The following is a 111,725-nucleotide window of genomic DNA, read 5'->3' as shown; positions in this document are numbered from 1 at the left end:
TTCGCTTGATCGCGCGCGCACCTTCCTGACGCTGGTAGTGCTGCTCCACCACGCCGTCATCCCCTATACCTATTTCGGTCATACCGATCCGACGTCATTCTTCGGCTTCGACATGATCGTGCTCGCCACTGACAGTTTCTTCATGGCGATGTTCTTTTTCCTGTCGGGGCTGTTCGCCTGGTCTGGTATCGCCCGGAAGGGACCGCTGAGCTATTTGGCAGATCGCCTGCTTCGGCTTGGCTTACCTTTCGTGATCTGCGCCTTCACGGTCATTCCGCTCGCCTATTACGCCATCTCCCTGCGGCACCATCCCGAGATCGGCTTTTCGGAATACTGGTGGAATATGATCACGAAGGGCCCGTGGCCGAGCGGGCCGATCTGGTTCCTCTGGGTCCTGCTCAGTTTCGACGTGGTGGCCTGCATCCTGTATCGGCTGTCGCCCAACCTGCTCGATCCGATCAACCGCCTCTCGCTGCACGGTCGTCGCCGGCCCGCAGTGTTCTTCGCGGTCATGCTTGCCGTCACCGCCGCGTTCTACATTCCCGGGCTGGTTCACTACGGACATAGCAGTTGGTTCGAGTTCGGGCCGTTCTCGGTCCAGCACGGGCGCGTGATGCTCTATGCGAGCTACTTCTTTTTCGGTGCCGGCATCGGCGTTGCGCAAATGGATCGCGGGCTGCTCGCTGCCGACGGCCGGATGGCGAAGGTGAGCTGGGACTGGATGGTGCTGGCGATCGTTCCGTATTGCCTGTTGTGGGTGCTGATCTTCATCAAGCGCGAAATACTGGGCAACCCGTCGCCGTTGCCGGACTGGTATGAAGCGCTCTACGCCATCTGCTTCACCGTCTTCAGCGTGGCCATCATGTTTCTGATACTGGCCTTTTTCCAGAGGTTCAGGCAATCAGGCTCAGCCAAGCTGCTCGATCCGATGCAGGCGGACGCCTACGGCATGTTCCTGGTGCACTACCCGATCGCACTGTGGCTGCAATACTGGCTGTTCGATTATGAGCTGCCAGCGATCGTCAAGGCCACGATCGGGTTCGTACTGACGGTACAGTTGAGCTGGGGGATCACGCGCGCGCTGCGGCAGATCCCGGGCGCGACGAAGGTGCTTTGAGGAAGCGACACCGGCCTCACACGTCATTGCGAGCCACCCGGTCGGCGCGAAGCGCCGCCGGATGACAGGCTCCGCGAAGTAATCCATCTCGCAGCAAGCGGCGACATGGATTGCTTCGTCGCTTCGCTCCTCGCAATGACGGGGAGAGAACGCGCCTACGCCGCCTTGCCGCTCATGTAGGCCGGCAGCCAGTGCTCGAACGCCGTTTTCAGCGCATCCACAGCGACCGGCGCTTCACCGGCAACCGCGATCGCATCGCCACCCGTGGTGCCGATCCGCGCACAGGGCACGCCGGCGCCCTTCATCTTCGCCAGCACCAGGCCGGCGTCGGCCGCGGACACCGTTACGATATAGCGCGCCTGATCCTCGCCGAACCAGTAAGCGTGCGGCACGATCGCGTTCGGCGCCGCCAACAGCTGCGCGCCGATGCCACTGGCAATCGCCATCTCGGCCAGCGCGATCAGCAGGCCACCGTCGGAGACGTCATGCACCGCGATTGCCGTGCCGGCGTGGATCATGCCGCGGACCACGTCGCCGTTGCGCTTTTCGGCGGCCAGATCGACCGGCGGCGGCGCGCCTTCTTCGCGGCCGCAGATGTCGCGCAGGTAGACGGACTGTCCGAGCCAGCCTTGCGTATCGCCGATCAGGAGGATCGCTTCGCCGGCCGCCTTGAAAGCCAGCGTCGCCGACTTGGTGAAATCGTCGAGCAGACCGACACCGCCGATCGAGGGCGTCGGCAGGATGCCGCGGCCGTTGGTTTCGTTGTAGAGCGAGACGTTGCCCGACACGACAGGGAAATCGAGCGTGCGGCAGGCTTCGGAAATGCCCTTCAGGCAGCCGACGAACTGGCCCATGATTTCGGGCCGTTCGGGATTGCCGAAATTGAGATTGTCGGTGATCGCGAGCGGCCGGCCGCCGACCGCGGTGATGTTGCGCCAGGCTTCGGCGACGGCCTGCTTGCCGCCTTCGAACGGGTCAGCCTCGCAATAGCGCGGCGTGACGTCGACGGTGAGCGCGAGCCCCTTGGGCCCGTCCTCGACGCGCACCACCGCGGCATCGCCGCCCGGACGCTGCACGGTATTGCCCAGAATGACGTGGTCGTATTGCTCCCAGACCCAGCGCTTCGAGCATAGCTCCGGCGTGCCGATCAGCTTCTCCAGCGCCGCGGAAATCCCGATCGGCGCCGTCACCTCGCGTGCCTGCAGCATCGGCAAGGCTGCAGACGGGACGTGCGGGCGGTCATACACCGGCGCCTCGTCGCCCAATTCCTTGATCGGCAGATCGGCCATCACGTCGCCGCCATGCTTGACCACGAAGCGCTTGGTCGGCGTCGTGTAGCCGACCACGGCGAAATCGAGGCCCCACTTCTTGAAGATCGCCTCGGCCTCTTTTTCCTTCTCGGGCTTGAGCACCATGAGCATGCGCTCCTGGCTTTCCGACAGCATCATCTCGTAGGCGCTCATGCCGGTTTCACGGGTCGGCACCGCGTTGAGATCGAGTTCGACGCCGAGATCGCCCTTGGCGCCCATCTCGACCGCCGAGCATGTCAGGCCCGCCGCTCCCATGTCCTGGATCGCGATCACGCAACCCTTTTCCATGATCTCGAGGCAGGCTTCCAGCAAGAGCTTCTCGGCGAAGGGATCGCCGACCTGCACCGTCGGCCGCTTCTCGGCGGAGTCATCGTCGAATTCGGCCGACGCCATCGAGGCGCCGTGAATGCCGTCTCGGCCGGTCTTGGAGCCGAGATAGACGATCGGCATGTTCACGCCGGAGGCTGCCGCATAGAAAATCTTGTCGGTCTCGGCGAGGCCGACCGCCATCGCGTTGACCAGGATGTTGCCGTCGTAGCGGGTGTGGAAGCGCACTTGGCCACCGACCGTGGGCACGCCGAAGGAATTGCCGTAGCCGCCGACGCCGGCCACCACGCCCGACACCAGATGGCGCGTCTTCGGATGCTCCGGCGCGCCAAAGGAAAGCGCATTGAGGCAGGCAATAGGCCGCGCACCCATCGTGAACACATCGCGCAAAATGCCGCCGACGCCGGTGGTCGCGCCCTGATAGGGCTCGATGTAGCTCGGGTGGTTGTGGCTCTCCATCTTGAAGACCACCGCCTGCCCGTCCCCGATGTCGATCACGCCCGCATTCTCGCCCGGGCCCTGGATCACCCAGGGCGCCTTGGTCGGCAGGCCGCGCAGATGGATGCGCGAGGATTTGTACGAGCAGTGCTCGTTCCACATCGCCGAGAAAATCCCGAGCTCGGTGAACGTCGGCACCCGCCCGATCAGCTTGAGGATGCGCTCATACTCGTCGGGCTTCAGACCATGGCTGGCGACGAGTTCGGGGGTGATCTGGGGCTCGTTCATGGGTGCCTTAATAGGAAGATCGAGGGGGTGCGAAAAGGCCTTTTATGGCGCATTTCCGCCCTGTCCAGAGCTTTGCGCGGGCGCGCTTTGCGGGATTGGCGTTTGCACATCGTTCCCGGATCGGATTTAAGGACGGAAACATCGAATTGAAGGTCATTTTTAGTGAACGAACTCCCCCAAAATGCATTTCACCGCCGCCCCGATCTGCATGTCGAAACCGAGGGCGAATTTGCCGGCTGGCGGACCTGGACCCGCGACAGTTTTGAGACCCATAACGGCCCGTTCTGGCACCGGATGGACGAAAACGGCCGCGTGCAATGCGCGTTCCGGGTCGAGAAGAAGCACCTCAACGGGCAGCGCAACGTCCATGGCGGCTGCTTCATGTCGTTCGCCGATTACTGCTTGTTTGCGATCGCCTCCTCCGTGCTGGAGGGGCCGGGCGTCACGGTTTCGTTCGCGTGCGAGTTTCTCGACGCGGCGAGCGAGGGCGAACTGGTCGAATGCGAGGGCGAAATCACCCGCGCCGGCGGCTCGCTGATTTTCCTGCGCGGCGTGCTGAAATCCGGCGAACGGTCGCTGTTCACCTTCTCCGGCACCATCAAGCGGGTGAAGTGGAAGAAGCCGACTGGCGCCGCCGCCGTTGCCACCTGACGCGCCACAGGCACGTCGCGGCTGGCGCGACTATGCATTACTACTCGCGCTGGCGTGCTGCTGGAGCTCGACCTATCCGCTGACCAAGATTGGCCTCGGCTCGATCCCGCCGGTCACCTTCATCGCGGTGCGGTCGCTGATCGCGGCGGGCTTCCTGCTGGTGATCCTGCGTGCCCGCGGCTTGCGGCTGCCGACGAGCGGCAAGGCCTGGAAGCTGTTTGCGTTCCAGCAGACCATCAACTCGACCATTCCTTTCCTGATGATCACCTGGGCGCAGCAATATGTGGCGGCAGCGCCGACCGTGGTGCTGGCCTCGACCACGCCGATCTTCGCTTTCCTCATCACCTGGGCCGTCACGCGCCATGAGCCGGCGACGCTGCTCAAGCTGATCGGCGCCGTTCTGGGCCTGGCCGGAACGGCGGTGACCATCGGCCTCGATACGCTCGGCGGGCTCTCCAGCAATCTCTTTGCCGAAATGGTCATCTTGATCGCCACCATCTCGTTCGCCTGCGCCACGATCTTCGGGCTCAAGCTGACCGATTACGACCCGATGGTGGTGGCGGCGGGCTCGCTGTTGTTCGGCGGCACGGTGCTGCTGCCGCTCGCGCTGATCGTCGATCATCCCTGGACCTTGCGGCCGACGGCCGAGGCGCTGATTGCCACCGCCGCGATGGGCATCTTCTCGAGCGCCTTCGGACTGATGCTGTTCTACATGTGCCTGACGCGGCTCGGCACGCTGACCACCAATTCACGGGGATACTTGCGCATCCCGATCGGCGTCGGCCTGTCGGTGCTGCTGCTCGGCGAACCCGTGCCGCCGAATCTGGCACTTGGCCTCATGTTGGTGATGGCCGGCGTCGCTGCGATGACCATCCCACGCGACCATTATCGCAAGTGGATCGAGCGCCTGCGCGGGAAGCCGAAAGGTTGATGAGGGCCGTCGGCGGAATCTAACCGATGTTGCTTTTGGGCGATCGAAAGCCACTCCGGCTGAGCCTGCGGGAACGGTAGTGGAACAGCAATCAACCATGATTGACACACCGGAACGCATGCGAGTGCACCGTGTTGCGCCGTTACGCAGCAAGAAAAGGAGCAATCATGAAACTCGCAACAATCGGATTGGCCATGGCGCTGGCATTCACGAACACCCTCGCCCTGGCGCAAGCCGGCGGCAGCGGCGCCGGCGGAAGTTCGGGCACGGGTGGCACAGCGGCAGGATCCTCCACCGGCGGAACGACCGCCGGAAGTGGAACGGGCGGTAATGCCACCACCGGCATGAGCAACGATGCCGGCAGTGCAGCAGCCGGACGGAACAGTGGTGTGAACCCGTCAGGGAACACCCACATCAATCCCTCGCCGAGCGGCTCGACGCTGTCGCCGACGGGTCCGGGTTCGACTACCGGTCGATAACAAAAAGCCCCGCTCGGCGGGGCTTTTTTATCACATGATCGCCGGTGCTATTTCTTCTCTTCCAGCAGCTTTTTGTATTTCTCGACGTCGCGTGTCACCAACTGGCCGAGCACTTCGCTCGCGTGCTCGTTGGCGTCGGGCGCAACGGTGGAAAGATCGTGAAAGCGCTTCTTCACCGCCTCGCTCTCGACGGCGGTTCTGGCGGCGGCGTTCAGCTTCGCAATGATCGCAGGCGGCGTGCCTTTTGGAGCGAACAGGCCGTTCCAGCCCTGCGCCTCGAATTCGGGAAGGCCGGCCTCGGAGGAAGTCGGCAGGCCGGGCAAGGTTGCAAGCCGCACCGTTGAGCCGACAACGAGACCCCTTACCAGCTTGTCATCGATCGCCTGCGACACCGACGCGGCCGCGTCGCAGACGCCGTCGATCTGGCCGCCGATCGCATCCGTCAGCGCCGGCGCCGCGCCGCGATAGCCGACCAGCGTCACGTCGATGCCGGCCGCCTGCACAAAGCTCTTGCAGATCAGGAAATTCGAGGAGCCGACGCCGGCATGGCCGAGATTGACCTTGCCGGGATTTTTCTTCGCATAGGCGATGAAATCCTGCAGGTTCTTGGCGGGGAAATCCTTGCGCAACGCGACGATACCGAACGTTTTCGCAACGACCGCGATCGGCACGAAGGATTCCGGCGTGAATGGCAGTTTTGGATAGATCGTATAGGTCGCGGCGCTGGTGCCGGCATTGCCGATCGCGATGGTATAGCCGTCTGCTTCCGCCCGCGCGGCACGCGCCAACGCAGTCGAGCCGCCGGCGCCTGCAACATTCTCGATCACGATCGGCTGCCCGAGCGACTTGGCCATCTCCTCGGCAACCACACGCGCGATCACGTCGGAGGTGCCGCCGGCCGCGAACGGCACGATCATGGTGATGGGACGCTTGGGATAATCCTGCGCGTGGGCTGCGACGGCGCACAGCAGCGCCACAACGACAATCGTCAGGCGCGACACCAAGAACCTCACGCGGCTTTTTGCAGATGCGCGGCTAGCCCTGCGAACAGGCCGCGGCCGTCGGTGCAGCCCATGATGTCTTCGACGTGGTTTTCCGGGTGCGGCATCATGCCGAGCACGTTGCCGCGCTCGTTGACGATGCCGGCGATCGACTGCGCCGCGCCGTTGATGTTGGATTCCTCGTCGACCACGCCCTCAGGGGAGCAGTAGCGGTAGAGCACCCGCCCCTCGCCCTCCAGCCGCTTCACCGTCTCCTCGTCGGCCTCGTAATTGCCCTCGCCATGCGCGACCGGCACGCGAATGACCTGGCCGGCATTGTAGCCGCGCGTGAACGGGCTATCGGAGCGCTCGACCCGCAGATGCACATCCTTGCAGATGAACTTCAGCTTCGAATTGCGCATCAACACGCCGGGCAACAGCCCCGCTTCGCACAGGATCTGGAAGCCATTGCAGACGCCGAGCACGAGCCCGCCACCGGCGGCATATTTGCGCACCGCGTCCATGACAGGCGCCCGCGCGGCAATGGCGCCACAGCGCAGATAGTCGCCATAGGAAAACCCGCCGGGCACTACGACCAGATCGGTCCCCTTCGGCAGCGCAGTGTCGGCATGCCACACCATCGCAGCCTCCTGCCCCGAGGCGAGCTTGAGCGCGCGCGCCATGTCGCGCTCGCGATTGATTCCGGGGAAGACGAGGACGGCGGATTTCATGGAGGTTCCCGGTTGGAAACGAGAATCGTCGGCAGAACCGCCGACCCGGCAGAGACATAACCATTTGACGCCGGTTTTTCCAGTGCTAGCGTCGCCAAAACGGCCCGCGCGGCAGCCGTGCTCAACAACAATCGCTCAGGGATGGAAGCCATGAATGTCCCGTCGCTGGCGACCGCAGAGACCGAACCGATGACGTCCGAAGGTGTCGTCGCGGCCGGTGTTTACGTCGATGGCCGCCGCGTCGCCAATATCGCCATCGAGGAGGCTTCGAGCTGGCGCAGCAAGCCCGGCCACGTCGTCTGGATCGGCCTGTATGAGCCGGATCTGGCGCTACTGAAAAGCGTGCAGCAGCAGTTCGACCTGCACGACCTCGCGATCGAGGACGCCAACCACGCCCATCAGCGGCCCAAGATCGAGCAATATGGCGACGGCCTGTTCATCGTGGCGCGAACGGCGCAACTGATCCAGGGCAGGATCGCGTTCGGCGAAACTCATTTGTTCGTTGGCGAAGGCTATCTCGTCTCGGTCCGCCACGGCGCATCGACCTCGTATGCAGCAGTGCGCGAACGCTGCGAGAGCTGCCCCCGCGCGCTGGCGCGTGGCGAGGACTATATTCTCTACGCCATCCTCGATTTCATCGTCGACAACTATTCCCCTGTCCTGGAAACCATCCACGACGAGGTCGAGAAGATTGAAGACGACGTCCTCGCCAGCACCATCACGCGGGCCCAGGTCGAACGGCTCTACATGCTGCGCCGGGATCTATTGCGACTGCGCAATGCGATTGGCCCCCTGGTGGAAGTCTGCCGCCGGCTCGAACACGACAACCTTCCGATGGTGCGTTCGACCATGCAGGCGCTGTTTCGCGATGTCACTGACCACGTCAGGACCATTCAGGAGCGCACCGATTCAATGCGCGAGGTGCTGGCGTTCGCCTTCGAGGCAAGCCTTCTGGTCGGCCAGGCCCACGAGACGGCAGTCTCCAAGAAGCTGGCCTCATGGCTCGCCATCATCGCCGTGCCGACGGCGTTGGCCGGAGTCTACGGGATGAATTTCAAGCACATGCCCGAACTGGAATGGGACTACGGATATTTCTTGGTGCTGGGGCTGATGCTCACCGCCTGCACCGGGCTGTACTGGCGTTTCCGCAGCGTGGGATGGCTGTGAGCGGCAAGCCCGCCGCTCACACCCTCATCCCAAAAGCTCGACCCGGTAGTTCTCAATCACCGTATTCGCCAATAGCTTGTCAGCGGCATCCTTCAATGCCGCCTCTGCCTTGGCCTTGTCCGAGCCTGATAGTTCGATGTCGAACACCTTGCCCTGGCGGACGCTGGCGACGCCATCGACGCCAAGCGATTTCAGCGCGCCTTCGATGGCCTTGCCCTGCGGATCGAGGATGCCGGACTTCAACGTAACGGTAACGCGTGCCTTCACGAGATTTGCCCCAGTTCTTCTTTAGCTCTTCACCAGCACCGGACCCGAACCGGCGGGGCGCTCGTTCTCCATCAGAATGCCCAGGCGTTTCGCCACCTCGGTATAGGCTTCAAGCAAGCCGCCGAGATCGCGGCGGAAACGGTCCTTGTCGAGCTTCTCGTTCGACTTGATATCCCACAGCCGGCATGAGTCGGGCGAGATTTCGTCGGCGACGATGATCCGCATCATTTCGTTCTCAAACAGCCGGCCGCATTCCATCTTGAAATCGACCAGACGGATGCCGATGCCCAGGAAGAGACCGGTGAGGAAGTCGTTGACGCGGATGGCGAGCGCCATGATGTCGTCGATTTCCTGCGGCGTCGCCCAGCCGAACGCCGTGATGTGCTCTTCCGACACCATGGGGTCGTTGAGCTGGTCATTCTTGTAGTAAAATTCGATGATCGAGCGCGGCAGTTGGGTGCCCTCCTCGATACCGAGGCGCTGCGACAGCGAACCGGCGGCGACGTTCCGCACCACCACCTCCAGCGGCACGATCTCGACCTCGCGAATCAACTGCTCGCGCATGTTGAGGCGGCGGATGAAATGGGTCGGCACCCCAATGTCGTTGAGGTGCTGAAACAGGTACTCCGAAATCCGGTTGTTGAGGACGCCCTTGCCCTCGATCACCTGGTGTTTCTTGGCATTGAACGCGGTCGCATCATCCTTGAAGTGCTGGATCAGGGTTCCCGGCTCCGGACCTTCATACAGGACCTTGGCCTTGCCTTCATAAATACGGCGTCGACGGCTCATTGGGATGTACCGTGTTTTGTTGAAATCCATGAAATTGGTGTGCTCCGGATGACAAGGGTTTGCGACCACGACGGAGCTGCCGTGAAGGCCAGGTCCTGAACTTAAGCGACCGGAAACAGAACAAGAACCTCGCCTGATGGCAACCTAACCGATTGGCCCATCCAGCACAATCGACCCGGCCCGATTGGGCCCAACTTATCCCGATTGCCTGCGGCTTAACGGACTGTTGTTTTACCGATTCGCCCCCTCTATCTAGGTAGTCCATCGGGCGGCGACAACGCGGCCTTATTTACCGTTTGCGGGGATTGGAACCGAAGAATGACCACTTTCGACAAGCGCGAGGAAGGTTTTGAGAAGAAATTCGCCCTCGATGAGGAGCAGAAGTTCAAGGCTGAGGTGCGCCGGAACAAGCTGCTCGGTCTTTGGGCAGCGGAGAAGCTCGGGCTGTCGGGCGATGCCGCCACCGCCTATTCCAAGGAAGTGGTCGCGGCCGATTTCGAGCAAGCCGGCGACAAGGACGTCCAGGACAAGGTGGTGAAGGATCTTACCGCCAAGGGCGTCGCCGTCACCGCGCAGGAAGTTCGCGTCAAGATGGACGAACTGATTGCGGTTGCCGCCGCCCAGGTGAAGGCGGGGAACTAAGCGCAGCGAATTGGAAGTGGCGAATGGCGAGTAGGAAAAATACTATTCGCTACTCGCCGCTCGCCATTCGCGCCTTTCTGTATTCTGCACGCACGATCTCCAGCAACCGCCGCGCCGCCGCGCTCAAAAATCCGCCGCGGCGGGTCACTGTGACGACGTCATGGCTTGCCTTGAGATCGCGCACGCCGATGGTTGAGATCGTCTTGTGCCGCAGCTCTTCGGCAGCGTTGCTCTCCGATAATAGCGCGATGCCGAGCCCCGCTTCGACCAGCCGCTTCTGCGCAGTCAGGCTGTCGACTGGCGTCCAGTCGATTTCGCCGAGGCCGTGGGTCTGGAACAGCGCAAAGACATGCGCGGCCGTGATCTCGCGCCGTCCCGGTACGACCGGAAATGCGATCCAGCGCTCGCCGCGCAGATCGGCGAGCTTTGCGATCCGGCGGCCGGCGCGCGGATGATCCAGCGCGCATACCACCTGCAGCCGCTCGGAGAACAGCAATTCGCAGTCGAGGTCGCGCGAGCGATCGCGATCATAACGCAGGCCGATGGTCACCTCGCCGCGGCGGACCATGTCGCTGACCTCCGCGCTGGTCGCGGTACGCAGGCTCAATTCGACCTCGGGACGCTCGGCCGCGAAGCGCCTGAGAACCGCCGACAGCCGCCCGCCCGCAAGCGTGCCGACGACGGCGAGCGCGACCGGTCCTAAATCCGGCCGCGCCAGTGCGCGCACCGCATTCTCCGCGTCCTGGGCCGCAGCCACCGCGCGCTCGGCATGAGGCACCAGCACTTTTCCGGCGTCACTCAGCGTCGTGCGCCCCGCGATCCGCTCGAACAGCGGCACGCCGAGTTCCTGCTCCAAGAGCGCAATGCGCCGCGAAATCGCCGGCTGCGAGCGGTGCAGCGCTTTTGCGGCATTCGAAATGCCGCCGCGGCGATGAATGGTCAAGAAGGTGAGAAGCGCATCGCTGTCCATATCTCAATCCATGCAAAAAGCTGATGATGCGTAGAGAAATAACAAATTTGGCTGATGGTAGATAGCCCGCTAGTTTCGTCGTCAACCAGACCGGCCAACAAACGAGGCGGAGATTGCCGATGCGAAGTCAGACGGAAAAAGCTGAGGCGTTTCGCGCGCTGCATGCGCGCCCGGGCGCCTTCATCATTCCCAATCCCTGGGACGCTGGCACCGCCAAGCTTCTCGCCGCGATGGGCTTTGAGGCGCTTGCGACCACGAGTCTCGGCCTTGCCAACACGCTCGGCAGCGTAACGGTCAGCCTCGACGCCATCCTCGAGAATTGCCGAGCGATCGCGGAAGCCACCGACCTTCCCGTCAACGCCGACCTTGAAAACTGCGGCGCGGACGATCCGAAGACCGCGGCGAAGGCGATCGCGCGCGCGGCCGAAGCCGGCGCCGTCGGCGGCTCGATCGAAGATTCGACCGGCGATCCGCAGAACCCGATCTACGACTTTTCGCTCGCGGTCGAGCGCGTGCAGGCCGCGATCGAGGCGGCGCGCGCACTGCCCTTCCCGTTCACGCTGACCGCGCGGGCGGAGAATTTCCTGCACGGCCGCAAGGAACTCGACGATACGATCAAGCGGCTACAGGCGTTCGAGGCCGTTGGCGCTGATGTCCTATATTCACCTGGGCTCTACGACATCGGCACCATTCGCACTGTGGTGTCCTCGATCAGCAAGCCGTTCAACCTGGTGATGGGATTTGCCGATCCGACGCTGACCGTTCCGCAACTCGCCGAGGCAGGCGTCAAGCGCATCAGCGTCGGCGGCGCGATGGAACGCTACGCACTGGCGGCGTTCCTGAAGTGCGCGCGAGAGATGAAGGAGCGTGGCGCCTTCACGTTTGTGCGCGACATGGCGCCGATCAAGGAGGTGCGGGCGGCGTTTGTCTGACGGTCTCTCCCGTCATTGCGAGCGCAGCGAAGCAATCCATTTCCTCAACGCGGGGATAGATGGATTGCTTCGTCGCGGAGCCTGTCATCGGGCGCGCATTCGCGCGACCCGTTGGCTCCTCGCAATGACGGTGGAGGCAGACGTCACTCCTCCTTAAATCCATACTCCGGCACATTCCCACTCGCGCCGTAATATTTATACGGCAGGAATTTGCCGGACATCGTGATCTTGACCCGGTCGCCCTTGGGATTGGCGACGCGCTCCAATGCCATGTCGAAATCGATCGCCGACATGATGCCGTCGCCGAATTCCTCTTCGATCAGCGCTTTCCAGGCCGGTCCGTTGACCATCACCATTTCATAGAAGCGGTAGATCAAGGGATCAGTCGGCGGCATCGGCGTGCCGGTGCCGCGCATCGGCACCTCGTTGAGCATCGCAGTTTCCGCTTTCGACAGCCCGAACAATTCGCCGGCATTGGCGGCTTGCGGTTTCGTCAGCTTCATCTGGCCCATGATGGCGCCGACGATCAGCACTTCCGAATAGCCGCCGATCTTTTCGCAGATGTGTTTCCAACTCCAGCCCTTTTCGCGCTTGATGTCGAGCAGCTTCTCTGTGAGGTCTTCGCGCTTCATGCCCTATCTCCTTATGTACTCGTCATGCCCGGGCTTGTCCTGGGCATCCACGTCTTGTTTCGCATTGCCTTAAGCAGACGTGGATGGCCGGGCCACGCTCGGCCATGACGCCTCTATTGAATCCTCGCCTGCCGACGTCACGATGAGTTCCGGCTTGCCCGGCCGCACGACCGGCACGTTGCGCGGATCATGATCGGTCACGGTGGCGGCAAACGTCTTGCTGCGGCTGACGAGGAAATCGACGATGTGATTGCGCACCGCGTAATAGAGCGGATGGCGGTGCAGATCGATGCGGCCGCGATCCTTCGGCAGCGGATTTTCCACGATCTCGGCCAACACGGCGCCCGGACCATTGGTCATCAGAAAAATCTTGTCGGCGAGATAGATCGCCTCATCGACATCATGGGTAATCATGAACGCGGTCTGCCCGGTCTCGAGGCAAATGCGCCGCACCTCGTCCTGCAGCGTGCCGCGTGTCAGCGCGTCCAGCGCCGAGAACGGCTCGTCCATCAGCATGATCTTCGGCGTGATCGAGAGCGCCCGCGCAATGCCGACGCGCTGCTTCATGCCGCCCGACAGTTCCGACGGCCGCTTGTGCTCGGACCCGGTCAACCCGACCAGATCGATGAACTTCTGCGCATGCGCCTTCACCTTTGCGCGGTCCCAGTTGCGCCGCTTCGAGGTCACGGCATAGGCGACGTTGCCGAGCACTGTGCGCCATGGCAGCAGCGCATGGCTCTGGAAGATCACGGCGCGATCAAGACTCGTGCCTTCAATGGCCTGCCCGTCGACGATGACAGCGCCCTCGCTCGGCTGGTCGAGCCCCGCCAGGATGTTCAACACCGTGGTCTTGCCGCAGCCAGAATGGCCGATCACGCAGCCGAATTCGCCGCGCTTCATCGACAGCCAGAGATCCTCGAAAATCGTGGTCTCACCGCCACCCGCGCCCGGATAACGCCGCGCGATGCCCTCGACGGAAATGAATTTGTCGGTCATCGCCATCACTCCGGGAAAGTGACCATGCGCGTAAACCGCGCCAGGATCTGGTCGAGCAGCATGCCGACGATGCCGATCATGAGGATGGCGATGATGACGTTGGTGATCGAGAGATTGTTCCACTCGTTCCAGACGAAGTAGCCGATGCCGGTCCCGCCCACCAGCATCTCGGCCGCGACAATCACGAGCCAGGCGATGCCGATCGAAATCCGCATGCCCGTCAGAATCGTCGGTGCCGCCGCGGGCAGGATCACCGTGAAGGCACGCCTGACGGTGCCAACTTCCAGCGTGCGCGCGACGTTGATCCATTCCTTGCGTACCGCGGCGACGCCGAACGCGGTGTTCAAGAGCATCGGCCACACCGAGCAAATGAAGATGACGAAGATCGCGGAGATCGAGGAATCCTTGATGGTGTAGAGCGCAAGCGGCATCCAGGCCAGCGGCGAGATCGGCTTCAGCACCTGGATGAACGGATCGAGCGCCTTGCTGATCAACGGCGACATCCCGATCAGGAATCCAAGCGGAATGGCGACGATCACCGCGAGCAGATAGCCGAGGCCGACGCGCGCGATGGAATAGCCGAGCTGGATGCCGAGCCCCTTGTCGTTCGGCCCGTTATCGTAGAATGGCTGCCTGAGGTGCTCCCACAATTTCGCGCCGACATCTGATGGACCCGGCATCGCCGATTTGCCCTGGGTCGCCGTCAGCCCCATCAGCTTGGCGTATTCGGGCGACATGGTGGTGGTCGCAGCCGTCGGCCGCGTGGCGAGATGCCAGATGCCGAGGAACGCCGCGAACAGCACGATCGAGACCACCGCCGCGCGGAAGCGAAGGGATGAGGTCATTGGGGATAGTCCCTCAGCACGTCGTCCCGGCGAACGCCGGGACCCATACTCCGCGGCGCTAGTAATAAAGGAAGGCCTCTGACATCATGCCCAATAGAGCCGACGCGGCGTATGGGTCCCCGCGTTCGCGGGGACGACAGCGGCAAATGTGGTTGCGGCCCCTTCATCACGACGCCTTCCTGATCTTGAAGCTGGCGAGATAGTCCTCGGGCTTCGCAGGATCGAACGTCTTGCCCATCACCGAAAAGCTCTTGGTGGTGGCGGCGGGCGGCGTCAGTCCTGCTTCCTTCATCAGCTTGGCTGCGTCGGTGGCGAGATAGACCTGCGCGGCGATACCGGCATAGTCGATGTCGCCCTTGATCTGCCCCCAGCGCTTCATCTGGGTCATGATCCAGACCGCGAACGACTGCCACGGGAACGGATCGAAATCGACGCGGTTCGGCTGCTGGACGATGTTGCCGAGCCCGTCGGCGAAGGTGCCGGTCAAAATCTGCTCCAGCACGATCGGCGGCTGGTTAAGATAGTTCGCCGGCGCGATTGCCGCCGCGATTTCCTTGCGGTTCTCCGCCTTGTGCGCGTACGCAGTGGCTTCAATGATCGATTTGAGCAGCGCGCCATAGGTATTCGGCATCGTGGTGACGAATTCCTTCGACGCAGCGAAGGCGCAGCACGGGTGGCCTTCCCAGATATCCTTGGTCAGGATGTGGATAAAGCCGGCGCCGTCAAACACCGCGCGCTGGTTCATCGGGTCGGGCCCGAGAAAGCCGTCGATGTTGTCGGCCCGCAGATTGGCGACCATTTCCGGCGGCGGCACCGCGCGGATCTGCACGTCGGTATCGGGATCGATGCCGTGCTCGGCGAGGTAATAGCGCAGCAGGTAATTGTGCATCGAATAGTCGAAGGGTACGGCGAACTTGAAGCCCTTCCAGTCCTTCGGATTGCGCTTGTCCTTGTGCTTGATCGACAGCGTGATCGCCTGGCCGTTGATGTTTTCCACGGCCGGCATGGTGTAGGGAATCGGATTGGAGCCGGCGCCCATGGTGATGGCGAGCGGCATCGGCGACAGCATGTGGGCGGCGTCGTATTCCTTGTTGACGGTCTTGTCGCGAATGACGGCCCAGCCGGCGGTCTTGATCACTTCGACGTTCAGGCCGTTCTTGGCATAGAACCCCATCGGCGCCGCCATGATGATCGGCGTGGCGCAGGTGATCGGGATGAAGCCGACCTTAAGGTCCTTCTTTTCCAGCGGCCCGCCTTGCGCGAACGCTTCCGTCGCCGTCTTGAGCGGGAAGAACTGCGATAATGCCGCCGCTGCGGTTGCCGCGCCCACCGACTTCAAAAACGCGCGGCGCGCGACGTCCTGCGGGAAGATCGCGCGCATTACGGCGGAGGCGACCACCCCTTCGTAGCGTTTCTGCTCGCTCTCGATAGCGGATCGGGCTTGCAGTTGGGCGGCCTGGTGTTCGGCTTCGCTGAGATGCTGGCCACAGCTACAGCCACCGGCATGAAGGCGGCGGTTGGGATCGAATGGATTGTCGAAGGTAGACATCAGCCCTCCTGCGCGACGTTGCACCCTAATTAAGCAAGGCACATGCCAGCCCCGTTCTGCGGCGATGGCTCTGAGATCACAGGGATTCTGCTGACATTGGCAGTTACGAAAATTCGTGATACACGAAATGTCGTAGTTGAATTACGAGATTTCGGAGTAGCGGCTGGATGGATCTGGCCCTCGGCTCAACCGCCCCGCCGCAGGATGTCGAACTGCGCACCGCCGCGTTCGAATTCGCGATCGAGCCCGCGCTGCTGCTCGATCCCCATGCCGACCAGATCCTCGACGCCAATCCGGCGGCCTGCACCCTGCTCGGCTATGACCGCGCCTTGCTGCGCCAGACCAAGGCCAGCACGCTGCATGCCGGACAACTGCCGGCGCTGATCGTGTTCACGCAGGCCGTGCTCGACAAGGGCGCGTACTGGAGCAACGCGCTCACCCCGCGCCACGCGACGGGGCAAAGCCTGCGCCTGGAATATGCTGGCTCACTGGTGCCGGGCGAAGGCCGCTCGCTGGTACTGCTCACCATGAGCGATCTCGACGCCCGCCGCCGACGCTATGTCGACGCGGCGGCCGAAGACCACATGCGCGGCGGAATCGCGACCTGGCAGCGGGTCGAACGGGTGTTCCAGGATATCGAGCGGGAAAACCAATTGATCCTGCGCGCCGCCGGCGAAGGCATTTATGGCGTCAACGCCGAGGGCAAGACCACCTTCGTCAATCCGGCCGCCGAGCGCATGCTGGGCTGGGCTGCGGAAGAATTGGTCGGCAAGGCAATCCATCCGATCGTTCATCACACCCATCATGACGGGCGGCACTATCCCGATCACGACTGCCCGATTTACGCGGCGTTTCGCGACGGTGCCGTGCACCAGGTTGAGGGCGAGGTGTTCTGGCGCAAGGACGGCACGCCGGTCTGGGTCGAGTATACCTCGACGCCGATCCGCGACCGCGGCGTCGTGGTCGGCGCCGTCATCGTGTTTCGCGACGTCAGCCAGCGCCGCGAGGCCGACGAAAAGCTGCATGCAGCGCTTGCCGAAGTCGATCGCCTGCGCGAGCGGCTGGAGCTGGAAAACGCTTACCTCCAGGAAGAAATCCGCATCGAGACCAATCCCCGCGGCATCATCGGCCAGAGCGAGGCGATCCAGAAGACGCTGCGCCAGGTCAAGCTGGTGGCGCCGACCACCGCCGCCGTCATGATCACCGGCGAGTCCGGCACCGGCAAGGAACTGATCGCGCGCGCCATTCATGAAGCGAGTAGCCGCCGCGACCGGCCGCTGATCCGCGTCAACTGCGCGGCGATCCCGCGCGAACTTTTTGAGAGCGAGTTCTTCGGCCATATTAGAGGCGCCTTCACCGGCGCGATGCGCGACCGCATCGGACGGTTCGAGCTCGCCGACGGCGGCACGCTGTTTCTCGACGAGGTCGGCGAAATCCCGCTGGAGCTGCAGGGCAAGCTCTTGCGCGTGCTGCAGGAGGGCAATTTCGAACGCGTCGGCGAGGAGCGCACCCGCGCGGTCGACGTGCGCGTGATCGCCGCCACCAACCGCGACCTCAAGCAGGAAGTGCAGCGCGGCCGCTTTCGCGAGGACCTCTATTTCCGCCTCAACGTATTCCCGGTGGAATCGGTGCCGCTGCGCGAGCGGCGCGAGGACATTCCGCTGCTGGCGCAGCATTTTTTGACGCGCGAGAGCAAGGCGCTGAAATCCGACCTGCGCCTGTCGGAAGGCGATGCCCGCCGGCTTGCGCGCTACGACTGGCCCGGCAATGTCCGCGAACTGCAGAACGTGATCGAGCGCGCGGCGATCCTCGCCCAGAATGGTCGGCTGCGCATCGACCTGCCCGATGTATCGGGCACATCGCCCTCCTCCGGCGCGGCGCGCGAGAAAGCCGACACCCGTCCTGTGGTGATGACCTCATCGGAAATGCGCGCCCACGAACGCGCCAACATCCTCGCGGCACTTGAAGCCTGCTCCGGAAAAGTGTTCGGCCCCGGTGGCGCGGCCGAGATGCTCGACATCAAGCCCACCACGCTGGCCTCGCGTATCAAGGCGCTGGGAATTGCAAACGGGCGCGGCTTGGCTGGCTGATTAGGGCGTGTACTCATAAACCACGGCTTCCCACGACAAGCGGAAGGCACCCGGCTTGACGGTGATCGGCGGCTTGTGACCCTAGGCAGACATTCGCGTCCAATTTTACGCGAGGTAACCGAAGCACCGTCACAAAAATTTCAACGCCGTCACGACCAGGAATACGCAGCACGCCGGCGCTGGTCAGTCTGACCGCTGCTGCGACCCTCTGCTCCTTTGGGGCCGTTCGCAATATGAGAACGTACTGATCTCAACAAATCATTGTGCCGGTATCGAACCTTGCGCGTTAGCCCAGCACATATTTGCAGTGTTCCGACCAGATTATTCAAACGGATAGGAAAGTGCTGCCATGCCTCCTGAAACCAAAGACATGTCTCCTGAAACCAAAGAACTTCTCAAGTCGACCTGGGCAAAGGTGGTTCCGATCAGCGATATCGCGGCTGGTTTGTTCTATGAGAGACTGTTCACGCTCGATCCATCGCTGCAGCGATTGTTCAAGGATGCAGATATGAAAGAGCAGCGCCGGAAGCTGGTCCAGGCATTGAGTGCCGTGATCAACAGTGTCGATGACTTGCCGTCGTTGGTACCGACGCTAGAGATCCTCGGGCGAAACCATATTCGGTATGGCGTAGAGGATCGGCATTACGACACGGTTGGTGCAGCCTTGCTATGGACCCTAGAGCAGGGTTTGAAAGAGGCTTGGACGCCAGCGGCGAAGTCGGCCTGGGTGGTGGCATATAGCACCGTGTCCGGCGTCATGCGTGATGCGGCAGCCGCATCGCGAGAGAACGCGACCGCACAGGCAATCTGAATCTGGCATGTCGCCTCTTGGCCCAAAGGCGGTATGCATCAACGTTGGTTTGACAATCAATGTTGGCTTGATAATCGCCTTCCGAGAGTAAAGCGGACCTGACTTAATTACGAGTACATGCCTAGTAGCGGCGGCCGCCGACGGCGAACGACGAAGCGCCGGGCAGCGAGTTGAACTCGCTGTCGATCCGGCCCGACTGCTGGACGTAGCCGACGCCGAGCGACAGGCTGAGATTCGACGTCGCCTGGAATTCGACGCCGGCATTCACGCTGGAGATCGGCAGCGTGCCCGACTTGGAGTCGAATGGCGCGAACGGGCCGCCGATGCCGGTATTGTATTTCAGCGTGTCGAACCCGGCATAGAAGGTGACGGGCAAGCCGCTGTTCTTCAAGCTGTAGCCGAACTGCACGCCTTCGCTATAGAGCGAGCCGAAACCGCCGAACGCACTCTGGCTGAGACCGCTGAGGCCCATGCTGCTGCGCTGGCTGCCGACAAAAAAGCCGTTCGAAAAATTGTACCGCGCATAGGACGAGCCGTTTCCGACGTCGCGGAAGTCGAAGCTTGGAAAGCTCCCATAAGCATTCGGGCTCTCGCCCGCTTCCCCGCTGAAACCCATCGGCCAGCCCGGGATCCAGTAATTCACCGGCGAGGCCTGGGCGTGAGCGGCGCGCGCGCCAAGGCACAGCGTCGCCGCGACCAATACGAGACCGAATTTGCGTGAAAACATCGACATCCGCGACCACCCGACTGCGCCGCAATTATACGCAGCAGATATCGGGAACGCCAGAGCGGCGCGGTGGCGGTTCCATCAGGTCGCAGGCCGCGATGTTGCAGTCCGATTCGTAGACTCAGACTGCAACGTCGAATACCGTCCTCACGCCGCCTTGGTGGTGAGCTTGGCCTCCGTCGGCAGCCCTTCCTCGATCGGCAGCGACGGATCGCGCGACCACTCGTTCCAGGAGCCGAAATACATCCGCACATCCTTCACGCCGGCGTTCTTCAAGGCGAGGAACGTGTTCGAGGCGCGCGCGCCCTTGAAGCAGTAGAGATAGACCGGCGTATCCTGCGTGATGCCGACGGTGGCGCATTCCACCAAAATCTCGTTCTTGGACTTGAAGCGCGGCCCTTCCGCGGTCGGCTTCATCATGCGGTACCATTCGAGCCAGACCGCGCCGGGGATGCGTCCCTTGCGCGGGCAGAAATCCTTCCCATACGGAGAAGAGCTTTCGCCGATCCATTCGTCGATGTCGCGCACATCGAGCAAGGCGATACCGGGCTTGCCGACGGCGGCCAGCATGGTCTTGGCATCGATCAGGATGTCGCCCGCTTCAGGCAGAACCGAGAACGATGCCTTCACCGGCGACGGCACGTCCGTGGTCACCGGCAGGCCCGCCGCTGCCCAGGCATCAAAGCCGCCATGCAGCACCTTGACCTTGGGATAGCCGAGCATGGTCAGCAGATAGTAGCCGCGGCAGGACTGCCCGAAACCGGAATTCATCGACTGCTCGTAGATGACCGCGGTCTCCTTGCCCGAAAGCCCGGCGGCGCCGAACGCATCGGCGAATTTCGTCTTCAGTTCGTGAATACCTTCCGGCGTCGAGGTCGCGAGATAGGTGAAGATTTCATGGACGTTGACGGCGTTCGGGAGATGCCCCGCGCCGTAAGCTTCGGGATTGCGGGTGTCGATGACGACACACGGCTCTTGCTTGAGGAATTCCGCGAGTTCGCCGGCAGTAATCAGAACGTCCGTCATGGCAGGCCTCTCCTGTTTCGTGGTTGCTGGTTGGGGTCGATCGGAAATCCCTTTAGTGCTCGTCCCCGGCCAGCATCTTGCGAAGCTGCTTGGTGGCGGGCGTGACGATCGCGACGAAATAGGCTTCGCGCAGCCGCCGCTGGGCGCGGTGGCTCTTCAGGTAACCGCGCGCGCCGCAATGAAGCATCGCGGCATGCGCAGCCGCGACGCTGGCGTCGCCGGCGCGCAGCCGCAGCGCAATGACGCGGCGCCAGTAGCTATCGTCGGAATTGTAGGGGTCGCGCGCCAGCGCCATCGTCTCCTTCTCGAACTCGGCATGGAGTTCGCGGAATTGAGTAGGCTGTTGCGGCAAATAGCGGTTGATATGGCTCAAGGGCGCGTCGACCTCGTCCATGATCTGGATGCAATCCTTGATCAGGCCGAGCGCCATGCCGGCCTGCAGCAGGATGAAACCGGCACGGATTTTCTTCACGAACGGTCCCGCCGGTTCGGCAAGGATCAGTTCATCCGGCACGAAGACGTCGCGGAACTGCACGGCATAGGTGCCGGTGCCATCCATCGCGAGAAATGGTTTGCATGGCTGCAGCGTGATCGCCGGGTTGGCGCAATCGGCAAGGAACATCACGATGCCGCCGCCCTTGTCCTCGCGCTCGAAGATGGTGCCGAAGAAATGATCGGGACCGAGGTTCGACACCCAGGGCAGCGCGCCGCGCACGATATAGCCGCCCTCGACTCTCCGTCCCTTCAGCTTCAGCTTCTCGATGCCGAAAAAACTCTTCATCGGGTTGGAGAGCCCGGTGCCGCCGAGAATCTCACCGCTGGCACACTTGCCGGCGAATTTGGCAACGAGTTCTGGATTGTTTGAATTCGAGGCGTACCAGACCAGCGTGTTCTGGCACCACGCCATGAAGGCGGTGGCGCCGCAGACCTCTCCAAGTGCCGCGATCGATTGAATGGCGCAGCGCAGGTCCGCCACGCCATCCGCTGGCCGGTGGCTGCCCCACGCGCCGACGTGCCCGAGACGCCGCAGCAACGCATCCGGATAGACGGTGCCCTCGTCGATGGCCGCGGCCTGGGGTGCGAGTTCTCTCCGCGCAATCGCCGCGACCTGATCCACGATCGATGCCGCGGGGAGATCTTCGGCAACTGCGAGCCGCGATACCGCCACTGAACCCATGAGACCCTCCGCACCCCAGCTTGTTGCGACTGCTTATGCGCTGACGTCGAGATTGACCGGCCGCGTGAAGGTGTTGGCGACCGGCGACCATTTCTTGACGTGGGCGACCAGCGCATCGATCTCGCTCTTCGGAATGCCCTCGCATTCCATGTCGACCTTGACGCGCACATCGGTGAAGCCGACCGGCTTTTCGCTGACGTCGCCGGTGCCCCACACCGCCGTGATATTGAGGTCGCCTTCGAGCTCGAGTTCGAGCTTGTTGACGATCCAGCCGCGATGCACGGCGTTGGCGTGCAGGCCGACCGCAAGGCACGAGCCGAGCGCGGCGAGCGAGGCTTCGGAAGGATTCGGCGCGGTGTCGTCGCCGAGCAAACCCGGCGGTTCGTCGACGATGTAGGGCGCGAGATTGCGAATGTAGTTGGCGTGACGGAACTTGCCCTCCGCCACCGTTCTGCACTTCAAGGTCTTGATGACCTTCGGATTGGCTTTGCCGTTGGCGATGAGCTGATCGAGCCCATTTTTGTCGATCGGGGCCAGGCAGCCCGTGAGCACCGTTTTTTGAGCGACCGCGGTCATCATTTCTCTCCCCTGGTTAGGATACCGAACGTTCTGTTTCCTGCATGAAGCGTGCCAGATCAGGCCGAAATCAAAAGCCGAACGTCTCTCGTCGCTTAGTGTGCCTGCCCGGAAATTGGTCAGCGCTGCGCTGCACAGGCGCGAAGCAATTGCCGCGTGCTTGCGATTATTTTCGGCGCAAAGATGCTGCTTGATGATTGCGCCGCGCTCCGATTAACTGCGGCGCATGGGCAAATCAGTTTCCAAGCGGAAAGCTGTCGCGGCGTCGGCCACAGGCGACGAGGAGTCCGCGCGCGGCCGCCTGCTCAATGCGGCGACGCATCTGTTCTGCAAGAACGGCATCAACGCCACCGGCATCGACGCGATCATCGACGAAGCCGGCACCGCGAAAACCACGCTCTACAAATTGTTCGGCTCGAAGACCAACCTCGTCAACGCCGTGCTGGAAAGCGAAGGCAAGGCCTGGCGCAAATGGTTCATCGGCGCGATGGAAGATGGCGGCGGCGATGCGCAGGCGAAACTGAAGCGGATTTTTCCGGCGCTGAAGCGCTGGTTTGCCGAGGAGCGCTTCTACGGCTGCCCCTTCATCAATGCGGTCGCCGAGCACGACAAGGACGCCAAACAGTTCCGCAACATCGCGCTGCGCCACAAAAAGGTGGTGCTGGCGCACATCGAAAAGCTCGCAAGTGAAATGGGTGCGTCTGAGCCGCAGGTGCTGGCCCATCAACTCGCGCTGTTAATAGACGGCGCCATCGTCGCCGCCATGGTCACGCGCGATCCCGCCGTCGCGGATACCGCGGGGCTTGCGGCGGGCTCGCTGTTTGGGCCGTCGAAGGTGAAGAAGCCGAAGCGCGCGGGTAACCCTGCGGAGCTTGTCGCCGTCTGAGGCAGGCTAGGGCGCTACTCATAAAACCAAAGATGTCCGCTCTTGGAGCTAAAGCAGATATACGTTGGTCACGCCAGAATTGCGCCTTTTGATCCAAAGCAGTCGTTTGATTCAAGTTTTACCGTTTCAATGGACGTATAGCGACGGTTCTGATCTACGAGTGGCGGCGACAACAGGCGAGAGGTCGTCATGACGGGGACCGTCATCTTTATCGTTTGGGTATGGATAATAGTTTTCCTATTCGCCGCTATTCCGGGAGTAGTCATTGGCTGGGTAGCTAGCGCGATGCTGGGCTACAAGCGGGGCATTATAGTTTCGGTTATGATCTCGATCGGCGCGACGATTTTCGCGATTCAGAAGGGTTTGCCCGGCTCTTACCTATATCTTCCGCCATTTTTGGTGGCTGCACTTCTCGGGGTTTGGCTTAGCCGACGAACATTGAGAGTGCGGAAATGGCTACCTTTGGCGATCATGCTGGTTCTTGCGGCCGCCTACGGCGGGCCGCTGTTGCTTACCTATATTACGAACGGTGAACAGGATGAGTGCTCCTTTGGTCAGGTATCGAACGTCCAATATCGCGACTATTTGCGGCGTGCGAAGGAGCTATCGTCAAACACGCCGGGTAGTTTTACGTCGAATGACCAGGAAGCTAGGGCTCGTTTCGATGAGCTGTTCGAAAGGCTGATCGATGGAAAGCCCTCTGTCTACGAGAGGGTTGCAGCCTCGCACGCATTGCTTCGTTCGTTTGGGGCTCAATATCGAAACACCAACGGTATGCGCCCGAACCCGTACGAGACGGTTGCAAGAAAGGGCGGATTTGTAAGTTTCAGCTATTATTTGGACATCAACCGGCTTGGCGTTGGGCTCTTCAATCCCTTGTTAATTTTTCGGCGGACGGCCCATATCTCGGCACTTTTGACTGGGCCGGGAGATTTCTACCGCGGGCCGGTTCCCTCAGTCGTCGGGGATATTCGTTTTAACGTGAACTACCCTGCGTTCGACACTCGCCCTCCCGATGATCGAGCGCCAGAGAATTGTCCTCTCGTCCCAAGTCAAGCGCTCTCCGAAACCTTTTCGCGCACGACGAGGTAGGGACCTATTAACGAGATGAGCATGTCTGCTTGTGGCCCTTTGCGACCTGCCGACCGGTTCTGAAATTGTCCGCTTATCGGGGTAGATCGGAAGTGATCGGCACACGGCCAAACCGGCGCTAATGACCCTGAGCAGACCTAGGCCAGGTTGAAATCCCGCACCGCAGCGGGCCCTTCTCCCTTTTACCCGCCAATGAAGTGGTCTAGGCTTATCGGCGAGCTGCCTTGAAGCGGGAGGTGCCGAGTTCTTCGCAGGTAAACGGGCAGCGATAGTGCCGTTCGGCCGGCATATTTCTGCGTGAGCCGGGCTTTTTTAGGGCTCAATCAAACAGCGCGGAGATCACTCATGAATACGAGATATAAGATGGGGTTGGCCATGGTAGCCAGCCTTGCACTCGGTGCTGCGGCGGTCCAGGGGCTGCACGCGCAAGCGAAGCCGCCCGTGTACTTCGTCGCGGAAGTCGACGTGATGGATCAGGAGGCCTATGGCAAGGAATATGCCCCGAAAGCGCAGGCCCTCATCAAGTCACACGGCGGTAAATTTCTTGCCATTGGAGGAATCGCTGGCGCAAACGCGAAACAAATAACTGGATTTGATGGCCAAACACCAAAGCGCGCCGTCGTCCAAGTCTGGGACAGCATGGAAAAACTCCAAGCCTGGCGCAATGATCCAGAGTACAAGAAGCTACGAGAGGTCGGCGACAAATACGCGAAATTCCGCTCCTTCGCCATCGAGGGCACGCCGCAATAGCGGACGCCCCATCACCGGAGTCGAGGGCCGCCAGGCATCGGCGGCCTCTTCGTCATTAGAGAACCCAGGACCGCAAAACGCGGGGCTTGATGTCCCACTGCATATTCAGCAACTCGCCGAGGTGCTGGATCGAGTGACGATCTTTGCTGCTGTGCAGGAGTTCCGTACTTGCACAAAGCAGACTGCTGAAGGCCAGTCTTGGCTTTCCCCTTACCGCTGGCAAAGCGACATCGCCAAATCCATTGGCGTCCTGGTTTTATGAGTACACGAGCGACGCGGGCGCCGTGACGATCAGGCCGCGCGCCAGCACCACCCCGCCGGCTACGATCAGGCCCACGCCTGCCGCGCGGCTGAGCCATGGGCTGCGTGCGACCAGTTTCTCGAAGGCGACATAGATCGCCACCGCCGCGATCCACACCAGGTTCATCACGCCGGCAACGAACAGCAGCGCCATCAAAAACCAGCAACAGCCGACGCAGTAGGTGCCGTGCCGAAAACCCATGCGCAGCGCGCCCATGGCGCCCGGTTGCCAATAGCGGCTGAGGAAGAATACCGGGCTTTGGCAGTAGCGCAGGCAGGCGCGCTTGACCGGCGTGAGCTGATAGAGCCCGGCGGCAAGCAGGATGGTCCCGGCGAGTATGCTGCTGGTGCTCGCCATCATGCCGGACAGCAGCCCGGCCTGGTCGAGCGCCCACTGCACCGCGACCGCGGCGAGGCTAAAGCCGGCCCATATCAGGAGATAGCCGGCGAGAAAGAGCCAGCTCGTGAGGACGGGATTATCCGTCTCCTGCCTGCGCTTGATTGCCGTAAACAGCAGCACCATCGGCGCGGCGCTCGGCACCATCATCGCGATCATCATCACCCACCACATCGCGAACATCAGCGCGGCCTGCGAGGGCGACCATGGCTCGGGGTCCATCGGCATGTCGGCCATGCTCATGTCGATGCCGGCGCCGGCGACCAGGTAGCCCCAGGCGAAGGCAACCACGGCAGCCATGCCGAAAGCCACGATCAGGCGATCGTGGCGCAAGGTCTGTTCAAGCGCAGAGGTCCCGGACATGGACTTAACCTCCGCCACGGAAACGGCACGTCGAAAGGTGCCTACAGCGCTAGGCCGCGACACCTTCCGGCGTCTGGACCACGTTGGCCAGCGAGCTGTGTGTGCCTTCGGTGTCGAACCTGATGGCGCCGGTCGAGCGGATGTTGGACGAGGCGACCTCCGCAGCCCTGTGTTCGAAGCCCTCGGGCATTACGACCTGGATGCGGTGGGGTTCTCCGGTCACCGGATTCTTGATCGGCTCGACCTCGGTCTCAAGCACGCCCTTGGCCACCATGCGCGCGACGCGTCCATCCTTGTCGAATGAAAACTCGATCGGCACAAACAACGGCTCATGCATTTTGGTCACGATCAGGCTGAGAATCTGGAACAGCGTGCCTTCGGCGGAGTTCTGGCCCGACATGATCTTGAAAAGCGCGTCGCGTTGTTCGGGTGTGGCGCGCTCGTCGATGATCGGCTGTAGCTGGCCGTTGCCCTCATGCAGCGCACCCGGAAAATGAACGGTCGCCGCGAAAACCAGGCCGTCGAGTTTCGTCTTTTCGAAATGCCCCTTGGTGATCCTCATGCCGACCAGGCCCTTGCAATAGCCGTGGGTCGGCCGCGCGTTGAAATCGCACGGACAGCCAAACGCGCAATTGCAGTTCTTGATCCATTCGCCTTCGAGACGCCAGTCAGATGTAGCCATCGCACACCTCCGATTTGCGTTGTCGATTGGACTGCAGTCGCTTGAGTGCGAGCTTACCTCGTTTGCGCCGCAAGGGACAGCGACCGGGCGGGCAAAGCCACCGGGTCGCGCGAATGTGCGCCCAGCGACGAGGCAAGGGTGCTCGCGGAGTGATGACAGGCTCTGTGCCCACCATTCAGGACAACGGTGCGGGACGGATGGTGGGCACGGCGCTAGCGCGCCTTTGCCCACCCTACCGCCTTCTCCAGCCGCTCCAGCTCGGTCGCCAGATCCCGCTCGACATCGGCAACCCGCATCTCGATCACGCGGTAATCCCGTGCCTCCAGCCACGCCTTCCGCCCGGCGCGGTCGGCGACAATTGTTTCCGTCTCGTTCGGGTTGACCAGTTCGATCGCCAGGCGATGCACAAAGGAAACGAAATCGGGGATGTGGCGGCCGACCGGGGTTTGCCGCTTGAACTGGCCGGCGAAGCGGCGGTCGCGGGTCAAGGCCTGCCATAAGATCCGCTCGGCATCGGTCGGGTTGCGCCGAAGCAGCCGTGCCAGGCCGCGCACGGTAGAGCTGTCGCCAGGCACCGCCGGCCCCTGCCCGTGCTCGGCCAACAGCGCCCGCAGCCGTGTCGCCTGTTCGCCGTCCAGCACGCCGCCCTTGGCCGGTCCCTTGCGTCCCTCCGCGATCGCCATCACCACGCCGTGCAGGGTGTGCATGTCCTGCTTGGTCGGGTCCATCCGGGTGAAAATATTGCGCAGGTTGACCAGCATGGTTTCGCGCTTCTCGCGCGGGCGGAGGAATTCAACCTTGTCGAGTTCCCGAACCAGATTGTCGAAGAAGGCCTGCATCTGGTGCTGCGAGGCCGGCTCGGAGCGTTCCGGCATCGCGAACGGCAGCGCGCCGCCGGTCGACAGCTTGAACCACTCGTAGCCGATCAGCAGCACCGCCTGCGCCAGATTGAGCGAGGCGAAGCCGGGATTGACCGGAAAGGTGATGATCCGGTTGGCGAGCGCCACCTCCTCGTTCTGCAGGCCGTACCGCTCGCGGCCGAACAGGATGCCGGCCCCGCCGCCACTTCCGACATGAGCCACGATCTCGGCCGCCGCTTGCGCCGGCGCCACCACTGGCTTGGCCTGGTCATGCGCGCGGGCGGTGGTCGCGAACAGCAGTGTGAGATCGGCGACCGCCTGCTCCACCGTGTCGAACAACTGCGCCTGTTCCAAAATCTGGTCCGCGCCGGCCGCGGCCCGTTGCGCCGCGATGTTCGGCCAGCCGTCGCGCGGATTGACGATCCGCAGGCGCGACAGCGCAAAATTGCCCATCGCCCGCGCGGCCATGCCGATATTCTCGCCGAGCTGCGGCTCGACGAGGATCACAATGGGTCCGGCTAAGTCCAACCCAGACTTGGTTTTATCGGTGCCCGAACCGGACATTTTGACTTCACTTTCTGATTCAACTTCCTAAGCTGATTCAACTTCTGAAGGTTTGAATCGGCGCGCGACGCGCGCACGGTTCAAACTCTCATGCTTGCCCGTTTTAGAAAGGCGGCCGGAATTCCCCAGCCAGAGATCGGGTTAGTAGCGTTTCCGCTAGCTTGCTCAAAGCCTCAATTGGGCCTCATCCGGAACGTCGGCGCAGCGCTACCGGACGATGCTACGCATCGCCTAGGCCGCACCGCATCCAGGACACCCGATAGCCCATGCATTCCGCGCCTGAAAGATGGGCTAAAAGTCGGGGCCGCACCAGCTTTCGCCGGCCGATTTGCGGTGCTATAGCCCCGCCTATAATCACCCACCCCGCCCCAAATGCGCGGTTTTCCGAGAAAAGGCCCCCTCCATCATGGCAAAAATCAAGGTGACCAACCCCGTCGTCGAACTCGATGGCGACGAGATGACCCGGATCATCTGGCAGTACATCAAGGACAAGCTGATCACCCCGTTCCTCGATGTCGAACTGCTCTATTTTGACCTCGGAATGGAGTACCGCGACCAGACCAACGACCAGGTCACGATCGACGCCGCCAACGCCATCAAGAAGGTCGGCGTCGGAGTCAAATGCGCCACCATCACCCCTGATGAAGCCCGGGTGAAGGAATTCGGCCTGAAGGAGATGTGGAAGTCGCCGAACGGCACCATCCGCAACATCCTGGGCGGCGTGATCTTTCGCGAGCCGATCATCTGCAAGAACGTGCCGCGCCTGGTTCCCGGCTGGACCAAGCCGATCATCATCGGCCGCCACGCCTATGGCGACCAGTACCGCGCCACCGACATCAAGTTCCCGGGCAAGGGCACGCTGTCGATGAAATTCGTCGGCGAGGACGGCACCGTCATCGAAAGGGAAGTGTTCAAGACCCCGGGCGCCGGCGTCGCGATGGAAATGTACAATCTCGACGATTCCATCATCGACTTCGCCCGCGCCTCCTTCAACTACGGCCTGCTGCGCGGCTACCCGGTCTACCTCTCGACCAAGAACACGATTCTCAAGGTCTATGACGGCCGCTTCAAGGACATCTTCCAGGACATCTACGACCGCGAGTTCAAGAAGGAATTCGAGGCCAAGCGGCTGACCTACGAACACCGCCTGATCGACGACATGGTCGCCTCCGCCCTGAAATGGTCCGGCGGCTACGTCTGGGCCTGCAAGAACTACGATGGCGACGTGCAGTCGGATACGGTCGCGCAGGGCTACGGCTCGCTCGGCCTGATGACCTCGGTGCTGCTGACGCCCGACGGCAAGACGGTGGAAGCCGAAGCCGCGCACGGCACGGTGACCCGGCACTACCGCGAGCATCAGAAGGGCAAGGAGACCTCGACCAATTCGATCGCGTCTATCTTCGCCTGGACCCGTGGCCTCGCCCACCGCGCCAAGCTCGACAACAACCCGCAGCTCGCAAAATTCGCCGACACGCTGGAAAAGGTCTGCGTTGCGACCGTCGAGGAAGGCTACATGACCAAGGACCTCGCGCTGCTGGTCGGCGCCGACCAGCGCTGGCTGTCCACGACCGGTTTCCTCGACAAGGTTGCTGCGAATCTCGAGAAGGCGATGGCGGCATAATCGGCTGACGATGGTGTTGGTCCTTCGGGGCCAACACCATGGATTTGCGATGCCGATTGTCCGAAACACCGCTCTCGCTCTGCTTTTGTCATCGGCGACGCTTTTGAGCGTGCATGCCCAGACACCTCTTCCCGACGCCGTCGCGGCGTCGGGAGAAAAAACCGTGCTCACCCTCCACGCCGAGGGCGCGCAGGTCTACGAATGCAAGGCCGCCGCCGACGGCAAGCTCGCCTGGGCGTTCCGCGAGCCAATCGCAACTCTGCTGCTCGACGGCAAGACCGTCGGCCGGCACTACGCCGGTCCGAACTGGGAGCACATCGATTCCAGCGCCGTCGTCGGCAAGGCCGCGGGCAACGCCCCCGGCGCGACGCCGGACGATATTCCCTGGCTGAAGCTGGAAGTGACGTCCGGCCGCGGCACCGGCATTCTCTCCGGCGTCACCACGGTGCAGCGGATCAACACCTCGGGCGGCAAGCTCGAAGGCGCCTGCGACAAGGCCGGCAGCTATCGCAACGTGCCCTACTCCGCGGACTACGTATTCCTGCGCAAGGGGTGAACGCTTCTCCGCCGGAGCCGGCGTAGACCTTTCCACGTCATTGCGAGCGAAGCGAAGCAATCCATTTCGCCACAAGCGGAGACATGGATTGCTTCATCGCTAGTGGTCCTCGCAATGACGTGGCGCGACCAAGCTCGCGGCCATCGCCTCCTAACCCATCGCCACCTTGTCGCCGCCGTGCTCGCGTTGGTCGAGCCACATCGTGCCGAGCGCAAACGCCAGCCAGCCGAAATTGTAGACAAGGCCAATTATCAGAACGACCCAGCCGGGAATCGGTCCGACTGCGGCGCGATCGACAAATTCCGCGAGGGTTGACGCGGGCGTCGGATGGATTGCGATCTTGCCGTAATAGGCAATCACCTGGACGGCGAGAATCCAGACGTAGTTGCGACGCAGCCGCCGTCCCGCCGCGCGGACAAATGAAATGTGGTGGCGGGGCGCGGTGTAGTCGTGGCCGAGTATCACCTGCCAGCTATTATCGCGGGCTTCGCCGGTGAAGATCGGCGCGTAGAAATTTGTCTCCATCCATCGAGCTCGGGCGCGCCAGACATTGAAGTACCGATAACGTCGCGCCTCCATGCCGAGAAACACGGCAATGAGCAGGCCTACGAGCAGGAGTGGCAGCGGTGAAGCTTCCGGACTCGAAAACGTCGTCGACAGGGCGATGCCCATTGTGACGATCGCCCAGTTGGTCGTGTTGTCTAGCCGCGTTCTCCAGATTGTCGAACGGTATACTTCGCCCCGGTAGAGATGAGCGATGGCGCCCATTTCGGCAGAATTGAAGCTGTGTTGGCGCTGTGTTTCGCTGGAAGCCGTAACAGACATGGCGGGACTCCGGTTGTCCGAACCGCGGATCACCGGCGTTGACCGGGAGCGTCCACATCATCAACGCCGATGAACCTATCCGGAATTGTGACGTCGCAACTATGCTCGCCCCGAGGCCAAATTGCCAGCAACAGGTCGAGCAATAGAACGGTGCGCCGCAGTATCGCGGCCTAGCGTCCGCATTGGGTTGCGTGCGTGACTACAATGACGACGACATCGCGCAACCCGACAGGGCGCTGCTCACGGCGCAACTTCCCACTTGTGCTCGTCTACCTCAGCGGAGAGAAACTATCGTAGTCCCGGCCATGCCAAGTACACGCGCGGCCCCGGTGGACAGGTCTATGCATCGTCCCTTCACGAACGGACCACGGTCATTTATCCGGACGGTGACGCTTCGTCCGGTGGAATGTGAGGTGACTGTGACGTTAGAGCCGAATGGTCTGGCGCGATGCGCTGCGGTCATCGCATTTGGATTCATCCGCTCTCCCGATGCGGTTCGGCCGCCGCCGTAGCCATAGCGCGAAGCAATGCAGGTTTCGGCAAATACAGGCGCAGATAGACAGCTAAGCGCCAAGGCGGCGCATACCGGGCGGATCATCGTCAGCCTTCCAGGACCGAGGGCTCAATGGGCCAACTGCCAACTTTTCGCGGGCCTCTGAGTTCCAGCAAGCGCGTCAGAATGACGAAAGCGGCACAGCATCGTTGCGGTAACAGGATCGTCTAAGCGCGTGATGCGCCCGGACAATCGGCGCCCTACCGCTTGGCCCCGAGATACGTCGTCCATACAGCGCTGGCTAAGGTCTGTGATGTTTTGCGAGCGCATGCCTTTTCGACTTCGGCAACGATCGAAGACACACTTATTCTCGGCTGTGACTGGCCACTCGCCGCGGCAACGTAATTGAGTCCCGTCCAGAAACCGTGAATCCAGACAGTCCCCTCCAACACATGCTCTTCCGTTGACCGCCAGTGAGCGCAACTCATGCTGCCTGCTCCGACCATGTCGACTGAAACCTTGGCATCCTGCGCTGACGCTGTGCAGACCGACGCGCCGAGGACGATCGACGCAAATAGAGATGGCCTTATCATCCACCAGGTCATGCTGGCACCTCTCGCTCGAACGCCCAAAGTCGGCTGTCGCGTAAGTCCAGCGATCGGGTTGGTTACCGGAATGCCGCTACCAACGATGCCCGCAAGGTCCCGGCACCATCGAGGGTTCGATCAACGTGGATTCCTGCAGCATCACCAGGAATTAGGCTGCAGCGTGACAAATGCAGATGGCGTTAGCCCATTCTGCTGTTCCGCTTGTAGGCGGGATGGCTGGCGCCTGCTCAGCAAGTTGATCCATCATCAGCCATTGCATCGCAGCGACTGCGCTGGCGATCGCGGCCAAGGCGCCTATGATTGCACGCCTCGGCTTGCCCCTAAGCTCCCGCCATCGCCTGCTCGATCGCCGAGAGCGCCGCATTAGCCTTGGCGCCATCGGGCCCGCCGGCCTGCGCCATGTCGGGCCGGCCGCCGCCGCCCTTGCCGCCGAGCGCTTCCGAGCCCTTGCGCACCAGTTCGACCGCATTGAATCGCGCGGTGAGATCGGCGGTGACGCCAACGACGATGCCGGCTTTGCCGTCCTCGGTGACGCCGACGATCGCGACGACGCCGGAGCCGATCTGCTTCTTGCCGTCGTCGACCAGGCTCTTCAGATCCTTGGTCTCGACGCCCTCGACCGCGCGCGCCAGCAGCTTGACGCCGCCGGCTTCGCGCACGCCGCCCGCTGCCGCGCCGTTGCCGGCGCCGCCGCCCATCGCGAGCTTCTTGCGCGCATCCGAAAGATCGCGCTCGAGCTTCTTGCGCTCTTCCATCAGCGCCGCGATGCGCGAGGGCATGTCGTCGACACTGGTGCGCAGCTCGAACGCCGCCGTCTTCGCGATCGCCATCGTATCATTGGCGTGCTTGCGGGCGTGACGTCCGGTCAGCGCCTCGATACGCCGTACCCCTGAGGCCACCGCGCTTTCGCCGGTCACCGAGATCAGTCCGATGTCGCCGGTGCGGCGCACATGGGTGCCGCCGCACAGTTCGACGGACCAGCCGAGCGCGTTCTGGCCGTGGGCGCGGGCCTGCTTGCCCATCGAAACCACGCGAACCTCGTCGCCGTATTTCTCGCCGAACAGGGCGCGCGCGCCGGCTTCGCGGGCGTCGTCGACCGCCATCAGCCGTGTCGTGACCTCGTCGTTTTCGAGCACCACCTCGTTGGCAATGTCCTCGACGCGCGCGAGCTCTTCCGCCGTGATCGGCTTTGGATGCACGAAGTCGAAGCGCAGACGATCGGGCGCCACCAGCGAGCCGCGCTGGGCGATGTGATCGCCGAGCACCTGGCGCAGCGCCTCGTGCAGCAGGTGCGTCGCCGAATGATGGGCGCGGATTGACGACCGGCGCGCATGATCGACCTCGAGCTGCAGCGCGGTGCCTACCTTCAGCGTGCCCTGCTCCACCGTGCCCAGATGCACGAACAGATCGCCCGCCTTCTTCTGCGTGTCGGTAACGCGGAACTTGACGCCCTCGCCCGTCAGAAGGCCGATGTCGCCGACCTGGCCGCCGGACTCCGCATAAAACGGCGTCTGGTTCAAAACGATCGCGCCGGTCTCGCCCGGCTTCAAGCTGTCGGCATCCTTGCCGTCCTTGACCAGCGCGGTCACCACGCCCTCGGCGCTTTCGGTGTCGTAGCCGAGGAATTCGGTGGCACCGAGCTTTTCGCGCAAGGGGAACCAGATGGCTTCGCTGGCAGTATCGCCCGACCCAGCCCACGATGCGCGCGCCTTCACGCGCTGCCTATCCATGGCGTCCGAAAACGCCGCCTGATCGACGCTGATGCCGCGCGACTTCAGCGCGTCCTGCGTCAGGTCGAGCGGGAAGCCGTAGGTGTCGTACAGCGTGAACGCGGTGTCGCCGTCGAACATGTCGCCCTTCTTCAGGCCGGCGCTCTTCTCGTCGAGGATCGCAAGGCCCCGCTCCAGCGTCTTGCGGAAGCGGGTCTCTTCCAGCCGCAGCGTTTCCTCGATCAGCGTTTCGGCGCGCACCAGATCCGGATAGGCCTGGCCCATCTCGCGCACCAGCGCCCACACCAGACGATGCATCAGCGGCTCGCGCGCGCCGAGGAGCTGCGCGTGGCGCATCGCGCGGCGCATGATCCGGCGCAGCACATAGCCGCGGCCCTCATTCGACGGTAGCACGCCGTCGGCCACGAGGAAGGCTGAAGAGCGCAGGTGATCCGCGATGACCCGGAACGACGCGACGTTCTTCTCGTCCGGTCCATGCCCGAGCGCCGAAGCGGCGGCATCGATCAAATGACGGAAAAGATCGGTCTCGAAGACGCTGTCGACGCCCTGCAGGATGCAGGCCATGCGCTCCAGCCCCATGCCGGTGTCGATCGAGGGGCGCGGCAGCGCGACGCGCTCGTCCTTCGTCACCTGCTCGAACTGCATGAAAACCAGGTTCCAGAATTCAAGGAAGCGATCGCCGTCCTCTTCCGGGCTGCCCGGAGGCCCGCCCCAGATATGCTCGCCGCGGTCGATGAATATCTCGGAGCACGGACCGCACGGGCCGGTATCTCCCATCGCCCAGAAATTGTCCGAAGTCGCGATCCGGATGATGCGGTCGTCCGAGAAGCCGGCGATGTTCTTCCAGTGGCGCGCCGCCTCCTCGTCGTCGTGGTAGACGGTGACGAGCAGCTTGTCCTTCTTCAGCCCGAACTCCTTTGTGATCAGGTTCCAGGCGAGCTCGATCGCACGCTCCTTGAAATAGTCGCCGAACGAGAAATTGCCGAGCATCTCAAAGAATGTGAGATGCCGCGCGGTGTAACCGACATTGTCGAGGTCGTTGTGCTTGCCGCCGGCGCGCACGCATTTTTGCGAGGTGGTGGCGCGCTGGTAGCCACGCTTCTCGACGCCGGTGAAGACGTTCTTGAACTGCACCATGCCGGCATTGGTGAACATCAAGGTCGGGTCGTTACGTGGCACGAGCGGCGACGACGGCACGATCTCGTGGCCGTTCTCCGCAAAGAAGTCCAAAAATTTCGACCTGATCTCGTTGACGCCGCTCATGTTCATCCAATCGGAAAAAAGGGCCGGGTCAGGCTACAACCAGCCTTTAACCTTCCGGCGGAACGCTTTTAGACAAGGCGGCCTGCGGTGTCCAGAAACTGTCCAGGCGGATCATAGGCTTGCCGCAGCACACAAGATGGGCGCGCAAGTCCCGTTGATAATGCTGCGGCTGCGTTGACAGGCTTGGCAGGGCTGTGTTTCCCTCTTATCTGTAAGACGTCACGTCGGGAGAGATCGGCTTAAGCGCCGGCGCCGAAGGAGCAACCGCCCCGGAAACTCTCAGGCAAACGGACCGCGTGACGAAATAGCATCTGGAAAGAGACGCCGGGCGGCATGCGCCCAGGGCGTCCGCCGACGGGATAATACTCTCAGGCACAGCGACAGATGGGGCTTTCTTTGGGTTTTTGGAGACTGGTCTCCGGAACCCATGAGGGCCTTGACGATGCTGGCAAGCGACAAATCCCCCCTTAGACGCACCCCGTTGCACGGGCTCCATGTGGCGCGCGGCGGCAAGATGGTTCCGTTCGCAGGCTATGAGATGCCGGTGCAATTCCCGGCCGGGGTCCTGAAGGAACATCTGCATACGCGAAGCGCCGCCGGCCTGTTCGACGTCTCGCATATGGGCCAGCTCGCGCTGCGGGCGAAATCCGGCAAGGTGGAGGACGCGGCGCTGGCGCTGGAGCGGCTGGTGCCGCAGGACATCTTGGCTGTTGCGCCGGGTCGGCAGCGCTACGCCCAGTTCACCAATAGCGACGGCGGCATTCTCGACGACCTGATGGTGGCGAATTTCGGCGATCACCTGTTTCTGGTCGTCAACGCCGCCTGCAAGGCCGAGGACGAAGCGCATCTGCGCGCGCATCTCTCCGATACCTGCGTCATCGATTCGCTGCCAGACCGCGCGCTGATCGCGCTGCAGGGACCGAAGGCGGAATCAGCGCTGGCGAAACTTTGTGCAGACGTGACTGCAATGCGGTTCATGGATACCGGGCCGCGCAAGGTGGCGGGCTTCGACTGCTTCGTCTCCCGCTCCGGCTATACCGGCGAGGACGGTTTTGAGATTTCGGTGCCGGCCGAACAGGCCGAGGCGCTGGTGACGCTACTCCTGGACAATCCGGACGTGCAGCCGATCGGATTGGGCGCGCGCGACAGCCTGCGGCTGGAAGCCGGGCTTTGCCTCTACGGCCACGACCTCGACACCACGACGACGCCGGTCGAAGGCGCGCTGGAATGGTCGGTGCAGAAAAGCCGTCGCAGCGGCGCCGCCCGCGCCGGCGGCTTTCCGGGCGCAGAAAAAATCCTCTCACAGTTTGAAAAAGGCGCATCGCGTCGCCGCGTTGGCTTGCGCGCGCAAGGCCGCGCGCCGGTGCGCGAAGGCGCGCTGCTTTTCGCAGATAGCGCTTCCAGCGAGCAAGTCGGCAAGGTCACCTCGGGCGGCTTCGGCCCGAGCCTCAATGCGCCGGTTGCGATGGGCTATCTGCCGACATCGCTCTCCGCCAACGGGACGTTAGTTTTCGCCGAAGTGCGCGGCCAGCGCCTGCCGCTGCAGGTCGCAGCCATGCCATTCGTTCCCAACACCTACAAACGCTGAACCTGCAAACGCCAAAGGGAAGTTTTCATGACGACGCTGTTCACATCCGACCACGAATGGCTCCGCATCGAGGGCGATGTCGCCACCATCGGCGTCACCGACTATGCGCAATCGCAGCTCGGCGACGTCGTGTTCGTTGAATTGCCGAAAGTCGGCCGCGCCCTGAAGAAGGCCGAAGCCGCCGCCGTCGTGGAGTCGGTGAAAGCCGCTTCCGATGTCTACGCGCCGATCTCGGGCGAAGTGATCGAGGTCAACGAGGCGCTCGCCGCCGAACCCGCGCTGGTGAATTCCGACGCCGGCGGCAAGGCCTGGTTCTTCAAGCTGAAGATCGCAGACAAGAGCGAACTCGGCGGCCTGATGGATGAGGCCGCCTACGAGGCACACACGGCCTAAGGAAGGACGTCATGAACGCGCCGCTCAAGACCACCGCCGCAGCCGCCACCGATTTCGTGCGCCGGCATATCGGCCCCTCGCCCCGCGACATCAGTGCGATGCTGGAGAGCGTCGGCGCGAACAGCCTCGCCGAGCTGATGGGCCAGACGCTGCCCTCCTCGATCCGGCAGAAGGAGCCGCTCGATCTCGGCACCGCCTTGAGCGAAACCGAGGCGCTTTCGCATATGCGCGAGCTCGCCGCGCAGAACCAGGTGTTCACCTCGCTGATCGGCCAAGGCTATTCCGGCACCATTCTGCCCACGGTGATCCAGCGCAATGTTTTGGAGAACCCGGCCTGGTACACGGCCTATACGCCCTATCAGCCGGAAATCAGCCAGGGGCGGCTGGAAGCGCTGTTCAACTTCCAGACCATCATCTGCGACCTCACCGGCCTCGACGTCGCCAATGCCTCGCTGCTCGATGAAGGTACTGCCGCGGCGGAGGCGATGGCGCTCGCCGAACGCGCCTCGCAAGTGAAGACAAAATCGTTCTTCGTCGATGCGGAAGTGCATCCGCAGACGCTCGCGGTGCTGCGTACCCGTGCCGAGCCGCTGGGCTGGAATCTGATCGTCGGCGATCCGCTAGCCGATCTCGAAGGCGCCAATGTGTTCGGTGGCCTGCTGCAATATCCGGGAACGACGGGCGCGGTGCGCGACCTCCGGCCGGCGATCTCGGCGTTGCGTGCGAAGGGCGCGCTCGCCGTCGTCGCGGCCGATCTTCTGGCGCTGACGCTGATCGCCTCGCCCGGCGAGCTTGGCGCTGACATCGCGATTGGATCGGCGCAGCGGTTCGGCGTGCCGATGGGCTATGGCGGCCCGCACGCGGCCTACATGGCGGTTCGCGACGCGCTAAAACGTTCGCTGCCCGGCCGCATCGTCGGGCTGTCGGTGGATTCGCGGGGGCAGCCCGCCTATCGACTGGCGCTGCAGACCCGCGAGCAGCACATCCGCCGCGAAAAGGCCACCTCCAACATCTGCACCGCGCAGGTGCTGCTGGCGGTGATCGCTTCGATGTACGCGGTCTATCACGGTCCCGAAGGGCTGACGCATATCGCGCGCACCGTGCACCGCCGCGCGGCGGCGCTGGCAGCGGGGCTGACAAAACTCGGCTATGCGCCGGCGTCACCGGCGTTCTTCGATACGATCACCGTCGCCGCGGGCGCGAAGCAGAGTGAAATCGTTGCGCGCGCGCTCGCCGAGAAGATCAATCTGCGCATCGGTGACGGCACGCTCGGCATCGCCGTGGACGAAACGACCACGCCTGCGACTGTGGAAGCGGTGTGGCGCGCCTTCGGCGGCAAGCTGTCCTACGCGGATGTCGAGTTGGGCGCGCGCGAAACGCTGCCCGCCGAATTGAAGCGCGACAGCGCCTTCCTTGTCCATCCCGTGTTCCACACCCACCGCTCCGAGACGGAGCTGCTGCGCTACATGCGCAAGCTCTCAGATCGCGACCTCGCGCTCGACCGCGCCATGATCCCGCTCGGCTCCTGCACCATGAAGCTGAACGCGACCACGGAAATGATCCCGCTGACCTGGCCCGAGTTCGGCTCGCTCCATCCGTTCGCCCCGCGCGAACAGGCGGCCGGCTATCACGCGCTGTTTGCGCGGCTGGAAAAATGGCTGTGCGACATCACCGGCTATGACGCGATCTCGCTGCAGCCAAATTCCGGCGCGCAGGGCGAATATGCCGGGCTGCTCGCGATCCGCGCCTATCATGCCGCGCGCGGCGAGCCGCACCGCAAGGTCTGCCTGATCCCCTCTTCCGCGCACGGCACCAATCCGGCGTCTGCCCACATGGCCGGCATGGAAGTGGTGGTGACGGCCTGCGACGCGCGCGGCGATGTCGATGTCGAGGACCTCCGCGCCAAGGCGGAGAAGCATTCCAAGAATCTTGCCGCCGTGATGATCACCTATCCCTCGACGCATGGCGTGTTCGAGGAGCACATCACCGAGATCTGCGACATCGTGCACAGCCATGGCGGCCAGGTCTATCTCGACGGCGCCAACATGAACGCGCAGGTCGGTCTCTCCCGCCCCGGCGATTACGGCGCCGACGTCTCGCATCTCAATCTGCACAAGACCTTCTGCATTCCCCATGGCGGCGGCGGGCCGGGCATGGGCCCGATCGGCGTCAAGGCTCATCTTGCGCCCTATCTGCCAAGTCATCCTTCAAATTGCCACCCCGCAACCGATGGCGCGGCGCCGCATCCCATCGGCCCCGTGTCGGCGGCGCCGTTCGGCTCGGCATCGATCCTGACCATCTCCTACATCTATATCCTGATGATGGGAGGCGAAGGCCTGACGCGCGCCACCGAAATGGCGATCCTCAACGCCAACTACATCGCCAGCCGGCTCGACCCGCATTTCCCGGTGCTCTACAAGAACGCCAAGGGACGCGTCGCGCATGAATGCATCGTCGATCCCCGCCCGCTGAAGACGACGAGCGGCGTCACCGTCGATGACATAGCAAAGCGCCTGATCGACTACGGCTTCCACGCGCCGACCATGAGTTTTCCGGTGCCGGGCACGCTGATGATCGAGCCGACCGAATCGGAATCGAAGGCGGAGCTGGACCGGTTCTGCGACGCGATGATTGCGATCCGAAGCGAGATCACGGAGATCGAGATCGGCCGCTGGAAGGTCGAAGCCTCGCCCTTGCGTCACGCCCCGCACACCGTGCACGACATTGTCGATGATGCATGGAACCGCCCCTACAGCCGCGCCACGGGTTGTTTCCCCGATGGCATCTCGCGCACCGACAAATATTGGAGCCCGGTCGGTCGCGTCGACAACGTCTATGGCGACCGCAATCTGGTGTGCTCATGCCCGCCGGTTGAGGATTACGCGCAAGCCGCGGAGTGAGGCTCATGTCCCGGACGCGGTGCAGCGCGCTAGCGCTGCTCCGCAGAGCCGGGACCCACACACGCGCAAAACGGATAGACCCGGATCAGCAGCGCACTGCGCCGCTCGAGAAGCGTCGCGCTGCGCAGCATCCGGGGAACGCAAAAAACAAAACGGGCACTGAGGACGTCGGCAACTCAACGTCCGCAGCACCCGTCCGTCACGTTTCAGGCCTCAACCCCTGAAGCGTTTCTGAAGCTTATTCGTCGTCCGCCGGCTCCTCGCCGTCGGCGTCGCGCTCGGCGGGACCGGCCAAGATCTGCTCGGCGATCAGGCCGGAGTTCTGGCGGATCGCCGTCTCGATCTTGGCGACCATGTCGGGATTGGCCTTGAGGAAGGCTTTTGCGTTCTCGCGCCCCTGGCCGAGCCGCTGGCTGTCATAGGAGAACCAGGCGCCGGACTTTTCGACGATGCCGGCCTTGACGCCAAGGTCGAGGATCTCGCCCATCTTGGAGACGCCCTCGCCATACATGATGTCGAATTCGACCTGCTTGAACGGCGGCGCCAGCTTGTTCTTCACCACCTTGACGCGGGTGGTGTTGCCGACGACTTCGTCGCGCTCCTTGATGGCGCCGATGCGGCGGATGTCGAGACGGACGGAGGCGTAAAATTTCAGCGCGTTGCCGCCGGTGGTGGTTTCCGGCGAGCCGTACATCACGCCGATCTTCATGCGGATCTGGTTGATGAAGATCACCATGGTGTTGGACTTGTTGATCGAGGCGGTGAGCTTGCGCAGCGCCTGGCTCATCAGCCGCGCCTGCAACCCCGGCAGCGCATCGCCCATCTCGCCCTCGAGTTCGGCCTTCGGCACCAGGGCCGCCACCGAATCGACCACCAGCACGTCGATCGCGCCGGAGCGCACCAGCGTGTCGCAGATTTCCAGCGCCTGCTCGCCGGTGTCGGGCTGCGAGATCAGGAGCTCGTCGATGTTGACGCCGAGCTTGCGCGCATAGACCGGATCGAGCGCGTGTTCGGCGTCAATGAAGGCGCAGATGCCGCCCTTCTTCTGTCCTTCCGCCACCGTGTGCAGCGCCAGCGTGGTCTTGCCGGACGATTCCGGCCCGTAGATTTCGACCACCCGCCCCTTCGGCAACCCGCCGACGCCAAGCGCAATGTCGAGGCCGAGCGAGCCCGAGGACACCGTCTCGACGTCCATCGAACGGTCGTTCTTGCCCAGCTTCATCACCGAGCCCTTGCCGAACTGGCGCTCGATCTGGGAGAGCGCGGCAGACAGGGCCTTGGTCTTATCCATGGAGGATCCTTCAACGATACGCAGGGCAGTGGCGGACATAATACGTGCTCCTTATGGCGGGGATTCGCGAGCGGGACAAACGGCGGTGAGCAGCTTTTGGGATTCGATTTCGTCTAGGAACCCTTGTACCATCTTTGTTCTATGTTCGCAATATGTTCTTTTCACCGCGCCACGCAGGTACTGGCCTATTTCCGGCCAGTACTCAGGCCCTTGATCACGAAAACAGAAAGACCCCGATCAGCAAACCTGCTGCAAATGCCCAGAGGCCTAATGTGCAAGCCGAGACAAGGCGGACGAGATTACGAAGGTCCTGCGGGACCTCATGGGATTGGTCCGTCATTGCAGCCGTCCCCCCTGAGCAGCAATTGGCTGGGGTCGTCCTTTTTTATGGACGGGCGGCATCCCGGCCGCCTAGGCACGCATTAAACCCCAACTCCGGTGCCGTCTGTCTGGCTTCCGACATTGGTGGTTTTCGGTGGCCTGATTTGAATTGGCGAGTGGCCTAATTCGGCCAGTACCGCCGCAGGATCCTGTCCGTATTTGACCCTCACGCCTAAGTTGATTTTGGGAGTGTCCTCGTTTGCCGTAACATCTCCAGCGCGAGCGGCTCATGAGCGCACTCACCACACTTGCCATCTACCTCGGACCCTTCGTCGCGCTTGGGATCGTCACAAGGCTTCTAATGAAGCGAAGGGCGGTTGACCTCACTGACGTTCGATCGCAGGCCGGGCCGAACCGGAGACCACGCAAGGTGTTCCTTCTCGGAGGATGGCGGACTGAAGATTGAGGCCACCTCTGTTCTGCAGGCCCAAGTCCCTCGGCCTCGCGCAAATTGAAAGGGCCGCCTTTCGGCGGCCCCCAGCCGGTACAAATTGGTTCGGGATGAAAAGCAGCCCCGGCGACATCAAGCATAGAATTTTCCACACGCACTTTTGGAGTCCGTAACACCACGGTGTTTCCGATTCCGAAACTCAGGAATATCCGACCCAGCTCCCGGTGCGCCCTGACGAAGATAGCCGCTCCCCGCGCCTCGCCTTTCGCTGCCCGGACGGTCCCCCCAACTACGCAAACATACGGAGGTGACCCGGCGCCCAGCCTCTGCCTATCTCTCGCCAATGACGGGCCGACACATTCTTTTCACATGCCCACGGATGAGCACGAAGGTGCAGCATTGGCTTCCGGCGACCGCGCCGGAGGACGAGCCCAATTCGTATGTGTCCGTCGTTTGCCTCGCCTGCACCCGGCTTCACTTCATCCATAAGGAAACCGGGAAGCTTTTGGGCGAGGACACCGCGCCCACTGCCTCGTGAGGTTGCCGCCTTCGGCGCCCAGTCCAACCCAGTCCGAACACACGATCCGGGTGAGCCCATCCGACTTAAGTATAGTTTTGCACTTTTCCCCGGAACGGATTTCGCCGCAGTGCGTAATTGCAGCGGGTGCGGCAGGTAGTGACGGGTAGTAACGGGGAACCAGTATTGTGCCGGGCAAGAAATACCTCACGGAACAAGCGGCAACCTTTCTCAAATTTGCAATGGCCACCACGGATCCGGAGATCGCCGCGGGCTTTCTCGATAAGGCCGCCGACCTTCGGGCCAGAAGTGAAGAGGCGCCGGACGCCAGCCCCCGGGCGCCTGATGTAGAGCAGCCGGAAGGCTAGCTCTCGCGATGAGGCCGCCGAACCGGCGGCCTCATCGTTATCCGACCTTGCAAATCGGGACGCGGTGACGTCGCCTACAATTTTAGGCGTGCTTGCGGCTCCATCTGAACCGTCCTTCAAGGCGCTGTACGCTATGCCAGCGGCATGCAGATACGAACGACCGCCCCTGTGACCGTCCTTGACCACGACCCCATCCTGCCGACGCTTCAACACCATGGCGCTCATCTCCTCACGTGGCTGTTGAACCTCAGCCGCACGCCGGAGCCCTCAAGGGTGCCGCAGCCGGTCCGTCCGGACGCGCCGTCGAGAACCCATATTCCGCCGCGACAGCCCTATCCATCGCGGCAGGAATAGGGAGCCCGCCCGCCGGCGGCCGCGCCTTATGCGCGCAAATTGCCCGGCAAATTTGCCGTCGGGCGCGTTGAACCTTTTTCATATCGTCCCCGACAAAATTCTTGCCTGGGACATTGCATCACTCGGGGAATAGGCCTGCGCCGCCAAGCGACCATACTCCGCTTGCGCGGCGCAGTGCTTTTTGCGCGCCGCGGAAATTAGGCTGGGCAAGGGAATTCGGTCACACCGATGGGGTTGAAGCCCCCGGTAGCGGATATCGGCCGTGCGCGTCGCGGCAAAGGCATTGCCTGCGGCAGGAACAATTACAATTTTAAGTCAGAGGTCCGGTTTGAAGCGGTCGGGAGCCGCAGCGGGATTTCTATATGATCCACAAGGGCGTCGAATACACCGTGACGGCGGTCGCTCCGGGCATCTGGAAATGGCAATTCCGTATCGGCGACAGGGTCGTCACGGGCAAGACCGAAGCCAGACTCAATCTGCTTGCCATCCGGCGGGTCCAGCTTCGGATCGATCGGGAGCTGAAAAAAGCCGAACGGGAGTAACCCGCTCGGCTGCCGCTTCCGCAGGCCTTCCAGCCGGGGAAGTTTCCCTGCAACTGCATCAGATTAGACCTAAGCGATAACCCGGTTTATATGCCCGGCAACGCGCCTGGACCCGTAAAAACCCGGAGTTGATCTTTCGATATGCGAGGAATCCACTCCCCGCCGGATGGGGGATCTCAGGGCCAACGGCGGCCCCATTTTACATTTGGTCAGCTTGCCATGCCGATCTTTTTCTTCAGCGTTCGACATGGCGAGGATGCATGCGTCTGCAATGACGGTGCGGAATTTGCCGATCACAACGCCGCGTGGAAGGAAATGACCGGGGTCTGCGGCGACATGATCGCGGACGTTTCCCGCAAGCTGCCCGAGAACACCGCGTGGCAGATGGAATTGCTGGATGAATCCAAAAAGCCGGTATTCCGGATTCGCCTGGTGGCCGAGACGCTGCAGGATCCTGACTAAACGAACGGCAAATTAGGCGTGGGCCTTCCGGGAAGCGGCATCGGGTTCACCTGGCGGCGCCACGCCGTTGCGCAGCTCCCGGGCGGAGACGAAGCGGACGCCGACCAATTCGCCCCTGCGCCAGATCAACGTGCATACCCTGCGCACCTCGCCGCCCGCGGTGAGAGAAAGGCCGAACACTTTGGGAACCGCGAGGTCGCCCACATCCAGGCAGGCGCCGTTCTCGGAAATGTCGAGGATGTAGCACTCGATCCATGGCGCATCCGGCGCCGGAATCAGGAATCCCGGCTTGCGCAAGTCGACCCGAACGAACTTGCGGGCACCAAGGTCTTTGCGGTCTCTCGCCATGATTTCTCCTGTCGGGTCGTCCTGTCGCAGTCTGCATCATTCCGGGCTGGTGCTCCGCACGCCCGGAATGACGGTAGCAACGGCCGTCCGCCATTCTGGCCCGCTTCTGTCCGGGAACTACTAGGCGGAATACCTCAATACCGGGTTATCGGAATCCGGCAAAAATCGGAGAGTCGATGTTAAATTCCGGCGCCAGTGGAACCGCGTCACCTAATCGGCGCTGGCAAGCCGGCGCATGGTGAATTCGATGTCGCCACTGGGCAGCTCGCGCCAGCTTTCGACCGAGCTCATATAGGCCGCCTTGGGATAGCGGTTGAGGAAGTCGCGCGCCCTCGCCCTCGCCTCGTCACGCGGCAGCGTAAACGTCTCGCGCAGGTAGCCGTCGCCCAGCTTGCGCCGGCCGGCCATCCGGCTCGCGAGATCGCGCGGACGAAAGACCATGTCGTAACTCCAGACACGACAACGACAGGTCAAATATAGGGGTAGCGGCGAGCGAATCCTACCCGCCGCTTTGGCGGGGAAGCTACTGACTGCTGCTGCCGGTCTTGTTCTTCTTGGCGGGCGCCGCGGCCTTGGGCGCCTCGGTGCTGCGCACCGTGCCCCAGGGGTCGGAAGAGGTCTTGGCATCGGGAATCTTACGCAAGGAATCCTTGTAAGCCTTCTCCTTGACCGCGTCCTGCTCCCTTTCCTCCGGCGATTTAGACTGGAGTTCCGGCATCAGGTTGATATTGGGAGTCATCTGCGCGTGGGCCGGCACCATCAACACCAACACCATTACGGCCGCGCTCAGCATTCTCATGACGCTCTCCTTTGCGATGCTTTCAGCGTTTCGGCAAAGATACCACCGACGTAACCGCCAAGCCAAGCACGCGCGGACAAGCCTTGGTTCGACGCCTGCAGGGTTTCAGGCGCTTGCGCCCAATCGCTTTGCGGATCGCGCCGGACTGTGGCAGCCCACGCCGCTGTTCCCTTCGTCGCAATGACCACTACAATGCGCCGACAACAAGATCGGACGAGGAAACGGACGTTCATGCAACAACAGCCACAAGCGGGCGAATTCGGCATCGCGGAAGCAACGCGCGTGCTCGGCGAAGTATTTGCGCCATGGGTGATGGATCTCAACCTGTCGATCGAGCGCTTTGACTCTGCTCCGCCCGGCGATGCCGCCGACTGGCAGCCGGGCGCAATCCTGCGCCTGCCGTTCTCGGAGCGGCTGTGCCGCAATGGCGGCACGGTCTCGGGCCAGGCGCTGATGGCATTCGCCGACACCGCGATGGTGATCGCCAACCTCGCCGCCAACCGCGGCTACCGCGCGATGACGACGGTCGACCAGACCACGCATTTCATGCGCGCGGTGTCTGCCTCCGACGTACTGGCCGATGCGCGCGTGGTCCGCCTCGGGCGCACCATGAGCTTCGGCCGGGTCACGCTGCTTTCCGCCGCCGACAACAAGCCGGTGGCGATGGTCTCGAGCGCGTTCGCGTTGCTTTAGAAAATTGTAGGAAATTGTAGGAAATTGTAGGGTGGGCAAAGGCGCCCTTGCGCCGTGCCGACCATCAAGCACCCGGTCTTCCCTGCGCCCTCTGATTGGAGAGGGCCAAACGAAGATGCAAAGCTCGGGCGGAACGCGCCGCGAGTTGTTTGACGGTCGAATCCAAAATCCATCCTCACGTCGTCCCTGCGAACGCAGGGACCCATAGCCACCGGCCGAAATTGTTTTGTGAGGTCGTAGTTAGCTTGTCGTTTCTAACAAGAACTGCCGCGGAGTATGGGTCCCTGCGTTCGCAGGGACGACGATGGAGTTGTTGCGGGAATCTACACCTTGACCACCCTGCTCCGCCGCCAGCGCCAAAGCACGATCGCCATCACCACGATCGCCAACCCGACCGCAATCGCCCCGCTCATAAATCGCCCGCCGGGCCGGTCGATGGTGCGCGACCACAGCGAGGACGCCTCGCCCGGCCGCGCCAGGCGGAACGCCACCACGCTGTCGCCGATCGTGGTGCCGGACTCGGAATGACCGCCGGCGCCGATCGCGACATATTGCTCGCCCTTCCAGATGTAGGTCATGGGATTGGCGACGCCCGGCACCGGCAACCGGCCCTGCCACAGCTCCCGCCCCGATCGGGCATCGAAGGCGCGCAAATAAGCATCCATCGCGCCGGTGAAGACGAGGCCGCCGGCGGTGATCGCGACGCCGCTGACGAGCGGCGTGCCGAAGGGAAAAGCGATGCCGAGCGGCGCACGATCTTCCGTGGTGCCTACCCTCGATCGCCAGAGAATCTTGCCGGCCTTCAGATCGACCGCTACCATCTCGCCCCAGGGCGGCTTGTTGCACAACAGACCCAGCGGCGACAGTGCAACCGCACGGGTCATCGCAAACGGCGTGCCCTGTTGCCGTCCGAAGTCGTGACCGGGCGGCGGGCTGAGGCCATCGGCCATAGCGGCACGTGGAAGCAATTTGATAATGTGAATCGCCCGCGTCGTGTTGGCGTAAAGGATCTGGCTGACCGGATCGAATGCGACGCCGCCCCAGTTCACGCCGCCGCCGGTCATCGGAAACACCACGGTGCCTTGCGTGGACGGCGGCGTGTAGAGACCTTCGTTGCGGGCAGAGGCGACCTCCGCGCGGCAGGCTCCGCTATCCCAAAACGGAATCAGGCCGAACACGTCGTCGGCCGAGATTTGTTGCGGCAGCAGCGCCGGGACGTGGGTCGGAAACGGCTGCGTCGGCGAGAGCTGCTCGCCTTCGGCCCCGTCCTGCGGCACCGCGCGTTCCTCCACCGGCCACACCGGCTCACCGGTATCGCGGTCGAGCACGAACACGAAGCCTTGTTTGGTGGGCTGGATCACCACGTCGCGCTCTCCTTTGCCGGTGTCGATGCGCGCCAATGTCGGCTGCGCCGGCAGGTCGTAATCCCAGACGTCGTGATGCACGGTTTGAAACGACCACACCCGCTCGCCGGTCTCCGCGCGCAGTGCGACGATCGAATTCGCGTAGTCGTTATTGCCGGGCCGCTTGCCGCCCCAGAAATCCGGGCTCGGCGAGGACGTGGGCAGGAATACCAGGCCGCGCTCCTCGTCCACCGACATCGGCGCCCAGACATTGGCGTGGCCGGCAATGATGCCATCATGCACCAGCGGATCGAAGCTCCAGCGCGGTTGCCCGGTTCGCGCATCGAAAGCGCGCACCGTGCCCGGCGGCGCTTCGACGCGGCGATTATCTGCAATTGCGGAGCCGACGATGACGGTGTCGCTGATAATGACGGGCGCTGACGTGATCTGGAATTCGCCGGGCCACTCCAATGGATCGAGTGCGAACTTGATCTCGCCATTGTTGCCGAAATCGGCGCAGGGAACGCCGGTCCTGGCGTCGAGCGCGATCAGGCGCACGTCGTTGGTGCCCATGAATATCCGTGCGCGGCAGGCGGCAGTCTCAGCGGCGCGCTCGTCGAGCCAATAGGCAACGCCGCGGCAAGTGTAGCGGTTGGCCGGGCGTTGATCGGTCGAGATATCAGGATCATATCGCCACTTCGGCGCACCACTGCCGGGGTCGAGCGCGATGATCTCGTTGAAGGGCGAGCAGAAGATCAGGCTGTCCTCGACAAGCAGCGGCGTGGCCTGAAACTTGGTCCGCTTCATCGCCTCGACCGGCCGGCGATCAAGGTCGCCGGTGCGAAATTCCCAGGCGCGAACGAGACTGCCGACATTGTCGGGCGTGATCTGCTTGAGCGGCGAAAACCGCGATCCGCCACGATCACCGCCCCAATGCTCCCAGGCGGAAGCAGGAAGCGGATTGGCCGCGCAGAAGATGGCAACGATCAAAGCGAACAGACAAACCGGATTTCGCATCCTGCCCCCGCAAGCGCAACCCACGCTTGCGGGATCGACTACCCTATTGGCAGGTCAGTATCTACCCCGACCGCCGTGGTCGCCATAATTGCCGCCGCGTCCGCCGCCGAATCCACCGAGACCGATCCCGATGCCGATGCTGACCGGCGGCGGTGGCGGCTGCTCGTAGACCACGCGCGGGGGCGGACGGCGAACGACCACAACGTCGTCATCCGGCTCACGCACACGCCGCGGCGGCTTGCGATCGACCCGCTTCGGCGGATCGGGCTCGATGCGTTTGACCGGTGCATTGACCTTGATCGGCTGCTGCGGCGGCTGGACGTTGCAGGGGCACATCGGCGCGGCGAGCGCGACGTTCTGCGGCACGGCTGCGTTGGCGGCCGCAACGGCCGGGGTGAAGTCGGGCCGGTTGCGCAGCCGCTCCTCCAGCTTGCGCGCGGTCGCGGCCAGATCGCTGTCGGGGAATCGCGTCAGGAACGAACGATATCCGGACGCGGTGTTGATCAGCACGGCGTTGTTCCACGCCACCATGCGCCGGTGCCGGACCAGCCAGTCCCGCGCCAGCCGTCCGAGCGACGTTTGCGGGTAGAGGCTGGCGAAGGCCTCATAGGCTTCGTCGGTGCCGTCGGCCACGATCAACTCGTTTGCCGCCTCGACCGGCTTGCCCTTCAGATCGCGCGTCCACTCGGCAACCGTCTTCTTCGGAGCTGCGGCAGGCTTGGGTCCGGCGACCGAGGCACCGAAAAAGCGGAAATCCTCGGTCAGCGAAGAGCTGTCCCACGGCGTCTGCCGCCCTTCGGTGACCTTGTTCACCGCAAGCCGCACCCGCTTGAAGGTCTCCTCGATCGGAATCCCCTGCTCCTTGCCCGCCACCAGCAGCGCGGTCGTATACGGGCTGTTGGAGCCCGAGCCGTCTTCCGCGACCGCGCCGGGCGAGGTCGAGAACGACAGGAACGTGCCGGGCGTACCAACTTTAGCATCGACCAGCGCAAGGCCGCTGCCGGCGGTCTTGAGATCGGGGAACGGATTGTTGCGGCAGGCATCGAGCATCAGGATGCGCATCCTGCTCGGCACCGATGTCAGCGTGTTCAGGATGTCGTTGAGGCGCACCGCCTGGATCGGAATGTCGGCTTCCCGCTTCGGATCGATATCGACCGGGACCAGAAAATTCTCGCCGTCGATCTGCAGCCCATGGCCGGCGTAAAACACCAGGGCGATCGTATCGGCGCCCTTCGCGGCCACCTTGCCGGTGAATTCGCTGACCACCTCCCGCATTTGATTCTGCGAAAGATCGGCCGCGGTCGAAACCTCAAAGCCGGAATCGGTCAGCAATTGCGTGACCGCCTTGGCGTCATTGGCCGGATTGGGCAGCGCGGGCACCGAGCGATAGGCGGATTGGCCGATCACCAGTGCGAGGCGACTTTCGGCGGAGGCCGAATGGGCGCTCAGCAGAACCGCCGCGGGAATCATCAGCTTGAGCAGCGCGTGACGGAACATGATGCCACCTCCCGACAATGCAGGCTTCGGATTGGTCACGGCCTCGAAGCCAAAGGTTCAAGCCGGCCGCGCGATGTGAGGCGCGACGGCGGCCCCATTCAACGGCGATCTTGTCGCCGGCCCGGAATCCCGCGCAGTGATCCAAATCACAGTCGCGAGATCGTTATGTGCACGGCAATCCCCTGTCCGAAATGGCGCCGCCGGGGTAAAACAACCTCCGATGCGGCGGATCGTGGTTCACATAGCGCTGGTAGCGGGCGCAGCGCTGACGCTTGCGGGGTTGCGGTTTTGCCGATGTCCGCGCGCCGCTGCCCGACTTCATGCGCGGCAAGGCGCCGGACCCGCCAGCGCTGGGGACACCACCCGACGTCAAGCTGCTTCTGCGGCAGAAGCTGGATTCGGTGTTCGTGGCGGCGTCGCAACCGACCCAGGTCCGCGTCTCCGAGCCACGCCCCAACCTCCGCGGCCCGGGCTGGACCGCCTGCGTCAAGGCCGAAGTGATTTCGGTGACCGGCAAGCCGCTGGGCACGCAGACCTATCGGATCGAAATTTCCGACGGCGCGATCGCCGATCGCCAAAAGGTCGAAGCCGAGGATACCTGTGCGACCGAGAGCTACGAGCCGGTGTAGCGCTACAGACACCGGGTCGTCGCCCGGACCGGGCAGAGCTTCAGCGCGCTGGTCAGCGAGAACAGCACGCGCGCGCCGCGGGTGGGATTATCAGGCGCGCGATAGCTGAGCGGCGCGGCGGCGCCGACATCGGCCTGCAGGCCTTCGGCGAGGAAGAAGCGAACGCCGCCGCCGGCGGAGGCCAGCGAAAGGCCGTCGCTGAGCTGGTAGCCGTCATTCCAGGCGACACCGCTGTCGATGAAGCCGTAGAGCTGGTACCCGCTCAGATATTGCAGGTTCGTCTTCTGGTCGAAGCGCAGTTCGAGCGAGCCCGCGAAACCGTTGTCGCCGCTGATCTCGGCGCTGCCATAGCCGCGGCCGAACGCAATGCCGCCGAGATAGAATTGCTGCGAAGTGAAGAGCGGGCCGGACGCCGCCTGGCCGGCGGCAGCGAGCTTCACCGACCATGCACCCGTCAGCGTCTGATAGCGCGTGAACCAGAAATTCAGCGCCGAGAATGTGCCGGACGCGCCGACGCGCGACAGGTAGTCGTCGTCGCGGTGCGAGGCGCCGAGAATGTCGAGGCCCTGGCGATAGTTCACCGTCAGATAATTGGTGCCGCCGAAATGGTCCTGCAGGCGGTAATCCGACGTGAGGCTCGCGGTGCGGATGCGGTCGGCATAGATCGGGCCGAACACATCGTTTTCGGTGGCGTTGGTGAATCCCGCAGCCGCGGTCAGCGTGAGGCTCGACTTCTGCGACTGCAACGGAGCGATGCTGCCGCGAATTTCGAACGAATAGGTCTTGATGTTGTCGCTGTAGAGACGGCGGTAATCACCGGGCCAGACTTCGCTGTAATAGCCGGACGTACCGATACGGGCACCGTCAGTGCCGACGGGCACTTCGTAGGACAGACGGCCGAATGCGAGCTGCCTGGGATCGCCCGGCGTGGTCGAAAGGTTGAACACCAGCGAATCGCCGGGCGCCAGATAGGAATTGAACGCGGCCGTCCCATAGCTTTGCCATGGCCCCACCGACGACGATCCGAGATTGTCGATACCGAACGAGGTGAAGACGTGCCAGGTTTTCACGGACAGGATCAGGCGGAAATGGCCGGTTGTCGTGCCGATCTCATCGATCGCGGTGTCAATGATGCGCACGCCTGGGCGGCCATTGATCAGCAACAATTGCCGTTCGAGCGTTGCAAGCCGCGAGGGCCGCTCGGCCAATACGGCATCGAGCATAGGCCGGACGCCGAATTCGTCGGCGCCGTCCCCCTTCAGCGTCAGCTCCGTGATGCTGCCTTCGACGACCTGAATGCGAAGCTCGCCGCTCTGGACATCCTGCGGCGGGATGATCGCCCGGCTGAGGTGAAAGCCGGCGGCGCGATAGATTTCGCTGACCGCGCTCGCCATCGCCGCCAAATCGGCCTGCGACACCTTTTTCCCAATGTAAGGTTGATACGTCGTCACCAGCCGGTTCTGCGGTATCGCGACGGCGCCGCTGATCGAGACGTGCCGAAGCACGAACAGCGGCTTGGTGTCTCCCTGCCCCTCCGTCCCGGCGAATGGCGGCGACGGCAATCGAGGTCGCCCGTTCGCGCCCTGGCTCGATTGCTGGTCCTCGAAACGCTTTTCAGTCTGCCGCGGATCGTAACCGGGCTGATGCGCTTGCTGCGCTTGCGCCGGCAAACAGACGAGCGAAGTCCACAGCCCGAGGCCAATCATCACCGCGCGGGATAAAGCTGAACAGGCCAGTTTCCGTAATTGTACTGATAAGGAACCGGGATCGTGGGTGGATTCTCTAGCCATCTGATTTTTAATAGAAAATTATGGTCAACGAATGGTTAATGGGTCACTCGCAGATGGCGGCTTCCGCTCACTCAATCTTGAAACATTTCCAATATCGTCCGGGACAAAGTGGCAATCGGAGAGAGCTTCATGCGTGCGATCGCTCACGCCTCGAGAACACTCGCGGCGATGTTCTTCCTGGCGACGGCTCCCGCCGCTTACGCGGCCGATGGCGGCGAGTGGACGGTCAGCAAATCCTCCGGTGAGGTCTGGCTCACCGGCAGCGGCGTGCAGCAGGCATCGATCAAGCAGGAAGACGCGGTGAAGCCGGGCGATACGGTTCGCACCGGCCGCACCGGTCGCGTTCTGTTGAAGCGCGGCGAGGAAATGATCATGGTTGGGCCGAATTCCGTGGTCGGCGTTCCCGCCCGGAAGAAGGAAGGGCTGTCGACAACGATCGTGCAGCGGGCCGGCTCGATCCTGCTCGACGTCGAAAAGCGCAACGTCAGGCATTTCGAGGTCGAAACGCCCTACCTCGCCGCCGTGGTGAAGGGCACGCAATTCCGCGTCACCGTCAACGCCGGCAAGACCACCGTCGATGTGATCCGCGGTCAGGTCGAAGTCGCCGACTTCAAGTCGGGTCAGATCGCGCAAGTGATGGCCGGACAGCACGCGACCGCGTTCGCGAACGGCAAGACCGGCCTATCGCTGGGCGGAGCTGGCGTCCTCGCTCCGATCGAGCACGGCAAGCCGCGCGCGCCTTCCATCGAGCGCGTGCCGGTGCCGCGCGGCGGTCTCTCCGCGCCACGCCATGCGGCCAACGGACAAAACAAGCATGCGAACGCCCATCCCGCGAGGCATGGCGTCACTCGCATCTCCTCGTCGATCGGCGAAGTTCGGTTGAACTTCCATCGCGTTACCAACGGTCTCGCCCATGGCGGTTCGGCTTCGGTCGGCGCGGCGCGGGGCGCCTCCGAACCCAATACGGTCTGGGGTTCATCAACTCCCGGCACGGACACGGGCACCGCCAACAATGGTCAGGGAGATAATGGCAACGGATCCGTCGCCAGTGCCGCCGGTCGAGCAAATGCAAGCGCGGTAGCGGCTGTCGCCGGGGGCAACAGCAATAGCGGCAATGGCAACAGCGGCAATGGTAACGGCAATGGCGGCAGCGAAAATGCCGCCAACGGGAATGGCAACGGAGCCAACGGCAGTGGCCGTGGCAACAGTGGACACGGAAGAGGCCGCTAACCGCACAATCAACTGCAAGAGAGTTGAACGACCAGTCAAACCCGAAACACCAGAATGGTGATCAAGTGAAACGATATCGGCCGCATATTTTCGTGACGATTGCGCTGGCAATCGTCCTGGCGGGCGGCTGGCACAGCTCGCTTCGCAACGCCCTGGCCGACCTGCGGTTCGCCTGGCAGTCGCGACAGGTCAGCGGCGACATCATGGTGATCGCGATCGACGCATCGTCGATCGACAGGATCGGCGTCTGGCCGTGGCCGCGCCTGCTCCACGCCGAACTGATCCGGCAGCTTCAGAAGGCGGACGTCCAGGACATCGCACTCGATGTCGACTTCTCGACACCTTCGGATGCGTCGTCGGACCGAAACTTTGCCGAAGCCCTCGAGGGCGCGGGCGGATCGGTGGTCCTGCCCTCCTTCCAGCAGCCCCGCACCGACAGGACGACACTTCATATCAATCGCCCGCTGCAGCAATTCGCCGAACATTCGTGGTCGGCGATCGTCAATGTCGAGGTCGGGCCCGATGGCCTCGTCCGGCGTTATCCGTTCGGTGAGAAGCTGGACGGCAAATTCGTGCCGTCGATGGCTGCCGTGCTCGCCGGCCAGTACGCCGAAAAGCGCACACCCTTTTTGATCGACTTCGGCATCCGAACGGCCGGAATCACCAAAGTGTCCTTTGCCGACGTTCTGAGCGGTGACCCGGCGACACTGCAAAAACTCAGGGGCAAGAAGGTCGTCATCGGCGGCACGGCGCTCGAACTTGGTGACCGCTTCAGCGTGCCGAACGGTGTGATCCTGTCGGGCCCGGTGCTGCAGACGCTGGCTGCGGAATCGCTGCTGCAGAACCGCGCGCTGCAATGGACCTCGGGCGTCGTCACGGCGACCGGCCTGGCGTTGTTCGCCGTGCTGATGTTGTTCTCGTGGCGCCGCCTCACCGCCGGCAAGCGAGTCGCGCTGCTGGGCGCAACGGCGTTCACACTCGAGGCAGGCGCGTTTGCCCTGCAGGCGGCGTTCCCGCTCATTCCGGATACGTCGCTGTTTCACATCGCCATCATCGTCTACGTCGCGGCCATCGCCCTCGACGAAATCGACATCAGGGATCTGCTCGGCCGGGTCGCCGAGAGCCGCTTTCAGCGCGTGGCGATGTCGCTCGGCGACGGCCTGATCTGTACCGACTCCAACTATTTGATCACGGTGTGGAATCCGGGCGCGACCGCGATCTTCGGCTATCTGCCCGAAGAGATGATCGGTCGGCCGTTCGACGAGATTTGCGCACGTGACCAAGCCCCGGCCACATCCGCCTTCTCCATCAAGAACGTGGCACATCGGGCTGCCGGATCGGTGGTCGAGTTCGACGGACGCCGCAGCAATGGCGCGGTGTTTCCGGTCGAGGCCTCGTTCTCCGGCTGGCAAGGCACCGACGGATTTCAATTCGGCGCGATCCTCCGCGATATCTCGGTACGCAAGCGCGAAGCCGAGAGAGTCAGATATCTTGCGGAACACGACACGCTGACGGGGCTCATCAACCGCAACACGCTTCACGTCCAGCTCGAGGCCAAAATTTCCGCGGCCGAGACGGACGGCCGCAAGGTGGCACTGCTGGTGATCGGCATCGACGGCTTCCAGCAGATCAACGACATGCTCGGCCACACCTGTGGCGATCTTGTGCTTCGCGCCATTTCGCAGCGACTGACGGCGGCTATTCCGACGGCGGGTCTGGTCGCCCGCTTGAGCGGAGACGAATTCGCCATCGCCGTTCCGACCAGCGACATCCGAGAAAACCTCAACCGCTTCGCCGAACAGATCGGCGACGGCTTCGACGCGCCGCTGCTGGCCGGAAACCGCCACCTCCGCGTCAAGGTCAGCATTGGAGCCGCCGTTTGCCCAGGCGATGGGCGAACGGCGGACGAACTCCTCAGCAACGCCCATCTGGCGCTGAGCCGCGCCAAGGCGACCAACCGCGGCGGCCACGTGCTGTTCGAAGACTCGATCCGCCGCGAACTGGAGGCGCGCCTGACGCTGGAAGCGGAGCTGGCGCTGGCCGCGGAGCGCAATCAATTCGAATTGTTCTACCAACCACAATTTCATCTGGCCGACGGCCGATTGATCGGCGCCGAAGCCCTGATCCGCTGGCGTCATCCCGTGCGGGGCCTGGTTTCGCCGGGCGAATTCATGCCGGTCGTCAACACCTCTCCGATTTCCGAGCGCATCGCCGAATGGGTTCTCCGAACCGCCTGCACCCAGGGAGCCGCCTGGGAACGCGCGGGACACAAGCTCCGCATCGGTGTCAACCTTTCGCCGTCGCAGTTGGAGTCCGGTGACCTCGCGGTCTCGGTTGCGCAGGTTCTGGCCAGCACCGGCTTATGTCCAACCAGCCTTGAGCTCGAGGTCACCGAAGACATCCTGCTCCACGATGAGCAGGGCGCGCTGAATACGTTCCTCGAGATTCAGGAGCTTGGCGTTCGCCTCGTCTTCGACGATTTCGGAACCGGCTTTGCCAGTTTGAGCTATCTGAAGAAATTCCCGCTCGACGGGCTGAAGATCGATCGCTCTTTTGTACTGGGCTTGCTGACCAATCCCGACGACGCGGCGATCGTTAGCTCGACCATTGGACTGAGCAAGCAACTCGGCCTGTCTGTCATCGCCGAAGGCGTCGAGGACCGCGCCACGGCCGACTTCCTGGTCAGGATGGGCTGCGAAGAGGGACAGGGTTACTTCTTCGGCAAGCCGATGCCAACTCGGGATTTTGAGGCCAAATTCCTGACCGCTCCCGCAGCCGCCGAGGTGGCGTGACGCCGAGCGGTTTGATCAGGCTGAACGATCGGTTAACGCGACACCTCAAATCCGAGCGTCGCAGCAACGCTATTTTCCACCTCTTTCCACTAGCGTCGCCCCGTGAACGCGATGAGCCGCCGGCGCCCTCAAGGTGTCGCCGGCATAAAAATCGCGAACGGGGATTCGGGGAAGTGGCCGATATTACCGATACATCGACGGTGCGCCGTGCATCGAGCAAGGACGCGAATGCGCCAGCCATCGGCGAGGCGCTGACGCCGCTTGCCGGCATCTGCGCGCCCCAATGGCGCGCGCTCACCGAACGCACCGCCGAGCCGAACGGCTATTACTTGCCCGAATGGGAATTGGCGGTGAATACTTCGGCGCGGGGCCGCTCGAATGCCGCCGTGCTCGGCGCGTGGCGCGATGCATCCACCTTGATCGGCCTTGTGCCCGTGATCTCGATGTGGCGCGCCTACAAGATCCCGCTGCCCGCTCTGGTCAGCGCCGATCCCTATGGCACGCTTTGCACGCCGCTGCTCGATCGTGAGATGGCGGAGGAAGCCGTCACAAGCATCCTGCGCCGGGCCAGGCGTGCCGGTGCGCATGCGCTGATTTTCCGTGCCACCCCGCTCGATGGCGCAGCCATGAAGGCCTTCACCAATGTGCTGCATCGCGGCGGCATGCAGCCGCTGGTGCTGCAGTCGCATGTCCGCGCGTGCCTCGATGCCACGGCCGACGCCGATACGGTGCTTCGCGAGGCGCTCGGCGCAAAGAAACTGAAAGAACTTCGCCGCCAGCGCAATCGCCTCGCCGAGCACGGCGCCGTCCATTTCGACGTGGCGCGGACGCCCGGCGAGATCGCTGCCGCCGTCGAAACCTTCCTGGTGCTGGAGGCCAGCGGCTGGAAGGGGCAGCGTGGCACGGCCCTCGGCCAGCACGAGGGCGATGCCGCGTTCGTCCGCCGCGCCACTTCGGCGCTGGCAGAGACCGGCCAATGCGAGATCGTGACCTTGCGGGCCGGCGAGACACCGGTGGCGGCAGCGATCGTGCTGCGCCATCAGGATCGCGCCTTCTACTTCAAGCTCGGCGTCGACGAGCGCTTTGCGAAGTTTTCGCCGGGCGTGCAACTGACGCTGGAGCTGACGCAGCATCTTTGCGCCGATCCAGCCATTGCCATGGTGGATTCCACCGCAAATCCCGACCATCCCATGATCAACCCGATCTGGCGCGGACGCCTTGCGATTGGCGACGTGTTGATTCCGCTGCGGCGGAACGATCCGGTAGTGGCGCTGATTCGCGCCGCGCTCCCCTTGCGGTCGGCAATCCGCGAGCCGGCGCGGCGTCTCGTCCATTTCGTCAGAAAGAGCCGGGAGAAATCCTAAATGAATACGCTCACCGCCATAGCGCCCGTCATTACGGCCGACCATGACGCGCTCCGCCGCGACTTTCCGCTAAAGCCGTTCGCGATCCGCCACAAGCTCGCCGGCCATCCGCTGCTGACGCTGCCACGCATCGCGCAATTGGCTTCCGAGCTGCCACGCGACCTGATCGAATATAATTCCGGCAAGGTCGCGATCAGCCAGGATCCGGATGCGATTCCCTCCGTCGACCTCGACCCCGTCGAAGTCGTGAAGAGCATCGAGACCGCCGGCGCCTGGATGGTGCTCAAGCGCATCGAGAATTCGCTGGAATATCGCGCGTTGCTGGAGGATACGCTGCTGTCCGTCGCCCGTGCCCGCGGCTTCAACAGCTTGGCTGACGCCGGCTTCGAGCAGGTCGAAGGTTTCCTGTTCGTGTCCTCGCCGAATTCGACCACGCCCTTTCATCTCGACAGCGAAGACAATTTCTTCGTGCACATCCACGGCGAAAAATTCTTCACGATCTTCGACAACACCGACTGTTCGATCGTCTCTGACGACGAGATCGAGCGCTCGATGACCAAGCATCGCAACCTGAAATACGACGAGAGCCTTGCGCCGTTGGGCAAGGAATTCCACCTGTTCGCGGGCGAAGGCTGCTATGTGCCGTATCAATGGCCGCACTGGGTGCGCACCGCAGGCTCGTTCTCGATCTCGATGGCGATCACCTGGAAGACGCGCGAGGTGCGGCGGATGAACGATCTGCACTTCTTCAATTCGATGCTGCGCAGCATCGGCCTGCCGCAGCAGCCGCCGGGCAAACAGCCGCTGCTCGACGCGCTCAAGCTGGCGTTCTATCGCACCGTGACGACCGCGATAAAGCCGCTGCGCGCCTCGATGGCGATGCGCCGCGTGCTGCGGCGGATCGCGCTCGGGAAACGCGCTAACTATTATTTGAAGGGGGTGTAACCAGCCTCACTGCAGCGGCGAATGCGGCGCCGGCAGCATGATGGTCGAGTGCATCTCGTCGAGAAATCCGGGACCCTTCCCGAGAAATTCCTGCCAGGCCGGATCCTTCATCGCGTTCCCGCGCGCTTCGGCGCGGGCGTTCAGGCTGGGATAGGCCCAGATGTGGCAGGCTTCGTTCGGCTGACCCGCTTCGGTGATCCAGAGGCCGACGATCTTTGAATATTTTTCGCGCTCCGGCAGCACGGCAGTGAACGCATCGAGCCATTGCTTGAGGCCGCCCGCCGGCTTGGCGCGGTAGTTGCGCAGTTCGTAGACATTGCCCGTCGATGCCGGGGCCACCGGAGGCCTCACCGCGTTCATCACGCGAACGTCCTGGCGGACCAACAACGGACGGATCAGCGGAACGTACTCGCCGGTCCAGCGCGGGTTTTTCGCAAGCTCGGCGCGCAACCGGGCGCGCTCGTCAAAACTATTGTAGCTCCACATGTGCAGAACCTGATTGAGCGGGCCGATCTCGGTCGACCAGTAGCCTTCGAGCTTGCCGTAATCGTCCTTGCGGATGTCGCGCGATATCGTACTCGCGGCCTTGATCATGTCGCCGAGCGTGCCGGGTCTTAAGGTGTAGGTGCGCAGTTCGTAGATCATGATTGCCTCCCCAAGCCTATTCTAGTTTCATCGCCGCGTTCCCCGGATGCTGCGCAGCGCGAAGCGGTCTGCTGCTCCGGGGACTTCCCTGCAACCTGGGTCCCGGCTCTGCGGCGCAGCGCTGTGCGCCGCACCGCGTCCGGGACACGCAAGGCTACTCCGCGGCCTGCGCGTTAATTTCGCCGGAAACTTGCCGGATCGCCCGGGCGAGTTGCTCGGCCGGCTGGGCGCCGGACACTGCATATTTCTGCGCGAAGACGAAGGTGGGAACGCCCGAAATGCCTTTGTCAGACGCTTCCTGCGCCTGGCCGGAGATCAGCGCGACGTCCTCATCGGTGGCAAGCCGCTTGCGCACATCGTCGGCGTCGAGGCCGACATCGGCCGCGGCCTGCACCAGCACGTTGACATCGGTGAGATCGCCGCCATCGCGAAAGTACAATTCCATCAGCCGCTGCTTCATTTCGGCTGCCTTGCCGTGCGCTTCCGCCCAGTGGATCAGCCGGTGGCAATCGATGGTGTTGGGCTGGCGCTTCACGAGTTCAGGGCGGTAGGTCAGCCCCTCCTCGCCCGCAGCGGCCACGACACGACCAGCGATGCCCTTATAGGCCTCGACCGAACCGAATTTTGCGGTGAGATATTCGTCGCGGCTGATGCCCTCGCGCGGCACCCAGGAATTGAGGAAGAACGGCCGCCAGCGCACTTCGACGGGAACATCCGGCACCAGCGCCAAGGCGTTCTCGATCCGGCGTTTACCGATGTAGCACCAGGGGCAGACCACGTCGGAGACGATGTCGATCTTGAGGGGTTTTAGGGTGCTCATCGGAACGTCCTCGCTGAATGATGTCCCGGAAGGTAGTCCGATCGGACAAGGAGACAAGGGCGCGGCCTGCATGTCTCGTATCACTTCACCGGCGGGCCGTGGTCACCGATATGCTGCAGGGCAGCGCGACCACGGCCCTGTCGCTAGTCGGCGACTCCCCGGCGACCGCACAATGTAGGATGGGTAGAGCAGAGCGAAACCCATCAACGCCGTTCATGACATTGATGGGTATCGCTCCGCTCCACCCATCCTACAAGTTACGTCAGACCGGCCGCTATCTGCCGCATCCGATCGGCCGTCAGATCATCAGCGGGAAAGAACGTTTCCAGCGCCAGCTCCTGCAACGTGATGTCGACGGGCGTGCCGAACACCATGGTAGTGGAGATGAAACTCAGCACGTCGCCATTGTGGCGCAGCTTGAACGGGATAGCGACATTGTCGGCCGAGATCGGCCCCGAGCGCGCCGGCATCCGATAGGCCTTCAGCTCCTGATACAGTTTGAGCAGTTCGGGATCGGCCGTCGCCTCGCATTGCCGGTGCAGCCGCTCAAGGAGATGCGCGCTCCATTCGGCAAGGTTGACCGTGCGCGGCGCGAGCCCTTCGGGATGAAAGGCGAGCCGCATAATGTTGATGGGCTGCCCGAGCAAATGCGGCGGCAAACCTTCGAGCAACGGCGCCACCATGCGATTGGCCGTCACCAGATTCCAGTGCCGGTCATAGGCCAGCGCCGGATTGGGCTCATGCGCCTTCAGCACCAGATCGATCGCCTGCCGGGCTGACTTCAGCGCCGGATCATCCAGCGAGCGTTTCGGAAAGGCCGGGGCAAAACCCGCCGCGACCAGGAGCACGTTGCGTTCACGCAAGGGGACCTCCAATCGCTCGGCAAGCTTGAGCACCATTTCCCGCGATGGCGCGGCGCGGCCGGTTTCGACAAAACTGAGGTGACGCGCGGATATTTCGGCATCGCTCGCCAGATCGAGCTGGCTCAGATGGCGGCGCTGGCGCCATTCGCGCAAGTGATCGCCAATGTGTAGGGGTTGGGTTCGTTCGGCTCGCGCCGTGGCAGCATGTGCGTTCATGGTGGAAAACCTACCATGCGAATTTCATCCATTCCATTACGTCCGAGGTAATCGAAACGGGTCGCAGGTCGGGTCATCTTGGCGGCACAGGAGATGACCCATGCTGATGCTTTCGCTGTTCCGCTTCGTCGCCGCCATGATCCCCTGGGTTTGCAATCTGGTCACCTGGCTCGTGGCACGCTCCCTGAACATGCCCGAGCCCCTGGTGCAGGAGACCGGTGTGTTCGTGTTCGTGCAGGTGCAGACGATCGAGAACAGGGTCGGCAAGGCGCTCTGCCCGGTGCGGCTGATGCGTCAGCTCCGGTCGCTGCTGCAGCGCTGATTCTGCCCCCCAGTCATTCCCAAGCAAAGGAGAACGTCATGATCCATCCGTCCACCTTCCTGAGCCGCGCCCTGCTCGCCGACGCGATCTTCAGCGGCGTCGCCGCCGTGGCGCTAACGCTCGGCGCCGGCACGCTCGCGCCGTTCCTCAATTTGCCGGAAGCCCTGCTGCGCGAAACCGGCCTGTTCCTGATCGCCTATACGGCGCTGGTCGGCTGGCTGGCGACGAGGTCAACGGTGATGAAGGCGCTGGTGTTGTTCGTGATCATCGGCAACGCCGCGTGGACGCTTGGCAGCATCGCGCTGCTGTTCTCGGGCACGGTGTCGCCGAACCTGCTCGGTCAGGTCTTCATCGTGGCGCAGGCGATTGCAACCGGCGTGTTTGCCGAGCTGCAGTATATCGGGCTGCGGAAGAGTGGTGAGACGGTGGCGGGTTAGGCCGTAGCCGTCATTCCGGGATGGTGCGTAAGCACCAGACCCGGAATCTTGAGATTCTCTGGTACGCAATTGCGCACCAGAGTTCGATGCTTCGCATCGCCCCGGAATGACGCGCGTGAGCGCGTCAGCTCAATACCACCGCCGCAATCATTCCGGCAAAAGTCAGCACCAGCCCGATGACCAGCATCGGCAGCAGGCTGCTGCCCGAATACGGATCGGCCTGCTCCTTGTTCGTCACGATATGTGCACGATAAGCCATCACACTGCTCCTGCCTGATTGCGTCGAAATCTTTCGCCGTTTGCGAGCATGACGCCGTTGGCGCCGGCGATACCAAGCTCGAGGCTCGCCGCAATCCGCCGCGCCCGTTCCACGAAATGCGCTTCCGCCTCCGGTGGGCAGACCTCGCGCGCGGTGGCCTCGAACAGCGCGAGCCAGCGATCGAAATGCGCGGCATCGACCGGCAGCGGGAGGTGTTTGGCCATTGGCGTGCCGTGATAGCGGCCGGTCATCAGCGCGACGGACGACCAGAATGCGCACATCTGCTTCAGATGCGGCTCCCAATCCTTGATGCGCGCCTCGAAGATCTGCCCCAGCACCGCGTCGTCGCGGACCTTGGCGTAGAAGCCGCGCACCAGGCGCTCGATCATCGCCTCGTCGATGCCCGTCCGCTCCATGATTTCGCCCGTGAGCCGTTCGCGCCGCTCCGGCCCTGCCACGATTGCTTCCATTTCGCCTGCCCTTAAATAGGTATTTCAAATACCTAATTAGACGGCTATAGTTGATTTGCAAGCAGATCTTTTGAGAGGGGCCCCATGCGCCTGACGTCGTTCACGGATTTTGCGTTGCGCGCCCTGATGCGGTTGGCGGGCGAACCCGGCCGCTCCTTCGCCACCAATGAAATCGCGGCCGAGTTCGGCATTTCCCGCAACCATCTGGCCAAGGTGGTGCGCGACCTCGCCGATAGCGGCTTCATTTCGACCCAGCGCGGTGTCGGCGGCGGCTTCATGCTGGCCCGCCCGGCCCACTCGATCACCATCGGCGAGGTGGTGCGCGCGCTGGAAGGGCCGCCGCTGGTCGAATGTTTTCGTGAGGATGGCGGCAGTTGCGTGCTGAAGCCGCGCTGCCGGCTAAAGGCTAGGCTCGCCGCCGCGCGCGAGGCCTTCATGCGCGAGCTCGACGCCACGACGCTGGCGGAATGCGCCTACCCCGCGCCGGCCAGACGCAGTCCGGTGACCGCGTGAGGCCCGCACCGAAGCTCAGGACTTGAACATGAAACCGATCGAGTTCGAAAATGGCGTCGTGCAGATCGATGCCGCGATCGTCGCCGAAGGCCTCGGCCTTGCGCTGTCGTTCCTTCAGAAGGAGATGCGGGCGGGCAGGATCACGAGCTTTGCCGAGCGCGGCGTCGATGCCGACTTCGGCCGGCATCGGCTGACCTTCCTGTCCGCGCATCGGCGGTTTCGCGTCGTGGTCGACGAAACAGGCACTATCGTTCAACGGTCGGCGGTCGACTTCGGCGATTCGTCGTTGCCGAAATCGGTGCGCAAGCCCGGCGGATAAACCGCCGCACGCTCAGAAAGCTGTGCAGGAAACAGATGACATCAGCGCAAGTCAGCGGCACGGAAGGATATGCCAGCGAAGCGGAACAGTTGTTCCAGCGCTACGAAAGCATCGGGGCAGCTGAAAATCACCGCCATGTCCTGCATCTGATACCCAAAGCCCCGGCCCGCGTGCTCGATATCGGTTCAGGAACTGGACGGGACGCGGCCTGGTTCGCAAGCTTCGGGCATCGTGTTATCGCCGTCGAGCCTACCGACGCCCTGCGCATCCCCGCCATGGCGCTGCATCCCTCTCCGCTGATCGAATGGCTCGACGACAGCCTGCCCGATCTGGTCCGCCTGCGGGCACGCGGCGAGACATTTGATCTCGTGATGCTGACTGCGGTGTGGATGCATCTCGACCAAACCCAGCGTCAATATGCGATGCCGAATCTGGCCTCGCTGATCGGGGTCAGGCGGCACTATCACTATGACGATCCGGCATGGGCCCGTGCCGCCCGCGCGGCGGATGTTTGAAATCCCCGCCCAAGAGACTATCGCGCTCGCGCAGGCGCACGGCTTGCGCTGTGTCTTGAATGTGGCTTCTGAATCCCACCAGAAGAGAAGTCGCGCCGCCGGCATCACTTGGACAAACTTGGCCTTCGTGAAGGCAGACGCTTCAGGGTCATTTTCGCGCTAGCTAAGTGAGCCCCGGCCCTCCTAAAGAAGCGCGTCGAAACAAAGGGCGAGTGCCTTGCTCCGATTCAATCAGGGCGAAGCGGCCCTATGCCTGGAGGGCCGGCGCCGGCGCGGAAACCGGCTGTCTCCTGGCAGCCAATTTCTTGCCGGACGCTCTGACACGGCTGCTGCCGTTCAGTGATGTCCCATTCAGTGACGTGCCATTGGCCGAATGGCCGTTCAGCTTGAGCGCCTTCTTCGGCGTGCGCGCGGCCCCTGCCTTTAATTTGGCCTTCAGCTTCGCGTCGGCCTTGGCCAGCTTTTCCGCCTGCTTCAGCGCCTTCCGCTCGGCCTTCGCCTTCAGCCGCGCCTTCTCCGCCCGCGCTTCGGCACGCTTCTTCTTGCGTTTCTTCTCGCAGGCTGCGCATTTGCAGCCGATCGGTTTCAGATAGGCTTTGAAATAATCGGTACCGTAATCGTAGTTGATCTCTTCGCCCGGCTCGATGTTCTTGATGGCGCGGATGAACACCTTGCGTTTACGGGGTTTGACATCGGATTCGGCGTTCGGCCGGCAGGAATGGTTGATATAGCGGGCGATGTTCTTGCGCACCGAGCCGTCGATGGTCCAGCGGTCGTTCAGTTCGAACAAATATTTGTTCTCGATCGCGTCCTCTTCTTTCTTCTTCGAATCAAGAAGCGGCCCGAAATAGCGGATAATCTTGGTGCCCTTCTTGATCGGCTTGGTGGCGAAAAGGCCAAGTCCGGTGCGAGAGCGGCCGACGCGATAGGGTTTGTTCGAAGGAATGGAGGGCATGACGATTGGATAACTGCGCGCTCGAAAAACGAGGAATTGAAGCCGCCCTTCTAGGACGATTCCAACCGAATGTCAGGTATTTCGCGGCGTTTCCGTGAACCTTCCCCAGATTGCGCATGTCTGATCTTCGAGGTTCCAGAGCAAATGAGTGGCAGGATGAAACGTTCCCCACAATTGATCGCATTGGCCGCAGCTCTGTTGTCCGGTCTGATGTCACCGGCGAACGCCCAAACTTTCAGCAGCAGCTATACATCGACCGCTCCAAAGGACTGCCACACGGTCGGCAAGCCCGAGTCCGACGGCAGCACGACGCAGGTCTGCCCCGGCAAATGGGGGCTGGTGGTACTGATCAGCGAGGGCGATCTGCGCGAAACCGTCTCGGTGGGACGAAACCGCGAGGCCGCCGCCAAGGAGCCGGCCGCGGAGGCCTGGTTCGGCCCCTTCAATTCGACCGGCCACACCGTCGAATGGCGGGCGGTCGACGGCAGGCCGTTCGCGATCATTCAGCGCTGGCTGATCGCAGATAACAACGACCTGGACAAGACCGGCAACCCGATCACGAAACCGATGCTCGCGGTAACGCGGCTGCCGCCCGGGCCGGTCTGCCACGTCGCCCATATCGACGGCCAGGCCAACCGCAATGCCAACGAGCTCGCGCGCCAGGCCGCGGACGAATTTGCGCGTGATTTCAAGTGCGGCAAGGACGAAGTGAAGGTGATTGGCGAGCGCGGCCGCGCGGTGGAATTGGCAAAGCGGTGATGGTAAACGCAGTCCGGCGCTTTCTTGCCGCATTAACGTCAAAGCTTCGGGCTTGAGTGCTTGAACCTTGTCAAACCTTATTATTTCACCGCATTACCCGGGGCAGCGATGCACATAAAACTCTTGGCACTCCTCATCGCCGGCATCGCCCTCTCCGGCTGCTGCGCCTCCGGAACTGGCTGCTCGACGCAGACCGCGGGCGCGCCGATTGCCTGGGACGGGTTGGGTGAACCGCCGACCGCAGATGGCGAACAAGCCGGGGTGGCCAAGCCAAAGCGGAGGACGGCGCGCAACCGCGAGATCATTCTGGGCCCGCTGAACGAAGCGTCTTCCAGGGACAGGTCAGCCGGATCGGGCGTCAAAGCGGCATACGAAGACTGGACGCGGCAGCCCAACGAAGACGCGGAAGCCGACGCAAGGCTCGCGCGGCAAACCAAGATTTGCAGGGGCTGCTGAGCGGGACGCCAGCCGCAACCGTCATCGCGCAGCTTCATCCCGCCTGCGAACTCCCGCAGAGCGGCTGCCGTCTTACGCCCCCGGCGGTCGTGGCACTGTCGAACGCAGCATTGCATCCAGAAGCTGGTCGACGCCGGTCCCCTCGGGCAGCCGGTGCAGGATGTCCTTGAGCCTTCCATCAAGCAGCAGCGTGGTGAAGCCGTGCACCAGCGACCACGCGCGGGCAATCGCGGCGGCCTGGTCGAGCGACAAAGCTTCCAGCGCTTCGCCGGTGAGTTTTTCGTTGCGGCTGAGGCTCACCGCGGTGGCCAGTCCTTCGAAGGAGGCGGTCGCCGCCTCGTGCAGCGAGGGCCGTGTCATGTCGAGCCGCTCGGTACGGAACATCAGCCCGTACATGCCGGGGCGCGCCTGTGCATAGGCGACATAAGCCTTGGCGCGCGCCAGCGACTTCATGAGCGGGAGCGTTTCGGTGTTGTCCGCCGCGATCATCGCCGCGTTGAAGCGCCGGAATCCGATGGCGGCAAGCTCGCTCAGGAGTCCGGTGAGATCGCCGAAATGATGGGTCGGTGCCGCATGCGACACGCCGGCCTCGCGCGCAACCGCCCGCAGCGTCAGGCCCGACAGCCCGTCGCGTTCCAGCACCCGCTCCGCTGCGGCGAGCAAGGCGTCGTGCAGATCGCCGTGATGATAAGGCGTCTCGCCGGCCGGACGACGACGCCGGCTGGCCGGCCTTTCGGCTACAGTCTTCGCGGGCCTGCGCTTCGCGGCCGGGCGGTTCGTTTTGGTTGCTCTCGATAATCTTGCCATGCGAATCTTTATAACCACAATTTTTACACTGTAAAGATTTTGCTTGACGACCCATTGGCAACGCGCCTACTGATATCTTTACGATGTAAAGATGTAACCGGAGGGAACGTGTGATGCTCGACCAATTGGCGACGACCAATGCGACGCGGGACAATCTGGCGCCGATCCCGATGGAATGCGACGCGCCACACCTCAAGGTGACCGGCGAACTACCGCGCGAGCTTAACGGCACGTTTTATCGCAACGGCCCCAACCCGCAATTCGACGCGCCCGGCGCCCACTGGTTCGTCGGCGACGGCATGCTCCACGCCTTCCATCTGGAGAACGGCCGCGCCAGCTATCGCAATCGCTGGGTCCGCACCCCGAAATGGCTGGCCGAGCACGACGCCGGCCGTGCGCTGTTTGGCGGCTTCGGCCGCAAGCTGCCGGGTACGCCTGCTTCGGTTACGCAAGACGGCGGCGTCGCCAATACCAACATCATCTTTCATGGCGGCCGCCTGCTAGCCCTTGAGGAAGGCCATTTGCCGACCGAGATCGAGCCTGGCACCCTCAACCGGCTCGGCTATTGCGATTATGGCAAAGGCATCTCTGGACCGTTCGCGGCGCATCCCAAGATCGATCCCGTCACCGGCGAGATGGTGTTCTTCGGCTACAACGCCGCAGGCCCCCTCACCCCCGCCCTCTCCTTCGGCTCCGTCAATGCCGCCGGCGTAGTAACGCGCTTCGATCGCTTCGAGGCCCCCTATGCGAGCATGGTGCACGACTTCATCGTCACCAAAAATCATCTGCTGTTTCCGATCCTGCCGCTCACCGGCAGCATCGAGCGCGCCATGACGGGCCGGCCGCCCTATGCTTGGGAGCCGGACAAGGGCGCCTATGTCGGCGTCATGAAGCGCAACGGCTCCGCCAAGGACATCGTCTGGTTTCGCGCCGAGTGCTGCTACGTCTTCCACGTCATGAACGCGTGGGAGGACGGCGACCGCATCATTGCCGACGTCATGCAGTACGAGGAGCCGCCGCTGTTCACCCATCCCGACGGCACGCCCACCAATCCCGCCAAGTCGCGCGCCCGGCTGTGCCGCTGGACCTTCGATCTCGCAGGCAATACCGATCGCTTCACGCAAACCTGGCTCGACGACATTACCGGCGAATTCCCCCGCGTCTGCGATCGAAGCGTCGGTTCAGCCAACCGGCATGGATGGTACGCCTGCGCCAATCCCGACCTGCCGACTTCAGGCGGATTGTCGGGCCTGGTACATGTCGACGGCAATGGATCGCGGCTTGGCCAGTACCTGCTGCCCGCCGGCGATACGATCTCGGAAGCGGTGTTCGTTCCACGCGGCGATGACGCCAGCGAGGGTGACGGCTGGCTGATGTCGGTGGTCTGGCGAGCCCGCGAAAACCGCAGCGACCTCGCGGTATTCAATGCCACCGATGTCGACGCCGGACCGGTGGCACTGGTGAAGCTCGGACATCGTGTCCCCGAGGGCATCCACGGCAATTGGGTTGGCACGGCCTAAGCGCGCTATAGCCTCCGCGATGCCGGGGCGCGACGTTGTCGCACCCTACGTTGCAAGCGTCGGCCGAGTCGGCGGCATCAGGATCACGCTCGTTTTGCTGCTCGCCTGTGCCCTCATGTTTCTCTCGGTCGCGATATTGGGCGCCTGAAGCGCCCGCAAACCGTTGCAAAGACAATCACAGATCGTCGCGTCGTCGAATTTAGACAGTGTAAAGATTTCGCTTGACGAGTCCCGGACCGGCTCCTAGTGTATCTTTACGCTGTAAAGATTAGCCCGAGAGGCTGCCATGACAATCTTCCTGATCCTTGCCCCCTTCGGCTCCTTCGCCCTGCTGATGCTGGTGACGTCGGCCCAGGTCAGCCTGTTCGCTTCGGCCGCGATCTGCCTTGCTGTCGTTGCCATCGACGTCGCTCGCGGCCGTTCGATCAAGATGCTCGGCGCGGGTTGCGTCGTCGTTTTCGCCGGGATAGGCGCTTGGGTCACGCTGATCGATCCGAACCTGAGCAACTCGGCCGTCAAGCTGGCAACCGATGTCGGCGTGCTGGCTATCTCGCTGGCATCGCTGATCATCCGCAAGCCGTTCGTGCTGCAATACGCGCTGGAAGCCGTCGATAACGAGACGACCAAGCTGCCCGGCTTCATGAAGGCGATCTATATCATCACCTGGGCCTGGACCGGCGCATTCGTCCTGATGATCGTCGGCAACGTGCTGACGATCTATGTGCCGGGCTTCCCACTCTGGATCGGACTCGCCATCGCATTCGCCGCCCGCAACAGTGCCGCCTATTTCACGACATGGTATCCACAATATCGCAGGGCGAAGCATGGTGTCCCGCCGGCGAACGCCCTACCCGGCGCCAACTAAAGATACGCTTCCAACCGAAACACGATCAGCAGAGAGCAAACCGATGAAGGACGTATTCGCCAGACTGGGCGCCGACTTTTTCTCCACCATCCTATTCATCGCGATCTACCTGACGACTGACAACGTGCTGCTGGCGACTGCCATCGCGATCGCTGGCGCAATTGCACAGGTGATCTACTCCCGCATCGAGGGCAAGGAGCTCGGTTACATGACATGGGCCAGCCTTGGGCTCGTCATCGTGCTCGGCAGCGCGACGCTTCTGACCCACGACCCGCGCTTCGTGTTGGCGAAACCCGCAATCGGGCATTTCGCGATCGGCGTCATCATGCTCAAGCGCGGCTGGATGTTGCGCTACATGCCCTCGATCGTGACCCAGACCATCCCCGAATACGTCACTTTCGCGGGCTACGCTTGGGCCCCACTGTGCTTCGCACTCGCCGCCGGCACCATCGGTATCGCGATGACCGGCGACATGAAGCTGTGGACGTTCTACGTGACCGTTGTGCTGGTCGGCGCCAAGATTGCCGCCTTCGCAATTCAATACGTCGCGTTTCGTATTTTGGTCGGCAGCCGGCTTCGCGCCGCCGCCCAGCAAGCCTGAAAAACACGCGTCAAAAAGGTGCTTGAGACGATTGGGCTTGTGTGGCGAGATAGGCTATACCGCGCACGAGTTTAGCGGATCTCGCAGGCCATTCCGGCTTGCTGTGGAAATGTCGGGGAGACAAAGATGGCCGTGGACGGAAACTGGAATATCACCATGAGCACGCCGATGGGCGAGCGCAAGGCAACGCTGTCGCTGCAAAGCGCGGGCGGCGCGCTGACGGGCACGCAAGGAGCGGACGGCAATTCCGGCGAAATCTTTGACGGCACCGTCAATGGCGACGACGTCGCCTGGAAGATCTCCATCACCAATCCGATGCCGCTCACGCTTGCCTTCACCGGCAAGGTTTCCGGCGACACCATGTCCGGCGAAATGGGCATCGGCCCGATGGGCAGCTTTCCGTTCACGGGGTCGCGGGCCTGAGCCCGCGGCGCGTCAGAACCAAATCTGCATGGATAAGCCGTGCGCATCAACGGGCGGCGATCCCTCGGGAACGCTGCCCGAAGGGTCATGCGCGGCGAGAGCTGCAGCACAGGCGTCCAAGACATCATCTGCCCTTGCTCCAGTGCCTATGCGGGTGCGCGTAAGCCACCGTTCGATATCTTCGAAGCCTTCCCGCCTCAATAGCTTTTGGCGCCACAGGATTCCGGCTTCGGATTTCTTTGACTGCAGCGGTTCACCGCCGTTCAGTCGCTGAAACACAAGTTCGGGATGGGTTTCACGAATATCGAGAGAAGGATTTGCGCGGGCAAAGGCATCGACCTGCATGATCTTGGAGCCGAGATGCCAGAGTTGGCGAGACACGCGCTTCTGTCCACGCCGCAGCGCCTCGTCATTCGCCCTGTCTGGGTGATCGAATTCTTCCCACAGCCACCGCCGCGCTCCGTTAAAGACACGGCAAGTATGCGGTCGCAATTTCTCGCGCGCCAACAAATCGCAGCCCCGTCGGCCGTCGTCGCCCATACCGATTGGGATGTCGATCGCTACCCGGTCGAATGGAGCGGACAGCGCACCGGCAATGTCGCGGCAGAACCTGATCTCACGAAGATCGCCGTCAAGGAGCACGGCGACCCAGCCCTTGCTGAAACCGTCGAGGCCGAGCGCCCTCACCCCAGGTTCAATTCCCTAAAGAAGTCGTTGCCCTTGTCGTCGATGATGATGAACGCCGGGAAATCCACCACTTCGATACGCCAGATCGCTTCCATGCCGAGTTCGGGATATTCCACCACCTCGACCTTCTTGATGCAGTGCTCGGCGAGATTTGCCGCAGCTCCGCCGATCGAACCGAGATAGAAGCCGCCGTGCTTCTTGCAGGCCTCGCGCACCGCGACCGCGCGGTTGCCCTTGGCGACCATCACCATCGAGCCGCCCGCCGCCTGGAACTGGTCGACGAAGGAATCCATCCGCCCCGCCGTGGTCGGGCCGAACGCGCCGGACGCGTAACCATCGGGCGTCTTGGCGGGACCGGCGTAATACACCGGATGGTTCTTGAAGTAATCCGGCAGCGGCTCACCCTTCTCCAGCCGCTCACGCAATTTGGCGTGCGCGGAATCGCGCGCGACGATCATGGTGCCGGTCATCGAGACCCGCGTCTTGATCGGATATTTCGACAGCGTCGCCAAAATCTCCTTCATCGGCTGGTTGAGGTCGATCTTGACGACCTCGCCGCCGAGCGACTGCTCGACCGCGGGCAGATACTGCGCCGGGTTGTGCTCGAGCTCTTCGAGATAGACGCCGTCTTTCGTAATCTTGCCGAGCACCTGGCGGTCGGCCGAACAGGAGACGCCGAGCCCGATCGGGAGCGAGGCGCCGTGGCGCGGCATCCGGATCACGCGCACGTCGTGGCAGAAATACTTGCCGCCGAACTGCGCGCCGACGCCGAGTGACTGCGTCATCTTCAGAATTTCCTGCTCCATCTCCAGATCGCGGAACGCGTTGCCGTCGGCCGAGCCGTGGGTAGGCAGCGCATCGAGATAGCGCGCGGACGCGAGCTTCACTGTCTTCATGCAAAGCTCGGCAGAGGTGCCGCCGATGACGATGGCGAGGTGATACGGCGGGCACGCCGCAGTGCCGAGCGTGAGCACCTTCTCCTTCAGAAACGCCAGCAGACGATCCTTGGTCAGAACGGAAGGCGTCGCCTGAAACAGAAAGCTCTTGTTGGCGGAACCGCCGCCCTTGGCCATGAACATGAACTTGTAGGCGTCATCCCCCTCGGCGTAGATCTCGCACTGCGCCGGCATGTTGTTGGCGGTGTTCTTTTCCTCATACATCGACAAGGGTGCAACCTGCGAATAGCGCAGGTTGCGGCGCAAGTAAGCGTCACGCGCACCTTCCGACAGCGCCGCCTCATCGTCGCCATCGGTGATGACGTTGCAGCCCTTCTTGCCCATGATGATCGCGGTGCCGGTATCCTGGCACATCGGCAGCACGCCGCCGGCGGCGATGTTGGCGTTCTTCAGGAAATCGAAGGCGACGAACTTGTCGTTGTCGCTGGCCTCCTTGTCTTCCAGGATCGAGCGGAGCTGCTTCAGGTGCCCCGGCCGCAGATAGTGATTGATGTCGCCGAAGGCAGCCTCCGACAGCGCCCGCAACGCCTCGCGCGACACCACCAGCATGTCCTTGCCAAGCACCTTCTCGACCCGCACGCCCTCGGTCGTGATCTTCTTATAGGGCGTGGTGTCGGGCCCCAGCGGAAACAGCGGCGTATGCTTGTAGGGCGGAACGGGTTTCTGGTCGGGAAATGCGGTCGGGGCGTTCATGCTGGTATCTCGGGGTTGGAGCCGGTGGCAGCCAGAACGGCGCCGCGGCGGTAGACCCGTTCTAAGCATTTTTCGAGCAAAAGGAAGGTTTTGCTGGCCCGGCAGACAAGGCCGAAGCCGGGCAATTTTCGGCCGCCAATCGGCGATTGAACCGTTCCCAGCCATCTCCAGACAAACCCGAGACTTTCGATACTCCCCAACCGATTGCGATGGTAATGAACTCCGCCACCACAGTGCCCGACGCAGCTTCCGTTCCGATCCGTCCCCCGCGGCTGCTTGGGCTGTATCTGTTTCTGATCATCATTGCCGCGATCGAAGCTTTCGAAGGGCTCTCGCACGCGCCGGTGCTATTCGGCGACATGTCGGAAATTCCGGGCCCTGGCGTCGGCGGCGCGATCATCAAGGCCTATGTCGCAGCGCATCCCCTGCTGGCGCTGGCGGCGCTGGCGTTTGCCGCCGTCGGCCGGCTGCGTTACGCGGTCATGGCGCTTGGCGCGCTCGTGCTCATGACCTGGCTGAATTTCATGCCCTCGGTGGTGCGGCACGGCTTGGATTTCCGTGGCGTCTCCGCCTTCGAGACGCCGGTCCGGATCATCGCGTTTCCGCTGATGGCCGCCTGCGCTATCACGCTTGCCGCACGCGGCGAGCGGCTGGGACTGGCCACTATGCTGGTCAGCATTCCAACGCTGTACGGCGTGGCCTCGGTGATCGCCTTCGGCATCGGCATTTTCCTCTACGGGTTCTGACACTCGCAAGATCGGATTGACTTCCGCCCGCGCTCCTTGCAGGAAATCCGGGCTTCAATGGTGCATGGGGGCATTCATAATGGCTTTGGGACCACAATTTCGCCGATCGACCTTGCTTGCCGCCACGCTGGCGCTGGTCGCCACGGCCGCTGCATCGCCGGCACACGCCGACCGCTGCGACGATATCGCCAAGGAATTGAAGAACCAGATCGACGGCCTCAAGATCAGCGTCAATACCGGCAACATGATCTATCTGACGCATCCGGCGGCGAAAGAGCTGTCGCTCGGCTGCCGCGGCCGCAATTACTCCAACGAGCTCTATGCCAAGACGGACCGGAAGCCGAAGCCACAATTCTTCGAACTGGTCGCCTCGGCCGGCGCCATCATTTTCACGATTCCGAAACCCGACGTTGCGACCGGCTCCTCGCGCTGTATCAAGCGCATGGGCATTCTGCGCGGCGACAAGGTTTCCATGCGCTTCCGCCGGCTCAACATGGAATGCACGCGCACCAAGACCGAAGCCTCGATCGTGGTGACCCGCGGCAAGGACGAATAGGCCCAAGCCACTCCCGATCCGTCGCATTCTAACGATTCCGCGAGGCGTCTGTTCACCATTGAACGGGATTGACGGCATTGGCGCGGGATTGCCGGGCCGGATTCACCAACCGTTCGTTTCAACCCGGCCAGTGTGGGAGGCAACCAATAGGATGCTTCCGATGAATGTCTCTGCTGTCCCCGCAACGGTGGTGGTCAAAGCGCCCGAAGTCCCCGTGTTCAAGGCTCCCGACAAGACCCCCGACGTGCAGAACGGCGCTGCCGCCGACGGCACCCGCACGCCGCGGCCGACACTGGTCGCTCCCCTGCCGCCGGGTCAGGGAACGCGAATCGACCGACTGGCTTGAGCCAACCATCCGGTTGTCGTCACCCGCCAACGGGTCGGCGCGTAGCCCGATGACAGGCTCCAGCGGGTGAACCAGTATTCCAGAGACGTCGCCTTGAGCCGATAGGCCGCGGCGTACTGGATACCCGCCTTCGCGGGGATGACAGGCGAAGGAAGCGGGTACCCTTCCCCACCTCAGCGCCGCAAGTTTGCCGAAAAAATGCGCGATCCTGTTGCGCGTGGGGCCAATGGAGCCCGCGCATGATCGCAAAACTTCTGCTGCAGAACACCATCGTCGTCGTCGGCATGGGCGCGCTATTGTTCGCCGCGGCCGGTTCGCTGGACTGGCCGGGGGCGTGGGTGATGTTGATCGTCAGTGCGATCCTCGGGCCTGCCTGCGGATTGTGGCTTGCCAAGACCGATCCCGCGCTGCTCGCCGAGCGCATGCGGCCGAAATTTCAGGCCGACCAGCCCACCGCCGACAAGATATTCATGCTGGTATTTGTCGCGGCGCTGCTGATGTGGCTCGTCGCGATCGGCCTCGACCGGCGGGCCGATGCCTCCGATGTTCCGCTGCTGCTGCAGGCGCTCGGCCTTGCGATGTTTTTACTCTCGATCGCGTTCATCATGTGGGTGTTCCGCGAAAACTCGTTCGCCGCTCCGGTCGTGAAAGTGCAGGCCGCGCGCCACCAACGCGTGATCTCGAGCGGGCCCTACGCCTTCATCCGCCATCCCATGTACAGCGCCGTCATGCTGTACTTCATCGGAATACCGTTGCTCCTCGGATCGTGGTGGGGTGTGGCGTTCGCACCGGTATTCGCCGTACTGTTCGCCATTCGCGCCCGCATCGAGGAACGCGCATTGGTCGAAGGGCTCCCGGGCTATGCTGACTACGCCGCCCGCGTGCGCTATCGTCTGGTGCCTGGAATTTGGTGAGAAGGATGACGGAGAGATGCCCGACAGCAAAACCTATACCGGCGGATGCCATTGCGGGCAGGTACGCTTCGAATGCACCACCGATCTGGCGATGGTGACCGCTTGCAACTGCTCGATCTGCACCAAGAAGGGGCTGCATTTCACCTTCCTCGACCCGAAGAGTTTTCATCTCCGCGCCGGCGAGGAAAATCTGAAAGAGTACCTCTTCAACAAGCACGCGATCCACCACCAGCTCTGCGTCGATTGCGGCGTCGACGTCTTCGCACGCGGCAAGAAGCCCGACGGCACCGACGTGGTGGCGGTCAATGTGAGCTGCTTCGACGGCATCGAACTGTCGAAGTTGAAGATGACGCCGGTGGATGGGAGGAACATGTGACGGCGGTGCGGTCATTCCGGGGCGATGCGTCGCATCAAACTACGGTGCGCAATTGCGCGCCTGAGGTCTGGTGCTAGCGCACCATCCCGGAATGACAGCATCAAGTATCCAGCACCTTGTATCTCCGGAAAATACCGTCCTCGTTGAATGCAATCCTTCGATCGCTCGCCAGATACGCCTTGATGTTCGGCCGGACCGCGACGCGGTCGCGCAGTTCGACGAGACAAGGAATTTCGCTCTCGAAGGCCTTCATCCGTTTTGGAAATGCATAGCGCAGGCCTTCGACGATCTGAAACAGCGACAGGTCGACATAGGTCAGGCGGCGGCCGGTGATATATGTCCCGCCATTGGCCTGCAGCAGATCTTCGAAATAGCCGAGATATTTCGGCACGCGCGCGTTCCAGAATTCATCGGTGCGTTTCTTCGCCGGGACCTTCTGCTCCTCGTAGTAGAGCGAGGGACCGAGCGGATGATGGGTGTCGTGAACTTCCAGCACCAGATCCGCAATCGTGAGCTGTAGTTGGTGCACCCATAATCTGCCGGCTTCCGCCTTCGGCGCCAGCCCATGCCGTGATCCGAGATAGAGCAGGATGTTGGCCGTCTGCCCGATCACGAGCTTCCCGGCTTTCAGGAACGGCGGCGCGAAGGGCGGCGTTCCCTTCCCGACTTCCATCATGCGCGTCATCGCCGCCATGCCGTTGCCGTGGCGCGCCACGTCGGTATAGCCGGCGCCCGCCTCTTCCAGCGCAAGACGCACATACTCGCCGCGGCCCTGAATGGTCGGCCAGTAATAAAGCTCGTAATGCATCGAAGGCGCCTCCTGGATCCGGACTGACAGGCCAAACAAATCATGCCGCCATTCGTTCGTCACGCCAGACACTGCGGAACTGGACTGGACGGGAAAGCTTCCGAAAGCCGCGCAAATAGAAAAAGCCGCCTCTGGGGCGGCTTTGATCGACAAACTCTAGAATTGACGGGCTTCAGCGCCGAGCGCCCGGGAAATTTGTCGACCCGAGGACGCCCTCCTCGTCAGGTACCGGATCGGCCGCAAATGGCTTCAATCATCATCATCGTCACGGTGCCAGCGGCGCATAGGGCCGTAGCCTTCGCGAACGCCGTAGCGCTTGTATGTCGGTCGTCCGCGATCAGCGTCGATGCGGACGCTGCGCCGCTGATAAAATGTCCGTCCGCGGCCGTCGTCTGTGGTGATTGTATCGACGCGGGTGTGCACGCCATTCGACGAGTTAGAGCTGGAGTTCGACGATGTGTTGCCGGCCAGCGCCAGCGGCGTTGCCAAGACGGTAAAAGCCAACGCGACAAGGACCCGTTTCATTGCAGGGCCTCCGAATGCCGATTGGCAACTCGCCAAGCACTCAGCAGTTCCGCGATCGACAGCCGGATTGCACGAGCAAGAAAATAGCCTGAACAAGTTCCGCGACATCGAGAGGGCACCGATGTTGCGGAACTGTCATTGGACGTAACCTTCGTGCGAAGGACTCGATTGGTCGATCCTGTTTGTGTCACTCGCCGCGCGAGCGCAAACCGCCGCCCGTCAATTCGCCGCGAAGCAATAGAACAGCCCGTCGCCGCCGGTGCTCTTCAGGTCGGCCTGCGAACAGCCGCCGTCGGACCCGCGCGAGGGATGCGACGAATTCCAGGATTTCGAGGCGTCGTCGTCGCGCAGTCCCACGCGATCGGAATGTCCGACCATTGCGGCGCCTTGCGTCGAACTCGTCCAGTTCCTGCAGGTGCGATCTTCGCCGGCGGTAAACGCGGTGCCGTCCGGCTGCGATCCCGTCAGCACGTCGTGGCGATTGGGCGTATCGCCGCGGCCATTGATGACCTCGCCCTTCTCGCTCAAGGCGGTCTGCTTGGTGAGGCCGTTGGCGCCGTGTAGTTCGGCGACATCCTTGGCAACCACGGCACCCTTGGCGTTCTGCCACGGCCCCTTGCCGATACGGTCGCGGGCGTTCACCGCGGGCGCCCCGTCGGCGCCTTGCGTTGAGAGATAGGCGCGCCAGGTTTTGCCTCCGGCACCGGCGGCCTGCGCCAGCGTCTGGCAATGATTGTCGGCGCCGGCAAGACCGCCGAGATTGCCGCCATTGCCGATGCCGTTGCTGGTCACGAAGAAGCTGGTATTGGCGGATTGCGCATGCGCAGGCTCGCTTGCGAGAATCGACATGGCGGCGAGGGCGAAGCACGCCGGCGAGATGATCCGGGCGAAGCTGTTCATTGAAGACCTCCCTGTTGTGGGCCGTGTCTCATCAACACGCGGCCGCAATCATTATTCCGGCAGGGGAAGCCCGAAATGGAGCATGCATTCCCGCAAAGAAAAAGGCGCTGCGGAACAAACCGCAGCGCCTTCTTCGTGTTGATGCAGGCGATCAGTTCGTCTGCTGGATCGCCGAGAGTTCCCAGTCGCCGCCGCGGCGGCGGGCGAAGGTCCAGACTTCGGTGGCCTCGATCGGGGTTTCGCTGCCCGCGACCAAACGGCCGGTGGTGCGCTCAAGGGTCTTGTCGACCAGCGAGAACCGCATCGCCACGCTAGCGTAGTCGGTTTCGCCTTCGCGCCAGGCTTCCGCGAGGTCACCCTGCAAGAGCTTGACGTCGGACACCTTGTTGACGTCGTTGCGGGCCTTGTTCTCCTCGAGATCCTTGGAGAAGTAGGACACCATCTCCGGCGTCGCCAGCGTATGCAGTTTGGCGACATCCTCGTTCGACCAGGCGGCCTGAACCTCGCCAAGCAGCCGCTCGAACGCTTCATAGTCGGCCGGCTGGATTTCCAGCGCCGGCTGGCTCGAACCCAGCCCAAAGCCACCCAGTCCGGAGCGGAAGCTGGTCTGGGCACCGGGGCCTTCAGCAGGCCCACTGGCGGCAGGCGCGTTGGCATAGGCGGAGGCCGGCGCATTGCGGCGCTGCCACCACAACATGGCCAGACGCACCACGATCACGATCAGCGCGATCTGCAGTAGCAGGCCGATGATCGAGGACAGGCCGCCGAGGCCGGAGAACAATCCGCCACCGAACAGCATGCCGAGCAGGCCGGCGCCGAGGAAGCCGGCGGCAAGGCCGCCGAGCATGCCCATGCCGGGCCGGTTGAAGAAGCCACCCTTGTTAGCCGTGGCCGGCGCGCCCGCTGCAGGGGTGCCTGGCTGCGTAAAGGTGCGGTTCATGGGTTGCGCCGTGCCCGGAGCGGTGGTCGTGCTCGGGGGCGCCGAATAGGTCCGCGATCCCCGCGAACCGGAGCTGCCGCCGCCGCCAACGCGGGCGTCAGCCGCTTCGATTGTGATCGCCAATGGAACCGCCACCGACAGGACGATGGCCATCGCCCGTACAATTCCGCGCGCAGTCTGCGTGAAATTCATGTCTTTTTCCTCATTCCCCTCCATGGGGAAGTGCCCCTAAGATGGGCAGAGCCAGCCAAAAGTGAAGCAAATATCGGGAACGGCGGCTGCGGCCCTCAGTCGCGGGGATGTGACGATTTGGCCGTAAACTCGGCATTCACCATATGCAGCAGGCTTTCGGCGCGGATTTTATGAGGCCGTCATCGTCTGCTTGACCTTCTCGACCAGCGCGGAGAGCGCAAACGGCTTCGGCAGGAAGGCGAATTGTTCGTTCTCCGGCAAGCTCTTGTCGAAAGCCTCTTCAGCGTAACCTGAGACGAAGATGATCTTCAAATTCGGATTGCGCTTGCGCATTTCGCGCAGCAGCGTCGGACCGTCCATTTCCGGCATCACCACGTCGGAAACGACGAGGTCCACCGCACCGTCCTTTTCGTCCAGCGCCTCCATCGCCTCGATGCCGTTGGAGGCCTCGATCACACTATAGCCGCGCGAACGCAGACCGCGCGCATTCAACGACCGCAAGCCGTCCTCGTCTTCCACCAGCAGGATAGTGCCCTGCCCGGTCAGGTCGGGCCGCGGCTTCGGCAGCCCGGCCGCCCCTTCCCTGGCCGCGCCATTGGCGGCGGGCGCCTCCGGCTGCGCTTCCAGCTCGGGCCGATGACGCGGCAGGAAGATGCGGAACGTGGTACCTTCGCCGGGCGTGGAGTCGACATAGACGAAGCCACCGGTCTGCTTGACGATGCCGTACACCGTGGAGAGACCGAGCCCGGTGCCCTTGCCGACCTCCTTGGTCGAGAAGAACGGCTCGAAGATCTTGTCGACGATGTCGGCCGGGATACCGGTGCCGGTATCGGAAATGTCGATCCGCACGTAATCAGCGGCCGGCATGCCCTTGTGCGAAAGCTGCGCGGCTTCGTCCACCGTCACGTTGGCGGTCCTCACCGTCAGTTTGCCGCCATCGGGCATCGCATCGCGCGCATTGACCGCAAGATTGACGACCACCTGTTCGAACTGCGAGACGTCGACCTTGACCGGCCAGAGATCGCGGCCGTGCACGAGGTCGAGCTTGACCTTCTCGCCGATCAGGCGGCGCAGCAGCATGGTGAGGTCGGAAAGCGCATCACCGAGGTCGAGCACCTGCGGCCGCAACGTCTGGCGGCGCGAGAACGCGAGCAGTTGCCGCACCAGCGTCGCCGCGCGGGTCGCGTTCTGCTTGATCTGCATGATGTCCTGGAACGACGGATCGGTCGGCTTATGCGCGTTCAAGAGGAAATCGTTCGCCATCATGATGGCTGACAGCACGTTGTTGAAGTCGTGCGCGATGCCGCCGGCGAGCTGGCCGACCATGTCCATCTTCTGCGACTGATTGATCTGGTTTTCCAGCGTGCGCCGCTCGGTGGTCTCGAGCAGATAGACGATGGCCGCTTCGGTGTCGCGCTCGTCCTCCTCGACGGCGGTAACGAAGAACTGCCCCCAGCGCTCCTTGGCGCCGTCGAGCATGACTTCCACCGGCGCGATGTCGCCCTGCCCTTCGGCCGCCTGGTTGATCGCCGAGATCAGAAGGCTGCGGTCGCGCGCATTTACCGTGCGGAAGATCGACTTGTTCGCCGCGCCGTCCGAGCTCAGGCTTTGCGCGAGCTTGGCAAAGCGGGCGTTGGCGCGCACCACCGTGCCGCCGCGGTCCACCGTCGCAATCGCCATCGGCGTATGGTCGAAGAACCGCATGAAGCGGACTTCGGCGGCACGTTCGGGGTCGGAATGCTCGTCGCGCGTGCGGCTGATCACGAGCGTGCGCGACGAACCCGGCGAGCCGTCGGCGCCGAAGGCGAGCTTGTGGTAGAGCCGCACCGGCATTGTCTTGCCGCCTCGCATGCGCAGGTCGATGTCGAACACTTCGGTTTTGACCTCGCCGGGTACCGCCACGATCGAGGTCAGGAGCGAGGCGCCATCGCCGGAGACGATATCGTTAAGCTTCAACCCGCCGGATCCGATCTCGGCGAGATCGTAATCGAGCCAGTTCGCCAGCGTGGCGTTGACATAGATGACGTCGCCAGCCGGATCGACCGAGAAGAAGCCGCATGGCGCATGATCGAGATATTCGATCGCGTGCTGCAGTTCCCGGAACACATCTTCCTGACGCTCGCGGTCCCGCGTGATGTCGGCGATCGACCACACCGCGTATTTTGCTTCGCGCTTGCCCTGGCCGAGCGGGCGAACCCGCATCCGAAGCCAGCGGCCCTGCGCGCCGTCAGAGCCGGCGATGCGGACCTCCTCCTGCTGCCGCTTGCCTTCACGGGCGGCCTTGAGCAGGCGGAACACGGCTTCGGAGACGTCGGGATTGCCGATGAAGACGCGCTCGACCGGCCGCACGTCCTGCACGGTGGCAGCTCCGGTCAGCGCCAGATAGGCGGCGTTGGAATAGACCACATGGCCTTTGGGGTCGGTCACCGCCAGCCCGTCATAGGCGTGATCGGCGATGCGGCCCATTACCGGATCGTCGGCGCCGCGGTCGGTGAAGCGGATGATACCGGCGGCAAAGGCGAACAGATTGAACAGGCCGACCATAGCCAAAAGGGCCAGCACGCCGAGGATATAAGGCTGAGCCTGGGCGCGGCCGATGGTCATCAGGGCCACCGCCACCGCGACGATGCCGGCGGCCACCAGCAACACCAGCACGATGCTACCGCCCCGCCGCGCCGGCTCGTGGGCCGCGAAGGGCTCGGTGGGCGGATGGCTGTCGGTTTCGGCGGTCATCTGAAGAGGCACTGCCCGTCGGCAAGGAGGTGACGCGCGGGGTCGCGCGCCGCTCCTGAGTGCCTGAATCGGACCCGCAAGCGCAAGTCCATCAGGCGGTTATTTGACAGGTTGAAGGCATTTCAAGGCGTTTTTCCAGCGGTTCCCCTCACATTCCTCGGTTAGCAAACCCGTTCTTGAGGCGCATGACATAGCCGATGATCTCGGCCACCGCGTGATAGTGCTCGACCGGAATCTCCTCGTCGATATCGACGGTGGCGTAAAGCGCGCGCGCCAGCGGCACATTCTCCACGATCGGTATGTCGTGCTTCTTGGCGATCTCCCGGATCTTGAACGCGATGTTGTCGACGCCCTTGGCGACGCAAACCGGCGCCGCCATGCCGCGATCGTAGGACAGCGCCACCGAATAGTGGGTCGGGTTGGTGATGATCACGCTGGCATTGGGAACGGCGGCCATCATGCGCTTCTTCATCCGCTGCACGCGCAACTGCCTGATACGGCCCTTGATGTGGGGGTCGCCTTCGGACTGCTTGAACTCGTCCTTGATCTCCTGCAGCGACATCTTCTGCCGCGTGTACCATTGCCGGTACTGGAAGAAGTAATCGGCGATCGCGACGGCCGCCAGCATCGCCACCACCGCACCCATCAACTGCAGCGTCAGGTTGGTGGTAACGTCGAGGATCGCCGAAGGATCGAACATCAGGAACGATTCCAGCCGATGACGCTCGGGCCACAGCACCGCCATCATGACGGAGCCGAGCGCGATCAGTTTGAACAGCCCTTTGGCGAAGTTCGCCACCGCCTGTTTGCCGAAGATGCGTTTCAGCCCCGCGCCGGGCGATACCTTGCTGAACTTCGGTTTGAGCGATTCCGACGACCACACCAGCCGGTGCTGGATCATATTGCCGGCGATCGCGGCAAGGGCCAGCATCAGCAGCGGCACGCCAATCGCGCCGAGCACGGCGTAACCCAGCGTGTTGCCGAGCGCGAGCAGCGCCGCGCCGTCGGCGCGAAGCTGGCCTGCATTGGCGATCAGGTTACGCAGCGGCATCAGAATGCCGCCGCCGATCGATCCCGCGAACGTCGACAATATCAGTGTGCCGCCCGCGATGATGAACCAGGTGTTGACCTCCTGGCTCTTGGCAACGTCGCCCTTGGCAAGCGCATCGTCGAGACGTTTTTGCGTAGGGTCTTCTGTTTTGTCGTCGGTATCGTCGGACATCGTGGCGCTCTAGTTTTTGTTTGAGCATGATCTTCTCGGAAAACCGGCACCCACTTTTCCGGATCATGCTCTATTTCAGCGGCGTCAATTCGTGCATCACGCCGATGAAGTAGTTGAGATAAGTCGCCATCATTCCGGTGAGGACGAGCGCAAAGATCAGAAAGCCCACCATAATCGACAGCGGCACGCCGACGAAATAGACCTGCATCGCCGGCATCAGCCGCGCCAGCACGCCGAGGCCGATATTGAAGACGAGGCCGAACACCAGAAACGGCGCGGAGAGCTGTATGCCGATCTTGAACGCGGTCGCGAAGGCGCGCGTGGCAAGCGCCGCCACGTCACCGCTCGGCATCAGCTCGCCCGGCGAGAAGATCCGGTAACTCTCGTTCAGCGCCGCGATGACAAGGTGATGGGTGTCGGTGGCAAACAGCAGCGTCATGCCGAGAATGGAGAGGAAGTTGCCGATCAGCACGCCCTGCTGCCCTTGCGTCGGATCGACGGCGGTGACGAAGCCGAGGCCGAGCTGCTGGGCGATTACCGAGCCTGCCACCGCAAGCGCCGCCAGCGTCACGCGCGCCGTGGCGCCGAGCACGATGCCGATGGCGATCTCGTGCACCAGCAGCACCCCGATCGCCGTCATCGAGGTCAGGTCGACCTGGTAAGCGGTGCGGTGCAGCGGCAGGATGATCAGCGTCAACAGCAACGCGATCGCGAGCTTGATGCGCACCGGGATATTGCTCTCGCCAAATCCCGGCAACAGCATCACCATGGCCCCCACGCGGGCGAACACCAGCATGAAGGTGGCGGCAAGGGCCGGCAGCAGCGATATGTCGACACGCATTTATTCACAATGCATCAACCGCCTATGATTCGCGACGATATCCGCATCATGTGACCGTGCAGCGAATCGGCCATGAACGGCAGGGCAAGCAGCAGCGTGACAAAGATTGCGAGGATCTTCGGCACGAAGATCAGCGTCTGTTCCTGAATCTGCGTCAGCGCCTGGAACAGCGACACCACGACGCCGACCACCAGGCCAATCACCATCAAGGGCGACGACACCACCACGATGGTCCAGATCGCATCGCGCGCCACGTCGAGGGTTTCGGCACCGGTCATAGCAAGCTTCCTTGTTCGAACTTTCGACCGTCATTGCGAGGAGCGAAGCGACGAAGCAATCCATCTTTCTGTGGCTCGATGGATTGCTTCGCTACGCTCGCAATGACGAAACTATCGCCCCGGGATGACGTCCCAAGGGACGTCAGATCGGCATCTTCATGATGTCTTCGTAGGACTGGATGACCCGGTCGCGCACTGACACCAGCGTCGAGACCGCGACGTCGGTTTCGGCGACCGCCGTCACCACGTCCATGACATTGGCTTTGCCCGCGGTCATCGCCATGGTCTGGGCGTCGGATTTCTTGCCGGCATCCAGCACGCTTCCCACCGCGTCCTTGAGCAGCGCGCTGAAGGACGGGCCGCCGGTGGATTGGCCGCCCTTCTCGGCACCGCCGGATTCCATGATGCGCGAAAGCGCGGCGTAGGCGTTTGCTGCAACGGTCGGTGAAGCCATTTTCTATGGTTCCTGTTTAAGCCTTGAGGATATCGAGGGTGCGTTGAATCATGCGGCGTGTGGCGCTGATGATGTTGAGGTTGGCTTCATAGGACCGCTGCGCCTCGCGCATGTCGGTCATTTCGACCAGCGGATTGACGTTCGGATATTTGACGTTGCCCGCAGCATCCGCCGCCGGATTGCTCGGCTCGTGCTTGACGCGAAACGCCGACTGGTCAGCCCTGACCTTGCCGAGCGTCACCACGCGGGCGTCCAGCGTGCGGTCGAGCGCCGAAGAAAATGTCGGCACCTTGCGGCGATAGGGATCGCCGCCCGCCGATGGCGCGGTGGAGTCCGCATTGGCGATGTTTTCCGAGATCACCCGCATCCGCCCCGCCTGTGCGCGCAGGCCGGAGGTCGCGATGCTCATCGAGCGGGCGAAATCGCTTCCATCATCTGCCATGATCGGGTTCTCCTAATCGCGCCGCGTCAGCGCTTTCCGATGGCGGTTTTGAGCAGGCCGAGGCTGCGGCTGTAGAGCGAAGTGGCGGCCGCGTAATCCATCTGGTTGGCCGAGACCTTCATCATCTGGTCTTCCAGATTGACCGAGTTGCCGGCAGGCTTGGTCAAGAAGCCGCTCCTGCCGCCATCCCCCCTGAAGCTCTGGCGGCCGCCGGAGACGCCGATATGGGTGGCACTGGTGCGCAGCATGGCGAGCGAGCCCATCGCGCCGCCGACATCGGTGCCCTTGTTGTCGAATTTCGGCTCAACCAGGTCGCTCGGCCTGAAATTCGGGGTGTTGGCGTTGGATACGTTTTCGGCGAGCACCCGTTGGCGTTCCTGGTGCCATTGCATCTTGGTGCGCAGCGCCGACAGGATCGGAAGATCGTTGATGGCCATCGAGCCGTTCCCCGTTAACCTCTGGCAGACGCCGCGAGGTAGGCAGAATTTGCCCGGTGTATGGTTAACGGCTGGTTAAAATCGCGCCCGGCGGCCGTGGACGTCGGCCAATGCCCGCTGACAGCGACGAAATGAGCGCATTTTCGCCACGAAAACTGCGTTAACCAGCAGCAACCACCCGGCGTGGGGCGCTCAGAAGTCGTTTTGGGTCAAACGATTCTTGGTCTATTAATTAACCCGGATGGCGGCGTTCGCCGTGGGGATTAAGAAATAAGGCCGATCTCGGGCATGATTCGCCGGTTGCGGATCGTTCAGGGCATGATCCCGCAAACGGGAACCGCTTTCCCAAAGGGAACATGCTCGGACCGGAAGACCTAAGACCGCACTCGTCGAAGCCAGCAGCAAGAGAACGGCCCGTGGCCGGGGACTAAAGAATGCAGACACTGACATTCCTCTTCGCATTCATCGCCGTTCTGGCGCTGATCGGCGTGGCCGCATGGCTGGTCCGCCGCTTCGCCAACAACCGCCTCGGCGCCAACACCCAGCGCGGGCGGATGCCGCGGCTTGCCGTGATCGACGCCGCCGCCGTGGACGGCCGCCGGCGCCTCGTGCTGGTACGGCGCGACAATGTCGAGCATCTCCTGATGATCGGCGGTCCGAGCGACATCGTGGTCGAACCCAACATCGTGCGCGCAATGCCCAATCGCGATCAGATGGCGCCACGCCCGGCGGTCGGCGAGCAGCCGCCGCGGATCGCGCCGCTGCCCGATGCCGCCTGGAGCGAGGAAGCGGCGAGAGCCGATTTGCGACCGACCGACGGCTTCGATCACCACGCCGAACCGCAAATGCCGGAGCCGCCGCCGCGACCCGCACGTCCCTCCTTCGCAGACGATCTCCGCCGGCCCGCGCCGCCGCCGGAGCGTCGTAGCGATCCATTGACGGGCTTTGCGCCGGAATCGATCACCGGTCGTCCCGAAGCGGCTCCGCCGCGCCTGACCCGCAACGAACCGCTGATGCCGCGGCCGCAGCGCGAGTTGCCGCAGCGTGAGCTGCCCAAGGCACCGCCGGTTGTCCGTGAGGCGCCGCCAGTTCGCGAGGCACCGACGGTCCGTGAGGCAGCGTCAGTCCGCGAGGCACCGACAGGCCGCGAGGCGCCGCCTGTCCGCGAGATACCTGCCGTTCGCGAGGCCCCGGTTCGAGCCCCCGAACGCGCCGCGGCGCCGCCGCCGCCTCCACCCCCTCCACCCCCCGCGCCGTCGAGCGCCGACCAGAATCTCGCCGAGATGGCGCAGCGGCTGGAGGCCGCCCTGCGCCGGCCGGCCGAACCGGTGGCGCCGCCGGTAGCGCCGGAAACGCCGCCTGCCCGTACCTCCCGCAGCGAACCCCCCGCTCCTCCCACACCCGCTCCGCAGAAGAGCGGCTTCGAGAACCTCGAAGACGAGATGGCGTCATTGCTGGGCCGTCCGAAGAACCCTTCGTGAGGCCGGCGACTTCCCCGCGTAGAGTTTTATTTTTCTTAATCCTGACCGTCGCCGGATCGCTCGCCGATCCGGCGCTGGCGCAGGATATCAGCATCAATCTCGGCCAGGGCGGCGGCGGGGTGACCGAGCGCGCGATCCAGTTGATCGCGCTGTTGACGGTGCTGTCGATCGCGCCCTCGATCCTGATCATGATGACGTCGTTCACACGGATCGTCGTCGTGCTGTCGCTGCTGCGCACGGCGCTGGGCACCGCGACCGCCCCGCCCAACTCCGTGATCATTGCGCTTGCGATGTTCCTGACCGCTTTCGTGATGGGCCCCGTCCTGCAGAGGTCCTATGACGACGGCATCAAGCCGCTGGTCGCCAACGAACTCGGCGTCGAGGAAGCGCTGCAAAAGGCCTCTGTGCCGCTGCGCGGCTTCATGCAGAAGAATGTCCGCGAAAAGGATCTGAAGCTGTTCGTGGACCTCTCGGGCGAGCCGCCGCCAGCGACGCCGGAAGACCTGTCGCTGCGGATTCTGGTCCCTGCCTTCATGATCTCCGAACTGAAACGCGCCTTTGAGATTGGCTTCCTGCTGTTCCTCCCCTTCCTGATCATCGATCTCGTAGTCGCATCCGTGCTGATGTCGATGGGTATGATGATGCTGCCGCCGGTCGTGGTGTCGCTGCCGTTTAAGTTGATCTTTTTCGTGCTGGTGGACGGCTGGTCGCTGGTGGCAGGAAGCCTGGTGCAGAGCTACGGTGGGAGTTAGCGGCGATTTCTGCCGGTTCCGTGGCAAATAGGTCAATATTGGTTACGTATTTGCAGCGGAGTTTCGCAGCGAATTTAAGGTGAGATTAGTTCCTTCGTGCACAATGGATGCCAGGAACTGACTTACCAAACGCATCACCGGATTAGAAATGGCAGGCCAGCCGATCGGCGACATGGACGTCGAATACGCCACGACGATTGCCGACCGGGCTATGCGGTTGATGTCGCAGCAGTCGGTCCCTCCCACCCCCACCAATTTCGCCGTCTGGTTCGAATATTCCCTGGGCAGTTCGCTGGCGCTGCGAAAGACCATCGACATTCTGATTGCGGGCAAGCGCAAATTCGACGCGGCAACCAACCACGAACTCTATGTTACCTATGTGGCGCAGGCCGGTGCCGATCCGTTTGGCGACCTTCCCGATCAATTGGGCGGGCTGATCGAGACCGCGCAGCAATTCCTCAACGCTGCCGTCACCGACAACCGCAGCCACATCGAGGCGCTCGGTGAAGTGTCTTCCGAGGCTGCTGGTACCGGCGATCCCCGGACGATCATTGCAAAACTGGTTGATGAATTGTCAAAGGCGACGGCCCGGGCCGCCAAGCTGGAGGCGAATTTCGCCGCCACGTCGGAGGAACTGGACAGCATCCGCGACTCGCTCAAAGCGGCCGAGCAACGCTCCAACACCGATGCGCTGACCGGGCTGGCCAACCGCCACTCGATGGATGAATTCCTTCGCCTCGCCCAGATCGCAGCGATGGAAAAGGACGAGCCGCTCAGCGTCTTCCTGATCGACATCGATCACTTCAAGAAATTCAACGACGATTATGGCCACCAGGTCGGCGATCAGGTGCTTCGGCTGGTCGCCAAGGTCTTGCAGGAAGGCGTTCGCGAAGTCGATCTCGCCGCCCGCTACGGCGGCGAGGAGTTGATCGCGGTACTCCCGGGCGCCGATCTGCAGGCTTGCACGGCCGTTGCCGAACGCGTTCGCCGGCGCATTGCCGAAGCGAAGCTGACACGCCGTGCGACGGGCAAGGAGATCGGCAGCATTACGGTATCAATAGGCGTGTCGCAATTCCGCCTCGCCGAATCCGCGGAAGCCATGATCGAGCGCTGCGACCGCGGGCTTTATCAAGCCAAGCGACTCGGCCGCAACCGCACGGTAACGGAAACCGAGCTCGAGCCAGAGGCCGGCGCGGCCTAAAGGCTTTATCCGTTCTGATTTAACAGAACCGCGCCTTCATCCTGTGTCGTTTGCAGAGTTGCCTTAATTCGTACGGGAGAAAAAGTCGCTATCCCGCTCCGGCGTGGAACTAATGCCGCAATCCTGGCTTATCGCAGACGCCCTACAGCCGGGAGTGTTTCATGAAAATCGCAGGGATGATTATGGCTGCCACCGCGGCCCTCAGCATCGCCGGGACGTCGGCTCTTGCCCAGCAACCGCGTACGGGAATGGTGACCAGAATAGACCGGATCAGCGGCACCATCACCATCAAGGATATGCCTGAAGGCACCACTGGCGCGAATACCGGCGCTGCAGCCGAAGAATTCAAGATCCAGGATGGCGCGCGGCTGAACGCCCTGCACGCCGGCGACAGGGTCACCTTCGCCGTGAACGACACGCCGGGGACCAAGACCATCACGAAGATCGACAAGACGGACGCGGTCACCAAGATCGAGAAGAAGTGAGGCGAAGCAGCATCCCACTTTGTGATGCATTGCTTCGATCAAAGACAGCGAGGCCCGGAGTGCCCTAAGGCAAATGACGTTTCCTTCGAAACGTCATTTTGCTTGGGGAGTCCGGGCCTCGTCGTCACCTGAGCCGCCCCATCCGGATCAAGGAGCCGCTCGGCATAAACGCACCTCAAGGCAATCGGGCCGGTGTTGCCTTGATCTGCCGCAAATCACCCGCTAGCGCGGCGACCGCTCGAGCGAAGCGCGAATTTCGGCGGCCGCCTCGTCGCAATACTCGTTCAACTTCTGGAATCGTAGCTGCAGCGCCAAGAGTTTGACGGCGCGTTTCGCCGGCCCTTCCCGATCAACATTAAACCTGTCTGCGGGCGATGGGCGGGACGCGGCGGCCTCTGCGGTTGCCAGCGCTGCTTGCATCGATGTGTCGCGACCGTTGGTGGAAGACATTTTGCACGCCTCACAAATACACAATCGGGCCGGATTCGATCCGGCGAACTTTTTGTGTGCTGGCGCGCTGGTGCTCCGACTTTGCACCGCACGGTGTGTTGTTTGGATGCCCGGCCGGGGTCGATTTGGTGGCAAAACACGGACGCCGGCGGCGAATGAGTGGCACGACCTCGTAGTCTTACGGACTTTCTGTCCACGATTAGGATACAATCGGCAACCAGCATTGCTGAATTGAGTCGTTTGTTGCTTCAGCGATAGTTCGATATGCCCGCCCAGCCTTCAGAAACCGGTCTGCCGCCGCGCTGCGAGATCTGCGGCGGTGGTACGGTCCAGATCGGAAAGCTGCCCCGGATCGGACTGCGTCCTCTCGTCTACGTTTATAAGTGCGACACCTGCAACCAGATCACTTCGATCGAGCCCGAGCGGCAGGACAGCCCTACCATCAGCCCTACCGTCACCCCGCCGATGCCGAAGTCGCGCGGCAAGAAGGCTCCGCACAGGGTCCCCCGGCGACAACCACACTGATCGCCGCCTTCAGAGCGCGACTTTCCTAATTCCTGAAAATGCCGCGATTGCGGCTGGACCGGGTTTCATCTCAGGAATGCCGCATGTATAGCTTCGGCCAAACTCCACATGAAGAAGAGGCAGGGCATGTCCGAGGGCTTCATTGACGAACTGCACAACGCGCTCGGCAAGGGCGCGGTGCTATCAGGCGCTGACATCGACGCGCGCTATCACCACGACCTCACCGGCAATCCGGTGCCCAAACCGCGCGCAGTCGTTCGCCCCAGAACGACGGAGGACGTCTCCGTGCTGCTGCGGCTCTGTCACCGCGAAGGCGTCCCCGTTACGACGCAGGGCGGCATGACCGGGCTGGTGCGCGGCGCGCTGCCGAATGCGAACGAAATCGTGCTGTCGATGGAGCGCATGAACAGCGTCGAAGAGGTCGATGCTTCGGCTGGCGTCACCATCGCGCAGGCCGGCACGCCGCTGCAAAAACTGCAGGAGCGTGTCGAGCAGGACGGCCTGATGTTTCCGCTCGACCTCGGCGCGCGCGGCAGCTGCACCATCGGCGGCAACATCTCGACCAATGCCGGCGGCAACCGCGTCATCCGTTACGGCATGACGCGTGACCTGATTCTCGGCCTTGAGGTCGTCACCGCCGACGGCACCGTTCTGAAGGGGCTGCGCAAATACATCAAGAACAACACCGGCATCGACTTAAAGCAGCTTTTCATCGGCAGCGAAGGCATCCTCGGCGTCGTGACGCGTGCTGCGCTGCGTGTCTTTCCCGCGCCGGCGGAGCGGCAGGTGGCGCTGTGCGCCCTGCCCTCGTTCGGCCAGGTCATGGCATTCCTGAAGCTGGCGCGGCAAAGTCTCGGCGGCGAATTGACCGCATTCGAAGTGATGTGGAATGCCTACTACCGCCAGACCGTCGAGCGTGTGAAGGGGGTGGTTGGCCCGCTGCCGACCCACCATGCCTTCTATGTGCTGCTGGAGGCCTCAGGAAGCGACGCTGAACGCATTCGGGACGGCCTCGAGAAGATGCTGGAGACGGCGATGGGAGATAATTTGATCCTCGACGCCACGCTTTCGACCTCGAACGCGTCCGTGGCTGCGATCTGGCGCATCCGCGATTCCAGCGTCGAACTCGGTCGCAGCTTTCCATTCACGGCACGGATGGGGTTCGATGTCAGTGTGGCCATCGACAGGATGGAGGAATATGCGGATACGCTGGATGCACGCGTCAAAGCGATCGATCCGCAAGCCTTCACCATCGTGATGGGACACGTCGGCGACGGCAATTTGCATCCCAGCGTGTATCACGAACATACGCCTGACAAGCACGATGAGTTCGAGAAGCTGGTCTACGACCTCACGGGCGAGTTCGGCGGCTCGATCTCGGCCGAACACGGCATCGGCATCCTCAGGCGACCCTATCTGAAAATGAGCCGCACCGAAGAGGAGATCGAAACCATGCGCACGCTCAAGCGCGCGCTCGACCCGAAGAACATCCTGAATCCTGGGCGAATTTTTACGGTGTGAAAGGCGTTTGGCGATCGCTTATCGAGCGTCAGGGCTACGAACTGATGCCGAGGTGATCGTCGGCCGCAGAAGCAGGTGGCGGCCCGGGTGGCAAGTTGTCCGGAGCCGGCTGTGTCGGGATATGCTTGGTGAATATCCGGATGACGCGGCCTTTGACGGGCGGCAGTTTGTCGAAGAGATCGGACGCGATCTCCTCCACCGCGTCCCGCAAGGCCACGAACTGCGCCTGCCTTGCGATGCTCTCGGTGCCCCTGACACCTCCGAGTTCATCCATCGCGGCATCGCTGATCTGGCATTCGACCGTCTCGCCGTCGTTCAGCATGGTGAACTTGAACGCAAGGCGTTCTCTGTCATGTCCAACAATTCTGTCCCGGGTCAACGGCATTCGACGATCAGCTTTGAACGGTAGGCGTGGCTAGAATCGGGTGAGAGGGCGCCGAAGCTTTCGTAATGCGCCAACACGTCAAAAATTGGCCGAAGCTGCGACCAAATCCACTACCTTGCTACGTCCTCGGGCTCATTTGGAATAGGCGTGGTCGTCTGCGCCGCGGTATGGCTGTTGGGGCTCCCCCTCGTGCGCCGACCACCATTCCATCACGGCCCGAGCGACCTGGTCCCACAGCAGCGTCGGAAGATCGGGCACCGCGATCCTGACCACGTGGCGATTGCATGAGGTATCGCGAAACCACTCCGCTGCGCCGAAATCAAAGCCGAAACTCCCCGCATGCCGCAGCGGCAATCCGGCTCTTCGCAGGTCGTCGCACAAATCCGCCGCCACTTGCTTCGTCTGCTTCTCGTCGAGCATTCGCTTCGGCGCCAGTGTGACATAGAGACCGTGCGCGAAATGCAGCTCCGCCGACGAGCCGGCAAGCCCGGATGCAAAACAGCGCGCCGTCCGCCTGCTGTTGCGCAAAATGGCCGCCATCCGCCTGTCAGTCAGAGCCCGATAGGCCTTCGTTCCGACGTAGGGCGGGAAATGCGCAGGGACCGCCGCGCCGCCGAACAGTCGCACGGCATTGCGCGTTTCGTTGGCGAGGTCCTCCAGCCGCTCCTGCTTGGCCGGGGCGACGCGCTTTTCGCAGGCGACGAAAACCGCCGAGCCGAGCCGGCCGTACTCCACCCCGAGGGAATCAAGCTTGGTATGGCTGCGCACCAGCGCGATCGGGACTTTCCAACGCCGTGCCCAGCTCACAACCCGGCGGATTCGCCCCGAGCCCGTCGAGAAGCAGGTCGTGTCGAAAATTACGAGATCGAGGCGCGGCCTTGCGCAACGGAGGGTCGCCTCGAATGCGGCAGCGGGCGTGCATGAATCGAACAGAAGAATTCGCGGTCGATTAGCACAAAGGGCGACCTCGTCCGGAGAGCTTTTCAGCGGGACCAGGCGAAACTGACGTGCATGATTTTCGATCAGCTCGAGGGTCTCGCCATAGGCGCCAGGCAAAACCAGGATGTCCGCCTCAGATGCCAAGCGTGCGAAGGCCAGCAGCAGTGCCGATATCGCCGCCATCCCCGAGGACGTATAGATGGTCTGGTTCGCCGATGTCGAATGGTCGTAAAAGGATGGGCCGCGCACTTCGAGGTCTGCGCGCTGATAATCGTAGCTGAACGTGAACGGCCCAGCGCGCAGCCGGCCCGGATGTGCCCAGGCTGTTTCCGTGAACGCCCAATCGTGCAGCGCATGCTGGGCCTTCAGGGCTGCGGCGATGTGAAATTTTTGTTCAATCACCTCGACCACCGAGGTCGGATGCCGCAGCGCCAAAGGAGTGTCGAGGAAACCGTTCAGCAACGTGATTTCCTCGTGTTTCCTGTCGAGATAAGCCTCAAGTGTTTCCATGGCTGGCTTCGACCGACCCTGCCCTGCGATAACGTGCCGGAAGGGCATTGGGTCCACGCCACAGAAAACGCATCGGTGCTCGGGCGAGCAAACCGTCTCCGACTTCAAACTGCGAGCAATTCACCGAGGGAACGAAGTTGGCGCTATCTTGCGGCGCCGATCCGCCTGATGCCGGCAATCGGCGGCAAGGCGCCGGTGTGAACCGGCTCGCCCCGCGAGATTTCCGGCGACAGCGGCGCGCGGGCGGTGGCATCCGGGAAGCGGATCCTCATTTCACGGATGAAGCCGTCGAGCGTGTCGACGCTGGCGGCCATCTTGGCAATTAGCGCGAATTCGGCGCTATTGGAGGCGGCCGGCTTGCTCGCGGTCTCGAATGCGAACCGATCGGCCTCGCCGATCATCAGGGGCGCGTATTTCTCGCGGAAACGGGCCAGGCCGATCGCATCCTCGGCCAGCGCATAGCCGACCACGGCACGGATTATGTCGCTCTTCTCGGCTGCATTCAGCGGTTTGAAATCCCGCCAGCGGTCGGCGTAGTACAATTCGATCTGTTCGGAAGCTTCCCGCCACTGCCGCGACGCCCAATAGATGTCGGAGCGCAGCCGGATCGCTTCGCGGCCGGTGAGGTTGGAGATGATATCGAGCGCGAGGTCGTGGCGACCGACATCGCTCTGGGCCCGCGCCTCCAGGAGTAGCCGCTGCTGACGCAATTCGCCGGACAGATCGGAGATCCGCGTCAGGCGCAGCGCCGTGATCGCCCGGTCCGGCTTGCGGTTGGCCAGGTAGACCATGGCAAGCCGGGCCGCCACCTGCGCGCGCGCGGCGCCCTCCAGGCGTTTGTCGACCTGGTACTGCAACAGTTCGGCGGCCTGGTCGAGCAGGTCGACGGCAGCCAGCCGGTCCGCGAGGCGCCGGATCATTTCGTCGCCGCGCCGGCCGATCGGCGTCAATTCGCGATACTCATAGAACATGGCGAGCGCATCGACCGGCTTCATGTCGTCGCCCTTCTGGCCGAGATAGAGGTCCGTGAACAGTGCGGACGCCGCATCCTGGCCCTGCCGCGACAGTTCGGAGTTGGGCTGCAGCTTCGTCGCGGTCTTGGCGGCGGAGAGCGCCTCGGCATAACGGCCGTTTTCGGCATAGAGCTGCGTCAGCTTATTCAATGCCTTCAACTCGATTGCGTCGCCGCGCCAGATCACCGACAAGGTCTCCAGTTCGCGTATCAACTCGGCCTGGCCGAGCTCGCCGCGCCGGTGCCGCAGCAGGGCCTGCAGCAGACTCGCCTCTGCCGATGCCTCCCGGTCGCTGGATTGCGCCGCGAACCTGTAGGCGTCGAGCGCGTCCTTGTCGTGCCCCAACGCCTCGGCAAGACGCCCGCGCAGCACGGCGATCTCGGGCTTCATCTCGTTGGGAATGCCGATCACTTCCAACTCGCTGCGCCGCCGCGAGGCCCCGCCATAATCCTTTACCTCGAGCGAGGCCCGCATCGCGTCGGTGATGATGATTCGCTGCAGTTCCAGCGGCAGCGCGGCGATCGAGAATTCGGCGTTCTTGAACTTTTCACGCGCGTCCACCCATTTTTCCTGGCGGGCGAACGCGAACCCTTTCCACAATTGGGAATCGTAGCCGTTGCCGATCGCTGGATTGGCAAGGTCCTTCAGCGCGTGTTCGGGATGGCCAATCAAGATGCTGGCGACCGCATGCACCATCAGCACGGCGCCGTCTTCGTTCCCCGGGTTGGTTTCGGAGAGGATGAGGTTGGTCACCCCTCTCGCCTCCTGATACATGCCGCGCGACATGTAGAAGTTCGCAAGTTCGAGGCGAGCGTGCGTCTTTTGCTCGGGCCTCGCGGCGGCCGCTGCCTTGATCAGCGCATCCAGCCGGGCAAGAAACTTTTCTTCCCGGTTCTTGCGCCATTCATCGGCGTCGAACAGCGGCCTGACCGCCGCGGTGGCGCGTTCGGCCGCGACGTCGGCGGACGACAGCGTCAATCCGCCGGGCCGGCCGAGCATCACCTTGTCGGCGCCGACCTCGGCGTTGATATCATCGGAATTCGGATGAACGACCACACCGTGCACCGATTCCAACAGCGACAGTTCGACGAAATCCTGCCGTTTGATGAGGCCACGGGTCGGTGGCGGCGCGGTCACGACCCACAGCGTATCGCCTGCGTCGGGATCGACCAGCCGGTGCATCGCGCCGGGATTGGCCAGCGGCACGGTGACATTGGCAAGCGCGGGATCAGTAATATTTCGCAGCACCATCAGCGGCAGCGGCGGTGTCTGCCCGCGGTCGGCGAAGGTCAGCGTCCACTCGGCGCCGTTGGCGCGGCCTTCGCTTTCGAGCGAAGGGATCTGCGGCCGGTTGAGGCGGATGCGGACGGCCTGACCCTTTTCCAGCGACAGCCGGCTGACATCGCCGATGATGGCGCCGCCCTTGCTACGGATCGGCTCGATATCTACCGGCTTGGTCTGGTCGAATACCAGCCATACCGTGTCGGCACGGCGAAACAGCGCAGCCGGGGTCGGCGCGGCAAAGGAGAACGTCACGCGCAGGCCGTCACTGTCACGCCTTGCCTCGACGACGGGGGTCTTGTCCTTGGCACCACTTTCCGGCGGCTCTGCGGAAGACTGAGCCTGCTTGGATGCCACGGGCTTTGGCGCCTCCGCCGCGGCGGCCTGCAACGGTTCGGCGGGCTGCGCCGCTTTCGCGACTGCCGCCGGAGGCGACGTCTTTTCCGGTGCGGCGGCCATCTTCTCGGTCGGAGGGATAGCGTTGCCATTGGCTGGCGGCGCCTTTTCGAGGCCAGGCATTGCGGCCTCCGCAGCGGCCGGTGCTTCATTCACCTGCACGGGCTTGATTTCGATCCTGGCCTGTTCGGCAATCATCTCCGACGTGACGGGCGGAATCTCGGCCGGCTGCTGTGGTGGCAGCGATTCCTTCATGGCCTTGTCGCGCGCGATCCGCGACGCAGGTCCTGGCTTGGCCGGCACGACCGGTTTGGCCGCGGCTTGCGGCTCGGCCAGCGCCGGCTTTTCCGGCTGCTGGAAGGCGACGTCGATCACATAGTTCTTTTCCTCGCGGAAGGAATGCACGTCGACCTCGCCGATCAGCAGAATGTCGACGGCGGAAGAATCAACGTCGGCGCGCTGGTTGATCGAAGCGATGTTCGGCGGCGCCGCCACCTTCGCATCCGCCAGGTCGAAATTGAGCACGCTGTTGAACTGCAGCGTCAGCTTCTGATCGTTCAGCACCGACGAGACGTTGACGCCGTCGGGCATCTCGAACACGAAGCGGACGAAAGTCGGCTGCACCGAGGCGCGGACACGCACCGGCGGCTTCTTTTTCGCGGACGCCACCGCAAGCTGCGCGCGGAGCGCGCGCTCGGCGGCCCGCGCCCGCTCCGCCAGTTCGCGAACGACCGCGGCAGGAAGCGGGGGCGGCGGCCCGGTCCAGCTATCGGGCAGGAAGTCGACGAAGATCCGCTCCCCCGCCGTCATGGTGTTGACGGTTGCCCGCCGCGCCAGCGACAGCCGGATCGCGGTGCCGTCGGGATCGCGCCGCGCCGAGCCGACATAATCGGGGACCGCGTCCGACAGTTTGTCGACGGGAATATCCACCGGGCGCTTGAAGTGGATGATAATGATCGAACCCGCGGTCGAAACGTCGGATTCGACGTCCTCGGCCAGTTTCAATACCAGCCGCGCGAAGCCGCCTCCGGCCGTAAAGGTCGCCTCCCCTCGGACCGGATCGTCGGCACGGCTGGGCTGCGAAAGCGTCAGGCCGGCGAATAACAAAGCAACAGCAAGGGGCTGGCCGAGATAGTTGTGAAGGCAACGCCGCGCCGCCCGCGCCAATGCGCGGCCCGGCGACCCAGTTTCAGCGGCAGCCCTTCGCCCCATCCAGAAGATCTCGTGCCTCGATGAATTCTTCGGCGAAGCGCTCTCGCCCGCACGTTGGAATCTTGGATTGGCCGGCTTAAGGCTTTGTTAACGTCAACCAATTGATTTCATTGAAGGGACAATGGGCTACGGCCTCAATCAATTACACATCGTAATGGGTCGGTATCCGGACCTTTCTCCGGGTCACCGCTCAAACGTCGCGAGCCTCGGGCCGCAGCGATCACCATCACGCCCGTGCCATGATTGATCTGCATTATTTATCTCACGCAGCGTTGGAACTAACATCGGCGGTTCCGTCTTAGGGAAACAATGGACCCGGGAAGCGGGGCCGGCAGTCGATCAACCAACGCTCCCGGGTCGCTAACCTGCCTCAGGCAGCCAATTCGGAGTGCGTGAAATGGCAACCCAGATCGTGATGGATCGTACTGGCGACACCCGGCATACTTTCGACGTCCATGACCGCGCGGAGGTCGAAAAGGCCGAGCGGCGCTTTATGGAATTGACCGGCGCAGGATTTACCGCAGCGGTCCGAACGGGACCCGGCGAGCAACGGGTTATCCGCTCCTTCGATCCGACGGCGGAAGAAACGCTGTTTTATCCGCGTCTCGTTGGCGGCTGACGGCAGTGACCCAGCAGATCGTCCTTGCGATTTGCTCATTTGTGCTGGCTCTACTCGGTACGGTGCTGCTGTCGGCGCTCTCGCTGGCAGTGGCGCGGTCCGGCTCCTGCAGCAAATCGTTTCGCTTCGAGACTGAGGCGCGAGCCCTTACGCTCTTGAAGGATTGGCTATCGCCGAAGCAGCGGGCCTCTTACGAGCGATTCCGGTATTTCGACGTCGTCGGGAGCCACACCGGGACGCGCTACCGGATCCATCATGGGACGCAGACGAACATCGAGGAAATCAACGGCGCCGGCCAACATGTCTGCAAATGGTGCTTTGTTCCCGATGGCGACCTCGTCGCTGGCGATGTCATGCTGGCGCAGAAAATTGCCCTTGAAACCAACGAGCGCGGCGCGCTCGCCGTAGCTCACCGCTCGTTTGTCTCGTCAGGGCCGCGCAGGTTCTGACCGGACGCGTCAGTACCCTTCGCCGGGCAGCCATCCTGCGTCAGTTCGGCCTTTGCTGCAGGATTTTGCCTTCGATTTTCGGCAGCTCGGCCGTGGACGTGGACTTATCGGTGCCGGCGGCGCGGCGGGCCAGTTCGACCGTCAGCCGTTCGGCCGCTTCCGGCTGCATCAGGCCCAGAATGTCCGACATCTTCCGCGGCGCAATCTGGGAGGCGATTTCGTAGAGCACGGACATTTCCAGCCGATCGAACACCTTGGCGGCGTCCTTCGGCTTCATGCCCTCGTACATCGTGATGATGCCCTTGAAGCGGGCAGCGTCCTGTTCGGCCTTTTGCCCGCTCGCTGTCGAGATCCGTGCCTCGGTGGCCTTCATTTCCTCGACACGGCCCTCGATGCGCTTCTCGGCTGATTTCAGAAGGCTTTCGCGAATTTCGATTTCACGCGCGCGCTGCTCCAGTTCCTGGCGCCGCGCCTGCAGCCGTTCCAGGATGGCGCGCTCCGACGGCGACACCGATTGCGGGTTCTGGTCGGGAAACACCACGACGCCGTCGGGCTTCGGCGCCTCGGTAGCCGGCGCTGCCGGCTTCGGCGCCTCTTCCTTTTTTTCTTCCTTCTTGACCGAACCGGTGATGTCGGCGGTATCCGATATCGAGCCACCGGGGTAGCCCAGATTGTCCTGCGCCCAGGAGCGCTTGGTTGGCTGGCTGACCTGATAATCGAACACGTATCCGCCATCGATCACGAGGCCGGCGACCTTCAGCACTGCAAGGCCGAAGATCGCGACCAGCACGACCGGAATGACACGGATATCGCGAAACGATTTCATGCGGCGAGGCCACTGGCCTTTCGGCGTTCGGAGAATGCTTCAGCCGCCGCGGCTACCGCCTTGGCTGTTGAGACCCTGGGTGCCGCGGGTTCGGCTTCTTGCGAGGGCCGCGCCGCGATCGCGATCTTGGACAGCCGTCGAATGACGCCGTCGCCTTCGGCAAGCATGCCCTTCAGATGACCCGCCATCTGGGTCGCGGCGGCGAGTTGGCTGCCGAGATTCTCGTTGACGTCGCGCACGGTGTGCTTGAGGCCGCCGATCGCCCGCTCGGCGATTTCGGTTGCCGTGATCAGTTCAGCGATCGTGGCTTTCAGCGAATGCTCGTCCGCCTTCAGCCGCTTCAGCCGCTTGTTGAGCAGCATGCAGTAACCGATCGTGAGCAGTAGCAAAACCGCCACCAGACTCTCGATTACAATGCCAAGGAAATGACTCATTGTGCCTCCATCAGCTTGGTTTGCTCGTCGGCCTTCTCGAACATCGCGAAGGTGGTATTCGGTTTGCGCAATTGCTTGGTGACGCGGATGGCGACGCGGTCGCCGACCCGGCCCATCCGCCCTTCGGTCAGGGTGACGTTTCCGCAGCGGACCGACACCAGCGCATCGGGCCGCATCTCCAGCGGCAGCGTGTCGCCGACCTTCAGCTTCATCAAATGCTTGAGCGGAATGTCGGCTTCATACAGCACGGCATCGACCGATATCTCGGCCTGCGCCACTTCGGTGGCGAAGTGCCCTTCCCAGATCGGATCGCGGCCGAACTTTTCGCCCATGAACATCTGCAACAGAACCGGGCGGATCGGCTCGATCGTCGCATAGGGCAGCAGCAGTTCGATGTTGCCGCCGCGGTCTTCCATGTCGATGCGCAGCCGCACCAGGATCGCGGCGTTGGCAGGCCTGGAGATCGCGGCGAAGCGCGGATTGGTTTCCAGCCGGTCGATCGAGAACGTCACCGGCGACAGCGGCCGGAACGCCTGCTCGGCGTCTGAAAGCACCACCTCGACCAGCCGCTTGACGAGGTTGGTTTCGATCGTGGTGTAGGGCCGACCCTCGATGCGCAGCGAGGTCTGACCGCGGCGGCCGCCGAGCAGCACGTCGATAATCGAATAGATCAGGCTGGAATCGACCGTCGCAAGGCCGAAATTCTCCCATTCCTCGGCCTTGAACACGCTGAGCACGGCCGGCAAGGGAATTGAGTTCATGTAATCGCCGAAGCGGACCGAGGTGATGCGGTCAAGCGAGACTTCGACGTTGTCGGAGGTGAAGTTGCGCAAGCTCGTGGTCATCAGCCGCACCAGGCGGTCGAACACGATTTCGAGCATCGGCAGACGCTCGTAGGACACCATCGCGGAATCGATGATGGCGCGAATGCCGGAATGGTCGTCGAGATTGACATCGCCGACGGTGAAGCCGAGCAGATTGTCGATTTCTTCCTGCGACAGAACCCGCTCGCCGGAATTCTTGTTGCCGAATTCGCGGCCGCCATCCTCGACCATGGCCGCCCACTGCAGCGCCATGCTCTCGGAGAGTTCATTGGCGGCAGCCTCTTCCGCAGCCGCCGCGGGATCTTCGGAATCCAGCGAGGCTTCCCATTGCGCGGCAATGGCGTCCTGGTCCATCTGGTCTTGATTGCCGGCCATGATGCTAGATCCGCCCCATCACTGCACGACGATTTCCTTGAACAGCACGGCGCTCACCTGCTGCGGCGCCACCGCGTTGTTGACGCGCTTGGTTAGCTCTTCCTTGAGGCGAAACAGGCCCGCCGAACCGTTGATGTCGGAGGGACGCAATTCGCGCAGGTAGGTCTGGAACAGATCGGTGACGCGCGGCAGGTTCGGCTTGATCGCCTCGACCTGCTTCTCTTCCTTGATCTCGAGCACGACCTTGACGCGGAGATATTGCACCCGCTCGCCCGGGGCGCCGACCAGGTTGACCATCATATCGGGCACTTCGACGAAGGACGGCGGCTTCAACGGCGGCGCTTCGGCGTGCTTCTCCTCGCCGTGGCCGCGCATGAGGAAGAACCAGCCGGCGCCGGCGCCAAGGATGGCGACGAATCCGGCGACCGCAATGATCAGCTTGAGCTTGCCCTTTTTCGACGATGCGGCTTCTGCGCCGTCTACGCCTTCCGCCTGCTCGTTGTCAGCCATTGCCCCGCCCGCTTCGATTCCGGAAACGAACGCGGTTGCCACCAGCCTGGGTAACGATGCCCCCACAACGCGAAACAAAAGCCGCCAGCGCACACGCGCCCTCTACACGTGCAACGCTAGGGTAATAATGGTTAACGGAACCTTTCCATTCGCGCCCAACTGGGAAAAATCTGCCGGGCAAACATGGTCAACAAGACCTTTCTGCCGCCCCCTCCGCCCGCAGAAAAATGCCTAACCCCTTAAAAAATCAACCCTTCCGGACTTGGCACGGCTTTCGCTGAGTAAACGGCGTGGACCCGCCGGCTTGGGAGAGCCCAAAGGTTTACGACGGATCCGGATTACGGGCTTGGGAGAGCCTGCTTCGGATCGATCAAGGGGAGAACCACCGATGGAGAATATGCTTCTCGTCGGACTTTCGCGGCAGATGACGCTGGAACGGCAGTTGGATGTCGTTGCCAACAATGTCGCGAACATCAACACGACGGGCTTCAAGGCCGACCGCTCGCTGTTCGAGGAATATCTGCGCTCGCCGGCGCATGAAGACAATTTCGTGCGCGCCGACCGCCGCGTGTCCTTCGTGCACGACCGCGCCACCTTCCACGATTTCTCGGCCGGTCCCTCCGAGCAGACCAAGAACCCGCTCGACGTCGCGATCGACGGCAACGCCTTTCTGGTGGTGCAAACGGCCGCCGGCGAGCGCTACACCCGTGACGGTGGCCTGCAGATCAACAACCAGGGCCAACTCGTGACCGCGAGTGGCGATCCGGTGCTGGGGACCTCCGGTCCGATCGTGTTCCAGCCGACCGACAAGGCGATCAACATCGCCGCCGACGGCAATATCACGGTTCTTGAGGGCACCGGCAGCACCGACTCCATTCGCGGCAAACTGCGGCTGGTCTCCTTTGCCGACCCGCAGAAGCTCGTCAAGGAAGGCGGCAACCTCTACTCGGCGGGTCAGGGCGTCGCCGCCCAGCCCGACACCACTTCGCGGGTGCGCCAGGGCTTCATCGAAAAGTCGAACGTCAATTCGGTCCACGAAATGAGCCGCATGATCGAGATCACGCGCACCTACACGCAGATCTCGGCGATGCTGCAGCAGCAGCACGACCTGCACCGAACCGCAGTCGAGAAACTCGCCGACGTTCCGGCATAACACTTAAGGCATAGATCGATGCGCGCACTTTACACAGCAGCGACCGGCATGGCGGCACAGGAACTCAACGTTCAGGTGATCTCCAACAACATCGCCAATATGCGCACCACCGGCTACAAGAAGCAGCGCGCGGCATTCCAGGACCTGATCTATGACCATGTGCGCCGCGTCGGCGCGCAGGCTTCCGACCAGGGCACCATCCTGCCGGTCGGCGTCGACATCGGCGGCGGCGTCAAGACCGTCGGCACGCCGCGGCTGATGGGCCAGGGCACACTGTCGCCGACCGGCAACGACCTCGACGTCGCGATCCGCGGCGAAGGTTTCTTCAAGATCCAGGTGCCCGACGGCACCTATGCCTATACCCGCGACGGCTCGTTCATGATGGACGCGCAAGGCCGCGTCGTCACCGCCCAGGGCAACCCGGTGCAGCCGACGATCACGATCCCGCAGAATTCCTCGCAGATCACCATCAACGCGCAGGGTCAGCTCACGGTGATGCTGCCGGGCTCGACCACGCCGACGCTCGTCGGCCAGATCGGCCTGACCCGGTTCATCAACAAGGCCGGCCTCAATCCGATCGGCGACAATCTGTTCACGGACACCCCGGCCTCCGGTACGCCACAGGACGGCATCGCCAACACTGACGGCTTTGGCGACATGCAGCAGGGCAACCTCGAACAGGCCAACGTCGAGGTGGTGACCGAAATCTCCGACCTGATCGCCGCCCAGCGCGCCTATGAGATGAACGCCAAGGTCGTCAGCGCGGCCGACCAGATGCTGCAATCCACCTCAAACATGTTCCGCTAGAGGACTGGTCATGATCGCCCGCGCCCTCCTCCTGGCCGCCGCCCTGATCGCCGCATCGAGTACGGCCGCTGTCGCGCAGACCCGGGAAAGCATCGCGAACCGCAACGTGATCGTCACGCCCGTGCTGCGTGCCAACGTGCAGGTATCGGGCGACCTCGTGCGGATCGGCGACGTGATCGACAACGCCGGCAGCGCCGCGCAGATCGCGATCTATCGCGCCCCGGATCTCGGCACCACCGGCTCGCTGCCGGTAGCGCAGGTGCTCAACACGCTCCGTGCCCATCATGTGATCGGCGTCGACACCCGCGACCTCAGGGAAATTTCGGTAACGCGTCTGGCCCGCCTGCTCGAAGGCAAGGACATCGAGCTGCAGGTTGCACGCGCGCTGGAGCGCCGCAATGGTCTCGGCGACGCCGCCAATCTGTCGATGACCTTCGACCGCGATCCCGGCGACGTCAGGCTGGATGCCGGCTTTAGCGGTAGCCTGCAGGCGACCATCGTGCGCTACGACAATCGCAACGGCCGCTTCGACGTCACCTTTGAGATCGCCAACGAGAACGGCGCCGCTGCTGCCAAGCTGCGTTTTACCGGCACGGCGATCGAGACCGTCGAGGCCGCGGTGCTGGCGCGAAACGTCGAGCGCAATGAGGTCTTGAAATCGTCCGACGTGGTGATCGAGCGTCGCCCGAAAGCGGAAGTCGGCCCTGATGCCGCTGCGCGCGATCGCACGGTGGGCATGCAGGCCCGCCGCCAGCTCCGCGCCGGCCAGGCCATCAGGACCGCAGATCTCGCCAAGCCCGATTTGGTACAGCGCGACCAGAACGTCATGTTGATCTACGAGACGCCCGGAATCTACCTCACCATGCGCGGCAAGGCGCTGGACAGCGGCACCGAAGGTGACGTCGTCACCGTCATGAACCTGCAGTCGAAGCGCACGGTGTCCGGCACCGTAACTGGCCGTGGGCAGGTCTCGATCTCACCGCCGGCGCCTCGCCTGCCGCAGACCAGCGAGGCCACCTCCTCGCTCGGCAAAGCACCCGCACCCGTCGCCGTAGCTACCGTCAGTTCGCCAGTCGCTCCAAAAGCCGAGTAATGTAAATGTCAGTCACCCGTCTCAACCGTCTCGCTCTCTCCGGCGCCATGCTGTCGCTGGCCGCCTTCGCGAGCGGTTGCTCCTCGATCGACCGTCTGTCGCAGATCGGCGAAAAGCCGAAGCTGACCGAGATCGAAAACCCGACCACGCAGCCCGGCTACAAGCCGGTGCAGATGCCGATGCCGAAGCCGGAGCAGGCCTCCTATAACGCCAACTCGCTGTGGCGGAATGGCTCGCGTGCCTTCTTCAAGGATCAGCGCGCGGCGCGTATCGGCGACCTCCTGACGGTGACCGTCAACATCACCGACAAGGCCAACCTGTCCAACGAGACCCAACGCAGCCGCTCGGCCAAGGAAGACTCGGGGATCACCGATTTCATTGGGTCAAGCACGATCACGCAGGCAAACAAGATCCTGCCCGGCAAGATCCTGACCACGGACTCGACGTCATCGAGCGACGGCAAGGGCTCGGTCAACCGCCAGGAAGCGTTGCAGACCAACGTCGCGGCCGTGGTCACGCAGGTGCTGCCGAACGGCAATCTCGTGGTCGAAGGAAAACAGGAAATCCGCGTCAACTTCGAGATCCGCGAACTGATCGTCGCCGGCATCGTCCGCCCCGAAGACATCCAGAGCGACAACACCATCGATTCCACCAAGATCGCGCAGGCCCGCATCGCCTATGGCGGCCGCGGCCAGATCACCGACGTGCAGCAACCCCGTTACGGGCAACAGGTGATGGACGTGCTGCTGCCGTTCTAGTTTCTCCCGAGCTCCCACACTCCATCGCGAACCTAGGCGCGATGAAGTGTATCAACGCGGCCTCCGTCAGTCTCCCCTAGCGGAGGCCGTGGTCGTTTTGTGATCCAAGGAGCCGCATCATCTTAGAGCTTGCTCCAGTGCAAGCCGCCTGCCCCTCATCGTCTTCCCGTGTTGGAACCGAACCTACCCGCCGGCGTTCCTGACAGCAACCATCTGCATGGAGGCTAATCATGGGCCGCGGAATGCCATCGATGACTGCTCTGCTCGGGCTGCTCGCCATTGCGGGATATCAGAACCGCGACAAACTGGCAGAACTTCTCAAGGGCGTTGGGGGCCAGCCGAACACAGGCGGTGGACAGCAGCCGCTGGGCGGCTTGCTGGGCAATTTGAGCGGCATGTTGGGCGGCGCCGGGGTTGGCGGCCTGCTCAACGGCGGGATCGGCGAGTTGCTCGAAAGTTTCAAGCAAAACGGCCAGGGCGAGAAGGCTGAATCCTGGATCAACCAAGGCCCGAACAAGGATGTCTCGCCTCCGGAATTGAAGCAAGCGATCGGGTCCGACGTACTTGCACAACTCGAACAGCAGACCGGACTTTCGCAGGAGGAGATCTTGGCGAGATTGTCTCGCGAGCTTCCGGCAGCCGTCGACAAGTACACACCGGACGGCCGTTTGCCCGCAGCATGAGTTAATGGACGTGACATTGGGGCAAACAACAGGGAGCATCGAGATGGGCATACTTTGGACGATCATCATTGGCTTCATTGCTGGCGTGATTGCGAAATTCATTATGCCCGGAGACAATGAGCCCTCGGGCTTCATTCTCACCACCATACTGGGCATCGTCGGCGCTTTCGTGGCGACCTATCTCGGCCAGGCGCTCGGGTGGTACAGCCCCGGAGAAGGCGCGGGCCTGATCGGTGCGATAGTCGGCGCCATCATTGTACTCTTCGTCTACGGCCTCTTCGCCGGCCGGCAACGGCGAGCGATTTAAGAACTAGATCTGATGGTTTCATCGTCGGGCTTGGGTTTGGATCAGCGGAGCGGTCCGTCGTCCCCTAGCGAACTCAGGCACGAGACGATTCAACGCGGTCTCCGTGAGTTCCATTGGGCGGAGACCGCGATTCATCGCCGTGCCGCACCGGCGATTAAGTTGGAGCGACGACGCGGAGGGGTCCTGTCGATCACTAGAGCACTAGCTCGGGCGTCCGACATCATGACGCGGCACGGCCGGGCGGTTCAGGCGACCGATCTGCAAGGCGAACCAGTTCGGATCGGCCTCCTGTCCGATTTCCCAGGCATCTCCGCCTATCTGTACAGGGTATTGTCCATCGCCTTCGTTATCGCCGTCATGTTTTGGACGGTGTCCGCTGTGCGGCGCCGGCGCTCCAGGTTCCTGACACGTGCAGGCATCGTGATCGTGATGTGGACGGCTTCGATCGCGACGGCCGCCGGCGCCCACACCCTCGACGTGCTGGCGATACCTGATTCCCGCAGTGCCGATGGTGGGCCTCATGCTGTCCCTTTTCACCGTCGAACTGGCCGAAACGGTCGCATGCCGAGATTGTCGAACTTACGGTCTCCGCCGATCAGGAGTAAAATGACCCGACGTCCGCGGGCGCTCGTGCCCGGAGGCGGGCCGGCTAGACATCGTGGCAACTCTTCGTCACGCCCGTTGGCAAAAAGCTGAGGTTTGCCCATCGATCCACACGGCGAATTCCATGACCGATCCCGAGCGTTTGGAAGGTATTCCTGGCCGCTACTGGCACCGGCTCGAAGACGGGCGCATCCAGTGCGATGTCTGCCCGCGCTACTGCAGGCTTAACGAAGGCCAGCGTGGCCTGTGCTTCGTGCGTGGCCGGCAGGATAACCGGATCGTGCTCACGACCTACGGCCGCTCCTCCGGATTCTGTGTCGATCCAATAGAGAAGAAGCCACTGAACCACTATCTGCCCGGAACTCCTGTGCTGTCGTTCGGTACCGCCGGGTGCAACCTGACCTGCAAGTTCTGCCAGAACTGGGACATCTCCAAAGCGCGAGAGTTCGACCGGCTCCAGGACACAGCCTCGCCGGAAGATATTGTCGAGGCCGCGATTGCCACGGGCTCGCGCTCCATCGCCTACACCTATAATGACCCTGTCATCTTCCTCGAATATGCCGTGGACGTCGCAAGGGTGGCGCGCCGGCGCGGGATCAAGAACGTGGCGGTTACAGCGGGCTACATCGATGCGGCGGCACGGGAGGAGCTTTACACCTTCATGGACGCCGCCAATGTCGACCTCAAGGCGTTCACCGAGGCGTTCTACAATCGGCTGTGCACCGGGCGTCTCGGCGCCGTCCTCGAAACGCTCGAGTATCTGAGACACAGGACGAAGGTCTGGCTCGAAATCACAACGCTGCTGATCCCGGGTCACAATGACAGCCCGGAGGAGGTGAAAAAACTGAGCGAATGGGTGATGACAAGGCTAGGACCTGACGTGCCCTTGCATTTCACGGCCTTCCACCCTGATTACAAGATGCTGGATCTGCCCCGTACGCCGGCCCTCACCCTGACGACGGCTCGCGACATCGCGCGCAAGGTCGGGCTGCAGTTCGTCTACACCGGAAATGTCCATGACGAGCGGGGCCAAAGCACGTACTGTCCGGGCTGTGGTGAGCGGATCATCGGCCGAGATTGGTATGACATCACCACTTGGCGACTCACCGGCGACGGCCGTTGCGGCATTTGCTCCACTGCAATCCCCGGCTTGTTCGAGGCACGCCCGGGCAACTGGGGACAGCGGCGCGTCCCGATTCGGATCGGCAGACTGGAACGCTCTTGAGCGAGATGATGCCGGCGTCGGGGCGCCTCACAGCTGCGCGTTAGCGGGAGCCTGATTAGGAGGTCGCGATGAAGATTGACAGCACGATATTTGGCGCGATTACGATTGACGGAAGGACGTATGAGCACGACGTGGTCGTTCGCCTTTCCGGCGAAGTTGTGAAGCGGAAAAAGAAGCTATCAAAGAAGCTGTATGGTACCTCGCACGTGCTTTCAAAAGACGAGGCAAAGTTTCTCTTCGAGAAGGGGTGCGACCAGGTCGTGATTGGCTCGGGTCAGATGGGTAACGTGCACCTATCGCCGGAAGCTGAAGCTTATTTCGAAAGAAAGGGCTGCGAGGTCGTGTTGAAGCCGACACCCGAGGCAATACGGATGTTCAACCGGTCGCGCGCAAAGAGAATCGGCCTCTTTCACGTGACCTGTTGAAGAAATGCCCTGGTGAACCCGTGAATCCACGTTGGATCAGCCGGATCGGCGCCCCGCTCATCGCTCTTGTTTTGACCGTTGCGACGTCGGTTTCGACCGTGCACGCCGTTGAGGATGCTCGCAAGGTGAGCGTGGTGTCCTTCGGCCTTTTCGGCGATCAAGGCGTGTTTAGAAGCGAGGCGACCGGCGCGGCACGGGTCGTAGCGGGCCGTTTCGGGAACGCCCCGATCAACGTGCAATACAATTCGAAGAAAGGCGGAGGTGCAACGATCGAAGGCCTGGCCATGTCCTTGCAAGCGGCGGCCAAAGGGATGGACGCCGACAACGACATTCTGTTTTTGATTCTCACCTCGCACGGTTCCCGCGCCGGCCTTGCAATCAAAGCGGGGCGGGTTACGCAAACGCTCACTCCGTCCAATCTCGCCTACATGCTGGCGCGGACTGGCATGCGATACAAGGTGCTGGTCATCTCGGCCTGCTATTCCGGGGTCTTTATCCCTCGTCTCGCGAACCCTGATACGCTGGTAATCACCGCGGCCGATGCCGACCATCCATCGTTCGGCTGCCGGGACAAAGCCAAGTGGACCTATTTCGGCAACGCCTTTTTCAATATAGCACTCCGGCAGGCTAAGAGCCTGAAGGACGCCTTTGTTGTTGCGCGCTCGCTCGTCAAAAAGCGAGAAGTGCGCGAGCGTTTCGAGCCGTCGAATCCCCTAATGGCAGGCGGCGAAAACGTGCACCCGTTGCTCATTGCGCGTCCTTGAGCGCCGGTCGCCTTCGCGGCCGACGCCTGTCTGCCGAAGAACCTCGTCCGTATTGATCTACTGACCGAAATGCGCCGCATGTCTGGCACTGGCCCCGAGCCGAGATTCTCTCGATTAATGCCTGGTCCGGTGTCGGATGCGCCTTACGCCACTCCTTGAGAAGGAAACGCCTGCTCATACAGAAGAACTCACGATGCCAGCGCGGTTAGAAGCATCCGCGCGAGATCGGCGCTGAGGTAAGGCTTCGGCAGCAGCAGCACGCCAGCATCGAGACGGCCGTGATGTACAAGGGCATTCTCCGCATAGCCAGAGGTATAAAGCACTTTGAGCCCTGGGCGTCTTTTGACCCCCTCGGTCGCGAGCTGGCGGCCATTCATTCCACCGGGGAGCATTACGTCAGTGAACAGCAGGTCAATGCGTTCGGGTCCATCGATGATTGCCAGCGCCTCGGCAGCATTGCCGGCCGCGAGCGCGTGGAACCCGAAACGGGTGATCTGCGCCACGACGTATTCGCGAACCAGCGGGTCGTCCTCGACAATCAAGATAGACTCATCGCTGTGTTCGCCCGCATACCCGCCAGTCTCGCCGGCGGGTGCCTCCGGGCCACCACCCGTGGCCTGCGGCAGGTACAGCTTCACGGTCGTGCCGTGGCCCTCTTCGCTGTAGATCTTGATGTGTCCATTCGACTGTTTAACGAAGCCATAGACCATGCTGAGGCCGAGCCCTGATCCCTTCCCGGCCTCCTTGGTGGTAAAGAATGGTTCAAACACCTTTTCGAGCAGGCTGCTGGGGATTCCGTCCCCCGTGTCACTTACTGCAATCATGACGTAGTTGCCCGGTCTAACCTCGCTGTTCACGCGAGCGTAGTTCTCGTCGAGCACCACATTCTTGGTTTCTAACGTCAGCTTCCCGCCGTTAGACATGGCGTCACGCGCATTTAGGGCGAGATTCAGGATCGCGGTCGAGAGCTGACTGGGATCAATCAGAGCCGGCGCGGAATCGTGCGCCAGCATCGATTCAATTTCGATGTGTTCGCCGAGGGTCGGCCGTAGCAGACTCGCTGCATCGATCACCAACGCGTTGACGTCGGTATTGCGCGGCTGCAGCGGCTGTCTACGGGAGAAGGCCAACAGATGCTTCGTCAGCTCAGCTCCCCTAGCTGCGGCTCCGCTAATCAGATTGGTGATCTGAGCGAGATGTGGACGATCCTTGACCGCATCGCTGAGGATCTCGATGGTCCCGGTGATCACAGTCAGAATGTTGTTGAAGTCGTGGGCGACGCCACCGGTGAGCTGGCCGATGGCTTCCATCCTCTGCGCTTGCCGGACCTTGGATTCGGTCGCCTCTTTCTCCTCAAAGCGCCTGACCATGGCCTCAGCTTCGCGGCGTTGCCTGACTTCCTCCTCAAGTGCCGCATAGGCACTCGCAAGCTGGATGCGCGTGGGCAGCACCAGGATCCGCGGCAGCAGCAGCAGTAGTGCTGCCGCGATCACGACGGAGATCAGCGCCAGCAAAGCTTTGGTCAGGGCCTCGATTTCATAAGCCGGCACCCACATGGTGTAGATCGACAGCAGGCGGGTCACTCCGCAGACCGCGACGAAGATCGCGAATGTCAAGAATACGCCCCGGAACATCAGCTCATGGTGGCGCCGCCACACGAAGAACGCGAGGACGAACGCCGTGGCAAAGAAGGCGCCGGCGAGTATCGCGTCGGAAATGACATTCAGCCAGATCAGTTCCGGCTTCCACAATAAGCACGCGCCGTGCGCGGTGAGCGTCGACATGTGGATAGCTCCAACAAGCGGCTGCAAGCATGCAACCGCAATCCTCCGATCC

General features: G+C 62.7%; 113 protein-coding genes and 2 riboswitches (1 of these 115 only partly in view). Of the genes, 58 read left to right on the top strand and 55 right to left on the bottom strand.

The annotated features are described in order from the left end of the window. A protein-coding gene (locus tag V1278_RS16940; protein WP_334381613.1) for an acyltransferase family protein crosses the window boundary here: on the top strand, positions 1-1,117 show its 3' portion. It extends 68 nt beyond the left edge of the window; only the last 1,117 of its 1,185 coding nucleotides appear in the window; its start codon lies off the left edge, out of view; its stop codon occupies positions 1,115-1,117. 155 nt (positions 1,118-1,272) lie between these two features. Here V1278_RS16940 and purL read toward each other — a convergent pair whose 3' ends face one another. Next, on the bottom strand, positions 1,273-3,480 hold the full coding sequence (gene purL / locus V1278_RS16935; protein ID WP_334381612.1) for a phosphoribosylformylglycinamidine synthase subunit PurL: 2,208 nt from the start codon (positions 3,478-3,480) through the stop codon (positions 1,273-1,275). A gap of 162 nt (positions 3,481-3,642) precedes the next feature. On the opposite strand from purL, the gene V1278_RS16930 reads away from it, so the two are divergent. The 3 genes from V1278_RS16930 (at position 3,643) to V1278_RS16920 (ending at position 5,541) form a co-directional block, all read left to right on the top strand. Then, a complete protein-coding gene (locus tag V1278_RS16930; protein WP_334381610.1) occupies positions 3,643-4,131 on the top strand; it encodes a PaaI family thioesterase in 489 nt (162 codons plus the stop codon). Continuing rightward, positions 4,121-5,062, top strand: coding sequence for a DMT family transporter (locus V1278_RS16925; RefSeq protein WP_334381608.1), 942 nt, complete (start codon positions 4,121-4,123; stop codon positions 5,060-5,062). Before V1278_RS16930 ends, V1278_RS16925 begins: the two co-directional genes overlap by 11 nt. A 167-nt stretch (positions 5,063-5,229) precedes the next feature. Further along, positions 5,230-5,541: a hypothetical protein gene (locus V1278_RS16920; protein ID WP_334381607.1), complete on the top strand. Its 312-nt coding sequence runs from the start codon at positions 5,230-5,232 to the stop codon at positions 5,539-5,541. Positions 5,542-5,588: 47 nt separating this feature from the next. Here the strand turns inward: V1278_RS16920 and V1278_RS16915 are convergent, their stop codons facing one another. Together V1278_RS16915 and purQ are read right to left on the bottom strand one after the other, a co-directional pair. Beyond that, complete coding sequence (locus tag V1278_RS16915; RefSeq protein ID WP_334381606.1) at positions 5,589-6,542, bottom strand: tripartite tricarboxylate transporter substrate-binding protein; 954 nt, start codon at positions 6,540-6,542, stop codon at positions 5,589-5,591. Between the two features lie 8 nt (positions 6,543-6,550). Beyond that, positions 6,551-7,252: a phosphoribosylformylglycinamidine synthase subunit PurQ gene (gene purQ / locus V1278_RS16910; RefSeq protein WP_334381605.1), complete on the bottom strand. Its 702-nt coding sequence runs from the start codon at positions 7,250-7,252 to the stop codon at positions 6,551-6,553. A 150-nt stretch (positions 7,253-7,402) separates the two neighbouring features. Between purQ and V1278_RS16905 the strand changes: the two genes are divergently transcribed. Further along, on the top strand, positions 7,403-8,419 hold the full coding sequence (locus V1278_RS16905) for a magnesium and cobalt transport protein CorA (RefSeq protein ID WP_334381604.1): 1,017 nt from the start codon (positions 7,403-7,405) through the stop codon (positions 8,417-8,419). Positions 8,420-8,443: 24 nt separating this feature from the next. Here V1278_RS16905 and purS read toward each other — a convergent pair whose 3' ends face one another. Both purS and purC read right to left on the bottom strand, forming a co-directional pair. Continuing rightward, the gene (gene purS / locus V1278_RS16900; protein WP_065728615.1) at positions 8,444-8,686 is read right to left on the bottom strand and encodes a phosphoribosylformylglycinamidine synthase subunit PurS; all 243 of its coding nucleotides are present in this window, start codon (positions 8,684-8,686) and stop codon (positions 8,444-8,446) included. Between the two features lie 21 nt (positions 8,687-8,707). Further along, entirely contained in the window at positions 8,708-9,475 is a 768-nt protein-coding gene (gene purC, locus V1278_RS16895; protein WP_008974302.1) for a phosphoribosylaminoimidazolesuccinocarboxamide synthase, read from the bottom strand. Between the two features lie 318 nt (positions 9,476-9,793). Between purC and V1278_RS16890 the strand changes: the two genes are divergently transcribed. After that, positions 9,794-10,117 carry a DUF1476 domain-containing protein gene (locus tag V1278_RS16890; RefSeq protein WP_334363628.1) on the top strand — a complete coding sequence of 108 codons (324 nt, stop codon included), beginning with the start codon at positions 9,794-9,796 and terminating at the stop codon, positions 10,115-10,117. A 49-nt stretch (positions 10,118-10,166) separates the two neighbouring features. On the opposite strand, the gene V1278_RS16885 is transcribed toward V1278_RS16890, so the two are convergent. Further along, positions 10,167-11,087 (bottom strand): LysR family transcriptional regulator, encoded by a 921-nt coding sequence (locus V1278_RS16885; RefSeq protein WP_334381603.1) that lies wholly within the window; start codon positions 11,085-11,087, stop codon positions 10,167-10,169. A 119-nt stretch (positions 11,088-11,206) separates the two neighbouring features. On the opposite strand from V1278_RS16885, the gene V1278_RS16880 reads away from it, so the two are divergent. Continuing rightward, positions 11,207-12,019, top strand: a complete 813-nt coding sequence (locus V1278_RS16880; protein WP_334381602.1) for an isocitrate lyase/PEP mutase family protein — start codon at positions 11,207-11,209, stop codon at positions 12,017-12,019. A gap of 143 nt (positions 12,020-12,162) precedes the next feature. On the opposite strand, the gene cynS is transcribed toward V1278_RS16880, so the two are convergent. From cynS to V1278_RS16860, 4 genes are all read right to left on the bottom strand, one after another. Next, entirely contained in the window at positions 12,163-12,651 is a 489-nt protein-coding gene (gene cynS / locus V1278_RS16875) for a cyanase (protein WP_213285820.1), read from the bottom strand. 69 nt (positions 12,652-12,720) lie between these two features. Next, a complete protein-coding gene (locus V1278_RS16870) occupies positions 12,721-13,647 on the bottom strand; it encodes an ABC transporter ATP-binding protein (protein WP_334381601.1) in 927 nt (308 codons plus the stop codon). A gap of 5 nt (positions 13,648-13,652) precedes the next feature. After that, positions 13,653-14,492 carry a nitrate ABC transporter permease gene (ntrB, locus tag V1278_RS16865; RefSeq protein ID WP_334381600.1) on the bottom strand — a complete coding sequence of 280 codons (840 nt, stop codon included), beginning with the start codon at positions 14,490-14,492 and terminating at the stop codon, positions 13,653-13,655. A 166-nt stretch (positions 14,493-14,658) separates the two neighbouring features. Further along, positions 14,659-16,041, bottom strand: coding sequence for a CmpA/NrtA family ABC transporter substrate-binding protein (locus tag V1278_RS16860; RefSeq protein WP_334381599.1), 1,383 nt, complete (start codon positions 16,039-16,041; stop codon positions 14,659-14,661). A 167-nt stretch (positions 16,042-16,208) separates the two neighbouring features. Here V1278_RS16860 and V1278_RS16855 point away from each other — a divergent pair, with 167 nt between their 5' ends. Together V1278_RS16855 and V1278_RS16850 are read left to right on the top strand one after the other, a co-directional pair. Continuing rightward, positions 16,209-18,131, top strand: a complete 1,923-nt coding sequence (locus V1278_RS16855) for a sigma 54-interacting transcriptional regulator (protein ID WP_334381598.1) — start codon at positions 16,209-16,211, stop codon at positions 18,129-18,131. Positions 18,132-18,480: 349 nt separating this feature from the next. Next, entirely contained in the window at positions 18,481-18,942 is a 462-nt protein-coding gene (locus tag V1278_RS16850) for a globin family protein (protein ID WP_334381597.1), read from the top strand. A 121-nt stretch (positions 18,943-19,063) separates the two neighbouring features. On the opposite strand, the gene V1278_RS16845 is transcribed toward V1278_RS16850, so the two are convergent. The 4 genes from V1278_RS16845 to V1278_RS16830 all read right to left on the bottom strand — a co-directional run bounded on the left by V1278_RS16845 (position 19,064) and on the right by V1278_RS16830 (position 22,448). Next, positions 19,064-19,675, bottom strand: coding sequence for a hypothetical protein (locus V1278_RS16845; protein ID WP_334381595.1), 612 nt, complete (start codon positions 19,673-19,675; stop codon positions 19,064-19,066). Positions 19,676-19,816: 141 nt separating this feature from the next. Next, positions 19,817-20,695 (bottom strand): sulfurtransferase, encoded by an 879-nt coding sequence (locus V1278_RS16840; RefSeq protein WP_334381594.1) that lies wholly within the window; start codon positions 20,693-20,695, stop codon positions 19,817-19,819. Positions 20,696-20,747: 52 nt separating this feature from the next. Further along, positions 20,748-21,872 (bottom strand): acyl-CoA dehydrogenase family protein, encoded by a 1,125-nt coding sequence (locus V1278_RS16835; RefSeq protein ID WP_334381593.1) that lies wholly within the window; start codon positions 21,870-21,872, stop codon positions 20,748-20,750. A gap of 33 nt (positions 21,873-21,905) precedes the next feature. After that, positions 21,906-22,448 (bottom strand): OsmC family protein, encoded by a 543-nt coding sequence (locus V1278_RS16830; protein ID WP_334381592.1) that lies wholly within the window; start codon positions 22,446-22,448, stop codon positions 21,906-21,908. A 226-nt stretch (positions 22,449-22,674) separates the two neighbouring features. Between V1278_RS16830 and V1278_RS16825 the strand changes: the two genes are divergently transcribed. The 3 genes from V1278_RS16825 (at position 22,675) to V1278_RS16815 (ending at position 25,176) form a co-directional block, all read left to right on the top strand. After that, a complete protein-coding gene (locus tag V1278_RS16825) occupies positions 22,675-23,334 on the top strand; it encodes a TetR/AcrR family transcriptional regulator (protein WP_334381591.1) in 660 nt (219 codons plus the stop codon). A gap of 189 nt (positions 23,335-23,523) precedes the next feature. Continuing rightward, positions 23,524-24,426, top strand: a complete 903-nt coding sequence (locus V1278_RS16820) for a hypothetical protein (protein ID WP_334381590.1) — start codon at positions 23,524-23,526, stop codon at positions 24,424-24,426. A 345-nt stretch (positions 24,427-24,771) separates the two neighbouring features. Then, the gene (locus tag V1278_RS16815; protein WP_334381589.1) at positions 24,772-25,176 is read left to right on the top strand and encodes a DUF1330 domain-containing protein; all 405 of its coding nucleotides are present in this window, start codon (positions 24,772-24,774) and stop codon (positions 25,174-25,176) included. 256 nt (positions 25,177-25,432) lie between these two features. Here the strand turns inward: V1278_RS16815 and V1278_RS16810 are convergent, their stop codons facing one another. From V1278_RS16810 to V1278_RS16800, 3 genes are all read right to left on the bottom strand, one after another. Continuing rightward, positions 25,433-26,236, bottom strand: coding sequence for a DUF2182 domain-containing protein (locus V1278_RS16810; RefSeq protein WP_334381588.1), 804 nt, complete (start codon positions 26,234-26,236; stop codon positions 25,433-25,435). 49 nt (positions 26,237-26,285) lie between these two features. After that, positions 26,286-26,918, bottom strand: a complete 633-nt coding sequence (locus V1278_RS16805) for a DUF1326 domain-containing protein (RefSeq protein ID WP_334363644.1) — start codon at positions 26,916-26,918, stop codon at positions 26,286-26,288. A 212-nt stretch (positions 26,919-27,130) separates the two neighbouring features. Beyond that, positions 27,131-28,342 (bottom strand): TrmJ/YjtD family RNA methyltransferase, encoded by a 1,212-nt coding sequence (locus tag V1278_RS16800; protein ID WP_334381587.1) that lies wholly within the window; start codon positions 28,340-28,342, stop codon positions 27,131-27,133. Between the two features lie 406 nt (positions 28,343-28,748). Between V1278_RS16800 and V1278_RS16795 the strand changes: the two genes are divergently transcribed. Continuing rightward, positions 28,749-29,963: an NADP-dependent isocitrate dehydrogenase gene (locus V1278_RS16795; protein WP_334381586.1), complete on the top strand. Its 1,215-nt coding sequence runs from the start codon at positions 28,749-28,751 to the stop codon at positions 29,961-29,963. A 49-nt stretch (positions 29,964-30,012) separates the two neighbouring features. Further along, positions 30,013-30,519, top strand: coding sequence for a DUF3455 domain-containing protein (locus V1278_RS16790; protein WP_334363648.1), 507 nt, complete (start codon positions 30,013-30,015; stop codon positions 30,517-30,519). A gap of 150 nt (positions 30,520-30,669) precedes the next feature. Here V1278_RS16790 and V1278_RS16785 read toward each other — a convergent pair whose 3' ends face one another. The 3 genes from V1278_RS16785 to alaS form a co-directional block, all read right to left on the bottom strand. Further along, positions 30,670-31,344, bottom strand: a complete 675-nt coding sequence (locus tag V1278_RS16785; protein WP_334381585.1) for a DUF2270 domain-containing protein — start codon at positions 31,342-31,344, stop codon at positions 30,670-30,672. A gap of 274 nt (positions 31,345-31,618) precedes the next feature. Next, on the bottom strand, positions 31,619-31,942 hold the full coding sequence (locus V1278_RS16780; RefSeq protein ID WP_334363650.1) for a septal ring lytic transglycosylase RlpA family protein: 324 nt from the start codon (positions 31,940-31,942) through the stop codon (positions 31,619-31,621). Positions 31,943-32,765: 823 nt separating this feature from the next. Then, positions 32,766-35,438, bottom strand: a complete 2,673-nt coding sequence (gene alaS, locus V1278_RS16775; RefSeq protein ID WP_334381584.1) for an alanine--tRNA ligase — start codon at positions 35,436-35,438, stop codon at positions 32,766-32,768. A gap of 214 nt (positions 35,439-35,652) precedes the next feature. Then, positions 35,653-35,743: riboswitch (glycine riboswitch) on the top strand. A gap of 3 nt (positions 35,744-35,746) precedes the next feature. Further along, a riboswitch (glycine riboswitch) is annotated at positions 35,747-35,825 on the top strand. Positions 35,826-35,880: 55 nt separating this feature from the next. Between alaS and gcvT the strand changes: the two genes are divergently transcribed. Genes gcvT through gcvP form a run of 3 tightly spaced genes read left to right on the top strand, consistent with a single transcriptional unit; the run spans position 35,881 to position 40,319 of the window. After that, the gene (gene gcvT, locus V1278_RS16770) at positions 35,881-37,026 is read left to right on the top strand and encodes a glycine cleavage system aminomethyltransferase GcvT (RefSeq protein WP_334381583.1); all 1,146 of its coding nucleotides are present in this window, start codon (positions 35,881-35,883) and stop codon (positions 37,024-37,026) included. Between the two features lie 27 nt (positions 37,027-37,053). Next, positions 37,054-37,419 carry a glycine cleavage system protein GcvH gene (gene gcvH, locus V1278_RS16765; RefSeq protein ID WP_334381582.1) on the top strand — a complete coding sequence of 122 codons (366 nt, stop codon included), beginning with the start codon at positions 37,054-37,056 and terminating at the stop codon, positions 37,417-37,419. Between the two features lie 11 nt (positions 37,420-37,430). After that, positions 37,431-40,319 (top strand): aminomethyl-transferring glycine dehydrogenase, encoded by a 2,889-nt coding sequence (gcvP, locus tag V1278_RS16760; protein ID WP_334381581.1) that lies wholly within the window; start codon positions 37,431-37,433, stop codon positions 40,317-40,319. Positions 40,320-40,557: 238 nt separating this feature from the next. Here gcvP and recA read toward each other — a convergent pair whose 3' ends face one another. Next, on the bottom strand, positions 40,558-41,649 hold the full coding sequence (gene recA, locus V1278_RS16755; RefSeq protein WP_334381580.1) for a recombinase RecA: 1,092 nt from the start codon (positions 41,647-41,649) through the stop codon (positions 40,558-40,560). Positions 41,650-43,087: 1,438 nt separating this feature from the next. Here recA and V1278_RS16750 point away from each other — a divergent pair. From V1278_RS16750 to V1278_RS16740, 3 genes are all read left to right on the top strand, one after another. Beyond that, the gene (locus V1278_RS16750; RefSeq protein ID WP_156434032.1) at positions 43,088-43,267 is read left to right on the top strand and encodes a hypothetical protein; all 180 of its coding nucleotides are present in this window, start codon (positions 43,088-43,090) and stop codon (positions 43,265-43,267) included. A 716-nt stretch (positions 43,268-43,983) separates the two neighbouring features. Then, positions 43,984-44,163: a hypothetical protein gene (locus V1278_RS16745; RefSeq protein ID WP_213285841.1), complete on the top strand. Its 180-nt coding sequence runs from the start codon at positions 43,984-43,986 to the stop codon at positions 44,161-44,163. Positions 44,164-44,382: 219 nt separating this feature from the next. Further along, positions 44,383-44,625 carry a DUF6894 family protein gene (locus V1278_RS16740; RefSeq protein ID WP_334363657.1) on the top strand — a complete coding sequence of 81 codons (243 nt, stop codon included), beginning with the start codon at positions 44,383-44,385 and terminating at the stop codon, positions 44,623-44,625. A 12-nt stretch (positions 44,626-44,637) separates the two neighbouring features. Here the strand turns inward: V1278_RS16740 and V1278_RS16735 are convergent, their stop codons facing one another. The 3 genes from V1278_RS16735 to V1278_RS16725 form a co-directional block, all read right to left on the bottom strand. Beyond that, positions 44,638-44,973, bottom strand: coding sequence for a PilZ domain-containing protein (locus V1278_RS16735; protein ID WP_334363659.1), 336 nt, complete (start codon positions 44,971-44,973; stop codon positions 44,638-44,640). A 210-nt stretch (positions 44,974-45,183) separates the two neighbouring features. Beyond that, on the bottom strand, positions 45,184-45,414 hold the full coding sequence (locus V1278_RS16730; protein ID WP_334363660.1) for a hypothetical protein: 231 nt from the start codon (positions 45,412-45,414) through the stop codon (positions 45,184-45,186). An 82-nt stretch (positions 45,415-45,496) separates the two neighbouring features. Then, complete coding sequence (locus tag V1278_RS16725) at positions 45,497-45,772, bottom strand: hypothetical protein (protein ID WP_334381579.1); 276 nt, start codon at positions 45,770-45,772, stop codon at positions 45,497-45,499. Positions 45,773-46,003: 231 nt separating this feature from the next. On the opposite strand from V1278_RS16725, the gene V1278_RS16720 reads away from it, so the two are divergent. Continuing rightward, entirely contained in the window at positions 46,004-46,465 is a 462-nt protein-coding gene (locus V1278_RS16720) for a PaaI family thioesterase (protein ID WP_334381578.1), read from the top strand. Positions 46,466-46,788: 323 nt separating this feature from the next. On the opposite strand, the gene V1278_RS16715 is transcribed toward V1278_RS16720, so the two are convergent. Then, entirely contained in the window at positions 46,789-48,825 is a 2,037-nt protein-coding gene (locus tag V1278_RS16715; protein WP_334381577.1) for a pyrroloquinoline quinone-dependent dehydrogenase, read from the bottom strand. A 54-nt stretch (positions 48,826-48,879) separates the two neighbouring features. Continuing rightward, a complete protein-coding gene (locus tag V1278_RS16710; RefSeq protein WP_334381576.1) occupies positions 48,880-50,322 on the bottom strand; it encodes a caspase family protein in 1,443 nt (480 codons plus the stop codon). Between the two features lie 272 nt (positions 50,323-50,594). On the opposite strand from V1278_RS16710, the gene V1278_RS16705 reads away from it, so the two are divergent. After that, positions 50,595-50,951: a hypothetical protein gene (locus tag V1278_RS16705; protein WP_334381575.1), complete on the top strand. Its 357-nt coding sequence runs from the start codon at positions 50,595-50,597 to the stop codon at positions 50,949-50,951. Between the two features lie 2 nt (positions 50,952-50,953). Here the strand turns inward: V1278_RS16705 and V1278_RS16700 are convergent, their stop codons facing one another. Beyond that, positions 50,954-52,657, bottom strand: a complete 1,704-nt coding sequence (locus V1278_RS16700; RefSeq protein ID WP_334381574.1) for a ShlB/FhaC/HecB family hemolysin secretion/activation protein — start codon at positions 52,655-52,657, stop codon at positions 50,954-50,956. Between the two features lie 213 nt (positions 52,658-52,870). Between V1278_RS16700 and V1278_RS16695 the strand changes: the two genes are divergently transcribed. From V1278_RS16695 to V1278_RS16680, 4 genes are all read left to right on the top strand, one after another. Next, on the top strand, positions 52,871-53,971 hold the full coding sequence (locus V1278_RS16695) for a FecR family protein (protein ID WP_334381573.1): 1,101 nt from the start codon (positions 52,871-52,873) through the stop codon (positions 53,969-53,971). Between the two features lie 65 nt (positions 53,972-54,036). Beyond that, entirely contained in the window at positions 54,037-56,763 is a 2,727-nt protein-coding gene (locus V1278_RS16690; RefSeq protein ID WP_334381572.1) for an EAL domain-containing protein, read from the top strand. Positions 56,764-56,936: 173 nt separating this feature from the next. Then, positions 56,937-58,127, top strand: a complete 1,191-nt coding sequence (locus V1278_RS16685) for a GNAT family N-acetyltransferase (RefSeq protein WP_442893646.1) — start codon at positions 56,937-56,939, stop codon at positions 58,125-58,127. After that, the gene (locus tag V1278_RS16680) at positions 58,128-59,072 is read left to right on the top strand and encodes a cupin-like domain-containing protein (protein ID WP_334381571.1); all 945 of its coding nucleotides are present in this window, start codon (positions 58,128-58,130) and stop codon (positions 59,070-59,072) included. Positions 59,073-59,078: 6 nt separating this feature from the next. Here V1278_RS16680 and V1278_RS16675 read toward each other — a convergent pair whose 3' ends face one another. From V1278_RS16675 to V1278_RS16665, 3 genes are all read right to left on the bottom strand, one after another. After that, positions 59,079-59,717 (bottom strand): NIPSNAP family protein, encoded by a 639-nt coding sequence (locus V1278_RS16675; RefSeq protein ID WP_334363669.1) that lies wholly within the window; start codon positions 59,715-59,717, stop codon positions 59,079-59,081. A gap of 154 nt (positions 59,718-59,871) precedes the next feature. Then, a complete protein-coding gene (locus V1278_RS16670) occupies positions 59,872-60,537 on the bottom strand; it encodes a DsbA family oxidoreductase (RefSeq protein ID WP_334381570.1) in 666 nt (221 codons plus the stop codon). Positions 60,538-60,794: 257 nt separating this feature from the next. Further along, entirely contained in the window at positions 60,795-61,616 is an 822-nt protein-coding gene (locus V1278_RS16665; protein ID WP_334381569.1) for a helix-turn-helix domain-containing protein, read from the bottom strand. 100 nt (positions 61,617-61,716) lie between these two features. Between V1278_RS16665 and V1278_RS16660 the strand changes: the two genes are divergently transcribed. Next, complete coding sequence (locus tag V1278_RS16660) at positions 61,717-61,938, top strand: hypothetical protein (RefSeq protein WP_334381568.1); 222 nt, start codon at positions 61,717-61,719, stop codon at positions 61,936-61,938. 38 nt (positions 61,939-61,976) lie between these two features. After that, on the top strand, positions 61,977-62,375 hold the full coding sequence (locus tag V1278_RS16655) for a hypothetical protein (protein ID WP_334381567.1): 399 nt from the start codon (positions 61,977-61,979) through the stop codon (positions 62,373-62,375). A gap of 124 nt (positions 62,376-62,499) precedes the next feature. On the opposite strand, the gene V1278_RS16650 is transcribed toward V1278_RS16655, so the two are convergent. Both V1278_RS16650 and V1278_RS16645 read right to left on the bottom strand, forming a co-directional pair. Next, positions 62,500-62,634, bottom strand: coding sequence for a hypothetical protein (locus tag V1278_RS16650; protein ID WP_334363676.1), 135 nt, complete (start codon positions 62,632-62,634; stop codon positions 62,500-62,502). Then, positions 62,634-63,104 (bottom strand): group III truncated hemoglobin, encoded by a 471-nt coding sequence (locus tag V1278_RS16645; protein WP_334381565.1) that lies wholly within the window; start codon positions 63,102-63,104, stop codon positions 62,634-62,636. The genes V1278_RS16650 and V1278_RS16645 overlap by 1 nt, the downstream gene beginning before the upstream one ends. 84 nt (positions 63,105-63,188) lie before the next feature. Between V1278_RS16645 and V1278_RS16640 the strand changes: the two genes are divergently transcribed. From V1278_RS16640 to V1278_RS16630, 3 genes are all read left to right on the top strand, one after another. After that, positions 63,189-63,617, top strand: a complete 429-nt coding sequence (locus tag V1278_RS16640) for an RrF2 family transcriptional regulator (RefSeq protein ID WP_334363678.1) — start codon at positions 63,189-63,191, stop codon at positions 63,615-63,617. Between the two features lie 28 nt (positions 63,618-63,645). Continuing rightward, positions 63,646-63,936 (top strand): DUF6522 family protein, encoded by a 291-nt coding sequence (locus tag V1278_RS16635; protein ID WP_334381564.1) that lies wholly within the window; start codon positions 63,646-63,648, stop codon positions 63,934-63,936. An 89-nt stretch (positions 63,937-64,025) separates the two neighbouring features. Next, positions 64,026-64,451, top strand: coding sequence for a class I SAM-dependent methyltransferase (locus tag V1278_RS16630; RefSeq protein ID WP_334381563.1), 426 nt, complete (start codon positions 64,026-64,028; stop codon positions 64,449-64,451). Between the two features lie 247 nt (positions 64,452-64,698). On the opposite strand, the gene V1278_RS16625 is transcribed toward V1278_RS16630, so the two are convergent. After that, complete coding sequence (locus V1278_RS16625) at positions 64,699-65,406, bottom strand: SET domain-containing protein (RefSeq protein ID WP_334381562.1); 708 nt, start codon at positions 65,404-65,406, stop codon at positions 64,699-64,701. Positions 65,407-65,562: 156 nt separating this feature from the next. On the opposite strand from V1278_RS16625, the gene V1278_RS16620 reads away from it, so the two are divergent. Together V1278_RS16620 and V1278_RS16615 are read left to right on the top strand one after the other, a co-directional pair. Beyond that, positions 65,563-66,165 (top strand): hypothetical protein, encoded by a 603-nt coding sequence (locus tag V1278_RS16620; RefSeq protein ID WP_442893647.1) that lies wholly within the window; start codon positions 65,563-65,565, stop codon positions 66,163-66,165. 108 nt (positions 66,166-66,273) lie between these two features. Next, on the top strand, positions 66,274-66,621 hold the full coding sequence (locus V1278_RS16615) for a hypothetical protein (RefSeq protein WP_334363684.1): 348 nt from the start codon (positions 66,274-66,276) through the stop codon (positions 66,619-66,621). A 72-nt stretch (positions 66,622-66,693) separates the two neighbouring features. Here the strand turns inward: V1278_RS16615 and V1278_RS16610 are convergent, their stop codons facing one another. Then, positions 66,694-67,428 carry a TetR/AcrR family transcriptional regulator gene (locus V1278_RS16610; protein WP_334381561.1) on the bottom strand — a complete coding sequence of 245 codons (735 nt, stop codon included), beginning with the start codon at positions 67,426-67,428 and terminating at the stop codon, positions 66,694-66,696. A gap of 113 nt (positions 67,429-67,541) precedes the next feature. Between V1278_RS16610 and V1278_RS16605 the strand changes: the two genes are divergently transcribed. From V1278_RS16605 to V1278_RS16590, 4 genes are all read left to right on the top strand, one after another. Further along, on the top strand, positions 67,542-68,948 hold the full coding sequence (locus tag V1278_RS16605) for a carotenoid oxygenase family protein (protein WP_334381560.1): 1,407 nt from the start codon (positions 67,542-67,544) through the stop codon (positions 68,946-68,948). Between the two features lie 286 nt (positions 68,949-69,234). Next, positions 69,235-69,813, top strand: coding sequence for a hypothetical protein (locus V1278_RS16600; protein ID WP_334381558.1), 579 nt, complete (start codon positions 69,235-69,237; stop codon positions 69,811-69,813). 43 nt (positions 69,814-69,856) lie between these two features. Then, positions 69,857-70,414, top strand: a complete 558-nt coding sequence (locus V1278_RS16595) for an inner membrane-spanning protein YciB (RefSeq protein WP_334381557.1) — start codon at positions 69,857-69,859, stop codon at positions 70,412-70,414. Positions 70,415-70,540: 126 nt separating this feature from the next. Next, positions 70,541-70,837, top strand: a complete 297-nt coding sequence (locus tag V1278_RS16590; protein WP_334363692.1) for a hypothetical protein — start codon at positions 70,541-70,543, stop codon at positions 70,835-70,837. A 12-nt stretch (positions 70,838-70,849) separates the two neighbouring features. On the opposite strand, the gene V1278_RS16585 is transcribed toward V1278_RS16590, so the two are convergent. Further along, positions 70,850-71,524: a DUF429 domain-containing protein gene (locus V1278_RS16585; RefSeq protein ID WP_334381556.1), complete on the bottom strand. Its 675-nt coding sequence runs from the start codon at positions 71,522-71,524 to the stop codon at positions 70,850-70,852. Beyond that, positions 71,521-73,173, bottom strand: a complete 1,653-nt coding sequence (locus V1278_RS16580; RefSeq protein ID WP_334381555.1) for a fumarate hydratase — start codon at positions 73,171-73,173, stop codon at positions 71,521-71,523. The genes V1278_RS16585 and V1278_RS16580 overlap by 4 nt, the downstream gene beginning before the upstream one ends. Before the next feature lie 215 nt (positions 73,174-73,388). On the opposite strand from V1278_RS16580, the gene V1278_RS16575 reads away from it, so the two are divergent. The 5 genes from V1278_RS16575 to V1278_RS16555 all read left to right on the top strand — a co-directional run bounded on the left by V1278_RS16575 (position 73,389) and on the right by V1278_RS16555 (position 76,111). Then, entirely contained in the window at positions 73,389-73,919 is a 531-nt protein-coding gene (locus V1278_RS16575; RefSeq protein ID WP_334381554.1) for a hypothetical protein, read from the top strand. Between the two features lie 79 nt (positions 73,920-73,998). Further along, the gene (locus V1278_RS16570; protein ID WP_334363697.1) at positions 73,999-74,475 is read left to right on the top strand and encodes a hypothetical protein; all 477 of its coding nucleotides are present in this window, start codon (positions 73,999-74,001) and stop codon (positions 74,473-74,475) included. Positions 74,476-74,635: 160 nt separating this feature from the next. After that, positions 74,636-74,821, top strand: a complete 186-nt coding sequence (locus V1278_RS16565) for a hypothetical protein (protein ID WP_334381553.1) — start codon at positions 74,636-74,638, stop codon at positions 74,819-74,821. A gap of 239 nt (positions 74,822-75,060) precedes the next feature. Continuing rightward, the gene (locus V1278_RS16560) at positions 75,061-75,735 is read left to right on the top strand and encodes a methyltransferase family protein (RefSeq protein ID WP_057846825.1); all 675 of its coding nucleotides are present in this window, start codon (positions 75,061-75,063) and stop codon (positions 75,733-75,735) included. Positions 75,736-75,751: 16 nt separating this feature from the next. After that, entirely contained in the window at positions 75,752-76,111 is a 360-nt protein-coding gene (locus V1278_RS16555) for a GFA family protein (protein WP_028348664.1), read from the top strand. A 100-nt stretch (positions 76,112-76,211) separates the two neighbouring features. Here the strand turns inward: V1278_RS16555 and V1278_RS16550 are convergent, their stop codons facing one another. From V1278_RS16550 to flgB, 11 genes are all read right to left on the bottom strand, one after another. Next, complete coding sequence (locus tag V1278_RS16550; protein ID WP_334381552.1) at positions 76,212-76,919, bottom strand: glutathione S-transferase; 708 nt, start codon at positions 76,917-76,919, stop codon at positions 76,212-76,214. Positions 76,920-77,168: 249 nt separating this feature from the next. Continuing rightward, complete coding sequence (locus V1278_RS16545; protein ID WP_334363701.1) at positions 77,169-77,444, bottom strand: hypothetical protein; 276 nt, start codon at positions 77,442-77,444, stop codon at positions 77,169-77,171. A gap of 219 nt (positions 77,445-77,663) precedes the next feature. Beyond that, entirely contained in the window at positions 77,664-78,293 is a 630-nt protein-coding gene (locus tag V1278_RS16540; RefSeq protein ID WP_334368954.1) for a lectin, read from the bottom strand. Between the two features lie 202 nt (positions 78,294-78,495). Then, positions 78,496-79,500: a Tim44 domain-containing protein gene (locus tag V1278_RS16535; RefSeq protein WP_334363702.1), complete on the bottom strand. Its 1,005-nt coding sequence runs from the start codon at positions 79,498-79,500 to the stop codon at positions 78,496-78,498. Positions 79,501-79,644: 144 nt separating this feature from the next. After that, entirely contained in the window at positions 79,645-82,209 is a 2,565-nt protein-coding gene (gene cckA, locus V1278_RS16530) for a cell cycle histidine kinase CckA (protein WP_334381551.1), read from the bottom strand. A 148-nt stretch (positions 82,210-82,357) separates the two neighbouring features. Further along, positions 82,358-83,431, bottom strand: coding sequence for a flagellar biosynthesis protein FlhB (flhB, locus tag V1278_RS16525; RefSeq protein ID WP_334381550.1), 1,074 nt, complete (start codon positions 83,429-83,431; stop codon positions 82,358-82,360). 70 nt (positions 83,432-83,501) lie between these two features. Then, entirely contained in the window at positions 83,502-84,272 is a 771-nt protein-coding gene (gene fliR, locus V1278_RS16520) for a flagellar biosynthetic protein FliR (RefSeq protein ID WP_334363705.1), read from the bottom strand. 14 nt (positions 84,273-84,286) lie between these two features. Continuing rightward, positions 84,287-84,550, bottom strand: coding sequence for a flagellar biosynthesis protein FliQ (gene fliQ / locus V1278_RS16515; RefSeq protein ID WP_057860162.1), 264 nt, complete (start codon positions 84,548-84,550; stop codon positions 84,287-84,289). A gap of 142 nt (positions 84,551-84,692) precedes the next feature. Beyond that, positions 84,693-85,004: a flagellar hook-basal body complex protein FliE gene (gene fliE / locus V1278_RS16510; RefSeq protein ID WP_028348650.1), complete on the bottom strand. Its 312-nt coding sequence runs from the start codon at positions 85,002-85,004 to the stop codon at positions 84,693-84,695. A gap of 16 nt (positions 85,005-85,020) precedes the next feature. After that, positions 85,021-85,446 (bottom strand): flagellar basal body rod protein FlgC, encoded by a 426-nt coding sequence (flgC, locus tag V1278_RS16505; RefSeq protein WP_028348649.1) that lies wholly within the window; start codon positions 85,444-85,446, stop codon positions 85,021-85,023. Between the two features lie 26 nt (positions 85,447-85,472). Then, on the bottom strand, positions 85,473-85,883 hold the full coding sequence (flgB, locus tag V1278_RS16500) for a flagellar basal body rod protein FlgB (RefSeq protein WP_334381549.1): 411 nt from the start codon (positions 85,881-85,883) through the stop codon (positions 85,473-85,475). Positions 85,884-86,317: 434 nt separating this feature from the next. Between flgB and V1278_RS16495 the strand changes: the two genes are divergently transcribed. From V1278_RS16495 to V1278_RS16475, 5 genes are all read left to right on the top strand, one after another. Next, positions 86,318-87,364 (top strand): flagellar biosynthetic protein FliO, encoded by a 1,047-nt coding sequence (locus V1278_RS16495; protein WP_334381548.1) that lies wholly within the window; start codon positions 86,318-86,320, stop codon positions 87,362-87,364. Beyond that, positions 87,361-88,116 carry a flagellar type III secretion system pore protein FliP gene (gene fliP / locus V1278_RS16490; protein ID WP_334363709.1) on the top strand — a complete coding sequence of 252 codons (756 nt, stop codon included), beginning with the start codon at positions 87,361-87,363 and terminating at the stop codon, positions 88,114-88,116. The genes V1278_RS16495 and fliP overlap by 4 nt, the downstream gene beginning before the upstream one ends. Positions 88,117-88,336: 220 nt before the next feature. After that, positions 88,337-89,317 (top strand): GGDEF domain-containing protein, encoded by a 981-nt coding sequence (locus V1278_RS16485; protein WP_334384194.1) that lies wholly within the window; start codon positions 88,337-88,339, stop codon positions 89,315-89,317. 161 nt (positions 89,318-89,478) lie between these two features. Next, complete coding sequence (locus V1278_RS16480) at positions 89,479-89,802, top strand: copper-binding protein (RefSeq protein WP_334374255.1); 324 nt, start codon at positions 89,479-89,481, stop codon at positions 89,800-89,802. Between the two features lie 1,101 nt (positions 89,803-90,903). Then, entirely contained in the window at positions 90,904-92,298 is a 1,395-nt protein-coding gene (locus V1278_RS16475) for an FAD-binding oxidoreductase (protein WP_334381547.1), read from the top strand. A 34-nt stretch (positions 92,299-92,332) separates the two neighbouring features. Here the strand turns inward: V1278_RS16475 and V1278_RS16470 are convergent, their stop codons facing one another. The 3 genes from V1278_RS16470 to V1278_RS16460 form a co-directional block, all read right to left on the bottom strand. Then, the gene (locus V1278_RS16470) at positions 92,333-92,683 is read right to left on the bottom strand and encodes a DUF1488 family protein (protein WP_083754627.1); all 351 of its coding nucleotides are present in this window, start codon (positions 92,681-92,683) and stop codon (positions 92,333-92,335) included. A 132-nt stretch (positions 92,684-92,815) separates the two neighbouring features. Next, on the bottom strand, positions 92,816-94,132 hold the full coding sequence (locus V1278_RS16465) for a hypothetical protein (protein WP_334384192.1): 1,317 nt from the start codon (positions 94,130-94,132) through the stop codon (positions 92,816-92,818). Between the two features lie 143 nt (positions 94,133-94,275). Next, positions 94,276-98,034, bottom strand: coding sequence for a tetratricopeptide repeat protein (locus tag V1278_RS16460; RefSeq protein ID WP_334381546.1), 3,759 nt, complete (start codon positions 98,032-98,034; stop codon positions 94,276-94,278). Between the two features lie 397 nt (positions 98,035-98,431). Between V1278_RS16460 and V1278_RS16455 the strand changes: the two genes are divergently transcribed. Continuing rightward, a complete protein-coding gene (locus tag V1278_RS16455) occupies positions 98,432-98,653 on the top strand; it encodes a hypothetical protein (protein ID WP_028348639.1) in 222 nt (73 codons plus the stop codon). 5 nt (positions 98,654-98,658) lie between these two features. Beyond that, on the top strand, positions 98,659-99,102 hold the full coding sequence (locus V1278_RS16450; RefSeq protein WP_442893648.1) for a hypothetical protein: 444 nt from the start codon (positions 98,659-98,661) through the stop codon (positions 99,100-99,102). A 40-nt stretch (positions 99,103-99,142) separates the two neighbouring features. Here V1278_RS16450 and V1278_RS16445 read toward each other — a convergent pair whose 3' ends face one another. From V1278_RS16445 to fliL, 4 genes are read right to left on the bottom strand one after another with little or no spacing between them, the layout of a single operon-like run. Then, positions 99,143-99,928: a MotE family protein gene (locus V1278_RS16445; protein WP_334381545.1), complete on the bottom strand. Its 786-nt coding sequence runs from the start codon at positions 99,926-99,928 to the stop codon at positions 99,143-99,145. After that, entirely contained in the window at positions 99,925-100,362 is a 438-nt protein-coding gene (locus tag V1278_RS16440; protein ID WP_028348637.1) for a DUF6468 domain-containing protein, read from the bottom strand. Before V1278_RS16440 ends, V1278_RS16445 begins: the two co-directional genes overlap by 4 nt. Further along, positions 100,359-101,561 (bottom strand): flagellar motor switch protein FliM, encoded by a 1,203-nt coding sequence (fliM, locus tag V1278_RS16435; protein WP_028348636.1) that lies wholly within the window; start codon positions 101,559-101,561, stop codon positions 100,359-100,361. The genes V1278_RS16440 and fliM overlap by 4 nt, the downstream gene beginning before the upstream one ends. Positions 101,562-101,579: 18 nt before the next feature. Further along, on the bottom strand, positions 101,580-102,071 hold the full coding sequence (gene fliL / locus V1278_RS16430) for a flagellar basal body-associated protein FliL (protein WP_334363717.1): 492 nt from the start codon (positions 102,069-102,071) through the stop codon (positions 101,580-101,582). 388 nt (positions 102,072-102,459) lie between these two features. Here fliL and flgF point away from each other — a divergent pair, with 388 nt between their 5' ends. The 9 genes from flgF to V1278_RS16385 all read left to right on the top strand — a co-directional run bounded on the left by flgF (position 102,460) and on the right by V1278_RS16385 (position 109,889). Next, positions 102,460-103,224 (top strand): flagellar basal-body rod protein FlgF, encoded by a 765-nt coding sequence (gene flgF / locus V1278_RS16425; protein WP_028348634.1) that lies wholly within the window; start codon positions 102,460-102,462, stop codon positions 103,222-103,224. 18 nt (positions 103,225-103,242) lie between these two features. Next, positions 103,243-104,031, top strand: a complete 789-nt coding sequence (gene flgG, locus V1278_RS16420; RefSeq protein ID WP_065749261.1) for a flagellar basal-body rod protein FlgG — start codon at positions 103,243-103,245, stop codon at positions 104,029-104,031. A gap of 10 nt (positions 104,032-104,041) precedes the next feature. Further along, entirely contained in the window at positions 104,042-105,124 is a 1,083-nt protein-coding gene (flgA, locus tag V1278_RS16415) for a flagellar basal body P-ring formation chaperone FlgA (RefSeq protein ID WP_334381544.1), read from the top strand. A 5-nt stretch (positions 105,125-105,129) separates the two neighbouring features. After that, on the top strand, positions 105,130-105,882 hold the full coding sequence (flgH, locus tag V1278_RS16410; RefSeq protein WP_334381543.1) for a flagellar basal body L-ring protein FlgH: 753 nt from the start codon (positions 105,130-105,132) through the stop codon (positions 105,880-105,882). Positions 105,883-106,112: 230 nt separating this feature from the next. Continuing rightward, the gene (locus tag V1278_RS16405; protein ID WP_334381542.1) at positions 106,113-106,565 is read left to right on the top strand and encodes a YidB family protein; all 453 of its coding nucleotides are present in this window, start codon (positions 106,113-106,115) and stop codon (positions 106,563-106,565) included. A gap of 43 nt (positions 106,566-106,608) precedes the next feature. After that, entirely contained in the window at positions 106,609-106,872 is a 264-nt protein-coding gene (locus V1278_RS16400; protein ID WP_334368958.1) for a GlsB/YeaQ/YmgE family stress response membrane protein, read from the top strand. 727 nt (positions 106,873-107,599) lie between these two features. Continuing rightward, a complete protein-coding gene (gene amrS, locus V1278_RS16395) occupies positions 107,600-108,700 on the top strand; it encodes an AmmeMemoRadiSam system radical SAM enzyme (protein ID WP_334363723.1) in 1,101 nt (366 codons plus the stop codon). Positions 108,701-108,768: 68 nt separating this feature from the next. Further along, positions 108,769-109,125: an Mth938-like domain-containing protein gene (locus V1278_RS16390; protein ID WP_334363725.1), complete on the top strand. Its 357-nt coding sequence runs from the start codon at positions 108,769-108,771 to the stop codon at positions 109,123-109,125. A gap of 20 nt (positions 109,126-109,145) precedes the next feature. Next, the gene (locus V1278_RS16385) at positions 109,146-109,889 is read left to right on the top strand and encodes a C13 family peptidase (RefSeq protein ID WP_334381541.1); all 744 of its coding nucleotides are present in this window, start codon (positions 109,146-109,148) and stop codon (positions 109,887-109,889) included. Between the two features lie 188 nt (positions 109,890-110,077). Here the strand turns inward: V1278_RS16385 and V1278_RS16380 are convergent, their stop codons facing one another. Continuing rightward, the gene (locus tag V1278_RS16380; RefSeq protein ID WP_334381540.1) at positions 110,078-111,673 is read right to left on the bottom strand and encodes an ATP-binding protein; all 1,596 of its coding nucleotides are present in this window, start codon (positions 111,671-111,673) and stop codon (positions 110,078-110,080) included. Positions 111,674-111,725: the final 52 nt, after the last annotated feature.

The organism is Bradyrhizobium sp. AZCC 1577 (assembly GCF_036924575.1).
In the GTDB taxonomy this organism is placed as follows: Bacteria; Pseudomonadota; Alphaproteobacteria; order Rhizobiales; family Xanthobacteraceae; genus Bradyrhizobium.
This window is presented reverse-complemented; position numbering and strand designations above follow the sequence as displayed.

Bases quoted from the DNA above. Each gene is read 5' to 3' on its own strand.
- purL (WP_334381612.1), bottom strand. From the start codon at position 3,480: ATGAACGAGCCCCAGATCACCCCCGAACTCGTCGCCAGCCATGGTCTG.
- V1278_RS16920 (WP_334381607.1), top strand. From the start codon at position 5,230: ATGAAACTCGCAACAATCGGATTGGCCATGGCGCTGGCATTCACGAAC.
- purQ (WP_334381605.1), bottom strand. From the start codon at position 7,252: ATGAAATCCGCCGTCCTCGTCTTCCCCGGAATCAATCGCGAGCGCGAC.
- V1278_RS16905 (WP_334381604.1), top strand. From the start codon at position 7,403: ATGAATGTCCCGTCGCTGGCGACCGCAGAGACCGAACCGATGACGTCC.
- purC (WP_008974302.1), bottom strand. From the start codon at position 9,475: ATGAGCCGTCGACGCCGTATTTATGAAGGCAAGGCCAAGGTCCTGTAT.
- V1278_RS16890 (WP_334363628.1), top strand. From the start codon at position 9,794: ATGACCACTTTCGACAAGCGCGAGGAAGGTTTTGAGAAGAAATTCGCC.
- V1278_RS16885 (WP_334381603.1), bottom strand. From the start codon at position 11,087: ATGGACAGCGATGCGCTTCTCACCTTCTTGACCATTCATCGCCGCGGC.
- V1278_RS16880 (WP_334381602.1), top strand. From the start codon at position 11,207: ATGCGAAGTCAGACGGAAAAAGCTGAGGCGTTTCGCGCGCTGCATGCG.
- cynS (WP_213285820.1), bottom strand. From the start codon at position 12,651: ATGAAGCGCGAAGACCTCACAGAGAAGCTGCTCGACATCAAGCGCGAA.
- V1278_RS16870 (WP_334381601.1), bottom strand. From the start codon at position 13,647: ATGACCGACAAATTCATTTCCGTCGAGGGCATCGCGCGGCGTTATCCG.
- ntrB (WP_334381600.1), bottom strand. From the start codon at position 14,492: ATGACCTCATCCCTTCGCTTCCGCGCGGCGGTGGTCTCGATCGTGCTG.
- V1278_RS16860 (WP_334381599.1), bottom strand. From the start codon at position 16,041: ATGTCTACCTTCGACAATCCATTCGATCCCAACCGCCGCCTTCATGCC.
- V1278_RS16855 (WP_334381598.1), top strand. From the start codon at position 16,209: ATGGATCTGGCCCTCGGCTCAACCGCCCCGCCGCAGGATGTCGAACTG.
- V1278_RS16850 (WP_334381597.1), top strand. From the start codon at position 18,481: ATGCCTCCTGAAACCAAAGACATGTCTCCTGAAACCAAAGAACTTCTC.
- V1278_RS16845 (WP_334381595.1), bottom strand. From the start codon at position 19,675: ATGTCGATGTTTTCACGCAAATTCGGTCTCGTATTGGTCGCGGCGACG.
- V1278_RS16840 (WP_334381594.1), bottom strand. From the start codon at position 20,695: ATGACGGACGTTCTGATTACTGCCGGCGAACTCGCGGAATTCCTCAAG.
- V1278_RS16835 (WP_334381593.1), bottom strand. From the start codon at position 21,872: ATGGGTTCAGTGGCGGTATCGCGGCTCGCAGTTGCCGAAGATCTCCCC.
- V1278_RS16830 (WP_334381592.1), bottom strand. From the start codon at position 22,448: ATGACCGCGGTCGCTCAAAAAACGGTGCTCACGGGCTGCCTGGCCCCG.
- V1278_RS16825 (WP_334381591.1), top strand. From the start codon at position 22,675: ATGGGCAAATCAGTTTCCAAGCGGAAAGCTGTCGCGGCGTCGGCCACA.
- V1278_RS16820 (WP_334381590.1), top strand. From the start codon at position 23,524: ATGACGGGGACCGTCATCTTTATCGTTTGGGTATGGATAATAGTTTTC.
- V1278_RS16815 (WP_334381589.1), top strand. From the start codon at position 24,772: ATGAATACGAGATATAAGATGGGGTTGGCCATGGTAGCCAGCCTTGCA.
- V1278_RS16810 (WP_334381588.1), bottom strand. From the start codon at position 26,236: ATGTCCGGGACCTCTGCGCTTGAACAGACCTTGCGCCACGATCGCCTG.
- V1278_RS16805 (WP_334363644.1), bottom strand. From the start codon at position 26,918: ATGGCTACATCTGACTGGCGTCTCGAAGGCGAATGGATCAAGAACTGC.
- V1278_RS16800 (WP_334381587.1), bottom strand. From the start codon at position 28,342: ATGTCCGGTTCGGGCACCGATAAAACCAAGTCTGGGTTGGACTTAGCC.
- V1278_RS16795 (WP_334381586.1), top strand. From the start codon at position 28,749: ATGGCAAAAATCAAGGTGACCAACCCCGTCGTCGAACTCGATGGCGAC.
- V1278_RS16790 (WP_334363648.1), top strand. From the start codon at position 30,013: ATGCCGATTGTCCGAAACACCGCTCTCGCTCTGCTTTTGTCATCGGCG.
- V1278_RS16785 (WP_334381585.1), bottom strand. From the start codon at position 31,344: ATGTCTGTTACGGCTTCCAGCGAAACACAGCGCCAACACAGCTTCAAT.
- V1278_RS16780 (WP_334363650.1), bottom strand. From the start codon at position 31,942: ATGATCCGCCCGGTATGCGCCGCCTTGGCGCTTAGCTGTCTATCTGCG.
- alaS (WP_334381584.1), bottom strand. From the start codon at position 35,438: ATGAGCGGCGTCAACGAGATCAGGTCGAAATTTTTGGACTTCTTTGCG.
- gcvT (WP_334381583.1), top strand. From the start codon at position 35,881: ATGCTGGCAAGCGACAAATCCCCCCTTAGACGCACCCCGTTGCACGGG.
- gcvH (WP_334381582.1), top strand. From the start codon at position 37,054: ATGACGACGCTGTTCACATCCGACCACGAATGGCTCCGCATCGAGGGC.
- gcvP (WP_334381581.1), top strand. From the start codon at position 37,431: ATGAACGCGCCGCTCAAGACCACCGCCGCAGCCGCCACCGATTTCGTG.
- recA (WP_334381580.1), bottom strand. From the start codon at position 41,649: ATGTCCGCCACTGCCCTGCGTATCGTTGAAGGATCCTCCATGGATAAG.
- V1278_RS16745 (WP_213285841.1), top strand. From the start codon at position 43,984: ATGATCCACAAGGGCGTCGAATACACCGTGACGGCGGTCGCTCCGGGC.
- V1278_RS16740 (WP_334363657.1), top strand. From the start codon at position 44,383: ATGCCGATCTTTTTCTTCAGCGTTCGACATGGCGAGGATGCATGCGTC.
- V1278_RS16735 (WP_334363659.1), bottom strand. From the start codon at position 44,973: ATGGCGAGAGACCGCAAAGACCTTGGTGCCCGCAAGTTCGTTCGGGTC.
- V1278_RS16730 (WP_334363660.1), bottom strand. From the start codon at position 45,414: ATGGTCTTTCGTCCGCGCGATCTCGCGAGCCGGATGGCCGGCCGGCGC.
- V1278_RS16725 (WP_334381579.1), bottom strand. From the start codon at position 45,772: ATGAGAATGCTGAGCGCGGCCGTAATGGTGTTGGTGTTGATGGTGCCG.
- V1278_RS16720 (WP_334381578.1), top strand. From the start codon at position 46,004: ATGCAACAACAGCCACAAGCGGGCGAATTCGGCATCGCGGAAGCAACG.
- V1278_RS16715 (WP_334381577.1), bottom strand. From the start codon at position 48,825: ATGCGAAATCCGGTTTGTCTGTTCGCTTTGATCGTTGCCATCTTCTGC.
- V1278_RS16710 (WP_334381576.1), bottom strand. From the start codon at position 50,322: ATGTTCCGTCACGCGCTGCTCAAGCTGATGATTCCCGCGGCGGTTCTG.
- V1278_RS16700 (WP_334381574.1), bottom strand. From the start codon at position 52,657: ATGATTGGCCTCGGGCTGTGGACTTCGCTCGTCTGTTTGCCGGCGCAA.
- V1278_RS16695 (WP_334381573.1), top strand. From the start codon at position 52,871: ATGCGTGCGATCGCTCACGCCTCGAGAACACTCGCGGCGATGTTCTTC.
- V1278_RS16680 (WP_334381571.1), top strand. From the start codon at position 58,128: ATGAATACGCTCACCGCCATAGCGCCCGTCATTACGGCCGACCATGAC.
- V1278_RS16675 (WP_334363669.1), bottom strand. From the start codon at position 59,717: ATGATCTACGAACTGCGCACCTACACCTTAAGACCCGGCACGCTCGGC.
- V1278_RS16670 (WP_334381570.1), bottom strand. From the start codon at position 60,537: ATGAGCACCCTAAAACCCCTCAAGATCGACATCGTCTCCGACGTGGTC.
- V1278_RS16665 (WP_334381569.1), bottom strand. From the start codon at position 61,616: ATGAACGCACATGCTGCCACGGCGCGAGCCGAACGAACCCAACCCCTA.
- V1278_RS16660 (WP_334381568.1), top strand. From the start codon at position 61,717: ATGCTGATGCTTTCGCTGTTCCGCTTCGTCGCCGCCATGATCCCCTGG.
- V1278_RS16655 (WP_334381567.1), top strand. From the start codon at position 61,977: ATGATCCATCCGTCCACCTTCCTGAGCCGCGCCCTGCTCGCCGACGCG.
- V1278_RS16650 (WP_334363676.1), bottom strand. From the start codon at position 62,634: ATGGCTTATCGTGCACATATCGTGACGAACAAGGAGCAGGCCGATCCG.
- V1278_RS16645 (WP_334381565.1), bottom strand. From the start codon at position 63,104: ATGGAAGCAATCGTGGCAGGGCCGGAGCGGCGCGAACGGCTCACGGGC.
- V1278_RS16640 (WP_334363678.1), top strand. From the start codon at position 63,189: ATGCGCCTGACGTCGTTCACGGATTTTGCGTTGCGCGCCCTGATGCGG.
- V1278_RS16635 (WP_334381564.1), top strand. From the start codon at position 63,646: ATGAAACCGATCGAGTTCGAAAATGGCGTCGTGCAGATCGATGCCGCG.
- V1278_RS16625 (WP_334381562.1), bottom strand. From the start codon at position 65,406: ATGCCCTCCATTCCTTCGAACAAACCCTATCGCGTCGGCCGCTCTCGC.
- V1278_RS16620 (WP_442893647.1), top strand. From the start codon at position 65,563: ATGAAACGTTCCCCACAATTGATCGCATTGGCCGCAGCTCTGTTGTCC.
- V1278_RS16615 (WP_334363684.1), top strand. From the start codon at position 66,274: ATGCACATAAAACTCTTGGCACTCCTCATCGCCGGCATCGCCCTCTCC.
- V1278_RS16610 (WP_334381561.1), bottom strand. From the start codon at position 67,428: ATGGCAAGATTATCGAGAGCAACCAAAACGAACCGCCCGGCCGCGAAG.
- V1278_RS16605 (WP_334381560.1), top strand. From the start codon at position 67,542: ATGCTCGACCAATTGGCGACGACCAATGCGACGCGGGACAATCTGGCG.
- V1278_RS16600 (WP_334381558.1), top strand. From the start codon at position 69,235: ATGACAATCTTCCTGATCCTTGCCCCCTTCGGCTCCTTCGCCCTGCTG.
- V1278_RS16595 (WP_334381557.1), top strand. From the start codon at position 69,857: ATGAAGGACGTATTCGCCAGACTGGGCGCCGACTTTTTCTCCACCATC.
- V1278_RS16590 (WP_334363692.1), top strand. From the start codon at position 70,541: ATGGCCGTGGACGGAAACTGGAATATCACCATGAGCACGCCGATGGGC.
- V1278_RS16580 (WP_334381555.1), bottom strand. From the start codon at position 73,173: ATGAACGCCCCGACCGCATTTCCCGACCAGAAACCCGTTCCGCCCTAC.
- V1278_RS16575 (WP_334381554.1), top strand. From the start codon at position 73,389: ATGAACTCCGCCACCACAGTGCCCGACGCAGCTTCCGTTCCGATCCGT.
- V1278_RS16570 (WP_334363697.1), top strand. From the start codon at position 73,999: ATGGCTTTGGGACCACAATTTCGCCGATCGACCTTGCTTGCCGCCACG.
- V1278_RS16565 (WP_334381553.1), top strand. From the start codon at position 74,636: ATGAATGTCTCTGCTGTCCCCGCAACGGTGGTGGTCAAAGCGCCCGAA.
- V1278_RS16560 (WP_057846825.1), top strand. From the start codon at position 75,061: ATGATCGCAAAACTTCTGCTGCAGAACACCATCGTCGTCGTCGGCATG.
- V1278_RS16555 (WP_028348664.1), top strand. From the start codon at position 75,752: ATGCCCGACAGCAAAACCTATACCGGCGGATGCCATTGCGGGCAGGTA.
- V1278_RS16550 (WP_334381552.1), bottom strand. From the start codon at position 76,919: ATGCATTACGAGCTTTATTACTGGCCGACCATTCAGGGCCGCGGCGAG.
- V1278_RS16545 (WP_334363701.1), bottom strand. From the start codon at position 77,444: ATGAAACGGGTCCTTGTCGCGTTGGCTTTTACCGTCTTGGCAACGCCG.
- V1278_RS16540 (WP_334368954.1), bottom strand. From the start codon at position 78,293: ATGTCGATTCTCGCAAGCGAGCCTGCGCATGCGCAATCCGCCAATACC.
- V1278_RS16535 (WP_334363702.1), bottom strand. From the start codon at position 79,500: ATGGAGGGGAATGAGGAAAAAGACATGAATTTCACGCAGACTGCGCGC.
- cckA (WP_334381551.1), bottom strand. From the start codon at position 82,209: ATGACCGCCGAAACCGACAGCCATCCGCCCACCGAGCCCTTCGCGGCC.
- flhB (WP_334381550.1), bottom strand. From the start codon at position 83,431: ATGTCCGACGATACCGACGACAAAACAGAAGACCCTACGCAAAAACGT.
- fliR (WP_334363705.1), bottom strand. From the start codon at position 84,272: ATGCGTGTCGACATATCGCTGCTGCCGGCCCTTGCCGCCACCTTCATG.
- fliQ (WP_057860162.1), bottom strand. From the start codon at position 84,550: ATGACCGGTGCCGAAACCCTCGACGTGGCGCGCGATGCGATCTGGACC.
- fliE (WP_028348650.1), bottom strand. From the start codon at position 85,004: ATGGCTTCACCGACCGTTGCAGCAAACGCCTACGCCGCGCTTTCGCGC.
- flgC (WP_028348649.1), bottom strand. From the start codon at position 85,446: ATGGCAGATGATGGAAGCGATTTCGCCCGCTCGATGAGCATCGCGACC.
- flgB (WP_334381549.1), bottom strand. From the start codon at position 85,883: ATGGCCATCAACGATCTTCCGATCCTGTCGGCGCTGCGCACCAAGATG.
- V1278_RS16495 (WP_334381548.1), top strand. From the start codon at position 86,318: ATGCAGACACTGACATTCCTCTTCGCATTCATCGCCGTTCTGGCGCTG.
- V1278_RS16485 (WP_334384194.1), top strand. From the start codon at position 88,337: ATGTCGCAGCAGTCGGTCCCTCCCACCCCCACCAATTTCGCCGTCTGG.
- V1278_RS16480 (WP_334374255.1), top strand. From the start codon at position 89,479: ATGAAAATCGCAGGGATGATTATGGCTGCCACCGCGGCCCTCAGCATC.
- V1278_RS16475 (WP_334381547.1), top strand. From the start codon at position 90,904: ATGTCCGAGGGCTTCATTGACGAACTGCACAACGCGCTCGGCAAGGGC.
- V1278_RS16470 (WP_083754627.1), bottom strand. From the start codon at position 92,683: ATGCCGTTGACCCGGGACAGAATTGTTGGACATGACAGAGAACGCCTT.
- V1278_RS16465 (WP_334384192.1), bottom strand. From the start codon at position 94,132: ATGGAAACACTTGAGGCTTATCTCGACAGGAAACACGAGGAAATCACG.
- V1278_RS16460 (WP_334381546.1), bottom strand. From the start codon at position 98,034: ATGGGGCGAAGGGCTGCCGCTGAAACTGGGTCGCCGGGCCGCGCATTG.
- V1278_RS16455 (WP_028348639.1), top strand. From the start codon at position 98,432: ATGGCAACCCAGATCGTGATGGATCGTACTGGCGACACCCGGCATACT.
- V1278_RS16445 (WP_334381545.1), bottom strand. From the start codon at position 99,928: ATGAAATCGTTTCGCGATATCCGTGTCATTCCGGTCGTGCTGGTCGCG.
- V1278_RS16440 (WP_028348637.1), bottom strand. From the start codon at position 100,362: ATGAGTCATTTCCTTGGCATTGTAATCGAGAGTCTGGTGGCGGTTTTG.
- fliM (WP_028348636.1), bottom strand. From the start codon at position 101,561: ATGGCCGGCAATCAAGACCAGATGGACCAGGACGCCATTGCCGCGCAA.
- fliL (WP_334363717.1), bottom strand. From the start codon at position 102,071: ATGGCTGACAACGAGCAGGCGGAAGGCGTAGACGGCGCAGAAGCCGCA.
- flgF (WP_028348634.1), top strand. From the start codon at position 102,460: ATGGAGAATATGCTTCTCGTCGGACTTTCGCGGCAGATGACGCTGGAA.
- flgG (WP_065749261.1), top strand. From the start codon at position 103,243: ATGCGCGCACTTTACACAGCAGCGACCGGCATGGCGGCACAGGAACTC.
- flgA (WP_334381544.1), top strand. From the start codon at position 104,042: ATGATCGCCCGCGCCCTCCTCCTGGCCGCCGCCCTGATCGCCGCATCG.
- flgH (WP_334381543.1), top strand. From the start codon at position 105,130: ATGTCAGTCACCCGTCTCAACCGTCTCGCTCTCTCCGGCGCCATGCTG.
- V1278_RS16405 (WP_334381542.1), top strand. From the start codon at position 106,113: ATGGGCCGCGGAATGCCATCGATGACTGCTCTGCTCGGGCTGCTCGCC.
- V1278_RS16400 (WP_334368958.1), top strand. From the start codon at position 106,609: ATGGGCATACTTTGGACGATCATCATTGGCTTCATTGCTGGCGTGATT.
- amrS (WP_334363723.1), top strand. From the start codon at position 107,600: ATGACCGATCCCGAGCGTTTGGAAGGTATTCCTGGCCGCTACTGGCAC.
- V1278_RS16390 (WP_334363725.1), top strand. From the start codon at position 108,769: ATGAAGATTGACAGCACGATATTTGGCGCGATTACGATTGACGGAAGG.
- V1278_RS16380 (WP_334381540.1), bottom strand. From the start codon at position 111,673: ATGTCGACGCTCACCGCGCACGGCGCGTGCTTATTGTGGAAGCCGGAA.